Annotated in this window: 109 protein-coding genes, 2 tRNA genes and 1 pseudogene (1 of these 112 only partly in view); 51 read left to right on the top strand and 61 right to left on the bottom strand. The window is 59.0% G+C overall.

The window, feature by feature from the left end:
- The 22 genes from B9Z43_RS14220 to B9Z43_RS14115 form a co-directional block, all read right to left on the bottom strand.
- On the bottom strand, positions 1-554 hold the beginning of the coding sequence (locus tag B9Z43_RS14220; protein ID WP_108326604.1) for a sigma 54-interacting transcriptional regulator. Its footprint begins 733 nt before the window's first position; only the first 554 of its 1,287 coding nucleotides appear in the window; it begins with the start codon at positions 552-554; its stop codon lies off the left edge, out of view.
- A 173-nt stretch (positions 555-727) separates the two neighbouring features.
- Positions 728-1,186 (bottom strand): hypothetical protein, encoded by a 459-nt coding sequence (locus tag B9Z43_RS14215; protein ID WP_108326603.1) that lies wholly within the window; start codon positions 1,184-1,186, stop codon positions 728-730.
- A gap of 328 nt (positions 1,187-1,514) precedes the next feature.
- Positions 1,515-1,591 (bottom strand) — tRNA-Pro (locus tag B9Z43_RS14210).
- A gap of 33 nt (positions 1,592-1,624) precedes the next feature.
- On the bottom strand, positions 1,625-2,068 hold the full coding sequence (locus tag B9Z43_RS14205; protein ID WP_108326602.1) for a MerR family transcriptional regulator: 444 nt from the start codon (positions 2,066-2,068) through the stop codon (positions 1,625-1,627).
- 482 nt (positions 2,069-2,550) lie between these two features.
- Positions 2,551-2,832 (bottom strand): HU family DNA-binding protein, encoded by a 282-nt coding sequence (locus tag B9Z43_RS14200; protein ID WP_108326601.1) that lies wholly within the window; start codon positions 2,830-2,832, stop codon positions 2,551-2,553.
- 167 nt (positions 2,833-2,999) lie between these two features.
- Positions 3,000-3,074: transfer RNA gene (locus B9Z43_RS14195), tRNA-Val, on the bottom strand.
- Between the two features lie 76 nt (positions 3,075-3,150).
- Positions 3,151-3,867: a DNA polymerase III subunit epsilon gene (dnaQ, locus tag B9Z43_RS14190; protein WP_108326600.1), complete on the bottom strand. Its 717-nt coding sequence runs from the start codon at positions 3,865-3,867 to the stop codon at positions 3,151-3,153.
- Positions 3,868-3,875: 8 nt separating this feature from the next.
- Complete coding sequence (gene fdx, locus B9Z43_RS14185) at positions 3,876-4,214, bottom strand: ISC system 2Fe-2S type ferredoxin (RefSeq protein WP_108326599.1); 339 nt, start codon at positions 4,212-4,214, stop codon at positions 3,876-3,878.
- A 14-nt stretch (positions 4,215-4,228) separates the two neighbouring features.
- Positions 4,229-6,094: a Fe-S protein assembly chaperone HscA gene (hscA, locus tag B9Z43_RS14180; protein WP_108326598.1), complete on the bottom strand. Its 1,866-nt coding sequence runs from the start codon at positions 6,092-6,094 to the stop codon at positions 4,229-4,231.
- Positions 6,095-6,152: 58 nt separating this feature from the next.
- A complete protein-coding gene (gene hscB / locus B9Z43_RS14175) occupies positions 6,153-6,671 on the bottom strand; it encodes a Fe-S protein assembly co-chaperone HscB (RefSeq protein WP_108326597.1) in 519 nt (172 codons plus the stop codon).
- Positions 6,672-6,753: 82 nt separating this feature from the next.
- Positions 6,754-7,077, bottom strand: coding sequence for an iron-sulfur cluster assembly protein IscA (iscA, locus tag B9Z43_RS14170; protein ID WP_019425275.1), 324 nt, complete (start codon positions 7,075-7,077; stop codon positions 6,754-6,756).
- Between the two features lies 1 nt (position 7,078).
- Positions 7,079-7,465, bottom strand: coding sequence for a Fe-S cluster assembly scaffold IscU (iscU, locus tag B9Z43_RS14165; RefSeq protein WP_053175507.1), 387 nt, complete (start codon positions 7,463-7,465; stop codon positions 7,079-7,081).
- A gap of 32 nt (positions 7,466-7,497) precedes the next feature.
- The gene (locus B9Z43_RS14160) at positions 7,498-8,715 is read right to left on the bottom strand and encodes an IscS subfamily cysteine desulfurase (protein ID WP_108326596.1); all 1,218 of its coding nucleotides are present in this window, start codon (positions 8,713-8,715) and stop codon (positions 7,498-7,500) included.
- Between the two features lie 24 nt (positions 8,716-8,739).
- On the bottom strand, positions 8,740-9,276 hold the full coding sequence (gene iscR / locus B9Z43_RS14155; protein WP_108326595.1) for a Fe-S cluster assembly transcriptional regulator IscR: 537 nt from the start codon (positions 9,274-9,276) through the stop codon (positions 8,740-8,742).
- Between the two features lie 135 nt (positions 9,277-9,411).
- The gene (locus B9Z43_RS14150; protein WP_108326594.1) at positions 9,412-10,587 is read right to left on the bottom strand and encodes an MFS transporter; all 1,176 of its coding nucleotides are present in this window, start codon (positions 10,585-10,587) and stop codon (positions 9,412-9,414) included.
- A 1-nt stretch (position 10,588) separates the two neighbouring features.
- Positions 10,589-11,545, bottom strand: coding sequence for a Gfo/Idh/MocA family oxidoreductase (locus B9Z43_RS14145; protein WP_108326593.1), 957 nt, complete (start codon positions 11,543-11,545; stop codon positions 10,589-10,591).
- Between the two features lie 159 nt (positions 11,546-11,704).
- Positions 11,705-12,583: a class III extradiol dioxygenase subunit beta gene (locus B9Z43_RS14140; RefSeq protein ID WP_108326592.1), complete on the bottom strand. Its 879-nt coding sequence runs from the start codon at positions 12,581-12,583 to the stop codon at positions 11,705-11,707.
- Positions 12,584-12,620: 37 nt separating this feature from the next.
- Positions 12,621-13,058, bottom strand: a complete 438-nt coding sequence (ligA, locus tag B9Z43_RS14135; protein ID WP_108326591.1) for a protocatechuate 4,5-dioxygenase subunit alpha — start codon at positions 13,056-13,058, stop codon at positions 12,621-12,623.
- Positions 13,059-13,202: 144 nt separating this feature from the next.
- On the bottom strand, positions 13,203-14,120 hold the full coding sequence (locus tag B9Z43_RS14130) for an amidohydrolase family protein (protein ID WP_108326590.1): 918 nt from the start codon (positions 14,118-14,120) through the stop codon (positions 13,203-13,205).
- Positions 14,121-14,148: 28 nt separating this feature from the next.
- Positions 14,149-15,114, bottom strand: coding sequence for a tripartite tricarboxylate transporter substrate binding protein (locus B9Z43_RS14125; protein ID WP_108326589.1), 966 nt, complete (start codon positions 15,112-15,114; stop codon positions 14,149-14,151).
- Between the two features lie 55 nt (positions 15,115-15,169).
- On the bottom strand, positions 15,170-15,853 hold the full coding sequence (gene ligK / locus B9Z43_RS14120; RefSeq protein ID WP_108326699.1) for a 4-carboxy-4-hydroxy-2-oxoadipate aldolase/oxaloacetate decarboxylase: 684 nt from the start codon (positions 15,851-15,853) through the stop codon (positions 15,170-15,172).
- A 118-nt stretch (positions 15,854-15,971) separates the two neighbouring features.
- Complete coding sequence (locus B9Z43_RS14115; protein ID WP_108326698.1) at positions 15,972-17,000, bottom strand: amidohydrolase family protein; 1,029 nt, start codon at positions 16,998-17,000, stop codon at positions 15,972-15,974.
- Positions 17,001-17,401: 401 nt separating this feature from the next.
- Between B9Z43_RS14115 and B9Z43_RS14110 the strand changes: the two genes are divergently transcribed.
- Positions 17,402-18,310: a LysR substrate-binding domain-containing protein gene (locus B9Z43_RS14110; RefSeq protein ID WP_108326588.1), complete on the top strand. Its 909-nt coding sequence runs from the start codon at positions 17,402-17,404 to the stop codon at positions 18,308-18,310.
- 31 nt (positions 18,311-18,341) lie between these two features.
- Here the strand turns inward: B9Z43_RS14110 and B9Z43_RS14105 are convergent, their stop codons facing one another.
- The 9 genes from B9Z43_RS14105 to B9Z43_RS14065 all read right to left on the bottom strand — a co-directional run bounded on the left by B9Z43_RS14105 (position 18,342) and on the right by B9Z43_RS14065 (position 26,254).
- Complete coding sequence (locus B9Z43_RS14105) at positions 18,342-19,295, bottom strand: AEC family transporter (RefSeq protein ID WP_108326587.1); 954 nt, start codon at positions 19,293-19,295, stop codon at positions 18,342-18,344.
- Positions 19,296-19,392: 97 nt separating this feature from the next.
- Positions 19,393-19,701 (bottom strand): 2Fe-2S iron-sulfur cluster binding domain-containing protein, encoded by a 309-nt coding sequence (locus B9Z43_RS14100; RefSeq protein ID WP_108326586.1) that lies wholly within the window; start codon positions 19,699-19,701, stop codon positions 19,393-19,395.
- Complete coding sequence (locus tag B9Z43_RS14095) at positions 19,698-20,750, bottom strand: aromatic ring-hydroxylating dioxygenase subunit alpha (protein ID WP_108326585.1); 1,053 nt, start codon at positions 20,748-20,750, stop codon at positions 19,698-19,700. The genes B9Z43_RS14100 and B9Z43_RS14095 overlap by 4 nt, the downstream gene beginning before the upstream one ends.
- 19 nt (positions 20,751-20,769) lie before the next feature.
- Entirely contained in the window at positions 20,770-21,501 is a 732-nt protein-coding gene (locus B9Z43_RS14090) for an ABC transporter ATP-binding protein (protein ID WP_108326584.1), read from the bottom strand.
- Positions 21,494-22,261, bottom strand: coding sequence for an ABC transporter ATP-binding protein (locus B9Z43_RS14085; RefSeq protein ID WP_233250095.1), 768 nt, complete (start codon positions 22,259-22,261; stop codon positions 21,494-21,496). The genes B9Z43_RS14090 and B9Z43_RS14085 overlap by 8 nt, the downstream gene beginning before the upstream one ends.
- An 11-nt stretch (positions 22,262-22,272) precedes the next feature.
- Positions 22,273-23,253 carry a branched-chain amino acid ABC transporter permease gene (locus B9Z43_RS14080; RefSeq protein ID WP_108326582.1) on the bottom strand — a complete coding sequence of 327 codons (981 nt, stop codon included), beginning with the start codon at positions 23,251-23,253 and terminating at the stop codon, positions 22,273-22,275.
- 13 nt (positions 23,254-23,266) lie between these two features.
- A complete protein-coding gene (locus B9Z43_RS14075) occupies positions 23,267-24,142 on the bottom strand; it encodes a branched-chain amino acid ABC transporter permease (RefSeq protein ID WP_108326581.1) in 876 nt (291 codons plus the stop codon).
- A 150-nt stretch (positions 24,143-24,292) separates the two neighbouring features.
- The gene (locus B9Z43_RS14070; protein WP_108326580.1) at positions 24,293-25,459 is read right to left on the bottom strand and encodes an ABC transporter substrate-binding protein; all 1,167 of its coding nucleotides are present in this window, start codon (positions 25,457-25,459) and stop codon (positions 24,293-24,295) included.
- 27 nt (positions 25,460-25,486) lie between these two features.
- On the bottom strand, positions 25,487-26,254 hold the full coding sequence (locus B9Z43_RS14065; protein ID WP_108326579.1) for a GntR family transcriptional regulator: 768 nt from the start codon (positions 26,252-26,254) through the stop codon (positions 25,487-25,489).
- A 101-nt stretch (positions 26,255-26,355) separates the two neighbouring features.
- On the opposite strand from B9Z43_RS14065, the gene B9Z43_RS14060 reads away from it, so the two are divergent.
- From B9Z43_RS14060 to B9Z43_RS17425, 3 genes and pseudogenes are all read left to right on the top strand, one after another.
- Positions 26,356-26,814, top strand: coding sequence for a hypothetical protein (locus tag B9Z43_RS14060; protein ID WP_233253970.1), 459 nt, complete (start codon positions 26,356-26,358; stop codon positions 26,812-26,814).
- Complete coding sequence (chrA, locus tag B9Z43_RS14055) at positions 26,811-28,148, top strand: chromate efflux transporter (RefSeq protein WP_108326578.1); 1,338 nt, start codon at positions 26,811-26,813, stop codon at positions 28,146-28,148. Before B9Z43_RS14060 ends, chrA begins: the two co-directional genes overlap by 4 nt.
- A gap of 14 nt (positions 28,149-28,162) precedes the next feature.
- Positions 28,163-28,240: pseudogene (locus B9Z43_RS17425) on the top strand (integrase); the annotation flags it as partial.
- Between the two features lie 138 nt (positions 28,241-28,378).
- On the opposite strand, the gene B9Z43_RS14045 reads toward B9Z43_RS17425, so the two are convergent.
- A complete protein-coding gene (locus tag B9Z43_RS14045; protein ID WP_108326577.1) occupies positions 28,379-29,314 on the bottom strand; it encodes a LysR family transcriptional regulator in 936 nt (311 codons plus the stop codon).
- A gap of 113 nt (positions 29,315-29,427) precedes the next feature.
- On the opposite strand from B9Z43_RS14045, the gene B9Z43_RS14040 reads away from it, so the two are divergent.
- The 9 genes from B9Z43_RS14040 (at position 29,428) to B9Z43_RS14000 (ending at position 39,224) form a co-directional block, all read left to right on the top strand.
- Positions 29,428-30,693 carry an aromatic ring-hydroxylating dioxygenase subunit alpha gene (locus tag B9Z43_RS14040; RefSeq protein WP_108326576.1) on the top strand — a complete coding sequence of 422 codons (1,266 nt, stop codon included), beginning with the start codon at positions 29,428-29,430 and terminating at the stop codon, positions 30,691-30,693.
- A gap of 2 nt (positions 30,694-30,695) precedes the next feature.
- Complete coding sequence (locus tag B9Z43_RS14035; RefSeq protein ID WP_108326575.1) at positions 30,696-31,169, top strand: aromatic-ring-hydroxylating dioxygenase subunit beta; 474 nt, start codon at positions 30,696-30,698, stop codon at positions 31,167-31,169.
- 13 nt (positions 31,170-31,182) lie between these two features.
- The gene (locus B9Z43_RS14030; protein ID WP_108326574.1) at positions 31,183-31,497 is read left to right on the top strand and encodes a non-heme iron oxygenase ferredoxin subunit; all 315 of its coding nucleotides are present in this window, start codon (positions 31,183-31,185) and stop codon (positions 31,495-31,497) included.
- A gap of 15 nt (positions 31,498-31,512) precedes the next feature.
- On the top strand, positions 31,513-32,544 hold the full coding sequence (locus B9Z43_RS14025) for a CDP-6-deoxy-delta-3,4-glucoseen reductase (RefSeq protein WP_108326573.1): 1,032 nt from the start codon (positions 31,513-31,515) through the stop codon (positions 32,542-32,544).
- Positions 32,545-32,591: 47 nt separating this feature from the next.
- Complete coding sequence (locus B9Z43_RS14020) at positions 32,592-33,629, top strand: cupin domain-containing protein (protein ID WP_108326572.1); 1,038 nt, start codon at positions 32,592-32,594, stop codon at positions 33,627-33,629.
- A 113-nt stretch (positions 33,630-33,742) separates the two neighbouring features.
- Positions 33,743-34,444, top strand: coding sequence for a fumarylacetoacetate hydrolase family protein (locus B9Z43_RS14015; protein WP_108326571.1), 702 nt, complete (start codon positions 33,743-33,745; stop codon positions 34,442-34,444).
- 7 nt (positions 34,445-34,451) lie between these two features.
- Complete coding sequence (locus tag B9Z43_RS14010) at positions 34,452-35,675, top strand: helix-turn-helix domain-containing protein (protein WP_108326570.1); 1,224 nt, start codon at positions 34,452-34,454, stop codon at positions 35,673-35,675.
- 284 nt (positions 35,676-35,959) lie between these two features.
- Positions 35,960-37,702, top strand: coding sequence for a GMC family oxidoreductase (locus B9Z43_RS14005; protein WP_108326569.1), 1,743 nt, complete (start codon positions 35,960-35,962; stop codon positions 37,700-37,702).
- Positions 37,703-37,772: 70 nt separating this feature from the next.
- Complete coding sequence (locus B9Z43_RS14000; RefSeq protein WP_108326568.1) at positions 37,773-39,224, top strand: aldehyde dehydrogenase; 1,452 nt, start codon at positions 37,773-37,775, stop codon at positions 39,222-39,224.
- A 335-nt stretch (positions 39,225-39,559) separates the two neighbouring features.
- Here the strand turns inward: B9Z43_RS14000 and B9Z43_RS13995 are convergent, their stop codons facing one another.
- The 5 genes from B9Z43_RS13995 to B9Z43_RS13975 form a co-directional block, all read right to left on the bottom strand.
- Complete coding sequence (locus tag B9Z43_RS13995; RefSeq protein ID WP_108326567.1) at positions 39,560-40,330, bottom strand: SDR family NAD(P)-dependent oxidoreductase; 771 nt, start codon at positions 40,328-40,330, stop codon at positions 39,560-39,562.
- Between the two features lie 30 nt (positions 40,331-40,360).
- The gene (locus B9Z43_RS13990) at positions 40,361-41,263 is read right to left on the bottom strand and encodes an NAD-dependent epimerase/dehydratase family protein (RefSeq protein WP_108326566.1); all 903 of its coding nucleotides are present in this window, start codon (positions 41,261-41,263) and stop codon (positions 40,361-40,363) included.
- 21 nt (positions 41,264-41,284) lie between these two features.
- Positions 41,285-43,090 carry a TRAP transporter large permease subunit gene (locus tag B9Z43_RS13985; protein ID WP_233253969.1) on the bottom strand — a complete coding sequence of 602 codons (1,806 nt, stop codon included), beginning with the start codon at positions 43,088-43,090 and terminating at the stop codon, positions 41,285-41,287.
- 195 nt (positions 43,091-43,285) lie between these two features.
- A complete protein-coding gene (locus B9Z43_RS13980) occupies positions 43,286-44,335 on the bottom strand; it encodes a TRAP transporter substrate-binding protein (RefSeq protein ID WP_108326564.1) in 1,050 nt (349 codons plus the stop codon).
- A gap of 22 nt (positions 44,336-44,357) precedes the next feature.
- A complete protein-coding gene (locus B9Z43_RS13975; protein ID WP_108326563.1) occupies positions 44,358-44,783 on the bottom strand; it encodes a VOC family protein in 426 nt (141 codons plus the stop codon).
- A gap of 233 nt (positions 44,784-45,016) precedes the next feature.
- Here B9Z43_RS13975 and B9Z43_RS13970 point away from each other — a divergent pair, with 233 nt between their 5' ends.
- From B9Z43_RS13970 to B9Z43_RS13960, 3 genes are read left to right on the top strand one after another with little or no spacing between them, the layout of a single operon-like run.
- A complete protein-coding gene (locus B9Z43_RS13970) occupies positions 45,017-45,883 on the top strand; it encodes a hypothetical protein (RefSeq protein ID WP_108326562.1) in 867 nt (288 codons plus the stop codon).
- A complete protein-coding gene (locus B9Z43_RS13965) occupies positions 45,873-47,084 on the top strand; it encodes a CaiB/BaiF CoA-transferase family protein (protein ID WP_108326561.1) in 1,212 nt (403 codons plus the stop codon). Before B9Z43_RS13970 ends, B9Z43_RS13965 begins: the two co-directional genes overlap by 11 nt.
- Positions 47,085-47,098: 14 nt before the next feature.
- A complete protein-coding gene (locus B9Z43_RS13960; protein ID WP_108326696.1) occupies positions 47,099-48,070 on the top strand; it encodes a tripartite tricarboxylate transporter substrate binding protein in 972 nt (323 codons plus the stop codon).
- A gap of 26 nt (positions 48,071-48,096) precedes the next feature.
- On the opposite strand, the gene B9Z43_RS13955 is transcribed toward B9Z43_RS13960, so the two are convergent.
- A complete protein-coding gene (locus tag B9Z43_RS13955; RefSeq protein ID WP_199222317.1) occupies positions 48,097-48,915 on the bottom strand; it encodes an IclR family transcriptional regulator in 819 nt (272 codons plus the stop codon).
- A 381-nt stretch (positions 48,916-49,296) separates the two neighbouring features.
- Here B9Z43_RS13955 and B9Z43_RS17075 point away from each other — a divergent pair, with 381 nt between their 5' ends.
- Positions 49,297-49,521, top strand: a complete 225-nt coding sequence (locus B9Z43_RS17075) for a hypothetical protein (RefSeq protein ID WP_146183930.1) — start codon at positions 49,297-49,299, stop codon at positions 49,519-49,521.
- 182 nt (positions 49,522-49,703) lie between these two features.
- On the opposite strand, the gene B9Z43_RS13950 is transcribed toward B9Z43_RS17075, so the two are convergent.
- On the bottom strand, positions 49,704-50,675 hold the full coding sequence (locus B9Z43_RS13950; protein WP_108326694.1) for a tripartite tricarboxylate transporter substrate binding protein: 972 nt from the start codon (positions 50,673-50,675) through the stop codon (positions 49,704-49,706).
- A gap of 178 nt (positions 50,676-50,853) precedes the next feature.
- Between B9Z43_RS13950 and B9Z43_RS13945 the strand changes: the two genes are divergently transcribed.
- Complete coding sequence (locus B9Z43_RS13945; RefSeq protein ID WP_108326560.1) at positions 50,854-52,104, top strand: branched-chain amino acid ABC transporter substrate-binding protein; 1,251 nt, start codon at positions 50,854-50,856, stop codon at positions 52,102-52,104.
- Between the two features lie 67 nt (positions 52,105-52,171).
- Here the strand turns inward: B9Z43_RS13945 and B9Z43_RS13940 are convergent, their stop codons facing one another.
- From B9Z43_RS13940 to B9Z43_RS13915, 6 genes are all read right to left on the bottom strand, one after another.
- The gene (locus B9Z43_RS13940; RefSeq protein WP_369910340.1) at positions 52,172-53,167 is read right to left on the bottom strand and encodes a Bug family tripartite tricarboxylate transporter substrate binding protein; all 996 of its coding nucleotides are present in this window, start codon (positions 53,165-53,167) and stop codon (positions 52,172-52,174) included.
- A 29-nt stretch (positions 53,168-53,196) separates the two neighbouring features.
- A complete protein-coding gene (garD, locus tag B9Z43_RS13935) occupies positions 53,197-54,774 on the bottom strand; it encodes a galactarate dehydratase (RefSeq protein WP_233250097.1) in 1,578 nt (525 codons plus the stop codon).
- Between the two features lie 13 nt (positions 54,775-54,787).
- Positions 54,788-56,077: a TRAP transporter large permease gene (locus B9Z43_RS13930; RefSeq protein ID WP_108326559.1), complete on the bottom strand. Its 1,290-nt coding sequence runs from the start codon at positions 56,075-56,077 to the stop codon at positions 54,788-54,790.
- A 4-nt stretch (positions 56,078-56,081) separates the two neighbouring features.
- Positions 56,082-56,570: a TRAP transporter small permease gene (locus B9Z43_RS13925; protein WP_108326558.1), complete on the bottom strand. Its 489-nt coding sequence runs from the start codon at positions 56,568-56,570 to the stop codon at positions 56,082-56,084.
- A gap of 62 nt (positions 56,571-56,632) precedes the next feature.
- Positions 56,633-57,595: a TRAP transporter substrate-binding protein gene (locus tag B9Z43_RS13920; protein WP_108326557.1), complete on the bottom strand. Its 963-nt coding sequence runs from the start codon at positions 57,593-57,595 to the stop codon at positions 56,633-56,635.
- A 36-nt stretch (positions 57,596-57,631) separates the two neighbouring features.
- Positions 57,632-58,540, bottom strand: coding sequence for an SMP-30/gluconolactonase/LRE family protein (locus tag B9Z43_RS13915; protein WP_108326556.1), 909 nt, complete (start codon positions 58,538-58,540; stop codon positions 57,632-57,634).
- A 107-nt stretch (positions 58,541-58,647) separates the two neighbouring features.
- Between B9Z43_RS13915 and B9Z43_RS13910 the strand changes: the two genes are divergently transcribed.
- The 8 genes from B9Z43_RS13910 (at position 58,648) to B9Z43_RS13875 (ending at position 65,523) form a co-directional block, all read left to right on the top strand.
- Positions 58,648-59,397, top strand: coding sequence for a FadR/GntR family transcriptional regulator (locus B9Z43_RS13910; protein ID WP_369910336.1), 750 nt, complete (start codon positions 58,648-58,650; stop codon positions 59,395-59,397).
- Positions 59,398-59,479: 82 nt separating this feature from the next.
- Positions 59,480-60,817 carry a glucarate dehydratase gene (gene gudD, locus B9Z43_RS13905; RefSeq protein WP_108326554.1) on the top strand — a complete coding sequence of 446 codons (1,338 nt, stop codon included), beginning with the start codon at positions 59,480-59,482 and terminating at the stop codon, positions 60,815-60,817.
- A gap of 11 nt (positions 60,818-60,828) precedes the next feature.
- Positions 60,829-61,746: a 2-hydroxy-3-oxopropionate reductase gene (locus tag B9Z43_RS13900; RefSeq protein ID WP_255417102.1), complete on the top strand. Its 918-nt coding sequence runs from the start codon at positions 60,829-60,831 to the stop codon at positions 61,744-61,746.
- A gap of 10 nt (positions 61,747-61,756) precedes the next feature.
- Entirely contained in the window at positions 61,757-62,521 is a 765-nt protein-coding gene (locus tag B9Z43_RS13895) for an HpcH/HpaI aldolase/citrate lyase family protein (RefSeq protein WP_108326553.1), read from the top strand.
- Positions 62,522-62,535: 14 nt separating this feature from the next.
- The gene (locus B9Z43_RS13890; RefSeq protein ID WP_108326552.1) at positions 62,536-63,357 is read left to right on the top strand and encodes an NAD(P)-dependent oxidoreductase; all 822 of its coding nucleotides are present in this window, start codon (positions 62,536-62,538) and stop codon (positions 63,355-63,357) included.
- 45 nt (positions 63,358-63,402) lie between these two features.
- Complete coding sequence (locus B9Z43_RS13885; RefSeq protein ID WP_108326551.1) at positions 63,403-63,741, top strand: zinc ribbon domain-containing protein YjdM; 339 nt, start codon at positions 63,403-63,405, stop codon at positions 63,739-63,741.
- 7 nt (positions 63,742-63,748) lie between these two features.
- Positions 63,749-64,090, top strand: a complete 342-nt coding sequence (locus B9Z43_RS13880; RefSeq protein ID WP_108326550.1) for an ATPase with chaperone activity — start codon at positions 63,749-63,751, stop codon at positions 64,088-64,090.
- Positions 64,091-64,161: 71 nt separating this feature from the next.
- Positions 64,162-65,523: an MATE family efflux transporter gene (locus B9Z43_RS13875; RefSeq protein ID WP_108326549.1), complete on the top strand. Its 1,362-nt coding sequence runs from the start codon at positions 64,162-64,164 to the stop codon at positions 65,521-65,523.
- A 13-nt stretch (positions 65,524-65,536) separates the two neighbouring features.
- On the opposite strand, the gene B9Z43_RS13870 is transcribed toward B9Z43_RS13875, so the two are convergent.
- Both B9Z43_RS13870 and B9Z43_RS13865 read right to left on the bottom strand, forming a co-directional pair.
- The gene (locus tag B9Z43_RS13870; RefSeq protein ID WP_108326548.1) at positions 65,537-65,893 is read right to left on the bottom strand and encodes a hypothetical protein; all 357 of its coding nucleotides are present in this window, start codon (positions 65,891-65,893) and stop codon (positions 65,537-65,539) included.
- Between the two features lie 134 nt (positions 65,894-66,027).
- Positions 66,028-66,900, bottom strand: coding sequence for an amidohydrolase family protein (locus tag B9Z43_RS13865; RefSeq protein WP_108326547.1), 873 nt, complete (start codon positions 66,898-66,900; stop codon positions 66,028-66,030).
- Between the two features lie 199 nt (positions 66,901-67,099).
- Between B9Z43_RS13865 and B9Z43_RS13860 the strand changes: the two genes are divergently transcribed.
- From B9Z43_RS13860 to B9Z43_RS13810, 11 genes are all read left to right on the top strand, one after another.
- The gene (locus B9Z43_RS13860; RefSeq protein WP_108326546.1) at positions 67,100-67,909 is read left to right on the top strand and encodes a crotonase/enoyl-CoA hydratase family protein; all 810 of its coding nucleotides are present in this window, start codon (positions 67,100-67,102) and stop codon (positions 67,907-67,909) included.
- A 21-nt stretch (positions 67,910-67,930) separates the two neighbouring features.
- On the top strand, positions 67,931-69,784 hold the full coding sequence (locus B9Z43_RS13855) for a feruloyl-CoA synthase (RefSeq protein WP_108326545.1): 1,854 nt from the start codon (positions 67,931-67,933) through the stop codon (positions 69,782-69,784).
- Between the two features lie 155 nt (positions 69,785-69,939).
- Positions 69,940-71,196 (top strand): thiolase family protein, encoded by a 1,257-nt coding sequence (locus B9Z43_RS13850; protein WP_108326544.1) that lies wholly within the window; start codon positions 69,940-69,942, stop codon positions 71,194-71,196.
- Between the two features lie 153 nt (positions 71,197-71,349).
- A complete protein-coding gene (locus B9Z43_RS13845) occupies positions 71,350-72,135 on the top strand; it encodes an SDR family NAD(P)-dependent oxidoreductase (RefSeq protein WP_108326543.1) in 786 nt (261 codons plus the stop codon).
- Between the two features lie 139 nt (positions 72,136-72,274).
- Positions 72,275-72,694 carry a thioesterase family protein gene (locus B9Z43_RS13840; protein ID WP_108326542.1) on the top strand — a complete coding sequence of 140 codons (420 nt, stop codon included), beginning with the start codon at positions 72,275-72,277 and terminating at the stop codon, positions 72,692-72,694.
- 77 nt (positions 72,695-72,771) lie between these two features.
- Positions 72,772-73,905: an ABC transporter substrate-binding protein gene (locus B9Z43_RS13835; RefSeq protein WP_108326541.1), complete on the top strand. Its 1,134-nt coding sequence runs from the start codon at positions 72,772-72,774 to the stop codon at positions 73,903-73,905.
- Between the two features lie 138 nt (positions 73,906-74,043).
- On the top strand, positions 74,044-75,084 hold the full coding sequence (locus tag B9Z43_RS13830; protein ID WP_108326540.1) for a branched-chain amino acid ABC transporter permease: 1,041 nt from the start codon (positions 74,044-74,046) through the stop codon (positions 75,082-75,084).
- Position 75,085: 1 nt separating this feature from the next.
- Positions 75,086-76,852, top strand: a complete 1,767-nt coding sequence (locus tag B9Z43_RS13825; protein WP_108326539.1) for an ATP-binding cassette domain-containing protein — start codon at positions 75,086-75,088, stop codon at positions 76,850-76,852.
- A gap of 1 nt (position 76,853) precedes the next feature.
- The gene (locus B9Z43_RS13820) at positions 76,854-77,582 is read left to right on the top strand and encodes an ABC transporter ATP-binding protein (protein WP_108326538.1); all 729 of its coding nucleotides are present in this window, start codon (positions 76,854-76,856) and stop codon (positions 77,580-77,582) included.
- An 11-nt stretch (positions 77,583-77,593) separates the two neighbouring features.
- Entirely contained in the window at positions 77,594-79,315 is a 1,722-nt protein-coding gene (locus B9Z43_RS13815) for an acyl-CoA dehydrogenase family protein (RefSeq protein ID WP_108326537.1), read from the top strand.
- A gap of 9 nt (positions 79,316-79,324) precedes the next feature.
- Positions 79,325-79,864 carry a MarR family winged helix-turn-helix transcriptional regulator gene (locus tag B9Z43_RS13810; RefSeq protein WP_369910327.1) on the top strand — a complete coding sequence of 180 codons (540 nt, stop codon included), beginning with the start codon at positions 79,325-79,327 and terminating at the stop codon, positions 79,862-79,864.
- Positions 79,865-79,961: 97 nt separating this feature from the next.
- On the opposite strand, the gene B9Z43_RS13805 is transcribed toward B9Z43_RS13810, so the two are convergent.
- Positions 79,962-80,612 carry an OmpA family protein gene (locus B9Z43_RS13805; RefSeq protein WP_108326536.1) on the bottom strand — a complete coding sequence of 217 codons (651 nt, stop codon included), beginning with the start codon at positions 80,610-80,612 and terminating at the stop codon, positions 79,962-79,964.
- A 199-nt stretch (positions 80,613-80,811) separates the two neighbouring features.
- On the opposite strand from B9Z43_RS13805, the gene B9Z43_RS13800 reads away from it, so the two are divergent.
- The 6 genes from B9Z43_RS13800 to B9Z43_RS13775 all read left to right on the top strand — a co-directional run bounded on the left by B9Z43_RS13800 (position 80,812) and on the right by B9Z43_RS13775 (position 88,157).
- Positions 80,812-81,984 carry a fumarylacetoacetate hydrolase family protein gene (locus B9Z43_RS13800; protein ID WP_108326535.1) on the top strand — a complete coding sequence of 391 codons (1,173 nt, stop codon included), beginning with the start codon at positions 80,812-80,814 and terminating at the stop codon, positions 81,982-81,984.
- Between the two features lie 64 nt (positions 81,985-82,048).
- Entirely contained in the window at positions 82,049-82,399 is a 351-nt protein-coding gene (locus tag B9Z43_RS13795) for an FKBP-type peptidyl-prolyl cis-trans isomerase (RefSeq protein WP_108326534.1), read from the top strand.
- Between the two features lie 277 nt (positions 82,400-82,676).
- Complete coding sequence (grpE, locus tag B9Z43_RS13790; RefSeq protein ID WP_108326533.1) at positions 82,677-83,237, top strand: nucleotide exchange factor GrpE; 561 nt, start codon at positions 82,677-82,679, stop codon at positions 83,235-83,237.
- A gap of 189 nt (positions 83,238-83,426) precedes the next feature.
- The gene (dnaK, locus tag B9Z43_RS13785) at positions 83,427-85,346 is read left to right on the top strand and encodes a molecular chaperone DnaK (RefSeq protein ID WP_108326532.1); all 1,920 of its coding nucleotides are present in this window, start codon (positions 83,427-83,429) and stop codon (positions 85,344-85,346) included.
- A gap of 105 nt (positions 85,347-85,451) precedes the next feature.
- Positions 85,452-86,588 (top strand): molecular chaperone DnaJ, encoded by a 1,137-nt coding sequence (gene dnaJ / locus B9Z43_RS13780; RefSeq protein WP_108326531.1) that lies wholly within the window; start codon positions 85,452-85,454, stop codon positions 86,586-86,588.
- A 204-nt stretch (positions 86,589-86,792) separates the two neighbouring features.
- On the top strand, positions 86,793-88,157 hold the full coding sequence (locus tag B9Z43_RS13775) for an MBL fold metallo-hydrolase RNA specificity domain-containing protein (protein WP_108326530.1): 1,365 nt from the start codon (positions 86,793-86,795) through the stop codon (positions 88,155-88,157).
- 218 nt (positions 88,158-88,375) lie between these two features.
- Here B9Z43_RS13775 and B9Z43_RS13770 read toward each other — a convergent pair whose 3' ends face one another.
- On the bottom strand, positions 88,376-88,840 hold the full coding sequence (locus B9Z43_RS13770) for a DUF1854 domain-containing protein (protein ID WP_108326529.1): 465 nt from the start codon (positions 88,838-88,840) through the stop codon (positions 88,376-88,378).
- Positions 88,837-91,131, bottom strand: coding sequence for an ABC transporter ATP-binding protein (locus B9Z43_RS13765; RefSeq protein ID WP_108326528.1), 2,295 nt, complete (start codon positions 91,129-91,131; stop codon positions 88,837-88,839). The genes B9Z43_RS13770 and B9Z43_RS13765 overlap by 4 nt, the downstream gene beginning before the upstream one ends.
- Before the next feature lie 177 nt (positions 91,132-91,308).
- Here B9Z43_RS13765 and cphA (B9Z43_RS13760) point away from each other — a divergent pair, with 177 nt between their 5' ends.
- Both cphA (B9Z43_RS13760) and cphA (B9Z43_RS13755) read left to right on the top strand, forming a co-directional pair.
- Positions 91,309-93,480, top strand: a complete 2,172-nt coding sequence (gene cphA / locus B9Z43_RS13760) for a cyanophycin synthetase (protein ID WP_108326527.1) — start codon at positions 91,309-91,311, stop codon at positions 93,478-93,480.
- A gap of 34 nt (positions 93,481-93,514) precedes the next feature.
- A complete protein-coding gene (cphA, locus tag B9Z43_RS13755) occupies positions 93,515-96,085 on the top strand; it encodes a cyanophycin synthetase (RefSeq protein ID WP_108326526.1) in 2,571 nt (856 codons plus the stop codon).
- Between the two features lie 19 nt (positions 96,086-96,104).
- On the opposite strand, the gene B9Z43_RS13750 is transcribed toward cphA (B9Z43_RS13755), so the two are convergent.
- From B9Z43_RS13750 to B9Z43_RS13730, 5 genes are all read right to left on the bottom strand, one after another.
- Positions 96,105-97,253 carry an acyltransferase family protein gene (locus B9Z43_RS13750; protein WP_108326525.1) on the bottom strand — a complete coding sequence of 383 codons (1,149 nt, stop codon included), beginning with the start codon at positions 97,251-97,253 and terminating at the stop codon, positions 96,105-96,107.
- Positions 97,254-97,267: 14 nt separating this feature from the next.
- The gene (locus tag B9Z43_RS13745) at positions 97,268-98,221 is read right to left on the bottom strand and encodes a nitronate monooxygenase family protein (RefSeq protein WP_108326524.1); all 954 of its coding nucleotides are present in this window, start codon (positions 98,219-98,221) and stop codon (positions 97,268-97,270) included.
- Positions 98,222-98,462: 241 nt separating this feature from the next.
- Entirely contained in the window at positions 98,463-100,256 is a 1,794-nt protein-coding gene (locus B9Z43_RS13740; protein WP_108326523.1) for an acyl-CoA dehydrogenase, read from the bottom strand.
- A gap of 75 nt (positions 100,257-100,331) precedes the next feature.
- Entirely contained in the window at positions 100,332-101,264 is a 933-nt protein-coding gene (locus B9Z43_RS13735; protein WP_108326522.1) for an electron transfer flavoprotein subunit alpha/FixB family protein, read from the bottom strand.
- A gap of 12 nt (positions 101,265-101,276) precedes the next feature.
- Positions 101,277-102,032, bottom strand: a complete 756-nt coding sequence (locus B9Z43_RS13730; RefSeq protein WP_108326521.1) for an electron transfer flavoprotein subunit beta/FixA family protein — start codon at positions 102,030-102,032, stop codon at positions 101,277-101,279.
- 291 nt (positions 102,033-102,323) lie between these two features.
- Between B9Z43_RS13730 and B9Z43_RS13725 the strand changes: the two genes are divergently transcribed.
- From B9Z43_RS13725 to B9Z43_RS13715, 3 genes are all read left to right on the top strand, one after another.
- Complete coding sequence (locus B9Z43_RS13725; RefSeq protein ID WP_108326520.1) at positions 102,324-103,340, top strand: TRAP transporter substrate-binding protein; 1,017 nt, start codon at positions 102,324-102,326, stop codon at positions 103,338-103,340.
- 94 nt (positions 103,341-103,434) lie between these two features.
- The gene (locus tag B9Z43_RS13720; RefSeq protein WP_108326519.1) at positions 103,435-103,923 is read left to right on the top strand and encodes a TRAP transporter small permease; all 489 of its coding nucleotides are present in this window, start codon (positions 103,435-103,437) and stop codon (positions 103,921-103,923) included.
- Positions 103,920-105,212 (top strand): TRAP transporter large permease, encoded by a 1,293-nt coding sequence (locus B9Z43_RS13715; RefSeq protein WP_108326518.1) that lies wholly within the window; start codon positions 103,920-103,922, stop codon positions 105,210-105,212. Before B9Z43_RS13720 ends, B9Z43_RS13715 begins: the two co-directional genes overlap by 4 nt.
- Positions 105,213-105,279: 67 nt before the next feature.
- Here B9Z43_RS13715 and B9Z43_RS13710 read toward each other — a convergent pair whose 3' ends face one another.
- From B9Z43_RS13710 to B9Z43_RS13700, 3 genes are read right to left on the bottom strand one after another with little or no spacing between them, the layout of a single operon-like run.
- Positions 105,280-106,554, bottom strand: a complete 1,275-nt coding sequence (locus B9Z43_RS13710; RefSeq protein WP_108326517.1) for a mechanosensitive ion channel family protein — start codon at positions 106,552-106,554, stop codon at positions 105,280-105,282.
- On the bottom strand, positions 106,542-107,336 hold the full coding sequence (locus tag B9Z43_RS13705; RefSeq protein ID WP_108326516.1) for an enoyl-CoA hydratase: 795 nt from the start codon (positions 107,334-107,336) through the stop codon (positions 106,542-106,544). Before B9Z43_RS13705 ends, B9Z43_RS13710 begins: the two co-directional genes overlap by 13 nt.
- Before the next feature lie 52 nt (positions 107,337-107,388).
- Entirely contained in the window at positions 107,389-108,342 is a 954-nt protein-coding gene (locus B9Z43_RS13700) for a histone deacetylase family protein (protein WP_108326689.1), read from the bottom strand.
- A 140-nt stretch (positions 108,343-108,482) separates the two neighbouring features.
- On the opposite strand from B9Z43_RS13700, the gene mltB reads away from it, so the two are divergent.
- The 3 genes from mltB to B9Z43_RS13685 all read left to right on the top strand — a co-directional run bounded on the left by mltB (position 108,483) and on the right by B9Z43_RS13685 (position 111,673).
- The gene (mltB, locus tag B9Z43_RS13695; RefSeq protein WP_233253968.1) at positions 108,483-109,622 is read left to right on the top strand and encodes a lytic murein transglycosylase B; all 1,140 of its coding nucleotides are present in this window, start codon (positions 108,483-108,485) and stop codon (positions 109,620-109,622) included.
- Positions 109,619-109,840, top strand: a complete 222-nt coding sequence (locus B9Z43_RS13690; RefSeq protein WP_108326515.1) for a TIGR02450 family Trp-rich protein — start codon at positions 109,619-109,621, stop codon at positions 109,838-109,840. Before mltB ends, B9Z43_RS13690 begins: the two co-directional genes overlap by 4 nt.
- Before the next feature lie 1,080 nt (positions 109,841-110,920).
- Entirely contained in the window at positions 110,921-111,673 is a 753-nt protein-coding gene (locus B9Z43_RS13685; protein WP_108326514.1) for a DUF4145 domain-containing protein, read from the top strand.
- A gap of 169 nt (positions 111,674-111,842) precedes the next feature.
- Here the strand turns inward: B9Z43_RS13685 and B9Z43_RS13680 are convergent, their stop codons facing one another.
- The 3 genes from B9Z43_RS13680 to B9Z43_RS13670 all read right to left on the bottom strand — a co-directional run bounded on the left by B9Z43_RS13680 (position 111,843) and on the right by B9Z43_RS13670 (position 113,192).
- On the bottom strand, positions 111,843-112,100 hold the full coding sequence (locus B9Z43_RS13680) for a hypothetical protein (protein WP_146183931.1): 258 nt from the start codon (positions 112,098-112,100) through the stop codon (positions 111,843-111,845).
- Between the two features lie 18 nt (positions 112,101-112,118).
- On the bottom strand, positions 112,119-112,556 hold the full coding sequence (locus tag B9Z43_RS13675) for a DUF6641 family protein (RefSeq protein ID WP_108326512.1): 438 nt from the start codon (positions 112,554-112,556) through the stop codon (positions 112,119-112,121).
- A gap of 339 nt (positions 112,557-112,895) precedes the next feature.
- Entirely contained in the window at positions 112,896-113,192 is a 297-nt protein-coding gene (locus B9Z43_RS13670; protein WP_108326511.1) for a hypothetical protein, read from the bottom strand.
- Positions 113,193-113,433 lie beyond the last annotated feature (241 nt).

Genomic DNA, 113,433 nt, shown 5'->3' with positions numbered 1-113,433 from the left:
TCGTTCAACGAAGGTGTACGGATCGTGAGCGTATTGATATGGTGCAACAAGTCATTGCGAAACTTGCCGTGCTCCACCATGGCCATTAGATCCTGGCTGGATGATGTGATCAAACGGAAATCACTGTTATAGGTGTCACTCGAATTAACCGGTGAATAAGTATTGCTCTCCACCAAACGCAAAAGCAAGGTCTGGCAAGCTGCTGGCAACTCCCCAACTTCATGCAAATACAGCGTACCGCCCTCAGCCAGCGCCACCGCACCTTGGCGCAGTTGGTGGTTATAAGGATTAAGCACCCCCAACATTTCCAGCTCAAACTTGCTTTCCTTGATGCCCAGACAATCAATCTGAACAAAGTTACCACCACTGCGCCCGCCTACGTTGTGCACCGTGGAAGCCGATTGGCGTTTGCCTGTTCCGACCTCACCCGCGAGCAATACCGGATCGTCCGATTGGCTGGCCAAATGCAAGCGACGTACAAAGCTGTGAAAAGCCGCACTGGTTGGACTTTTGTGAAGCGTCAGAGCTGATTGTTCAGATTGAAAGGTTGGCATAGTGATCGCATGTTGAAGTCAGTGACATTTTTGACACTGGCTTCAATTTTAAGACCATATGAAAACTTTTGAACAGTTAATATTTGCCAAATAATCTCTTAAATTACATTAAATTTAAATAATATAACAAATTAAATTAAAATAACCAAAAATCACACTTCCGAATGACATCATCATCCTTGACAATACCGCATCGATACTTTCTGACCCAGCAACAAATCACCCTGCAAACTGCGGTATTTGTGCACAAATTCCTTACCGCTTCGCAGATAACTCACATTGTCACTGTCGCCACAGGTCCACTCAATCACTTTTTGCCGAAGGTCCTTGCGAGCCTCAATAGTCAATTTTGAATAATTTACATTGAAAAAATACTCATAAATAATTGTGTTATCGACCCGTTTGAGCCCCTGCAGAGTGGTCATTTGATCAATCTTGGAAGGCATGCTCATGTTGATTTTTGTAAGCATTTTATCGATGGTTTTGTCGGTGCTTGTCGTCACGACCTTGGTCACGCTACGTCGAACATCGCTATCTACAAAGCCCCCCCAAAGTGCATCAATGCTGCCAGCGAAAGCAGGGATGCCGAGTCCACCGAAAAACGTAAAAACCAAAAGTGTCTTCAAAAGCATGGTCAGCAAGAAAAGTTGAAAAAGTTTGCTGTTATCGCAATTGATTCAGCAATAGACTATAAATTTTTGTTAATTTTATTACTAAATAACAGTTTCATTTGATGCTCCCTGAGCACTTGTGACAAGTTGTAACGAAGCTGTGAAAGTGCGGGAAGACGTAGCTATGTCAGGCGGCGCACCTGATCTGGGGGAACAGAAACGATATTTCCCCCCCACTTTGGCTTGACTGCAAATGAAGCTTGCTGGTTTTTTCGCAACAGAAAGTAGAATTTTTCAAACGAAAAAAAGCCTCCAGCTGTTTCCAGTTGGAGGCCTTTATACGATCAAATGGTCGGCGTGGCGGGATTCGAACTCGCGACCCCTTGCACCCCATGCAAGTGCGCTACCAGGCTGCGCTACACGCCGACTAGAAATGAATTATACCCTGAGAAATAGCCCTCACACACTCAGCAAAGCGCGAATATCCAAAAGCTCTCGTTGAAGGGAAGCGTAATCTGCCGCAGGGACATCCAGGTCAAACGAAGGCCTGTATGCAGACAGATCTGAAGCCTCTTCGTCCACCACATCTGTAGTGAACTCAGCATCTGGATCTGCAGGCAAACCACGTCTTCCCAGGCGATCCGCCTGCACCAGCTCTTGCAACTTGTTGCGTGCCCCACTGATGGTGAACCCTTGGTCGTACAACAGATCCCGAATGCGTCGGATCATCAGCACTTCGTGGTGCTGGTAGTAGCGCCGATTGCCTCGACGCTTGACCGGGCGCAACTGGGTAAATTCCTGCTCCCAATAGCGCAGCACATGGGGCTTAACGCCACACAACTCTCCCACTTCACCAATGGTGAAATAGCGTTTGGCAGGGATAGAGGGAAGCGGACTGTCCATGAACGACAATAAGTTACGTGGAAAACCTTGTAGCTTACTGCAACTTATGGACTCAAGTCCAGTCCATCTTGCAGGCGTTCAGCTTGACCACTTGTGACTCGATGGCGGTAGCAAGCAGAAAAGTTCTCATAGATGCCTCAAAACAGTTTCAATCCGAGCGCAATTCGTCTTTTGCGACTGCGCTAAAGAGCAGTATACGAACAGACAAAGTGACCTGCCCCTGACATGCCCGCTTCAGCTTGCTTGAGGAATCCGATGATCTACTCGTCGGTAAATTTTGTGGTCTTCATACCCGCCATTCTCCAAAATTAGCGGACTTTGTTCAATGGATTTGGTATGACTCAGAGGGGCAGATCACATGCGGATGACGGTTGGCATGTCCAATCGCTCGAATGCTGCCGCCAGCAATGAGCGCTTTAGGCAATAAAAAAGCGGTCCGAGTCTTGGACTCGCACCGCTTTCTTATTCAAGGAAAAAAGTGATTACTTCTTCTTGTTCACGGCTGCCTTGAATGCGGCGCCGGCAGTGAATTTAGGAACGGTTGCGGCTGCGATCTTCAGCTTCTCACCAGTGCGGGGGTTCTTACCGGCACGAGCAGCGCGCTTGGCGGCTTTGAAAGTGCCAAAACCGATCAATTGAACGTCTTGCTTTTTGGCAACGGTTTTGGTGATGATTTCAACCAATGCCGACACAGCACGGCCAGCAGCAGCTTTGGACAATTCGGTTTCTTTAGCCAGGGCTTCAATCAGTTCTGCTTTGTTCACGAGTTATCTCCTTAAAGGATGAGGTGGAAAACGTAATCATAAATCATGCCGAGCACAATTCTTCAAAATTGGAGAATTGCCATGGCAACTTATGAAAGCATCAGAGATATCAAACTGACTGAACAATAGAAAAAGCCCCGTAAATCATGATTTACGGGGCTTGAATCTGGTGGGCGATACATGGATCGAACATGTGACCCCTGCAGTGTGAATGCAGTGCTCTACCGCTGAGCTAATCGCCCTATCGCCTTGCAGCGTAGACCTAAATTATGGCATAAAAAATCAGCCTCTTTGAGTCGGCCAGAACAATTTTTGAACTCAATGGGCATTTGCCACAAGACGCCAGATGGTTTTACCTCCACTGGACTTGTCCATTTGAGCCAGTACGTCGTCATGTGCCGCCAGCTCTTGATCATTGGCGCTCAACACTGGCAAAACAAAACCGGTCAAATCCACTTGTACTGAAACTCCGGAGGCATCGGTGCTTGAATCTTGGCCCGCATCAATGAGCAAGGCCTCCTGGCCACGCGTCATGTTGATGTACACATCGGCCAGCAATTCGGCATCGAGCAAAGCGCCGTGCAAAGTGCGGCCGGAGTTGTCGACTTCCAGTCGGTCGCACAGCGCATCCAAGCTGTTGCGCTTGCCGGGGAACATTTCCTTGGCCATGGCCAGGGTGTCGATGACGCCGCTGACATAAGCCTTGAGCGGTTTCTTGCCCACGCGCTCGAGTTCTTTGTTCAAAAAGCCAATGTCAAACGCGGCGTTGTGAATGATGAGTTCCGCATCGCTGAGGTAGTCCAGAATTTCTTCCGTCAAGGCCGCAAACTTGGGCTTATCGCGCAAGAATTCGTTGCTGATGCCATGCACCTTGAGCGCGTCTTCGTGGCTGTCGCGCTCGGGGTTGAAATAGAAATGCAGGTTCTTGCCCGTGAGCTTGCGCGCATACAGCTCCACGCAACCGAGCTCGATGATGCGGTCGCCGCCTTCGGCTGACAGGCCGGTGGTTTCGGTGTCCAGAACGATTTGGCGCATGTCTGACCTCAGTGCAGCTCTTTGGCGTGGTTGATGGTGTAGCGAGGGATCTCGATCACCAGATCCTGCTTGGCCACAAAGGCCTGGCAACTCAAGCGCGAGTCTGGCTCCAAACCCCAAGCACGGTCGAGCAAGTCTTCTTCTGTTTCTTCCATCTCGTTGAGACTTCTGAACCCCTCTCGCACGATGACGTGGCAGGTGGTGCAGGCCGCGCTCATGTCGCAGGCATGTTCGATGTTGATTTTGTTGTCGAGCAGTGCTTCGCAGATGCTGGTGCCCGCAGGCGCCGTGATTTCTGCACCGTTGGGGCAGTACTCGGGGTGGGGCAGGATTTTGATGACGGGCATGGCGGTATGGTGGGTTACATCGACTGGATATTTTGGCCAGCCAGGGCTTTCTGGATGCTGTGGTTCATGCGTTCTGCGGCAAAGGCTTCAGTGCCTTTGGCCAGGGCCTGGGTGCAGTCTTCCAAGGCCTTGGCATCTTGTTCGGTTGGGACGGCCGCCTGCAAGGTGGCCATCAGGGCGTCGATGCTGGCACGCTCGGCATCGCTCAGCAATTGGCCATCGGCAGCCAAGGCGCTGCGGGTGGCCAACAGCATGCGGTCGGCGTCCACACGTGCCTCCACCAGCGCACGGGCTTTCATGTCGGCCTGGGCGGTGGTGAAGCTTTCTTGCAGCATGGTAGCGATCTGGTCGTCGCTCAAGCCATACGAAGGCTTGACGTCGATGCGCGCTTCCACGCCGCTGATTTGTTCTTTGGCCCCTACGCTGAGCAAGCCATCGGCATCCACCGTGAAGGTCACGCGGATGCGGGCTGCGCCTGCGGCCATGGGCGGGATGCCACGCAGCTCAAAGCGGGCCAGGCTGCGGCAGTCTTGCACCAAGTCACGCTCACCCTGCACCACATGCAGTGCCAGCGCGGTCTGACCATCTTGGTAGGTGGTGAAGTCTTGCGCCATGGCGGTGGGGATGGTCTGGTTGCGCGGGATAATGCGCTCGACCAAACCGCCCATGGTTTCGATGCCCAGCGACAGCGGGATCACATCGAGCAGCAGCAACTCGCCAGCGGCGTTGTTGCCCGCCAGTTGGTTGGCCTGGATGGCTGCGCCCAGGGCCACGACTTCGTCGGGGTTGAGGTTGTTGAGCGGCGCCTGGCCAAAAAAATCGGCCACGGCCTGCTGGATTTGCGGCATGCGGGTGGAGCCACCGACCATAACCACGCCTTGCACATCGTCCTTGGCCAGCTGCGCATCGCGCAGTGCTTTGCGCACGGCGGTCATGCAACGGGCCGTCAGGGCTTGGGTGGCTTGCTCAAAATCTGCACGGCTGATGGATGCCGACAAGCTGCCGGTGGACAAGACGGCATTCAGGGTGACCGCAGCGGCGGTGGTGAGCGCTTCTTTGGCGGCACGGGCAGCCGCTTTGAGCACGGTTTTGTCTTCGGCCGTGGTGGCTTGCAAGTCGGGCTGCTGGGCCATGGCAAAGTCGGCCAAGGCTTGATCGTAATCGTCGCCACCCAGGGCAGAGTCGCCACCGGTGGACAAGACCTCGAACACGCCTTGCGTCAGGCGCAAGATCGAAATATCAAAGGTGCCGCCACCCAAATCGAACACGGCATAAACGCCTTCGCTGGCGTTGTCGAGACCGTAGGCAATGGCCGCGGCGGTGGGTTCGTTGATCAGGCGCAGCACATTCAGGCCCGCCAGTTGCGCGGCGTCTTTGGTGGCTTGGCGCTGCGCGTCATCAAAGTAAGCGGGCACGGTGATGACCGCACCATACAAGTCGTCGTTGAAGGTGTCTTCAGCGCGGTAACGCAACGTGGCCAAGATTTCGGCACTGACTTCGACGGGCGACTTGGGGCCTTGCACCGTTTGAATGGACAGCATGCCCTGATCGCTGGCCGTGAACTCGTAAGGGAGTTTGCTGCGGTCGGTGATGTCTTGCAGGCCACGCCCCATGAAACGCTTGACCGAGGCAATCGTGTTGACCGGGTCGCTGGCGGCGGATTGCACCGCGTCAAAACCGATCTGGCGGCCTTGGCCGGGCATGAAGCGCACGACCGAAGGCAGGATCACCCGGCCGTCGTCGTCGGGCAGACATTCGGCCACGCCGTTGCGCACCGAAGCCACCAGCGAGTGCGTGGTGCCCAAATCGATGCCCACCGCAATGCGGCGCTGGTGCGGGTCGGGCGACTGGCCCGGTTCAGAAATCTGCAGTAACGCCATGGTCAATCAGGGGTGGTGTTCAAGTCGCCCACCTGCATGAGGCGCTGCGACCCGAGGGTCAGGTCAATCGGTCGAGTTTAGCGTTCACTTCTTGCGTGAAGCGCTCAATGAACATGAGCGCCCTCACCTGCCCCACGGCTTGCGCAGGGTCTTTATCCACATCGAGCAACTGGGCCAGCACTTGCTGCACACGACGCTGCTCGGCAGCCACCTCATCGGCCAGGGCTTCGAGGCCCTCGGCGCTGCTCGTGTCTTCCAGGTTTTCGCGCCATTCCATTTGCTGCATCAAGAATGCGGCGGGCATGGCTGTGTTGTTCTCGGCCTGCACCGGCGCACCTTGCAGCTCGCACAAATAGGCAGCGCGTTTGAGCGGGTCTTTCAAGCGCTGATACGCCTCATTGATGCGCACCGACCATTGCATGGCGATGCGCTGCGCTGCAGCGCCTTCTGCGGCAAAGCGGTCGGGGTGGGCTTCACGCTGCAAGGCCTTCCAGCGGGCGTCGAGCTGTGCGCGATCCTGTGCGTACTGCACCGGCACATCAAACAGCTCGAAGTCGTTGGCCTGGAGGCTGATCATAAAGTCACAGTCATGGCGAGCGAAGCGTGACCATCCATGCATGGATCGCCGCGTCGCTGCGCTCCTCGCGATGACGACAAGCTCATACGCGGAACGACTCCCCGCAACCGCAACGGTCACGCTCGTTGGGGTTGTTGAAGCGGAAACCTTCGTTCAGGCCTTCGCGCACAAAGTCGAGCTCTGTGCCGTCGATGTAAGCCAGGCTTTTCGGGTCCACCAGCACTTTGACGCCGTGGCCTTCAAAGACCACGTCTTCCGGGGCGATCTCGTCCACGTATTCCAGCTTGTAGGCCAGGCCCGAGCAGCCCGTGGTCTTGACGCCTAGGCGCACACCGACACCCGAGCCGCGTTTGGCCAGGTACCGGGTCACATGCCGAGCTGCGGCAGCAGACAGTGAGATGGCCATGTCAGTTCAGGTGTTTCTTTTTGTAGTCGTCCACGGCCGCCTTGATGGCGTCTTCGGCCAAGATGGAGCAGTGGATTTTGACCGGTGGCAGCGCCAGCTCTTCGGCAATCTGGCTGTTCTTCAAGGCCGCTGCTTCGTCCAGCGTCTTGCCCTTGACCCACTCAGTCACGAGTGAGCTGGAGGCGATGGCCGAGCCGCAGCCGTAGGTTTTGAAGCGTGCGTCTTCGATCACACCGGTTGTCGGGTTGACCTTGATCTGCAGCTTCATCACATCGCCGCAAGCCGGTGCACCGACCATGCCGGTGCCCACGTCTTCGTCGCCCTTGTCGAACGAGCCAACGTTGCGGGGGTTTTCGTAGTGGTCAACCACTTTTTCAGAATATGCCATGGTGTTTTCTCCGTGTTCAGGTCAGTGTCAACTCAGTGGGCAGCCCATTGAATGGTGCTCAAGTCGATGCCGTCTTTGTACATTTCCCACAAGGGGCTCAAATCGCGCAGCTTGGCCACGTTTTCGCGGATGGTTTTGATCGCGTAGTCGATCTCTTCCTCGGTGGTCCAGCGGCCAATCGTCATGCGCAAGCTGCTGTGGGCCAACTCGTCGCTGCGGCCCAAGGCCCGCAACACATAGCTGGGCTCCAGGCTGGCCGAAGTGCAAGCAGAACCCGACGACACCGCCAGGCCCTTGATGCCCATGATGAGGGACTCGCCCTCCACATAGTTGAAACTGATGTTGATGTTTTGCGGCACGCGCTGGGTGGCGTGACCGTTCAAAAACACCTGCTCCATGTCGCTCAGGCCCGCAATCAGGCGATCGTGCAGGGCACGCGCCTTGGCGTTGTCTTGCGCCATCTCCAGCTTGGCAATGCGGAACGCCTCGCCCATGCCCACGCACTGGTGGGTGGGCAAAGTGCCCGAACGCATGCCGCGCTCGTGACCGCCGCCGTGCATTTGCGCTTCGAGGCGAATGCGGGGCTTGCGGCGCACGTACAAAGCGCCAATGCCTTTGGGGCCGTAGGTTTTGTGCGAAGCCAAGCTCATCAGGTCAATGGGCAGCTGGGTCATGTCGATATCGACCTTGCCGGTGGCCTGGGCCGCATCGACGTGGAAGATGATGCCTTTTTCGCGGCACAGATTGCCAATCGCGGTCACGTCCTGGATCACGCCGATTTCGTTGTTCACGAACATCACGCTGATCAAAATGGTGTCAGGGCGAATCGCGGCCTTGAGCGCGTCCATGCTCAGCAAGCCATCGGCCTGCACATCAAGGTAAGTCACTTCAAAGCCTTGGCGCTCGAGCTCACGCATGGTGTCGAGCACGGCTTTGTGCTCGGTCTTGACGGTGATCAGGTGCTTGCCGCGCGACTTGTAGAACTGTGCTGCGCCCTTGATGGCCAGGTTGTTCGATTCGGTGGCACCGCTGGTCCAAACGATTTCGCGGGGGTCGGCACCGATCAGCTCGGCCACGTATTCACGGGCTTTTTCGACGGCGGCTTCGGCTTCCCAGCCCCAGGCGTGGCTGCGGGATGCAGGGTTGCCAAAGTGCTCGCGCAGCCAGGGCACGATGGCGTCCACCACGCGGGGATCGCAGGGATTGGTCGCGCCGTAATCGAGGTAAATGGGGAAATGTGGCGTGGTCATGTTGAAGACTTCTTTGGAATGTGATCAGGATTTGGCAAACACGGTGCCCAATTCAAAAACCGAATTGGGTCCGGTGACGCGGATGGGCTTGACCACCGGCATGGGCAAAATGGCGCGCTTGATGTTGGGCTTGTTCTCCACCACCAAGCCATTGGCCAACTGGTCTTCGACCAGTTTTTGCAGCGAAACAGAGTCGAGGAATTCGACCATTTTGGAGTTCAGCGAGGCCCACAGGTCGTGCGTCATGCAACGGGCATCGCCGCCGTGGCAATTTTCCTTGCCACCGCAATGCGTGGCATCGATGGGCTCGTCCACCGACAAGATGATGTCAGCCACGGTGATGTCACTGGCTTTGCGGCCCAAGGTGTAACCGCCGCCCGGGCCGCGGGTCGATTCCACCAGGTTGTGGCGGCGCAGCTTGCCGAACAACTGCTCCAGATAAGACAAAGAAATCTGTTGGCGCTGGCTAATCGCAGCCAGCGTCACAGGCCCGGCATCCTGGCGCAGAGCCAGATCGATCATGGCGGTGACGGCAAAACGGCCCTTGGTGGTCAAACGCATGGCAGGCTCCTGGAGTGTGTAAGACAGTCAAAATACAGCGGAAAACACTGATCCCGACTAAACGAGTCAAGTATACCGCAATCCCGATTAAATCGCTCGGGTTATAGGGGCATTCGAGCCACCACCGCCCTCACCTCAGTGCTTACCCACCAAGCGGTACACAAAGGCCCCCAAAAACGCCACGCCCACAGCACACAGGCTGAAGGCATAAGGCAGCCAACCTCTGTCCACGCCAAAAGACATGGCCAGCACGCCCGCAGACTGGCCAAAGAACAGCACACAAGCAAACAGCGTGACCGCCGTGCCGCGCGCATGTGGCGCCATTTGGGTGGCTTGCGTCTGCAAGGTGTTGTGCATCATGTAAAAACCGAAGCCGGTCATGAAACAACCCAGCATGCCCAGAGCCTGCTGGTGCGACCAGGCCAAGGTCATCAAGCCCAAGACGATCAAACTGGCGCCGGTGCGCACCAAGCCGCGCTCACCGCCCAGCCAACCCAGCCAACGGCGGGCCAGTTGGCTGTAGATCAAACCGCCCACACCGTATAGCATCATCACGGTGCCGGCAAACACCACGCTCATGTCGAACTGTTGGTGCAAATGTGTGGGGATGAACGCCATCGCGCCAAAAATCAAAGCACCTTCCACGATCGTGGCGCTCAGGACTTGCAGCACCCGGCGGTTGCGAAGCAACTCGAACGTGTTGGCAAATGCCCCCATGAAGCCCGTTGTGCTGGGTGCGGGGGCAGGCATGTTGCGAACTTCGCGCCATAAAAAAACAGACGCGGTGGCAAAGCACGCAGACACCACCACAAAAGCGGTGCGCCAGCCCAGGTTCTCGGCGGCAAAACCACCGAACCACAAGCCCACCATCATGCCGCTGACGGTGGCCCCCATCAGCCTGGCCAAGGTTTCCTGGCGACGCTCGTAAGCCACCTGGTCACCGATCCAGGCCAAGGTGAGCGGAATGATGCCTGCAGCCGCGGCCCCCATGAAGGCACGCATGACCACCAAGGACGTCAGACTTGGCGCCATGCTGGTGATGACGCTGAAGATGGCGCACGCCAATGCCGCCAATGAAATGACACGCAGCTTGCCGAACCGGTCACCCAAAGGGCCGTAAAACAACTGCATCACGCCGTAGGCCACGGCAAAGGCCGAAACCACACTTGAAGCCTCGCCGGTGGTGACCTGAAAATCCTGCCCCAGCACCACCAGCATCGGGTCGCACATGCGCATGGACACCATGCTGGCAAAGCCCGCCAGCGCCATGACCAACAAGCTGTTGCGCTCAGCCATGGTCGCGATGCTCATATCAGCCGTTCAGCTGCTGTTCCAGATCGTGCAAGACCTGGTAGCAAGGCAGAACCTGGGCGATCGAGCTGTTGGGCTCGCGGCCTTCTTGGATGGCGGCAAAGAATTCGCGGTCTTGCAGTTCGATGCCGTTCATCGACACGGCCACTTTGGACACGTCAATCTGCTCTTCCTTGCCGGTGAACAAGTCGTCGTAGCGGGCCAGGTAAGTGCCGGTGTCGCCGATGTAGCGGAAGTACGTGCCCAGTGGGCCATCGTTGTTGAACGACAAGCTCAGCGTGCAGATCGCGCCGTTGGCCGCTTGCAACTGGATGCTCATGTCCATGGCAATGCCCAAGGCGGGGTGGATCGGGCCTTGCACCGCGTTGGCTTTGACGATGGGGCTGCCGCATTGGTAAGCGAACAGGTCCACCGTGTGGGCCGCGTGGTGCCACAGCAGGTGGTCGGTCCAACTGCGGGCTTGGCCCAGCGCGTTCATGTTGGTGCGGCGGAAAAAGTAGGTCTGCACATCCATCTGCTGGATGTTGAACTCACCGGCCTTGATCTTGTGGTTGACCCACTGGTGGCTCGGGTTGAAGCGGCGGGTGTGGCCCACCATAGCCACCAAGCCCGTTTCCTTTTGGACGCGCAGGACTTCTTGGCCTTCTTTGTACACATCGCACAGCGGGATCTCGACCTGCACGTGCTTGCCCGCCTTCAGGCAAGCCAAGGTTTGGCTGGCGTGCATCTGGGTGGGGGTGCACAGGATGACGGCATCGACTTCTTTCAAAGCCAGCGATTCATTCAGGTCGGTGGTCACATGGCCAATGCCGTATTTGTCCGCCACCTCTTTGGTTTTGGCAAACTCGCGGCCGATCAAGGACACGACTTCCACACCGTCGATGTTTTTAATGCCGTCCAGGTGTTTGATGCCGAAGGCACCTGCGCCCGCCAGGGCGACTTTGATGGTTTTGCTCATGTTTTGTCCTCTTGTCTTTTCAGTTGTTCAGTTGTTCAGTTGTTCAGTTGTTCAGTTGTCATTCTTGCCATTTGGCGCCAGCCCTGCCGCAAAGTGTCATCCCGGGCTTGACCCGGGATCCATGGATTCCCGCGTTCGCGAGAATGACAGCACAGGGCTTCAGGTGTTCTCAAGAATCACGTGGCCTACCGCGGTATTGGATGCAGGCACATGGTAGAAGCGGTGACGCAGCTTGGGCGCGGGGCCACTTGCTTTGCCGCCCTCGATGTCGCTCATCGCGCCACGGGCGATCAGCCACATGACCAGCTCAATGCCTTCGCTGCCCGCTTCGCGCACGTAGTTGATGTGCGGTGTGGCGGCACAGGCCAACGGGTCATCGATCAGCTTATCCAACCACGCGTTGTCCCACTCGCGGTTGATCAGGCCAGCACGCGCGCCCTGCAGCTGGTGGCTCATGCCGCCTGTGCCCCAGATGTGCACATTGAGGTCTCCGTCGAAACTCTCGACCGCCTTGCGGATGGCTTGGCCCAGGTTGAAGCAGCGCTGGCCGCTGGGCACGGGGTACTGCACCACGTTCACGGCGAAGGGGATCACCGGGCAAGGCCAGGCGTCTTTGACCGGGTCTTTTTCGCCGCACATCAGCGACAAGGGCACCGTCAGGCCATGGTCCACGTCCATCTTGTTGACGATGGTCAGGTCAAAGTCTTGCTGGATGACCGACTGCGCGATGTGGCTGGCCAGCTCGGGGTGGCCTTTGACCACAGGCACTGGGCGCGGGCCCCAGCCTTCGTCGGCGGGCTTGTATTCAGCGGCGGTGCCGATGGCAAAGGTCGGGATCATGTCCAGGCTGAAAGCCGTGGCGTGGTCGTTGAAGACCAAAATGATGACGTCGGGCTTGTTGTCCTTCATCCATTGCTTGGAGAAGTCGTAACCCGCGAACAGCGGCTTCCAGTAGTCTTCTTGCGTTTTGCCCAAGTCCATGGCCGCGCCGATGGCGGGCACATGCGAGGTGAAAACAGATGCGGTGATTTTGGCCATGTGTTGTTCTCTTAAATCAATTGGGATCTGACCCCCATTAAGGTTTCTTGCCGGCTGCGCCTTGCGGTTGGTTCTGCGCTTGGGCATCGCCGTTTTCGCCGATGTAGCGGTTGCCTTCGACGCTGCGGCCGCCCTTGATCATCATGTTGCGGTATTCCTCTTCGGTCATGCCGGTCATGGAGCCCGCCATTTGCTGGAAGCTCTTGCCATCGGTCGCGCCGATTTTGGCGAGGAAGTAAATGTTGCCGCCGGTGCGCATGCACCAGTTCAGGTCACGCGCCATCACGGCCTGCTTTTGTTCTTCGGTCATGGCCCACTCGTCCAGATAGGCGCGTTCGTTGGCTTTGAAGCGCTCGCGGTTTTCTGCCTTCATGAGCGACATGCAAAACTGGTTGATCCAGTAGCCTTTGCGCGATTGCTCGGCGTCAAAAATGATGGTGCCGGGTACGTCGGTGTAGGGTTTGTCTAAAGCCATATTTTTCCTCAAAAGCTCACGGGTTCAAGAAGACTGGATCGCCACGTCGCTGCGCTCCTCGCGATGACAATGTCTGTGTCTGTGTCTGTGTCTGTGTCTGTGTCTGTGTCTTTGCGAGCGAAGCGCGGCAATCCAGCAACGACTTCACTTGACTTCTTCAGGCCAATACAAGCGCATCGGGTTGTCCACCAGCAGCTTCTTTTGCAGCTCGGCGGTCGGTGCGATGTGCGGGATGAAGTCCACCAGCAGGCCGTCGTCGGGCATGTGGTCCTTCAGGTTGGGGTGAGGCCAGTCGGTGCCCCACAACACGCGGTCGGGGAACTCTTCCACGATGCGTTTGGCAAACGGGATCACGTCTTGGTACGCGTTCTGTTCACCGTTCAAGGCCTTGGGGCCAGTCACCGACAAACGCTCAGGGCAAGACACTTTGCTCCACACATTGGTGTGCTCGCGCATGAATTTCTGGAACAGCGCAAACTGCGGACCGTCCACCGGCAGCGACACATCGGGGCGGCCCATGTGGTCCACCACCACGGTGGTGGGCAGCGCGGTGAAGAAATCCCACAGCTCGGGCAAATCGACCGCTTCGAAATAAATCACGACATGCCAGCCCCACTTGGCGATGCGGCTGGCGATTTCCATCAGCTCGTCTTTGGGCGTGAAGTCCACCAGGCGCTTGACGAAGTTGAAGCGCACACCACGCACACCGGCGTCGTGCATGGCCTGGATCTCCTGGTCGGTCACGCTGCGCTTGACGGTGGCCACGCCACGGGCCTTGCCGTTCGAGTTGAGCAAGGCATCGACCATGGCGCGGTTGTCGGCGCCGTGGCAGGTGGCTTGCACCACCACATTGCGCGCAAAGCCCAAGTGGTCACGCAGCGCGTACAGCTGGTGCTTGGACGCGTCGCAAGGCGTGTACTTGCGCTCCGGTGCATAAGGAAACTCGGCACCGGGGCCAAACACGTGGCAGTGCGCGTCCACCGCGCCAGCGGGCACCTGAAACTTCGGCTTGCTCGGGCCGGTGTACCAGTCCAGCCAGCCAGGGGTTTTTTCAAATTGCATGGTTGTTTCTCTCTTTGAATCTCTGGAATCAATCGGGTTTGATGTTGGCTTCGCGCACCAGTTTGTCGTAGCGCACGCGCTCAGATCGGATCAGCTGGGTGAACATCTCGGCACTGCCGGACACCACCTCGCCGCCCACGGCGTTCATGCGTTCGCGCACGTCCTTGGTCTGCAGGGCTTTTTGCACTTCGGCATGCAGCTTGGCCACGATGGGCTTGGGTGTGGCCGCTGGGGCCACCAGGCCGTACCAGACCGAAGCTTCAAAGCCGGGAAAGCCCGATTCGGCCATGGTGGGCACATCCGGGTAATTGGCGCTGCGGTTGGTGCTGAGCACGCCCAGCACCTTGAGCTTGCCGCTCTTCACATGGGGCAAGACCTCCAGCGCATTGACGGCCACCTGCGGCACTTGTCCGCCAATGGTGTCGGTGATGGCAGGCGAGCCGCCCCGGTAAGGGATGTGCTGCAAATCGATGCCCGCGGCCCGCGCCAAAAGCTCGATGGCCATGTGCGGCGTGGAGCCATTGCCTGGTGAGCCGTAAGCGATGCTGTTGGGCTTGCCCTTGGCGGCTTCGATCAGTTGCTTGACGTTGGCAAACGGCGCATTCGCGTTGGCCGCGATCACCACCGGCACGCGTCCGATCAGCGAGACGGCCACCAGGTCTTTCTCGGCGTCAAAGGGTTGCGGCTGGTACAGCGACATGTTGGCCGCCAGCGCATTGGCCGCCATCATCAGGGTGTAACCATCGGGCTCGGCGGTGATGACCGTCTTGACGGCGATGTTGGTGCCCGCGCCTGGCTTGTTCTCGACCACAAAGGCCTGACCCAAGCTGGTCTGCAGGCTCTGGCCAATGGTCCGCGCGACCACGTCCACCGCGCCACCTGCGGCATAACCCACCACGATCTTGACGGGCTTGCTGGGGTAGTTTTGAGCCAGCGCCGAGACGCACAAGCCCAGCGTGCCAAGCCAGATGGCCAAGTGTTTGCGAATCGTCATGTCTTGTTTCCTGTTGGGAGGGCGACGGCCACTTGCGTGGCCCTTTCTGTGGCGTTCAGTCGATGTACTTCAGACCCGCAGCCGCCAAAGGCTCGCGCATCTTGTACATGTCCAGGCCCAGCACGCCCGAGGCGAGCTTGGCGCGTTTTTCGCCTTCGTTGGCTTCGCGGGCCAAGGCGGTTTCCAGGGTTTTGGCAGCCATGGCTTGGGGCACACAGACCACACCGTCGTCATCGGCCACGATCACGTCGCCGGGGTGGACGATCATGCCCGCGCACACCACGGGGATGTTGACCGAGCCGACCGTGGCTTTGATCGTGCCCTTGCTGCTGATGGCCTTGCTCCAGACCGGGAACCCCATCTTGGTCAGCTCTTTCACATCGCGCACACCGGCGTCGATGATCAAAGCACGTGCGCCACGGGCCATGAAAGACGTGGCCAGCAGGTCGCCAAAGTAGCCGTCGGTGCACTCGGCGGTGATGGCCGCGACCACGATGTCGCCGGGCTGAATCTGCTCAGCGGCCACGTGCATCATCCAATTGTCACCGGGGTGCAGCAGCACCGTCACAGCGGTGCCAGACACCTGTGCGCCCGCATAGATGGGGCGCATGTAAGGCTTCATGAGGCCGACGCGGCCCATGGCTTCGTGCACGGTGGCCGAACCCAAAGCGGCCAGGTCGTCGGTGGCTGCGCGGTCCGCGCGGGTGATGTTGCGGTAAACAACGCCGAGTTCGTACATGTTCATTTCTCCTGGTTCAATTTGCAACGGTCATCCCCGACTTGATCGGGGATCCAGATCCATGGATGCCCGATCAAGTCGGGCATGACAAAAAAGAAACCCTCTCCAACGCTTGGGTTCACTGGCCTTTGGCCGTCAACTGGTCGTCCAGCCGCTTGAACACGCGACGGGCATTGCCTTCGTAGACCATGTAACGCTCTTCGTCGTTCAGGTTGGCCGTGGCTTGCACGTAGCGCTTGGTGTCGTCGTAGTAGTGGCCGGTCTCGGGATCGATGCCGCGCACCGCACCGATCATCTCGGATGCAAACAGGATGTTCTTGACCGGGATCACTTTGGTCAGCAGGTCGATGCCAGGCTGGTGGTACACGCAGGTGTCAAAGAAGATGTTGTTGAGCAGGTGCTCTGACAACAGAGGCTTCTTCAGCTCCTGCGCCAAGCCACGGAAGCGGCCCCAGTGGTAAGGCACCGCGCCGCCACCGTGCGGGATCAGGAATTTCAGCGTCGGAAAGTCCTTGAACAGATCGCTGGTCAGGCACTGCATGAAGGCGGTCGTGTCGGCGTTCAGGTAGTGCGCGCCGGTGGTGTGAAAGCAGCTGTTGCAGCTGGTCGAGACGTGGATCATCGCGGGGATGTCGTACTCCACCATCTTCTCGTAAATGGGGTACCAGGCCTTGTCGCTCAAGGGTGGCGAAGTCCAGTGGCCGCCCGATGGATCGGGGTTCAGGTTGATGCCGACGTTGCCGTATTGCTCCACGCACTTGACCAGCTCAGGAATGCAGGTCGCAGGGTCCACGCCGGGCGACTGGGGCAGCATGGCGGCAGGCACAAAGTTGTCGGGGAAGAGTTGCGCCACGCGGTAGCACAGCTCGTTGCAGATGGCGGCCCAGGTGGACGAGACATTGAAGTCGCCAATGTGGTGGGCCATGAAGCTGGCGCGCGGGCTGAAGATGGTGATGTCCGAGCCGCGCTCTTTCATCTTGGCCAGCTGGTTGGTTTCAATCGTTTCGCGCAGCTCGTCGTCGCTGATTTTGAGATCGGAGACTTTGGGCATGGACGCGAGGTCCTTGATGCCAGCAATCTGGCGGTTGCGCCACTCTTCCAGCGCCTTGGGGGCGGTGGTGTAGTGACCGTGTACGTCAATGATCAAGGGTTTCGTTTGGCTCATGTCGGTTTCCTGCGTTAATGGTGTCGTGGTCGGCGGCTTTAGCCCCGACGAAGAGATCAGAGCCTGGCATTTTGTCGGCTGCGTCATCCCGGCCTCTTTTTCTGTCATCCCGGCCTTGAGCCGGGATCCATTGCGCACTGCCGTTCTTTGCAAAGGGCTGTGGTGCAAACCGGATCCCGGGTCTTCGCCCGGGATGACAAAAGTTTTATGGCTGTTTGAACTTCATCGGGCCGGATCAATAAAGCCGCCGACCTACAGATCAAGCGACTGATTGTGCTCAATCACCTCTGCATCGCCCAGCCCCCGGCACATCTACCAGCTAGAACAAATTCGTATAACCAAGCCTTGGGTATGACAAAATCAACTCAACTGAAAGCATGGGTATGGACCTCAAACAGCTCGAATACTTTGTGCGCGTGGCCGAACTGGGCAGCTTCACCCGCGCCGCACAGGCCCTGAACATTGCGCAGCCCGCGCTCAGCCGCCAGGTGCGCCTGCTCGAAGTCGAGCTGCGGCAAAACCTGCTGGTGCGCAACGGGCGCGGCGCCACCCCCACCCAGGCCGGGCAGTTGCTGCTGGAGCATGGCCGGGGCATCCTGCACCAGGTCGAGCGGGCGCGTGAAGAACTGGGCCGGGTGCGCAGCGGCCTGTCCGGGCGCGTGGCGCTGGGCCTGCCGCCCAGCGTGGCGCGGGTGCTGACGGTGCCTTTGACCCGGGCCTTTCGCCAAAAAATGCCCGAAGCCCAGCTGTCCATCAGTGAAGGCCTGTCAAGCGCCATGCAAGAAAACCTGCAAAACGGCCGGCTCGACATCGCCGTGCTATACAACCCCAACCAGATGCCCGGCATCGAGCACACCCCGCTGGTACAAGAAGAGCTGCTGCTGGTGCAGCCACGACCACCAGGATTGCAAGAAGACCCTCCCCCGCCCGCCATCAGCTTGCAAGAAGTTGCCGCCCTGCCCTTGGTGATTCCCACGCGCCCCAACGCGATCCGCATGCATGTGGAGTCCGAAATGGCCGCGATTGGCTGCCGCCCCCTCATTGCGCTGGAGATCGACGGCGTGAGCGCCATCCTGGACCTGGTGGCCGACGGCGCGGGCTACGCCATCTTGCCGCGCAACGCCGTCATGCGCTCGGTGCGGCCTTCGGCGTTTTCGGTGCGACCCCTGTGCGATCCACCGCTGACCATTCAGCTCAACACCGCCGTCAGCTCGCTGAGGCCGACCACCTTGACCCAACAAGCCACTTTGGCGCTGATCACCGAAGTGGCTGAGCAGTGGCTTGCCCAGTAGGCCCGCGCTTTAACTCCGACTCACAGAATGATCAAAACGCGTGGTGCTGCAACACCAAAAGCACGCCGCTCAGGGTGAAGAAGGACACCACGGTGGTGAGCAGCAATGCCGCCGCGCTGATGGCGCCATGGCCGTGACGCTGGTTGAGGATGGTGAAGATGCCCAGCATGGGCAAGGCGCCCGACAGCAAAGCCGCTGTGCGCAAAGCCGGATCGGCCACTGGCACGACCCAACTCAGCACCAGGAACATCGCCAGCGGGTGCAAGAACAACTTGCCCAAGGTGATCTGCGTGACCGTGCCCTTGAGGCCTTCGGCCTTCAGCCCCACCAAAGAACCGCCGATCACAAACAGCGACAAGACCATGCTGGCTTGGGCGAACAAATTCACCGTGCGGGCCAGCGGTGCCGATAGCGCCAAGTCAAACCACGAAAACACAAATCCCCCCGTGATGCCCCAGATCATGGGGTTCTTGGCGAGGTTCTTGAGGGTTTGCACAATCACTTGCTTCCATTGGCCAGACGGGCCGCCTTGCGCATCGGCCACCGCCAGCAAGAAAGGAATCATCAGCAGGTTTTCCACCACCATGTTCAGCGCCAGCGCCACACCGGCCACCGGGCCCAGCGTCAAGAGCATGATGGGGTAGCCCACAAAACCGCTGTTGGGGCACGACATGCCCATGGCCATCATGCTGCTGTAGCTCAAGCTGTGGCCCTTGACTTTGCGCGCCCAAAAAAGGCCCAGAAGCGCTACAGCGAACGAGCCCAAGGCATAGGCCAGCAGGTAATGGCCATTGAGGATTTCACCAATTCGCCGCTGCGACAAGGCGTTGAACAGCAATGCGGGCAAGGCGAGGTTCAGGGTGAATTTTCCAAAGACCTGCATGTCGCTTTTGACAAACATGCCCTGACGTGTGAACACATAGCCCAGCGCAATGGCCAGGTAAATCGGGCCGGTGATGCCCAGGATGTGGAGGGTGGAATTCATGTGCGTAGGGCTTGGATGCGTTCACCCCTGGCGGGCGTTGCCCACGATTGTCCCGCAATCCCCGAACGCAGTTCAGCGCCTGCGGGGCAAAGCAGGCTCAAAGGTCGAGCACCAAGCGCGCCGTCTGGCTGCGGGAGCAGCAGACCATCATGCAATCGCCTTTTTCCTGCTCGTCGGGGGTCAGGTACATGTCCCAATGATCGGGCTTGCCCGCCACCACCTTGGTCAGGCAGGTGCCGCAAATGCCTTCCGAGCAGGAAAACGGCACGTCGTGCCCAGCGGCCTGCAAGACTTTGAGGATCGACTCGTCTTTGCTGACCTTCAGCGTCTGGCCGCTTTTTTGCAGCTGCACTTCAAAGCTGCCGTCGGCAGAGATGGGGGTTTGGGTGAGATCGGTCGCGCTCATGCGTTCACTTCCTGGTTTTGTTCTTCGGCCAAAAGGCGGTCGATGATGCGGCGCGACTGCACACCGCCCGAATCGATGTTGAGCATCAAAAGTTTGCGGTCTGGCCATTGGCTGATGTTGGCTTGTTGCAGCTGCAGCATCTCCATGTCTTCATTGAAGATGCCGCCCTGGCCTGCGCGGATTTTGTCGGTCAGCTCGCTGTCATGCGGCTTGAACTGGCGCGCCATGCCCCAGTGGTACCAGTGCGAGGTCTCGGTCTCGGGCGTGATGAAGTCCACCACCACGCTATAAGCCTTGTGCTCGTGGGCGGCGTCAAAGCCGCCTTTGCCCGCCAGCGCCACACCCACGTCGATCATGACGTGGCTGGGTGGGGTGAAGCGGCAGATCTGCCAGCGATCGACCTTGGCCTGCGGGTCCAGACCGTTGGCGCTCATGGCCATTTGCCAGAACGGCGGGGCCTGAATGCCTTGCATGTGGCGCTGCAAGATAACCTGATCGCCCTCCACTTTGGTCTCGCAAGGCGTCTCGTCGATCTCGGGCTGGCCAATGCTGTTGGCGTGCACATAGGTCTCGTGCGTCAGGTCCATCAGGTTGTCGATCATCAGGCGGTAATCGGCCTTAACGTGGTAAAGCCCGCCACCATAAGCCCAAGCCGGGTTGTCAAAGAACTCGAACACCGGCATTTGCGATTCGTCGGCCTTGGCTTGGTCGCCGGGCCAGACCCAGACAAAACCATAACGCTCGACCACGGCAAACGCTTTGATGGCCGGAAAGCCGCGCACGCGCTGGCCGGGCATCTGCACCGTTTTGCCATCCACGCCCATTTCAAGGCCGTGGTAGCCGCATTGCAAATGGCCTTTGCAGACCTTGCCCAGCGACAAGGGTGCACCACGGTGCGGGCAAAAGTCTTCAACCGCCGCGACCTTGCCGTCCGGGCCTTTGAAGAAGGCCATTTTTTCGTTGCAAATGGTGCGGCCCAGCGGCTTGTCGCCCAGGGCGTTCAGATCGGCCAGCGTGCAGGCCACATACCAGGTGTTTTTGATGAACATCTTGTCCTTCCTCTTCAATTCAAAGCTTGCGGGCCACGCCCAGCAGGCTGTCCAGCAGTGCGGGGTTCTCGCGCAGTGTGGCGGCATCACTGGTGTGCACCACGTTGCCGTGGTCCAGCACCACGGCGCGGTGGCTGATCTTCAAAATCGCTTGCGGGTGCTGCTCCACGATGATGGCCGACAGACCCTCTTCGCGGGTGACGCGTGCAATGGCGCGCAGCAGCTCTTCCACAATGATGGGTGCCAGACCTTCGAGTGGTTCGTCCAGCAAGAGCAAGCGCGGGTTGAGCACCAGCGCCCGGCCCACGGCCAGCATCTGTTGCTCACCGCCCGACAGCTGTGTGCCCAAGTTGGTCTTGCGCTCGGCCAGACGCGGAAACATCTCGTACACACGCTCGGGCGACCAAGCGCGGCTGCCCCGCGTGTTGCGACCGGGCCGCTCCACCGCCGTCAGGTTTTCGTGCACCGTGAGCGATTTGAAAATGTTGCGCTCTTGCGGCACCCAGCCAATGCCCGCAGCGGCCCGCTCGTGCGAAGGCAAAGTGTGCAGCGACTGGCCACCCAAAAAGATTTGGCCACCGTGCTGACGCGTGGCCCCGGCCAGCGTGTCCATCAGCGTGGTTTTGCCGGTGCCGTTGCGGCCCAGCAGCGCCAAGGTTTCGCCCTCGCCCAGCGAGAAGCTGATGTCGTTCAGCACCACGGCTTCGCCGTAACCGGCGCTCAGGTTTTCAACCTTCAACAATTCAGCCATGGACCACCTCCTCGCCATGCCCCAGATACACCGCCTTGACCTGCGGATCGGCCGCAATCGCTTCGGGCGTGCCCTCGGTCAGCACCGCGCCGTTGACCAGCACGGTGATGCGGTCGGCAAATTCAAACACCAAATCCATGTCGTGCTCAATCAGCAACACAGACACTTCGGCGGGCAGCGCCGCCACGGTCTGCAAGAGTTCTTCGCGCTCGCCCGCAGGCACACCGGCCACCGGTTCGTCGAGCAGCAGCACTTTGGGCTCGCAAGCCAGCGCAATCGCCATCTCCAGCAAACGGCGCTTGCCGTAAGCCAGGTGCTCGGTGCGCTGGTGCATCACTTCGGTCAAGCGAAACAGTTCCAGCAATTGCTCGCAACGCGCCACCACGGCGGCGTCTTGCCCCAGCTTTTGCCACCAGCGCCCACCCAGGCCGCGCTGCTGCGAAACCACCATGGCCAGCGTTTGCAAAGGCGTCATGCTGGCAAACAGTTGGTTGATCTGGAAGGTGCGCACCAAACCGCGCCGCACACGCTGGTGCGGGGCCAACTGGCTGATGTCTTCACCCAGTAATTCAATCCGGCCCGAAGTGGGCGGCAGCACCCCGGTGAACAAATTGATGAGCGTGGTTTTGCCCGCACCGTTGGGGCCGATCAGCGCGTGGCGTGCGCCCAAGCGCAGTTCCAAGTTCACGTTGTCGGTGGCAGTGATGCCGCCGAATTGTTTGACCAAGCCCTGGGCCTTCAACACAACGGGCTGATTCATGGCCGCTTGATTCATTGGGCACCGCCTTTCTGATCCGCCGCACGGCCAAACCACAGCCAAGGCCGAATCAAACGCTCACGCCCCACCATGACCAGCACCACCAAAAACAACCCAATCCAAAACGTCCAGTACTGCGGCGTGATGCCCGCGATCACGTCATGCATGAGCTTGAACACCACCGCGCCGACCACGCCGCCATAGAGCCAGCCCACACCGCCGATGACCAGCATCAGCATCACGTCGGCAGAACGCTCCAAAGCAAACACGTCGAGCGATGCAAAGCCTGTGGTCTGCGCCATCAAAGCGCCTGCCGCACCCGCCAAAGCCGCGGCCACGGTGTAGACCACGGCCAGGCGGTTGTGCACCGGAATGCCAATGGCCATGGCGCGCAGCGGGTTGTCGCGCACCGCCATGAGCGTGGCGCCCCAGGGCGAATTCACCCAACGGCGCGCCAGCACAAACAAAATCAACAGCACCGTCAGCGAATACCATGCGGCGGTCTGACCGTACAAATCAAATTCAAACCGGCCCAGCACCGGCCCCATCATCACGCCCTGCAAACCGTCCGAGCCACCCGTGAGCCAGTCCAGCTTGTTGGCCAGCTCCATCAAAATCAGCGCCATGCCCAGCGTGACCATGAGGCGCGTCAAATCCGTGCCGCGCAAGATGGTGAGTGAACACAAAGCGCCCAGCAGCGTGGCGCAGCCCATGCCAAACAGCAGACCCACCAGCGGGTCGGGCATCACATGCTTGGCAAACAAGGCCGAAGCGTAAGCGCCCAAGCCCAAAAACGCCGCATGCCCCAGCGACACGATGCCGGTGTAGCCCAGCACCAAGTCCAACGACACCGCGAACAAGGCGACGATGGCCACTTCGTTGACGATCAGCGCATGGCCCGGAAAGGCGAAGGGCATGACAAAGGCCAGCAACCACACCAGCGGCTCCCAGCCGCGCAGGCGGGCGGAGGACAAAAGTTGTTGACGAGCGTCCATAGGATGGTTCATATCATCGACCTCCCTTGCGCACAAACAGCCCTTGCGGACGCCAGATCAAAATCGCGATCATCAGTGAATAGACGATGAAGGAACCAAGCTTGGGCATGTAGTACTTGCCCGCCACATCGGCGATGCCCAAGAGCAGCGCCGCCCACAGCGGCCCGGTGATCGACGAGGTGCCGCCCACGGCCACCACGATCAAAAAGTACACCATGAATTTGAGCGGAAAGGTTGGGTCCAGACCCAGCACTTCAGCGCCCAGTGCCCCACCCAAACCGGCCAGGCCCGAGCCCATGGCAAAGGTGGCGGCAAAAATCAAATTCACGCGAATGCCCAAACCAGCGGCCACACGCGCATCGTCCACGCTGGCGCGCAAGCGGCTGCCAAAGCGGGTTTTGGCCAGCACAAACTGCAGGCCCACCGTGAGCGCCGCGCACACCGCAATGATGAAGAGGCGGTAGTGGCCCATGCCCAATTCAAAAACTTCGCCCGCCCACAATTCGGTGCGCCCCCGCAACCATTCGGGCAACTGCATGATCTGCTGCTGCGAGCCCATGAAGTAATCGACGCTCGACACCGACATGAAGGCCAGGCCAATCGAAAACAGCACCTGGTCCAGGTGCGGCTTCTTGTACATGTGGCGGTACAGCGTGCGCTCCATCACCGCGCCCAGCAAGGCCGTGGCGGCAAAGGCCAAAGGCAGGCACAAGAGAAATGGCACCTGAAAGCGCTGCATCAGCACCACCGTCAAATAGCCCCCGGCCATGGCAAAGGCGCCGTGCGCGAGGTTGATGAAATTCATCAAGCCCATGGTCACAGACAGGCCCACAGCCAGTATGAAAAGCAGCATGCCGTAGGCGATGCCGTCGAAGAGGATGGTCAACATGGTTCGTTGGCAGGGGTTCGCAGGGTCATTTCAAAAATCTGACTGAATTGCATGGACACTGGATTGCCACCTCGCTTCGCTCCTCGCAATGACAAACTCTTTGTCATTGCGAGCGAAGCGTGGCAATCCAGCCTCCCGGTCAAGCCAGCTTTACTTGGTCTTGCCCGGGTCTTTCACGTCCTTGAGGGTCGCGAATTCCTGGTTGTAGAGCTGGCCACCCACCTTCTCCACTTTGCGGATGTAGATGTTGTGCACCACGTCGCGGGTTTGCGCGTCGATGAACATCGGGCCACGGGGGCTTTCAAACACCTGACCTTTCATCGCTTCCAGCAAAGCTTCGCCGCCTGCACCTTTGCTGGCTTTGGCCGCTTCATAGATCACACGCATGCCGTCATAACCGCCCACGGCCATGAAGTTGGGGCGCAAGCCGTTGTTGGCTTTTTCAAAGGCGGCCACAAACTTCTTGTTCAAGGGCGAGTTGTGCGAGGCCGAATAGTGGTGCGAAGTGACCACGCCATTGGCCGCGTCGCCCATGCTGTTCAAGATGTCGTCGTCGGTGATGTCACCGGTGCCGATCAGCTTGATGCCGGCCTTGTCCAGGCCGCGCTCGGCAAACTGCTTCATCAGCGCAGCGCCTGCACCAGACGGCACAAACACATAAACAGCGTCGGGTTTCAGGTCACGCACTTTTTGCAAAAACGGCGCAAAGTCAGGATTGCGCATGGGCACACGCAAGGTGTCCAAGACCTGACCGCCGTTGAACAGCAACCGGTCCTTGAAGAACTTCTCGGCATCGATGCCCGGGCCGTAATCGGCCACCAGGGTCACGACTTTCTTGATGCCGTTGTTGGGTGCCCAGTCGGCAATGGCCACCGCTGCCTGGGGCAGCGTGAAGCTGGTGCGCACAATGAAGGGCGAGGCTTGTGTGATGGCGGAGGTGGCTGCGGCCATCACCACCATGGGTGTTTTGGACTGGGTGGCAATCGGGGCGGTCGCAAAGGCCAAAGGGGTCAAACCAAAGCCCGCGAGCACGCTGACTTTTTCATTGACCACCATCTCTTGCGCCAAGCGCTTGGTCACATCGGCAGCGCTGGTGTCGTCTTTGACGATCAGCTCGACTTTTTTACCGGCCACCATGTCACCGTTTTGGGCCATGTACAAGCGCGCAGCGGCTTCGATCTGTTTGCCGGTAGAGGCGAACGGACCGGTCATGGGCAAGATCAAACCGATCTTGAATTTCTCTTGGGCCATGGCCGTGGAAGCGGTCAAAGCCAGGGTGGCGCAAGCGATGGCGCTCAACAATTGACGTTTTTGCATGCTCTGTCTCCTCGTTAAAAAATGAAATCAGGAAGGTCTGATGAGTTGCACACCGGGCGTGCCCGATGCGGCGGGGTCGCGCAAAGCGACCTGCATGTTTTGGCGAGCAATGCGCGAGTGCTCGCGCATCAGGGCTTCGGCGCGGCCAGCCTCGCGACGCTCGATGGCGTCCAGCACCTGCCGATGCTGGTGCTGCGCCACCACCAAGGTGTCGCGGGCGTGGGCGTCGTTCACGTGCACGCCCACAAAGCCCGAGGCCGATGCAAAGGGCAAGCTCGATGCGCGTTCGATCTCGCGCGCCAACACGGCGCTGTCGGCCATCTCGGACAGCTGCTTGTGGAACTGGCCGTTCAAATCCACATAGGCCGAAAAAGTGTCGTCATTGAGGGCTGACGCTTGCAGCACCGCATCGATCTGGTCCAGGCAGGCGCGCGCTTGGCTGATCAAAGCAGCGCGCACACCGCGCTCGGCCGCCAAGCGTGCGGCCAAACCTTCGAGCGTGCCGCGCAGCTCGATCGCGTCGGCCACTTCGCGCTCAGAGAAAGTGCGCACCGCATAGCCGCCACCGGGCAGGGGCTCGAGCAAACCTTCTTGTTTGAGGTGCATCAGCGCGGCGCGGATGGGTGTGCGCGACATGCCCAGGCGCTCCACCAGCGCCAGCTCAGCAATGCGGGCACCCGAGGGCAATTCGCCCGCCAAAATCCACTCGCGCAGGCGCTGCTGGGCCTTGACGGCTTGCGAGCCGCCTTCTTCGGCCAAGTCGGAATCCACTGCGCGAACGGGTGATGTGCTCATGAATGGGTGGGTGTGAATTCGACGGATTAAACCACCAAGACCGTCACCCTTGTATACAGAAAACCCTTGAAACCCTGTTTTTTGCTCAAGATTTAAGCAGCATGAGCCTTTCCTGTATCCAAAGCGACAAGCCAGACCACGCAGCGACAATCAGCGGACTGGAAGAAAAGAACACGATGGATTTGCAATATCTGGAATTCGACTGCAGCGAAGACACCGAAGGCGTGGTCTGTTGGGACGCCTTGGCCCAACCCGCCGCCAGCCACACAGCGGCCTTGCTGCGCGAAGTGACCCAGCTGTTGAGCTGGGCCAACCGCTTCAGCCCACAAGGCGCCGGCCCACTGGACGAAGGGGCGGACTGGGACTTTGATTTGCAAATACAACTGCACCCGCCCCGCAGCCCGCACAGCACCCCCGCCCAAGCACACTGGCACGCCGCGCAACAAACGCTGGACATCCACCCCGCACCTGGCCCAGGCGATCGCGTGGAACTGAGCCTGAGCCTGAGCGGCACACCGGCCTTTGCCCAAGCGCTGCGAGAACACGCGAACGTGCCATGAGCGACACCCTCCACCATGCCAAGCGCCCTGCCCCGGTCAGCTTTGCACAGGCCCTGAAATTCTGGTTCTGGCTAGGCTGCGTCAGTTTTGGCGGCCCGGCGGGCCAGATCGCGCTGATGCATGAAGAGCTGGTGGTGCGCCGCCGCTGGATTTCAGAAAAGCGCTACCTGCACGCGCTGCACTACTGCATGCTGCTGCCCGGCCCCGAAGCGCAGCAACTGGCCACCTACACCGGATGGTTGATGCATGGCACACGCGGCGGCATCGCAGCCGGTGCCCTTTTTGTGCTGCCCAGTCTGGTGCTGTTGATTGGCCTGAGCTGGGCCTACACCGTGTGGGGCCAACACCCCTGGGGACAGGCGCTGCTGTGGGGCCTCAAGCCCGCCGTGACCGCTCTGGTGCTGCAAGCCGTGCACCGCATGGCCAAGCGCACGCTCAAAGCCCCGTGGCTGCGGGCGCTGGCGGTTGCATCGCTCTTGGGCACGCTGTGGGGCGTGTCCTTTCCGTGGATCATTGTGGGCGCGGCACTGAGTGGTTACGGGATGGCCCGTCGTTACCCCGTGTCCACCACATCGCACGGGGCAGCCAGCCCTGCACCCGACGCCCCCGCCTGGCTGAACGACGACACACCGCAGCCCGCGCACACCCATTACTGCCATGCCCGCCTGGTGCGCGCCCTGCTGCTGGGCGTGGGGCTTTGGGCACTCAGCTTGGGCTGCATCGCGCTGCTGCTGGGCACGGCCCACACGCTCACGCAGATGGGCGGCTTTTTCACACAAGCGGCCTTGCTGACTTTTGGCGGCGCTTATGCGGTGCTGCCCTTTGTGACGCAAGCGGCCGTCATGCAATACGGCTGGCTGAGCGCCACGCAAATGATGGACGGCCTGGCCCTGGGCGAAAGCACACCGGGGCCGCTCATCATCGTGGTGGCTTTTGTGGGCTTTATTGGCGGGCACAGTCAGGCCCTCTTGGGCCACCCTTTGCTGGGCGGCATCGCCGCGGCCTGCGTGGTGACCTGGTTCACCTTCTTGCCCTCGTTCGTGTTCATCCTGGCCGGTGGCCCGCTGGTGGAAGCCACACGCCACATGCCCACCCTGGCCGGGCCCTTGCAAGCCATCACCGCTGCAGTGATCGGCGTGGTGCTGCACCTGGCCGGCGTGTTTGCCTACGCCACCTGGTGGCCACAAGGCTGGCCACAAAGCCCCGACTACAGTGCCATCGCGCTCACGGCGGTGGCGGCGTGGCTGTTGATTGGCAAGCAGCGCAGCGTGATGCAGGTGTTGGCGCTGTGTGCGGGGGTGGGCTTGCTGGTGAGCTGGGTGCCGGGAAAATAGAAGGTCGTGGCCAGAAGCCAGCACTGTTTAATCTCGGTATGGACAGCAAGCTTCGCGGCTGCGACCTTCTCTCCCTCAAGGTCCGTGACATCACGCAAAGCGCGAATCAACCGTTAGGTAACTAGGCATCGAAGTTGATGACGCTCTTGAAATTTCCGAACAAAAAGTGATCTGATTCGGCAACATGCGCCGAACAAGCGCGTTTCAAATTCTTAAATTTTTACCAGATCTCAAATAGGCATTTCCTCATTGGGAATTTTGATATCGCCAAAAAGAGTGCGTGTAAAACGACGCAACCATTGATGCCCCGGATCGCGGTGCAAGCGGCTGTGCCAAAACTGGTGGATCGCACTCTCAGCCACCGGAATGGGCAAATCCCGCTTGATGAGGCCAAACGGCACCAGGGCACGGTCGGCAAAGCGCTCGGGCACGGTGGCCATCAGGTCCGAGTGGCTGAGCACATCGCCCAGCGCCACGTAGTGGGGCACCGTCAGGCGAAACTGTCGGTGTAATTTCTGGTTTTCCAAAGCCACATCCACCCGGCCATGCCCGGTTCCGGCGGCCACGATGCGCACATGCTCGGCCTGCGTGAAGCTGCTCAAGGTCAACTTGTTGCCAGCGGCCAGCGGGTGACCCTGGCGCATGAGGCAAATGTATTTTTGTCGGAACAAGGCCTGCTGAAAAAACCCCGCCTGCAACTGCGGCAACAAGCCCATGGCCAAATCGATGCGGCCGGTGGCCATGTCTTCTTTGAGTGAAGCCTGCGTCACGCTCACCACCTGCACAGTCACACCGGGCGCGGCACGCGTCAGGGCATCGACCAGCACGGGCAAGAAATACATTTCCCCCACATCGGTCATCGCCAAGGTGAAGCTGCGCGTGCTGGTCAAGGGATCAAAAGCAGCCCTCACATTCAGGGCCTGCTGCAAACCATCCAAAGCCATCGCCACCGGTTCGGCCAGCTGCAAGGCATAAGGCGTGGGCGTCATGCCGCCCTGTGTGTGCAAAAAAAGCTCGTCGCCCAAATGCGCCCGCAAGCGCCCCAGCGCGCTGCTGACTGCAGGCTGGCTCATGCCCAAGAGCGGGGCAATGACCGACACCCGCTTGTGGATCAAGAGGTGGTGGAACACGACCAACAAGTTCAAATCCAGTTTGGTGATGTCCATGCGATGTCACGCCCAATTTATTTGATTTTCAAATTTTGATTATATTAAAAATCCGATTTACTTAATAAGCAATTCTGCGCATGATGCACGTCAAGTTTTGACAAGGAGCCCTCATGCAGGAACACCCCATCCATTGGGAGACGCCCGGCACCAGCCGCGTGCCCTTTGCCGTCTACACCCATCAGGACAGCCACAAAAAAGAGCTGGAGCGCTTTTTCTACAAGAAGCACTGGAGCTATGTGGGCCTGGAGGCTGAGATCCCCAACCCCGGCGACTTCAAGCGCACGGCCATCGGCGAGCGTTCAGTCATCCTCACGCGCAGCCAGGACGGCCAGATCCACGTCGTTGAGAACGTCTGTGCACACCGGGGCATGGCCTTTTGCCGCGAGCGGCATGGCAACAAAAAAGAACTCGTGTGCCCTTACCACCAGTGGAGCTACGCGCTGGACGGCAAGCTGCAAGGCGTGCCTTTCAGGCGCGGTGTGCGCCAGGACGGCAAAGTCAACGGCGGCATGCCGGCCGATTTTGACCCCAAAGACCATGGCCTGAAATCACTCAAAGTGGCCAGCCGCAGCGGCGTGGTGTTCGCCTCATTTGACCACGATGTGGAGTCGCTCGAAGACTACATGGGGCCAACCATCCTGCGCTACTTCGATCGCCTGTTCAATGGCCGAAAGCTGACGATCCTAGGCTACAACCGCCAGCGCATTCCGGGCAACTGGAAGCTGATGCAGGAAAACATCAAGGACCCCTACCACCCCGGTTTGCTGCACACCTGGTTTGTGACCTTTGGGCTTTGGCGCGCCGACAACAAGTCGGAGCTGCGCATGGACGCGCACCACCGCCATGCGGCCATGATCTCCACACGCGGCACAGCCGGCCAGGCCACGGGCGACAAAGCCCAAGTGACACAGGTCAGCAGCTTCAAAGAAAGCATGCAGCTCAACGACCCGAGCTTTCTGGACATCGTGCCGGAGCCCTGGTGGCAACTGGGCGAACAAATGCCCACGGCGGTGATGATGACGCTGTTCCCCAGCGTGATCTTTCAGCAACAGGTCAACAGCGTGTCCACCCGCCACATCCAACCCGATGGCCATGGCGCGTTTGACTTTGTCTGGACGCACTTTGGCTTTGAAGACGACACCCCCGAGATGACCGAGCGCCGCTTGCGTCAGTCCAACCTGTTTGGCCCGGCAGGCTTTGTGTCGGCAGACGACGGCGAGGTGATCGAGTTCTCACAGCAAGCGTTTGAGTCCAAACCCGAGCACCGCATGCTGGTGGAGTTGGGCGGACGCGACGTGGGTGAGACGGACCACATGGTGACCGAAACGCTCATCCGGGGCATGTACGAATACTGGCGCAAAGTGATGGAGGATTGATCATGGTCGATATGCAAACCTGGTTCGGTATCCAGCAGCTTTATGCCGATTACGCCAGCGCCGTGGACAGCGGCAACTGGGACCTGTGGCCCGAATTCTTCACCGAGCAATGCGTCTACAAACTGCAACCGCGTGAAAACTTTGAGCGCGGCTTCCCGCTGTGCACGCTTTCTTTCACCAGCAAAGGCATGCTCAAAGACCGCGTGTACGGCATCCAGGAAACGCTGTACCACGACCCCTATTACCAGCGGCATGTGGTGGGCGCGCCCATCGTGCGCAAGGTCGAGGACGGCCGCATCCACAGCGAGGCCAACTACGCGGTGTTTCGCACCAAGCTCGACAAGGAAAGCACCGTGTACAACGTGGGCCGCTACATCGACACCATTGTGCAAACCCCCGATGGCTTCAAGTTCGCTGAGCGCATTTGCGTGTACGACAGCGAAATGATCCCCAACTCCATCATTTACCCCATCTGATCAAGAGCCCCCTATGAGCAACTGGATTGACGTGGCCGCCGAGGCCGATTTGTTTGAAGGCGCAGGCATCGCTGTGGCCCCCGAAGGCCAGGACATTGCGGTCTTCAAACTCGAAGACGGTGTTTACGCCATCAACAACCTGTGCAGCCATGGCAACGCCAAACTGTGCGATGGCTTTGTCGAAGGCCACAACGTGGAATGTCCCTTCCACCAGGCCATGTTTGATGTGCGTGATGGCTCCGTGAGCTGCGGCCCCGCCACGGAACCGGCCAAATCCTGGCCCGTCAAGATTGAAGATGGTCGGGTTTATCTGGATTTGGCCGTTTAACGATCGACCCGCACCATGACCCATGACATCTCGGTGGAGCCCAGTGGGCTGCGCTTTCTAGCTGGGGCCGACGAAACGCTTTTGAGCGCGGCCATCCGCCAAGGCATCGGCCTGCCCTATGGCTGCAAGGACGGCGCCTGCGGCTCCTGCAAATGCAAAAAGATTTCGGGCACCGTGGTGCACGGCCCCCACCAGGCCAAAGCCCTGAGCGACGAAGAAGAAGCCCAAGGCCTGGTGCTGACTTGCTGCGCCACCGCCCAAAGCGATGTGGTGCTCGAATCCAAACAAGTGACCGCCGAAGGCGGCCTGCCCGTCAAGAAGATGCCCGTGCGTGTGGTCAGCCTGGAGAAGAAATCGCACGACGTGATCATGCTCAAGCTGCAACTGCCCGCCAACGACGTGATGAAGTTCCACGCCGGGCAGTACATCGAATTTTTGTTGCGCGATGGTTCACGCCGCAGCTACAGCATGGCCAACGCGCCGCACACCCTCGAAGTGGCACCGCCCACGGTGGAGCTGCACATCCGCCACATGCCCGGCGGCAAGTTCACCGACCCGGTGTTCACCACCATGAAAGAAAAAGACATCCTGCGTGCCGAAGGCCCGTATGGCAGCTTTTACCTGCGTGAAGACAATGACAAGCCCATCGTGCTGCTGGCCTCGGGCACGGGCTTTGCGCCCATCAAGGCGCTGATCGAGCACATGCAGCACCGTGGCATCACCCGCCCGGCCACGCTGTACTGGGGCGGTCGCCGTCCGGCCGATCTGTACATGGCCGATTGGGTCGAAGCTCGCCTGGCCGAGATGCCCAATCTGAAATATGTGCCCGTGATCTCGAACGCCGAGGCCGAAGACCACTGGACCGGCCGCGCAGGCTTTGTGCACCAGGCCGTGTTGCAGGACTTCCCGGATCTGTCGGGCCATCAGGTCTATGCCTGCGGCGCCCCCATCGTGGTGGATTCGGCCAAGCGCGACTATGTGGCGCAAGGCGGTTTGCCTGAAGAAGAGTTCTACGCGGACTCCTTCACTTCCGCTGCTGATCAATAAACAGTCACTTGCTTGAAACAAGAACCCTCAAATTGGAAAGTTAGACGATGAACGATCTCGGACGCATCGAAGACCTGCCCCAAGACTATGTGCAGGACCTGCGCAATGTGAACCTGGTGCCCCTGTGGCCCAGCCTGCGCGGCGTGCTGCCGCCCAAGGTGCCCACACGCCAGACCCAGCCCACTTGCTGGGCTTACAAAGACATCAAGCCGCTCTTGCTCAAAGCGGGTGAGTTGACCCCGATCGAAAAAGCCGAGCGCCGCGTGCTGGTGCTGGCCAACCCCGGCCACGGCCTGGACAGGATGCAGGCCAGCGCCGCCATGTACTTGGGCATGCAATTGCTCATGCCCGGCGAGTGGGCGCCCAGCCACCGCCACACCCCCAACGCGGTGCGCATGGTGGTGGAAGGCGAAGGCGCATGGACCACCGTGGACGGCGAAAAATGCCCGATGAGCCGAGGCGATTTGATCCTCACGCCCACGGGCCTGTGGCACGAGCACGGCCATGACGGCACCGACCCGGTCATCTGGCTGGACGTGTTGGACTTGCCCTTGGTCTATTACATGGAAGCCAGCTACCACATCAACGGCGACCGCCAGACCGTGCAGCCTGGCCGCAGCGACCAGCAGTACGCACGTGGCGGCGTCGTGCCCAGCCATGTGTTTGATCGCAGCAAAAAGGCCTACCCCGTGCTGCGCTACGCCTGGAAAGATGCCAAAGCGGCTTTGGAGGCGCTGGCCGCTGACAACACCGGTCTGGAGCAGGTGCAAGTGACCTACACCAACCCCGAAACCGGTGGTGACGCTGAAAACATCCTGGGCTTTTACGCGCTGATGCTGCGCCCAGGCCAAAGCCTGCGCCTGCCTGCGCGGTCGCCTGCGCAGGTTTTCCACGTCATCGAAGGCGCGGTGCAGGCGCAAATCGTGGCCTGCACCTTCACGCTGGCCGAAGCCGACACCTGCTGCGCGCCCGGCTATGAGGCCGTGACGCTTAAAAACATGAAAGCCGATCAACCCGCCTTCATCTTCATCGCCGACGAATCGCCACTGCACCGCAAGCTGGGTGTGTACGAAAACCGCGGCTGACATGACGCACCACCGTCATCGCGAGGAGCGAAGGGACGTGGCGATCCAGCAATGGATTGCCACGCTTCGCTCGCAATGACGAATTCAAAAAATACAAACACTGAAACCTCTCAATGACCTCATACCTCTTCACCCCGCCCGCCGTTCAGTCCTTGCCCATTCGCGGCAAAACCGAGCGCTTCCCGATCAACCGCATCTTCTGCGTGGGCCGCAACTACCATGCGCACGCTGTCGAGATGGGCCGTCCGGTCGACAAGAGCGTTGAGCAAGCCTTCTACTTCACCAAGTCGCCCCAGACCCTGGTGGAAAGCGGCGCGACCGTGGCCTACCCTCCCCGCACCAACAACTACCACTTCGAGATGGAGCTGGTGCTGGCCATTGGCAAAGAAGGTTTCCGCGTGAGTGAAGCCAACGCGCATGAACTGGTGTATGGCTACGCCGCAGGTCTGGACATGACCCGCCGCGACCTGCAACTGGTGGCGCGCGACAAGGGCCGCCCCTGGGACACGGGCAAGGACATCGAGCAAGGCTCGGTCTGTACCGAGATCGTGCCCATGCCCGGCGTGGTGATCGAGAACGGCGCCATTGCCCTCGAAGTCAACGGCACGACCAAGCAATCGTCCGACGTGGACAAGCTGATCTGGAACATCCGCGAAATCATCGCGGACCTGTCGACTTACTACCACCTGCAACCCGGCGATTTGATTTACACCGGCACGCCCGAAGGCGTGGGTGCGGTGGTGACCGGTGACCAGATCACCGGCCGTGTCGAAGGCGTGGCCGAGGTGGCACTGACGATTGGCGCTGCGGAATAAGCAGGCCATGAACAGCCCCTTCTTTGTCACACGTGAGGAACGCGTCGCACTGGCGCGTCAACGTTATTTCGAAGAAGGCATTTTGCCAACGGGCGTGGTCAGCGAAGCGGTTTTTCAGTCCTGGACCCGCTGTCACCGCTCCAGCCAAAAGCCCCACGACAAGATCGAATTCCAACCGGTTTCGCTCAGCCGCAGCCAATTGGCATTGCAAAAAAACCGCACCCTGCATGAGGCCTGGCTCGATGAAATGCCAGCTTTGGGCAGTGCCTTGGGCTCGGCGCATTGCTCGGCCATCTTGACGGACGCCTCTGGCGTGCTGATTGGCGCAACCCCCTCTGCACACCTGACGCAAGGGATCATTCCGGTGGCCCACCGAATTGGCGTCAATTTGTCGGAAGAACATGTCGGCACCAGCGCGCCAGGCATCGTCGCCCGAACCGGCAAACAAGCGTCTGTGCTGGGGGCCGAGCATTACGCCAATGCGGTCAACACGATGTTTTGCACGGCCGCACCCATCCGCAACATTCAAGGCCAACTGGCGGGCATTCTGGACATTTCAAGCGAAGGTGTGCCCTTCAAATTCGACCCCGCCTCCGTGGTCGGTTTGTATGCCGCCTCCATCGAAAACCGTTTGCTGGTGGCGCAGTCGCAAGATTTGCTCATCGTCAAATTTCAATTTCTGCCAGCCATCATTGAGACCCCGATGGTCGCCATGCTGGGATTCGACCTGGCCGGCCAACTGGTCTGGCTCAACTCCGTGGCCAGCAATTTACTGGGCATGTCGGTCAACCCCGACGAGCGGGAAGCCTGCGCCACCGAGCACATCTTTGACACCCATTTTGGCCAACTGGCTTCCTTGGTCGGTCAGGGTTTTCAGTCGCAACGTCTGCGAAACGGATTGCATGTTTTCGTCACCTGCGAGCTGCGCAAACATGGCTTGCCGGTGGCTCAGACCAGCCCCCCAGCTGCGGGCAGCACACCCGCCGCCACGCCACCTGAGCCACAAGCCCCAGCCACGCACACGTTAGGCACACTTTCTGCGCCAGACTTGCATGAAGCCTATTTGCCGGCCGACAGCCTACGACAAGCCGATGCCGACCTGATTCGGAAGTGTCTGGCCGAACACAAAGGCAATGTGTCGCAGGCGGCCAAGCGATTGAAAGTGTCGCGCGGTCTGATTTACCGACGCCTAAAAGAGCTGGGCATCGATCCCGCCGACTACAAAAAATAATTTCTTCTGCAAAAGAAGAACCGCCGAGCGGGCGGGCCGTCAAGACGGCCGTGTTTTGCAGCCCCACAAAGCTGAAGGCTGACCCATTCCTGTCCTGACACCAAGAACCACTTTGCTGCGGGCATTGCAGGTATGAATTTGTTCCAAGACAGAACAAAAAAGGTGGGGGAAATCCCGACATACAAGGCTGTTGACGTGCCGCCTAAAGTCGCACCTGCGCTGGGCGAACGATGACCCGCCAGCACCAGCGAGTTGATCACGAAACCAGAATCACAGGAAGACAAATGAACCACCGCATTGACCCTATGGAAGCACAAAACGACACCCTGATGGAGCGCCTGGAGCGCGCCCTGATTGCAGGCCGCCTGAACCGGCGCGGTTTCATCCGAGCAGCCACGGCCGCAGGCTTTGGCTCGCTGGGCCTGAGCGCTCTGGCCGACGAACTCGATGCCATGCGTGCCAATCAAAACGAGCGCAGCACCAATTTGAAAGCGTCATACGACTATGTGGTGGTCGGTGCAGGCTCTGCAGCTTGCGCACTGGTTGGCCGTCTGGCCACGCGCAAAGATGCTTCAATTTTGATGATCGAAGCTGGTGACTGGGACACAGCACCTTCCGTGTTGGACCCCAGCGTGTGGTTCACCAATTTGGGCACCGAGCGTGACTGGGGTGATGTGGCAATCGCATCACCGCACACCAACAACCGAGCAATCCCCGAACACATGGGCCGCGTGGTTGGCGGTGGCAGCAGCATCAACGCCACCATCTGGGCTCGCCCCTTCAAAAATGATCTGGAGTTTTGGGCAAAGGCCAGTGGCGATAAGGCCTGGGGTTACGAGTCGGGCCTGGAGGTTTACCGCCGCATGGAAAACTGGCAAGGCAAACCCGATGCCCGTTACCGCGGCAAAAATGGCCCGGTGTGGTGCCAACCGGCGAACAACCCCCATCCTGTGGCCAATGGCTTGTTGCAGGCCTGCAAGACGCTGGGCTACCCCGTTTTGGACGATCAAAATGGTCAGCGTGAAGAAGGCGGCATCGGCTTCGCATTGATGAACCAGATCATCCGCGATGGCCGTCGTCAGAGCATGGCCCGCTCTTATTTGTACCCCGTGCTGTCGCGTCCCAACGTGACGGTGGTGGTCAACACGCATGTGGACAAACTGGCCCTGTCGGGCACCAAAGTGACCGGCGTGCACATCAACCGTGGCGGCACTCAAAGCGTGATTGGTGCCAACACCGAAGTCATCATTTGCTCGGGCGGCATCAACACACCCAAACTGCTCATGCTCAGCGGCATTGGTGACGATGTGCAGTTGCGCCAGCACGGCATCAAAACTGTGGTCAATTCGAAACAAGTGGGCAAGAATTTCCAGGACCACCTGCTGCACGGCGGTTGTATCTTTGAACCCAAAGAGCACATTCCCCACCGCAACAGCGCAGCCAATGCTGCGGGCTTCCTCAAGAGCCAATCGTCTTTGGCCTCACCCGACGTCAACATCGTTCAGATCGAGTTGCCCTACGCCTCTGACGTGGTGGCCAAACAATATTCGCCACCCGGCACCAGCTGGGCCTTGTGCGCCGGTCTGGTGGCCCCCAAGAGCCGTGGCGAGATCAAGCTGCGCTCGGCCGACCCCAAAGATCGCCCCATCGTTGATGCGCGTTTCCTGAGCCACCCGGATGACGTGAAAGCTTTGGCTTTTGGCATCGAAGTCAGCCGCGACATCGGCAACTCAGCCGCCATGAAAGATTTCGTCAAACGCGAAGTCGCTCCAGGCAAAAAACTCCAAGGCAAAGAAATGGAAGATTTCGTGCGCAATGGCGCGACGACCTATTTCCACCAATCCGGTACTTGCCGCATGGGCAAAGACAAAGAAGCTGTCGTGGACGCTCAACTGCGTGTGAATGGCTTTCAGGGCCTGCGCATTGCCGACAGTTCCATCATGCCGCGCATCGCATCGGTCGCCACCATGGCCACATGCGCTTTGATTGGTGAGCGCATGGCCGACATCCTCGCTCCTCGCAGCTGATATCGCACCCACCATGTTCAGTTATTTAAAAAATCTTTTTTCAACCCAAGAACCTCAAGCAGACAACATCATGAAATCCCAACTCCTCATCGACAACCAGTGGGTCAACGCTGAAAACGACGCTAAATTCGAGCGTCGTCACCCCGTCAACAATTCCCTGGTCACAGAAGCTTCTTCGGCCAGCGTTGCAGACGCCAAAAAGTCGGCCGAATCCGCACATGCTGCGTTCAAATCTTGGCGCAACTCCCCACCCAGCGAGCGCCGTCGCCTGCTGCTCAAAGCGGCTGACATCCTCGAATCCAAAACGCCTCAGTTCATCGAGGTGATGGCTTCTGAAGTGGGTGCATCGCCGCTGTGGGCAGGTTTCAACGTGCACTTGGCCGCCAACGTGTTCCGCGAAGCCGCATCGCTGGCCACGCAAATTCAGGGCGAAACCATTCCAACCGACAAACCCGGCGCGCTGTCCATGACGCTGCGTCAACCTGTGGGTGTCATCCTGAGCATCGTGCCTTGGAACGGCACCGTGGTGCTGGCTGCTCGCGCCATTGCTTACCCCTTGGTGTGCGGTAACACCGTGGTCTTCCGCGGATCCGAAGCCAGCCCCAAAACACACGCCCTGGTCGCCGAGGCCTTGGTGGAGGCAGGTTTTCCTGCCGGTGCTTTGAACTACCTGAGCAACTCGCCACAAAGCGCCCCCGAAGTGGTCGATGCCTTGATTGCCCACAAAGCCATCCGCCGCATCAACTTCACAGGCTCCACACGCGTGGGACGCATCGTGGCGGAAAAAGCCGCCAAGCAGCTCAAGCGTTGCCTGCTGGAATTGGGCGGTAAATCACCTTTGGTGTTGTTGGACGACGCCAATGTGGATGAGGCTGTGAAAGCTGCAGTCTTTGGCTCCTTCCTGTACCAGGGTCAAATTTGCATGTCCACCGAGCGCTTGATCGTGGACGAAAAAGTGGCCGATGAATTCGTTGCCAAATTTGCGGCACGCGCCAAAGAACTGCAAGGCGGTGATCCTGCCGTTAACCCCCAATGCATCATTGGCCCCATGATCAATGCCTCGTCGGGCACACGCATCAACGAAATGCTGCAAGACGCCTTGAACAAAGGCGCCAAACTGGTGTGCGGTGGTGTGGCCGATGGTGCCGTGATGCCAGCAACCATCCTGGACCATGTCACTTCAGACATGCAAATCTATGACCAGGAAACCTTTGGCCCCATCACGGTGGTGATTCGTGTCAAGACGACCCAGCAAGCCATCGACGTGGCCAACGACAGTGACTACGGCCTGTCTTCTGGTGTGTTCGGGCGTGACGTTAACCGCGCATTGGCAGTGGCCATGGAAATGGACTATGGCTCTGTCCACGTCAACGGCGCCACCGTGCAGAACGAGGCTCAAGCACCTTACGGCGGCACCAAAAACAGCGGCTATGGTCGCTTTGATGGCCGCGCAGTGGTGGATGAGTTCACAGAGCTCAAATGGGTCACCATCGAGCCTCATCAACAGCAATACCCGTTCTGATCAGACATCAGACATTGGCTTAAACGACTTCCATGGGCGGTCGTTTAAGCTGAGCACTGCCTTTGTGCAGCTAAGGGCACTTAAAGAAAATAAGTGCGGAAATCAAAAAAGCGGCTACATCATGGATGTGCCGCTTTTTTTGGGATTCATTTTTTAGAGACTCACCTGCCAAGGCAAGTGAAAGTGAAGCCTTGGATACGATAAGTTCATCGTGGAAGTCATCTCCACGATGCAAAGTCTTCACCCAAACCTAATCAATTGAACGATTCAATGCGTCTGAGTTCGAATTTCGCCTAACGCCAGAATGATTTTGGAATGCCAATCCGTTTTCAAGTTCAGTGGATGTGTGTTCCGCCGTTGACATCCAGCGTCGCGCCCGTCACGAAGCCTGCGAGATCAGAAGCAAGATACAAACAAGCACCCGCCATTTCCCGTGTCGATCCAATGCGTTTAAGCGGAATACCCTCCACAATGCCTTGAAGACGCTCTTGCGAGATGCCATCCAGCATGGGGGTATCAATCATCGCAGGGCAAATCGCGTTGGCACGAATGCCCAGTGCGCCAAATTCGCGGGCAATGCTTCTGGTCAGACTCAGCATGCCGCCCTTGGAGGCCGCATAGTGCGAACCACCCACAAGACCACCGCCACGTTGGGCCGCCAGAGATGCGACGTTCACGATATTGCCCGAACGCTGAGTTTTAAAAACTTCCAAAACACTTTGGCAAAGGAAGAATGCACCTTTGAGGTTGATGTCGAACATGAGATCAAGCTCTTTCTCATCGATCTCAAGAATCGGGCTAGATCGTACGATGCCCGCCGAATTGACCATGCAATCAATCCTGCCATGGCGTTGAACGACCTCCGCAATCAATGCATCACAGGCTTCTTTTTGACTGATATCGCATTGAATGCCATCTATAGAAATTGACCTCTGCAGTTTATTTTCAATCGATGTCTTGATCGAGCCCAACACGTCCGCATTCATGCTGACGTCCGTGACGACGACTTTGGCGCCGTGTTCAACAAACAATTCTGCAGTTGCATAGCCAATGCTGCGCAGTGATGCGGCGCCTGCAATGATGCAAACCTTATCCATCAGTAACATAGGTCAACAGTCCTTTTAAAAATCATTCATTCATTGAGGTTGGTAGCCTGCCAAAATCCAGTTTTGGACAGACACGTGTACGGGGCGCCAGTTCAACTCTTTTTTGGCCCGAACCGACCGGACTCGGCTGTTGCTTCCAAAGGTGAAAAGTGCCCTTGCAGCACCCCAGCGCTTGACGGCGTCATCTGCGTGGAGGTGCTCAATTTGAGGAATTGAAAATCGCCTTGATATGGCATCTGCCACATCACTGAAAGCTGCCTCACCGTTTTCAGCAAAATAAAAAGAACCCGCCGGTGCTTGCTCTGACACAGCAAGGTACAAGTTCACCAAGTCGTCGATGTGAATGTTCGACCAGGTATTCAAGCCTTTGCCCACAATCTGAACGGAGCCGACTTCAAGGGCATTCTTGACCAAGAATGGCACCTGAATGCTTTGCTTGTTGACGCCTGTTCCATGGCCGTAAATCAAACTGGGAATGATCACGGCGGAGTGAACGTTTTGCTTGGCAGCATCCATCACCCTCAAATCAATGTCGCGTCGCGCTTGCTTGCGGGGGTCTATTGCCAGGGATGTTTCCTCAGAAAAAATGACTTCGGAACAAAAATCACCGCGAGCGTCATCACCCACAATGCTCGTGCCACTGGTATGAATCAATCTTTTGCCTGATTGATTCAACCCCGAAATCAGCGCTTCCACCGCCCCTTGATGGTCGGCATTGGCGGTGTTGATGACCATGTCAGCCACAGAAGCTTCTTGCATCAACAAGCGTGAATCATCCAGCTCACCCATGACAGGGTCAATGCCATAAGACTTCAACTGCTCGGCACCGGCAGCACTGCGCGTCAGCCCTCTGACTTGATGCCCTCTTTTGATCAAAGCGGCTGCCACGGATCCACCGATGTATCCACCCGCACCCGTCACGAAAACTTTCATAGCATGGCTCTTAAAAAAACATCAGAGCATGAAAGTTGACAAGGCTGGAAAGGCTGCAATCACAATGACCCCAACCAGCAGAGCGGCGATGTAAGGCCAGATTGCAACGATCACGTCATCGGGTTTGGCGTCACCAATTCGGCATGCAATGTAAAAGCCAACGCCGATTGGCGGCATCATCAATCCAACGTTCATGGCGCAGACAATCACCATGGAGTAATGGATGTCATTGATGCCCAGTTTTTTGGCAATGGGGAACATGATCGGTGCCAGCAGCAACACTGCAGGCAAGCCTTCAAGAAGACATCCCAAAATCAAAAATACAAGCACTGTGACGGCCATAAAAGCCATCCAGCCCCCTGGCAAGGTGGTCAAGAACGAAGAGAGTTGCTGAACGATTCCACTTTGCGTGATCGCCCATGCCATGGCAGAAGCCGTTCCCAAAATGAGCAGAATGGCACCACTCAGAGCAGCGGTCTCCACCAACATGGCATAAGCACGCTTCCATCCAATGCCACCGTATAAAACCTGGCCAATCAACATGGCGTAAAGGACCGCGATGGTGGACACCTCGGTTGCCGTTGCGACGCCGCCGCCAACCGCACTGCGGATCAAAAATGGCAGCACAAGCGCAGGGGCTGCAATCAAGGCCAAACGTCCGATGACCTTGGCGCTGGGACGTTGAATGTTTCCTGTTTCTTCGTTGCGCGCCTTCCAGCGAGCTAGCACCAAAAGTGCCAGCAGCAGCACCATGGCCACAAAGAAGCCGCTCTCAAAGAGCCCTGCAATCGACACACCCGCCACAGAACCGAGCACGATCAAAACAATGCTGGGTGGAACAGTGTCAGCCATGGCAGCACCAGTTGCCAAAAGCGCCACCATTTCTGATTGCTTGTTGCCTCGTCTGCGCATCTCTGGGAAAAGTGCCGGAGCCACTGTGGCCATGTCCGAAACTTTGGAGCCTGAAATACCAGACACGATGAACAATGAAGCCAGCAGGACGTAAGACATGCCTGCTTTCACATGACCAATCAAGGAAGCCAGCAAATCAACAATGGCCTTGCCCATGCCTGTTGCATCCAGAATGCAACCCAGCAGCACAAATATGGGCACCGAAACCAGAACAATGTTGCCCATACCCTCATCAATTCGCCCAACAATCACCACCAGTGGCACATTGCCGGTGAATGCCAGATACGCCATCACGCCAATGCCGAAACAAAAGGCAATGGGCACTCCCGATACAAGACAGAGAATGACCAGACCGCACAAGAAAATCAAAATGTTGATCAAACCCAATTGGCTGAAATTGGGTGATAGCCAATTGCACGCCACAATGAATGCACCAACACCCACGACAGCGATGGACAAATTGGTTTTTGTCACGGTCTTCAAAGCATAAGCCGCAATGACAGCCAACATCAAAATCATGCCTGACGCTATGGCGATCACCCGAATACCGCTTGGTATTTCAAGCGCTGGCGATGTGACAATCCATTCACTTTCTACATGTTCAATGGCGGGGCCAATCAGCGCAATCAGAAATGCGCCCATAGCAGCCAACGCAAATGCATGAACAAGGCCACGCCAACGATCTGACATTCTGTCGACGAACATGGACAGGCGAAGATGCTCGTTGCGGTGCATGGCCAGTACCGCACCCAACATGGCCACCCAGATGAATGCAAATGAAACGGCCTCATCGATCCAACCCAGAGGTCGTGAAAACACATACCGCGCCATGACGCCACTGAAGAGCATCACCACAATGCTGACCATGAGTGCGGCGCAGGCTGCCTCAAGAGGAATCATCCATTTGGATAGCATGCGGTTGAACGCGGTCTCAGCAGGGGACAACTGAGGCCCCAGTTCGAGCGCCGAAGAAGGTGAATCCGGACTGTTCATATGTTTCAGTGGCAATGTGTATGTGTAAATCTCAACAGCAGCAGTGAAGCAGGCATACCGGAAAAATCCGATATGCCTGTCAGGTGCTAGATGCCAGACGCGAAAATGACGTCTTTTTTAAGCGAGCTTGCCGCTGTATTTCTCGAGCAAAGCCCAAGCTTCAGTACCAAACTTCTTCTGCCAATCAACGTAGTAGGTGGACTTTTGCAAAATGTCGCGGAATGGCTTGGTATCCACTTTATTGAACTGCATACCCTGACCTTTGAGTTTGGTCTCGAGTGTTGCGTTCAGCGCATCATGAGCGGCTCGTTGCTTCACAGCGTGCGCTTCAAAAATACGCGTAGCCAAGGCGCGCAGGTCTTCAGGCAAGGCGTTCCAGTTTCGCTTGTTACCCACCAAGGAGAAGTATTCCCACATGTGCGAGGTGTATGAGCAGTACTTTTGAACTTCATACAACTTGACCGCATCGATGGTGGGCAGTGCGTTTTCCTGGCCATCAACGACTTTGGTTTGCAGCGCGGTGTACAACTCGCCGATGGGCACCGATGCGGGCGCTGCGTCCAACGCTTTGAACATGGATGTCCACAAGGGCGTAGCAGGAACCCGAATCTTCATACCCACCATGTCTTTGGGTGATGTGATCGGTTTTGTCGAATGTGTGATCTGACGGAAGCCATGGTCAAAAGCTTTACCCACCTGCACCAGGTTGGCCTTGTCAAAAGCAGCTTTCATGTGTGCCCCCAGATCGCCGTCCATGGCTTTCCAGACCGTGGCGTAATCAGGGAACGCAAACGCGATGGAGTTGATGGCCGCAACGGGAATCAGATTGCCATAGATCGAACCTGCAGTGCACACAAAATCGATGGCACCGGAGCGAACTTGAGAGAGTGTGTCAGTGTCGCTGCCCAACTGGCCGCTGGAGTAGACATCAATGCTCAGTCGGCCGTTTGATTCTTTCAAGATCTCAGCGCAAGCCGCCTTCAAAGCAACGGGTGTCGGGTGGGTATCGGGCAGTGTGATGGCGATTTTCATACTGACCTTGTTGGCCGTCTGAGCCAGAACAATTCCAGGTACCATGGTGGTTGCAGATACGCCTGCGATAACCTTCAGAAGGTCTCGACGATTTGTACCTACAGAAGCCTGATTGATTTTCGAAGCGAATGACATTTTGTCTCCTTTGGTTATTGATTCAATTAAAAACATTCGGCTGGTGCACTTCAATGCAGTGGCCATCTGGGTCATACAAAAACACCTGATACCAGCCAGGAATGGCCCAGCATCCATAGTCCGCGTACTTGATGCCGAGTTCATCGCAGCGACGCATGAACCCCTTGATGTCGTCTGTACGGAAGCAGAAATGTCCATGCCCCATAGGGTTGACAAACTTCTTCATTTTGAATCCCGTTTCCAGGTCACGCTCTGACCAATGGAATTCAATGTCGCCATCCGTCAGGAAGTCCACTTTGCCTGTGTAAGCGCGATCTTCGCGTATGCCGCTCACCACGGTGTGCTCTTTGTCTGCAATCGTGCCCAGATCAAAAAGCGTTTTGTAAAACTTGCTCAGTCGCGACAAGTTGTCGGTACAGATGTTCATGTGATGGAACTTGAAATTCATCGCCATTTCCTTTCGTTCGGTTTGAGATGGAACCCCTTGACTCTTGTTCACGAGGTCACTTTTTCTGCGAGCCAAGTTCTCTTCCTCAACTCTGGGTATGAACGATATAGCAATTCATATGTGAATTCAATGATGCACAAGTGAATCTTTCTAAGGGTTATCCCTATATTTTTCCGCCTGAAACTGCAATTTGGACGCTTTTCAGAATTACCAATGAATGATAGGATTCACATATGAATTCAATATTGCCAAATCCAACACGTTTGATTGCCAGTCAGGAAGAAGTCGTGCGCACAGAAATATGCAGCGTCTCCTCTGTGCGCAGAGTCGCAGCCATGCTGGATTTAGAACCCGATGCTTTTGAGCTTGGGGCTGCTTTGCCCAGAGGTTGGCAGTTCCTGTTGATGGCCGCTGACACCAAGCGCTCGCAGCTCAGAGCAGATGGGTTTCCCGGCCTTGGTGTTCCTATGCCCGATATGGGCCTTCCACGATTGATGCTGGGAGGCCGAACGGTTGCGTACAAATCGGACATTCCCATCGGCACCGCTGTCACTCGTCGAAGTTGCATCCGCAACATCACTCAGAAAACCAATCAGTCAGGTCCATTGGCCATTGCGACCATTGAACATGAACTCACACTGACCGAATGCCAAACATTGGCTCTGGTTGAAACGCAAACCTACCTGCTGCTGCCTGCCAGCAAAGGTGGTTCAGCCGTTGGTGTGTCTAAGCACCCTGATGAGCTGACAGGCCAGTTTGTGAAAACAGTTGTGCCCGATGAAACGCTGATTTTTCAATATTCAGCGCTTGGCTTTAATTCGCACAAGATCCACATTGACCGCTCACACGCCCGCAATGTAGAAGGATTCCCTGACCTGGTTGTCAACGGTGGTCTTGCCACACTGCTGATGACAGAGTTTTTGCGTAACGACGTCAATGTTCACCCTGCTGGCATCAAGGTTCGCCACATTGCGCCTCTTTTCTGTGGAAGCCCCATCACCATGGTGGCCAAACAATTGGAGGGGAAGTGGCAAATCCAAGCCTATGACCACCGCTTCATCTTGGCCATTGATATGGAGGTAATTACCCATGAGCTTTAAGCCACTGAAAAATATCCGTGTGCTGGATTTGACCAGTGTCGTTGTCGGCCCAGTTTGTACATGGCGGCTCGGTCAGTACGGGGCGGAGATCATCAAAGTTGAAAATCCGGAAGGTGACCTCATGCGCGGGCTTGGCGGCCTCTCGCCTACAGGTCAACATTCGGGTGCTTACTTGCACTTGAACCGTGGCAAAAGAAATATCTGCCTTGACCTCAAGAAGCCGGGAGCCAAAGAAGTCATGGATCGCTTGATTGAGTCTGTTGATGTCATTGTGGCCAACATGCGCCCTCAAGCCCTGCAAAAACTGGGCATTGATGCGGACTCGATACGCAGTCGCTTTCCTGAAAAAATTTATTGCCTCATCACGGGCTATGGCACCGATGGCCCCTATGCAGGCCTTCCAACCTATGACAGCGTCGTCCAAGGTGTCACAGGCATGGCCGGATTGTTTTTGAAACGCGATGGCGCGCCAAACTATGTCCCCATGTTGATCTGCGATCACGTGGCAGGAGAAATCGCAGCTGGCTCCATTCTGGCCGCCGTTGTGGAATACCAATCTACTGGCAAGGGCTGCACGATTGAGGTCCCCATGTTTGAAACCATGGCTGGATTTGTCCTGCAAGAGCATCTGGCGCAACAAAGCTTTGACCCTCCCGTCGGACCCGCAGGTGACCTCAGACTGCTCAGTCCGCAAAACAAACCTGTTCAAACATCTGACGGATGGATTTCCTTCACGGTGAACACGGATTCTCAGGTTCGTGCCTTCCTGAATGCGACTGGCCGCAGCGACTTGCTCAACGATGCGCGGTTCAATTCAATATCCGCACGGGCAAAGAACGTTAAAGAATGGTTTGAAATCAGGGGCGCGCCGCTGACCCACATGACCACGGACGAATGGCTTGAGCTATTTCAAAAAGCAGACATTGCCGTTCAGCCCTGTCACACCCTGGAAACGCTACAACACGACAAGCATCTGAAGGCTGTCGGTTTGATCTCTCAAGAATCACACCCGACAGAGGGCACTGTTGCAGCCATTCGCGCTTCCATCAGAGTTGACGATGGCTACTTGGATGTGCGGTCTACGGCCCAACCCAAAGGGTGGGACTCAAAGCCACTGCTTGCTGAAATGGGCTTCGAACAAGAACAAATCGAAGCGATGCTGAATTCAGGCGCAGTCGTGGCATCTTCTTCCAAAACTTGAAAATCCAGAAAACCATGAATCGTCGTCATGTTTTACAAACGCTGGGCAGCTGCCTTACCTTTGGGTCCCTGCCTGTCTGGGCACAAGAGTTCCCCAGTCGCACTGTCAAAGTGATCATTCCATTTCCACCGGGTGGTCCAACAGATGTACTGGGGCGCATCGTGGCGCAAAAACTTTCTGAGCGCTTGGGCCAAAGCTTTGTCGTTGACAACAAACCGGGCGCGAGCGGCATGATCGGCGCTGACATGGTCGCCAAATCACAAGCAGATGGATATACCTTGCTGGTCAATGCTTCATTGCATGTGATCAACCCAAGCTTGTACGATAAAACCCGATACGACGCGATTGCAGACTTCACACCGCTGAGCAACCTTGCGGACGTTCCGCTTGTCCTGGTTGTCAACGCTCAAACGCCTGCACAAACTGTCAAAGAACTGATCGCTTGGGTGAAGTCATCCAAAACGCCTGTCAATTTTGCTTCGTCAGGGAACGCCACTGCGCCGCACTTGGCAGGTGAAGCATTCAAGGTGGCAACAGGCATTGAAAACATGCAGCACGTCCCTTACAAAGGGAGCGCCCCTGCACTCACGGACTTGCTCAGCGGACAAGTCCAGATGATGTTTGACTCCTTGCCATCGAGCCAACCTTTCATCAAATCGGGCGCATTGAAGGCCATCGCAGTCACCACACAAAAACGATCTTCGGCATTGCCCAATGTGCCGACCATCGCTGAAAGTGGCATCCCCGGCTTTAATTTCAGTACGTGGTACGGCATGTGGGCACCTAAGGCCATGCCACAAGCCATCGTTCAGAAACTGTCGAACGAAATTGCTCAGATCACACGCTTGCCGGAAGTACGCGACAGATTCTTGGCACTGGGTGCTGAACCTGTTGGTAATACAGCCGAAGAATTTGCGGCTTTCACCAAGTCTGAGCTGAATAAATGGGCTCGGGTTGTGAAACAGTCCGGCGCAAGGGTCGACTGATGGAATGACCACCCGGCGGTAAGCGTTCAGCCAAGCGTTGAACCTTTGCCGCCGCCTAGCCGCTCAGAAATGTTTCGAGCAGCAGCGCCCAAAGCTGCTGTAACTTCTGGAATCGACTTGCGTTTATTTTGATCAATGCGCTCAGAGTACGGAACCGTCAGTGCCGCCATGGCATGGCCTTGGGTATCCAGGATGGGAAAGCTGACTGCGTACAGCCCACGCACCTGCACACTGGGGACCGACTCGAAGCCGATCTTTCGAATGGATTCAAGAATGGCTTGGATCTGCGGATCCGATTGCTCAGGTTTTCGTTGAACTGATTCCTCGAGCCAAAGTTTGGTTGTTTCTTCATTTTGGAAGGCCAACAAAACCCGCCCGGACACTGAAATCAACACATCCAGCTCTGATCCTGTACGGACACTGAAACCCATGCCGCTGGGCGTATCCACCTTGGCCAGAACGACCTGTTTTCCCTGCGAATAAACGGTCAAATGACAAGACTGATCCAGTTCCATCGCGAGGCGTTTCATGATCGGAACGGCCTCAAACATCAATCGATGTGTAGGGGGGTTGATGTGCGCAAGCTCATACAACTTGGTTGTGATGATGTAAGTGTTGTCGTCAACTTGGCTGACATAGTTGCGCTCAACAAGGCACGCGACCATTCGATAGATTTCACCAACCGTTCGACCAAGACCTTGAGCGATCTCTTTTTGCGTCATGGGTCGCTCGCTGTGGCAAAGGATTTCCAATATATCCAAGCCTTTTTCCAATGCGGGTGCCGAATAACTGCGGCGCTCGCCTTCGCCCATGCTGCTTGGCAGCTCATCGATTTCCGACGTCACATCAACCTCACTTAAAAATTTATTTCCAACTGTTGAACATGATACCTATGAATAACCTCGTTCACATGTAAATCTCAATGGGGTTCTTCAGCAATCGACCAACGGCACTCAGCGATGCAACAAACGTCTTCACCCCGGGAAAATGGACTCCCATACATTGCCGCTTTGACTGTCATGTGAGGCACGAATTGGGGCCTGTTCCAACTTGCCGTTAGCGAAATTTCGATCTGGACTTTTCGGGCGTTCTCTTGAATCCCTGTGACCAGGATTGCGATCATTCAAGCCCCAAAAGAACCCTGCGTACCGTCATGAACTAACGTTTTGGTGATCGGCTACATTACTTTTTCCCAATGTGCTTGGGTAATAGTGCCTGATTTCAACTTGCACGAATTTGCCTGCGGCGGTTTCAGGCATCTCAACTTTCATGCTGCCCATCGTGACGATGATCACAAGCGCCCTGTTTTTCAATCAGCCGCTGGGGTCTGTGCAAGTTCTTGCAATCTTCAGCTCAGCCATGCGCCATGGCGCTCGTGCAGAGAAAAAACAATCCATGATTTTTACAACTGCTGGGGGAAGCAGGCGCTCAACGAGGTGTTCAATATCTGAACGGTCTTAATGTCCGCCCCAGATCTCGATACCACAAACACACGACCGACCACATTGGGTCAAATCCTGGCAGTGGTTTCCGTATAGCGCAATCCGCTCGCAGCTTTAAAGGAACGTTCAGTTTCGGACAGCAGTTATCAGCTGATGGCCGATGCCATTGATCTGACCATCACATTCCCCCTTCACTCCACCGTGATCCTCTCGTCCTTCACGATCTTGGCCATGGCCGGGATCTCGGCCTTGAGCCAGTTGCCAAACTCCGCCGTGCTCATGCCCGAGGGCTCTGCGCCCAGGGTGGTCAGGCGCTCGCGCACATCGGGCATGGCGGCGATGCGTTGCACTTCGGCGTGCAGTTTGTCGATCACGGCCTTCGGCGTGCCCGCCGGGGCCAGCAGGCCCTGAAAGCTCCCCGTCAAAAAGCCCGGCAGGCTTTCGGCCACGGTGGGCGTCTCTGGCGTTTGCGCGTTGCGCTTGGCACTCGAGATGGCGATCAGTTTGATCTTGCCCGCTTTCACATGCGGGTAGGTGGCAACCATGCCATTGAACATCACGTCCACCTGGCCGCCGATCAAATCGGTGATGGCTTGTGCGCCACCTTTGTAGGGCACATAGCCCCACTCAATGCCGTTGCGCTGCGCGTACATGACGCCTGCCAGGTGCGAGGCGCTGCCCATGCCTGCGGCCACCGCGTAGTTGAGCTTGCCCTTTTGCGCTTTGGCGTAGGCCACCAGCTCGGCCGGGGTGTTGGCGGGCACCTTGGTGCTCACGGCCAGCAGGTGCGGCGAATAGGCCACCATGGCCACCGGCGCAAAGTCGTTGGCCACGTTGAAGGGCAACTTGAACAAGGCCGGGCTGATGACAAGATTGCCCACATCCATCAGCACCAGGGTGTAGCCGTCCGCAGCCGACTTGGCCACCGCGTCGGCCCCCAGGTTGCCGCTGGAGCCGGGCTTGTTCTCAACCACCACGGGCTGGCCCCAGCTCTCGGTCATCTTCTGGCCCAGCATGCGGGCCAGCACGTCAGAGGTGCCACCCGCCGGGAACGGCACAACGATCTTGATGGGCTTGGTGGGGTATGCGGTTTGGGCGGCTACGGGCAAAGCGGCCAGTGCCAACAGTACAGGCACAGCCCAGTTGAACAGTCTTTTTTGCATGGCTTTCACTCCAAAAAACAAACCGTACCAGTAGCGGCCAGGCGGTGCCGCACCTAAGAGACAGTGCCACAGGCCACGGTTTGCGATCATCACTTTGCCTCTGTTGCCCAAGGGCATTGCCAGCAGAACGCCGGCCCTATTGAACTTTGAGCCGATCAACACCAGGAGACACAACGTGATGCGAAATTCCCAGATTCAAAATTGGCTGAAGTGGTCGCTCTGCGCGACCGCACTGGCTGCCAGCATGGGCAGCCAAGCGGCCGAGACTGTCAAGATCGGCTTTGTCGATCTGCTCTCTGGCCCCTTTGCCCTGACGGGCCAAAGCTCGCTCAAGCAACTGCGCGAAGTGGTCATCCAGCTCAACGCCAAAGCCGGACCCAAAGACCCGCAGTTCGAAATCGTTGATTTCGATAACAAAGGCTCGCCCCAAGAAAGCCTGAACGCCTTGAAAGCGGCCAACGACCGCGGTATCCGCTTCATCACGCAAGGGGGTGGCTCGGGGGTGGCTCTGGCGCTGGTGGACGCGCTCAACAAACTGGCCGAACGTGAGCCTGACCGCGCGACGGTCTACCTCAACTATTCCGCGATGGACCCGATGCTGACCAACGAGCGCTGCAGCTTCTGGCACTTCCGTTTCTACCCCTCTAGCGAGATGAAGATGGAGGCCTTGTCCACCTACATGCAAAGCCGCAAGGACATCAAGAAGGTGTACCTGATCAACCAGGACTACACGCACGGCAGGCAAGTGTCCAAAGCCGCCAAGGAATACCTGGCCCGCAAGCGGCCCGACATCCAGATCGTGGGCGACGACTTCATCCCGATTGCGCAAACGCGTGACTTTGCTTCCTATGTGGCCAAGATCGCCGCTTCGGGGGCCGACACCGTGATTACCTCCAACTGGGGCAGCGACCTGACGCTGATGTTCAAGTCGGCACGCGACTTTGGTCTGAACATCAACTACTTCACCCTGAACGCCAACAACCCCGGCACACCCGCACAGCTGGGCGCTTGGGGCGACGGTAAGGTCGGCGTGATCTGGAACTGGGTGCACAACGCCCCCACGCCCGAGCTGGAAAAAATCTATGTGGACTACAAGAAGAAATACAACGAAGACTTCATCTTTGCCGCCCACTGGAACACCATGAACATGCTGCGTGAAGCCATGCGCAAGGCCCAGTCCACCGATGCCAAGAAGGTCGCTTTCGCGCTGGAAGGCATGACTTACAAGAGCCCCATCGGTGAAGTGAAGATGCGCAAGAACGACCACCAGCTCGAAGCGCCGCTGTACCTGGGCATCTGGGCCAAAAAAGGCAGCAAAGGTGTGAAGTACGACGCCGAAAACACCGGCTACGGTTTCCGCACCGAAGTGACTTGGGACTCCTACATCAGCGCCCAACCCACTTCGTGCCAGATGAAGCGCCCCAGCTGATGAAAAAAAGCCCACCTGCTGCAAGGGCAGGTGGGCTGACTGGCCGAAGCTGGTTGACTGGGGGGGCTCAGTCCAGCTTGATGTTCGCCGCCTTGATGACCTGCGCCCACTTCTCGATTTCGGCTTTCTGGAAAGCCTGAACCTGTTCAGGCGTCAGGGTCGATGGCTGCATGCCCAGACCTTTGATGCGCTCTTGCATTTCGGGTGTCTGGATGATCTTCAAAATTTCGGCGTGCAGTTTGTCCACGATGGGCTTGGGTGTGCCTGCGGGGGCAAACAAGGCTTGCCAGGACACCACCTCAAAACCTTGTGTGCCGGGCCAGCCCGACTCGGCCACGGTGGGCACATCGGGCAGCGAGTCGCTCAGGCGCTTGGCCGAGGTCACGGCCAAGGCGCGCAGCTTGCCGCTCTGGATGTGGGCCCCTGCCACCACGGTGGTGTCGAACATGAAGTCCACCTGGCCGCTCATCACATCCTGGATGGCGGGTGCGCTGCCTTTGTAAGGCACGTGGGTGAATTTGACGCCGCCTTTGAACGCCAACAACTCTTGCGCCAAATGCTGCGATGTGCCGTTCCCCGCCGATGCGCCGGACAGTTTGCCGGGGTTGGCTTTGGCGGCGGTCAGCAAGTCTTTGAGTGTTTTGTAAGGGCTGTTGGCCGCCACCACCAACACCACCGGGTTGGTGCCATACAGGTAGACGGGCGTGAACGATTTGATCGGGTCATAGCCCAGCTTGGGGTACAGGCTCACGTTGATGGCGTGCGAGCTGATGGTGCCGCCCAGCAGGTTGTAGCCGTCGGCCGGAGCGCGTGCCGCGATCTCGGAGCCCACGCTGCCGCCCGCACCGCCTTTGTTTTCAATGACCAAGTTGGTGCCCAGCGCCGTACCCAGTTTTTGCGAGACCACACGGGCCAGGATGTCGGTGGTGCCACCGGCTGGAAAGGCGACCAGGTAGTTGATCGGCTTGGAGGGCCAAGGCGCTGCTTGGCTGAAGGCAGCGGGTGCCATGGCGGCAGCGGCGCAGGCCACGGCGGACTGGATGAATTGGCGGCGTTGTGTCATGGTGTGTCTCCTCGTTGTGATCAAGTGGTTCAGGTGATGGGTGCAGGATTGAACAGCACCAGGGCGTTGTGCAACTTCCACTGCTCGGCCCAGGTTTTGCGGCCACTGGCCACGTCCAGCATCATGCGGAACAGCTCCCAGCCGGCTTCTTCGATGGTGATCTCGCCGTCAGCGATGCGCCCGGCGTTCATGTCCATCAGGTCGTGCCAGCGGCGAGCCAGATCGGTACGGGTGGCCACCTTGACCACGGGGCAAGCCTGCAAGCCATAGGGTGTGCCGCGCCCGGTGGTGAACACGTGCACGTTCATGCCTGCGGCCAGCTGCAAGGTGCCGCAAATGAAATCGCTGGCGGGTGTGGCGGCAAACACGAGGCCTTTTTGGTCCGCCTTGAGCTTGTCACCCGGGGCCAGCACACTGGCAATGGCCGAGCTGCCGCTCTTGATGATGGAGCCCATGGCTTTTTCGGCGATGTTGGACAAGCCCCCCGCCTTGTTGCCCGGCGTGGTGTTGGCGGTGCGGTCCACACGGCCACGGTCGAGGTACTGGTCGTACCAAGCGAGTTCACGCACGATGTCATCGGCCACCTGGGGCGTGGCGGCGCGGCTGGTGAGTTGCTCCACCGCATCGCGCACTTCGGTGTTTTCCGAAAACATCACGGTGCCACCCGCACACACGATCAGGTCGGCCATGTAGCCCACGGCCGGGTTGGCCGTGACGCCTGAAAACGCGTCGCTGCCACCGCACTGCACACCCACCACCAGCGCGCTGGCTGGCACCGTTTGGCGGCGGCGGGCATTCAATCGCTCCAGGTGCGGGCGTGCACTTTGCACGATGTGCTCGATCATGGACATGAAGCCCACATGCGCATCGTCTTGCAGGCAGACCAGGTCAGGGCCTTGGTCTTTCTCGCGTGCATCATGGATCGGGAAGCTGCCTGCAGGGAGTAAACGATCAGGCTGCAGTTTTTCGCAACCCAAACTGACCACCATCACCTCGCCACCAAAGTTGGGGTTCAGGCTGATGTGGCGCAGGGTGCGGATCGGGATCTCGGCGCCAGGTGCGTCAATCGCCACGCCACAGCCATAAGTGTGTTCCAGCCCCACCACGCCATCGACCTGCGGAAACAGCGGCAACAACTCGCGCTCAATGCGCTCCACCGCCACCTTGACCACCCCGGCCACGCATTGCACCGTGGTGGTGATGGCCAGCAAATTGCGTGTGCCCACCGAACCGTCGGCGTTGACATAGCCTTCAAAGGTGAAGCCTTCCAGCGGGGCTTGCGGCGCGGGCTGGACGGTGGCCATGGGCAGGCCTTGCAGTTCGCGTGCTGGTGGAATGTCCAGCAAACGCTCGTGCACCCAGCTGCCCGCCGCAATGGCTTGGCGGGCATAGCCCACCGGCACGTTGTAGCGCAGCACGGCCTGGCCTTGGGCCAAGTCAACCAAGGCGACTTTGTGGCCTTGCGGCACCTTGTCGCGCAGGATCAAGCCTGCCGCAGGTCCTTCGGGCATGACGGTGCCCGCGGTCAGGCCGCCGTCGTTGGCGATGATGGCCACGTTGTCGGCCGGATGCATGCGGATCGCCAAAGGTGCGCGGGTAGAACTCATGAACAGGTCTTCATCACTTGAGCAAATTCGGCAGCCACAGTGTGAACTGCGGCACATAGGTCACCAGCAGCATGGCCAGGGTCAAAGCGCCGTAGAACGGCGCAATGGTGCGCATGACCTGCCCGACCGAGATGCCGCCAATCGCGCACCCCACAAACTGCACCGACCCGACAGGTGGCGTGTTCAGGCCCAGCGCGCAGTTGATCAGCAGCATGATGCCGAACTGCATCGGGTCCATGCCAAAGTGCATGGCGATCGGCATGAAGATCGGCGTGCAGATCAAGATGGTCGCGGCCATGTCGAGGAAGGTGCCCAGGATGAACAACAAGATGTTGATCATCAAAAAGATGACCCAAGGTTCGCTGCTGATTTTTTGCATCAGCGCACCGGTCATCTGTGGCACCTCATACAAGGCCATGAAGTAACCGAAGGCGTTGGAAATACCGATCAAGAGCAGCACCACGCCGGTGGTTTTGCAGGCCTTGGCGCAGGCCTTGAGAAAATTCTGAAAGGTCAAGGTTCGGTAAACGATCACCGTGACAAACAAGGCCCAGGCCACGGCAATGGAGGCCGACTCGGTGGCCGTGAATGCACCCGACAAGATGCCGCCCAAAATGATGACCACCACAAACAAGCCGGGCATGGCCGCGCCAAAGGACTTGAGCACTTCGAGCCAACCGGGGAAGTTGCCGTGGATCGGGTAACCGCGTCGTACCGCCACCCAATAGGCCGCACCCAAGTTGCACAGCGTCAAGATGATGGCGGGCACCAGGCCCGCCAAAATCAAACCCAGCACGCTCACAGACGCCAAGCCCGAAGCGGCCAGCGTGAAGATGATCATGTTGTGCGAAGTGGGCATGATGGCGCCCACCAGCGCAGCGTGCGTGGTCACGTTCACCGCGTAGTCGGCGTCGTACCCTTCTTTCTTCATGAGCGGGATCATGACCGAGCCCATGGCCGAGACATCGGCCAATGGCGATCCGGCCACGCCACCAAAAATGGTGCAACCGATCACGTTGCTCATGCCCAGACCGCCGCGCACATGGCCCACCAGGCTGTTGGCAAAGCGCACGATGCGGTCGGCAATGCCGCCGTAGAGCATCAACTCACCGGCGAACACAAAAAACGGGATGGCCAGGAAGGAGAACACCTGCATGCCGCCGACCATTTTCTGGAACACCATGGCCACTGGCAAACCGGCGGCGATGATGGTGGCCACCGAAGACAGGCCAATGGCAAAGGCCACCGGCACACCCAAAATCAACAAGAGCGTGAAGCTCAGCGCAAGGACGGTCAGTTCCATGGCATCAGTCCCAAACAGGTTCGACCACTTTGCCTTGCACGAGCGCAACAATGTGTTCAACGGAGAAAAGCAAGATCAAAGCGCCCGCAATGATCACCGGCACATAGTCGATGCCATCGGGCACGGGCAGCATGGGCTTTTTCTCGGCCCACTTGGCAGAGGCCCAGAGCCAGCCACCTTGCACCATCAAAAAACCAAACAAAGCCACCAGGGCGTGGATCAAAATTTCAATGCGGTGCTGCCACTTTTGGGGCAGCAAAACCACCAGAGACTCCAGGCCGATGTGGCCCGCATCGCGCACCCCCACGGCCAGGCCGAAAGCGGTGACAAAGAGCACGATCAACATGGCCAGTGCTTCGGCCCAGGTCGGCGTGTCGTTGAGCACATAGCGACCGATGACCTGCCACTGCACGCACAGGATCACGGCGATCAATCCGATCACGGCCAGGGCCAGACAGATCTTGGAGACGGTCGCACAAAATTTGGTGAACATGAAAAACTCCTGCCCCTGACACGATGTCAGGGGCACAGGGGATGCACAAAAGTTTCAGCCCATCACTTGGTGTCTTGGATGGCTTTGATCGCGCGCTTCATGTCGGGCGTGGTCATGAACTTGTCGTACACAGGGGCCATCACGGCTTGGAACGATTTCTTGTCCACTTCAACGATCTCGGCACCCGCAGCCTTGACGTTGGCCAAAGATTTGCTTTCGGCTTCGTCCCAAGCCTTGCGCTGCACAGCCACCGACTCTTTGGCCGCTTGGCGGATCATGGCTTGCTCGTTGGCAGGCAGTTTGTCCCACACCACTTTGGACATCACCAAAATCTCGGGCGCCATGGAGTGCTCTGTCTTGGAGTAAACCTTGACGGCTTCCACGTGCTTGGCGGTGTCAAACGAGGGGATGTTGTTTTCAGCGGCATCGATCAGGCCGGTCTTGAGGCCCGTGTACACCTCGCCATAAGGCATGGGCGTGGCGTTCGCACCCATGGCGCTGACCAATGCCACCCACAGGTCGGACTGCTGCACACGGATCTTCAAGCCCTTGGCATCGGCCACGTTTTTAATGGCCTTCTTGGCGTAGATGGAGCGTGCGCCGCTGTCATAAAAGGCCAGACCCACATAACCCACAGACTCGCAGCTCTTCAAGATTTCTGCGCCCACAGGGCCGTCCAGCGACTTGCGCATGTGGTCCACCGAGCGGAACAGGAAGGGCATGGTCGGCACCATGGTCATGGGGCAAACACCGTTCATCGGGGCGACGTTCACACGCACCAAATCCAGCGCGCCGATCTTGACCTGGTCGATGGTTTCTTTTTCAGAACCCAAAGCGCCTTTGTTGAAGACCTTGATCTTGTGCTTGCCACCCGACAACTTGTCGAGCACGGTGCTCATGTGCTTGACCGCCACCACGGTGGGGTAGTCATCCGAGTTGTGGATGTCGGCCGAGCGGAATTCGGTGGCTTGGGCGGACAAGGCCAAAGCGGCCGCGATGGCCATCAGGGAATGCTTGAGTTTCATGGTGTTGTCTCCAGGGTTAAGTTTTTGAAAAACACGTTACACACTTGCGGGAAAACGGGAAAACACAGGTTCGGGCAAACCACGCACGCCAGGCTGCAAGGCAATGACAGCGCCACTTTGGCCACGTGTGGCCTCGGTCGTCTGCGCCGGGATGATGGAGGTCACGAACATTTGATCGAGATCGGCCCCACCCAAAGCGCACATGGACGGCTTGGGCATGGGCACCGTGAGCGATTGGCGCCACTGCCCTTGCGCGTCGAATGCGTGGATCTGCCCGGCGTCGTTGCCGCAAATCCAATAATGGCCTTGCGCATCGACCGCCGCGCCATCGGGGCGACCGGGCCAGTCGTTCATGTCCACAAACAGTCGGCGATTCGTCAAAGTGCCGGTGGCCGCATCCAGATCAAAAGCCCAGATTTTTTGCACCTTGGGGTGCGAGTCCGACAAATACAGCGTGCGGCCATCGGGGCTGAGCCCCAAGCCATTGGGTGTGAGCAGGCCCGTGACGTGCGGGCCCGTGAGGCCCCGCTCGTCCAAACAATACAGACCACCCAAGTCAGAGGCCAAAGACATGTCCATCACCATGGTGCCCACCCACAAGCGGCCGCTGGCGTCACAACGCCCGTCGTTGAAGCGCATGCCGGAGGCAGGATGCTGGATGTGGGCCAGCCAAGTGATGTCCACCTGCCCACCCTCATGCAGCGTGACACGGGCAATGCCCGTTTCCATAGCGGCGATGAGTTGCCCCTCAACAACCGTGAGTGCAATGCAACCCACACGCTCAGGCATGTGCCAGGACTGCACAGGCGCCGTCGAGCCGGGTGCGGTGCAACGGATGAAGGCGCCTTCAATGTCCACCCACCACAAGCGATGGTGGCGCACATCCCAGACGGGGGACTCCCCTACGCGGTCTGGTGTGTCGGCGATGAGCTGGTATGGGTTCATGAAAAAAAGGTGCAAGTGGCGGCGATGTTCTGATACATTGGCTTCAAGTGCTTGATGTGATCAGTTGTCGTACAAGTTGATTGTGTGAGCCCCCTGTCGAAACTGGAATGCGTATTTACCCGATGAACACCCCGCAAGCCGCCCCCGAAAAACGCAAATCGCGCAGTCTGACCTTTGAGTTGGTCGATCAGCTGAGCGCCGAAATCCAGAATGGCACCCTGAGCAGCGGCCAAAAACTGCCCACTGAAGCGGCCATCATGGAACGCTTTGGCGTGAGCCGCACCGTGGTGCGCGAGGCGATTTCCAAACTGCAAGCCGCTGGGTTGGTGGAGACGCGCCACGGCATCGGCACCTTTGTGCTGGCGCAATCGGAGTCGCCATCATTTCGGGTGAATCCGGGCCAACTGAGCACCTTGCACGATGTGATTGCATTGCTGGAATTGCGCATCAGCATCGAGACCGAAGCCTCAGCCCTGGCCGCTGTGCGGCGCACCGAAGCCAATTTGCGCGTCATGCAAGAGGCGATGAGCGCGTTTTCGAGCGCCATCGAAGAAGGCCGAGACGCGATTGCTGCAGACTTTCAGTTTCACCACGAAATCGCCCGCGCCACGCAAAACAACCACTTCGCCGACATGATGAATTCGCTGGGATCGCAGTCGATTCCCCGCGCACGGCTGGAGACCACGCCCGTCGTCGATGCGACCCGATTGGCCTATTTGCGGCGGGTACACCAGGAGCACGAAAACATCCTGAACGCGATTGCCGCGCAAGACGCCGAATCGGCCCGCGCCGCCATGCGCACCCACCTGTCCAACAGCCGAGACCGGCACAAAAAAGGCGCCTCCAGCCACCACTGAAGCGGCTGACAAGGGTTAACACGCATCACACGATGCGGGTTTAAGTTGTACGATGTCTGTTAAATCCACAGCCATCACAACCATGTCCCAGCCTTCTTCCACCCCTGTCGTCACCCGCATGCAGGTGATCCCCGTGGCGGGCCACGACGGCATGCTGATGAACCTCAGCGGCGCGCACGGCCCCTTCTTCACCCGCAACATCGTCATCCTGACCGACTCCTCGGGCCACACCGGTGTGGGCGAAGTGCCCGGCGGCGAAAAAATCCGCCAGACGCTGGAAGACGCTCGTCCCTTGGTCGAAGGCCAGCCGATTGGCCAGTACAACGCGGCGCTGCAGGCCATGCGCCAGCAGTTTGCCGACCGCGACAGTGGTGGCCGGGGCCAGCAGACCTTTGACCTGCGCATCACGATCCATGCCGTCACCGCCGTGGAAAGCGCCCTGCTCGACCTGCTGGGCCAGCACCTGAACGTGCCGGTGTGCGCCCTGCTGGGCGAAGGCCAACAGCGCCAGCGCGTGCAAATGTTGGGCTACTTGTTTTATGTGGGTGACCGACAACAAACCGACCTGCCCTACCGCAGCGAGCCAGACCAAGCCGACGACTGGCTGCGCCTGCGCCACGAAAAAGCCATGACCGCCGACGCGGTGGTGCGCCTGGCCGAAGCGGCACAAGCGCGCTATGGCTTTCAGGACTTCAAGCTCAAAGGCGGCGTGCTGCGCGGCGAAGAAGAAGTCGAAGCCGTGGTGGCCCTGCACGAGCGCTTTCCCAAAGCGCGCATCACGCTCGACCCCAATGGCGGCTGGCTGCTCAAAGACGCGATTCGCCTGCTGCGCGACCACCGCAGCACCATGGCCTATGCCGAAGACCCTTGCGGTGCCGAAGGCGTGTTCTCCGGCCGCGAGGTGATGGCCGAATTCCGCCGCGCCACGGGCTTGCTCACAGCCACCAACATGGTCGCCACCGACTGGCGCGAGATGGCCCACAGCATCCAGCTGCAGTCGGTCGACATCCCGCTGGCCGACCCGCATTTCTGGACGTTGCAAGGCTCGGTGCGCGTGGCGCAGCTGTGCCAGATGTACGACTTGACTTGGGGCTCGCACTCCAACAACCACTTTGACATTTCGCTGGCCATGTTCACCCAGTGCGCCGCGGCGGCACCGGGCAAGGTCACGGCCATCGACACGCACTGGATCTGGCAAGACGGCCAGTTCCTGACCAAAGACCCGCTGCAAATCAAGGAAGGCTACGTCGATGTGCCCGCCAAACCCGGCCTGGGCATCGAGGTGGACATGGACGCGGTGATGAAAGCCAACCAGCTGTACCAGCAGCACGGCCTGGGCGCACGCGATGACGCCATCGCCATGCAGTACCTGATCCCTGGCTGGAAGTTCAACAACAAGATGCCTTGCATGGTGCGCTGAGCACCCGGGCGATTCACTCCAAAGAAGGACACATCATGAAACTCGGATTCATTGGCTTGGGCATCATGGGCGCGCCCATGGCCGGACATTTGCTGGCCGGTGGCCACGAGGTCTTTGCTTTTTCGCGCAGCGGCGTGCCCGCTGGCGTGCTCGAACAAGGCGCCAAAGCCTGCGCCAGCCCGGCCGAAGTCGCGCAACAAGCCGACATCATCTTCACCATGGTGCCCGACACCCCGCATGTTGAAGACGTGTTGTTTGGCCAGCAGGGTGTGGCCAAAGGCTTGAGCGCAGGCAAGACCGTGGTGGACATGAGCTCCATCTCGCCCATCGCCACCAAAGAGTTCGCCGCCAAGATCAACGCGCTGGGTTGCGACTACCTGGACGCGCCGGTCTCGGGCGGTGAAGTGGGCGCCAAGGCGGCCAGCCTGACCATCATGGTGGGCGGCTCGCAAGACACCTTCGACAAAGTGCAGCCCCTGTTTGCGCTGATGGGCAAGAACATCACCCTGATCGGCGACAACGGCAGCGGCCAGACCTGCAAAGTGGCCAACCAGATCATCGTGGCGCTCAACATCGAGGCCGTAGGCGAAGCCCTGCTGTTTGCCGCCAAAGCCGGTGCCGACCCCGCCAAAGTGCGCCAGGCCCTGATGGGCGGCCTGGCCACCAGCCGCATTCTGGAGCTGCATGGCGAGCGCATGATCAAGCGCACCTTCAACCCGGGTTTTCGCATCGAGCTGCACCAAAAAGACCTGAACCTGGCGCTGGAAGGCGCCAAGGCCATGGGCCTGAGCCTGCCCAACACCGCCAGCACCCAACAGCTGATGAGCAGCTGCGTGGCCAACGGCGGCGCAGGCTGGGACCACTCCGGCATCGTGCGCGCTCTTGAGATCGCCGCCAATTTCCAGATCAGCCCCACCCCCACACTTTGAGGAGCACCCCATGGACTTCCCCATCAACCGTTTCAAGCACGCCATCCTGAGCGGCCAAAAACAAATCGGCCTGTGGTCGCACCTGTGCAGCCCCATCAGCATCGAGATCCTGGCCCATTGCGGCTACGACTGGCTGCTGCTGGACATGGAGCACTCGCCCAACGAAGTGCCCGATGTGCTGGCCCAACTGCAGGCCATGCAAGGCGGCACGGCCACGCCCATCGTGCGCCCCCCGTGGAACGACATGGTGACCTTCAAGCGCCTGCTCGACATCGGCGTGCAAACGCTCTTGGTGCCCTACATCCAGACCGCCGAAGAAGCGCGCAACGCGGTGTCGTACACCCGCTACCCACCGCAAGGCGTGCGCGGTTACGCCGGTGCGCCCCGCGCCAGCCACTATGGCCGTGTCAAAGGCTATGCCCAGCGCAGCGCTGAAGAAATCTGCGTGCTGCTGCAGGTCGAGACCATTGAAGGCCTGAAAAACATTGAAGAAATTGCCAACGTGGAAGGTGTCGATGGCGTCTTCATCGGCCCCGGCGATTTGTCTGCGGCTTTGGGCCACTTGGGCAACCCCAAGCACCCCGAGGTGCTCAAGGTCATCGACGAGGCGATTGCCCGCATCCAAGCGTGCGGCAAGGCTGCCGGCATCTTGACGGGTGATGAAGCGCTGGCCAAACACTATGTGGCGCAAGGCTGCCTGTTTGTGGCCGTGGGGGCCGACCAGAACGTGCTGCGCGACAGCGCCCAAGCCTTGGCCGACCGTTTCAAAGACTGAACACACAGAACACCATGCTCAACCCACCCGCATCCCCCTTGAAGTTCCCACGCCTGCTGCTGACGGGCGCTGGCGGCAATCTGGGCAAAGAACTTCGCCCGCGGCTGAAAGCCTATTGCGAGGTGCTGCGCGTGAGCCACCGGCGCGACCTGGGCGCTGCGACCGCTGGCGAAGAGGTGCACACCGCTGCGCTGGAAGACGCCGAGCAGATGATGGCCTTGCTCGACGGCGTGAGCGCCGTGGTGCACATGGGCGGTGTGTCCACCGAGCAACCCTGGGCGCCCATCTTGGCGGGCAACATCGTGGGCATGGTCAACCTGTACGAAGCCGCACGCCTGAAAGGTGTCAAACGCATCGTGTTCGCCAGCTCCAACCACGTGACCGGCTTTTACCGGCAAGACGAAGTGGTCAACACCCGCATGCCGCCCAAGCCCGATGGTTTTTATGGCCTGTCCAAAGCCTTTGGCGAAGACCTGGCCCAGCTGTACTGGGACCGCTGGGGCATCGAGACGGTGAGCATCCGCATCGGCTCGTCTTTCAGCGAACCCAAAGACCGCCGCATGCTGGCCACCTACCTGAGCTACGATGACCTGGAGCGCCTGATCGTCGCGGCGCTCACCGCGCCTATCGTGGGCCACAGCATCATCTACGGCATGTCGGACAACCAGACCACCTGGTGGGACAACACCCATGCCAAGCACATCGGCTACCGACCGCAGGACTCGTCGGACGTGTTCCGCAGCGCGGTGGAAGCGCGCCAGCCGGTGATCGACACGAAGGACCCGGCGGCCATCTACCAAGGTGGTGCCTTTGTGAAAGCCACGCCGCACGGATAAGCACGGCTGCGCATGGGGTATCCTCCAGCCCGATAAGGAAACCCCATGAGCACCCTGCCCGCCTGCCCGAAATGCCACGACGAATACACCTACGAAGATGGCAACCTGTTGATCTGCCCCAGCTGCGGGCACGAATGGAACCCTGCCGAAGCCGCTGCCGCTGACGTGGCCAAGGTCTGGAAAGACGCCAACGGCAACGTGCTGCAAGACGGTGACACCGTCACCCTGGTCAAGGACTTGAAAATCAAAGGTTCCTCGTCGGTCGTCAAGGTCGGCACCAAGGTCAAGAACATCCGCCTGATCGAAGGCGACCATGACATCGACTGCAAGATCGAAGGCTTTGGCCCCATGCAGCTGAAAACCGAATTCGTCAAAAAAGCCTGACCCGGGCATGAGCGACGACAACCAGATCTACCTGCCCGAGAGCTTCACGGCGCTGTATGTGCCGCCCGGCAAGATCAAGCCCAGCATCGGCCACCGCGAGATGGCCGAGCGCTACGAGCTGTGCGAAGACCTCGCCAACTTGTTGACCGAAAAAGCGGCCAACATGCAGTTCACGCTGGGCATCACCGAAGAGTTGGTGCTGACGCAATGCGAGCTGGGCCTGTTGGCCGAGCCTGCGGTGGTCTCGCCCGTGGAAGCGCGTTGGGTGGTGTGCCGCTTGGGCGAACTGCTGAACTGGCCGATAGACCAGTTGCTGCAAAGCTCGCCGCCTACATCCCCTGTAACCTGACCCTGTGACCTGACCCTGGCCCTGTCGCCCAAGTCACCCGCTTGGCCAGCGCCAGCTGACAAGATGTGGGCATGAGTACACCCCACCACGATCTGCAGCGCATGCTGCACGGCCCCATCTTGCCCACCTTGCTGCGCCTGGCTGCACCCAATGTGCTGGCCATGGTCATGACGGTGCTGGTGGGCATTGCCGAGACCTATTACGTGGGCCGCCTGGGCACCGCGCCGCTGGCGGCCATGGCCCTGGTGTTTCCGTTTGCCATGCTCACCCAAATGATGTCGGCCGGCGCCATGGGCGGCGGCGTGTCCGCGGCCATCAGCCGGGCGCTGGGCGCATCGGACTTGCCCCGCGCCCAAACCCTGCTGCAGCATGCCTTGCTGATCGGCATCGGCGCGGGCTTGGTCTACAGCGCCATCTTCCTGATCTGGGGCCCCGGCTTTTACAGCGCACTGGGCGGCAAAGACGCCGTGCTGACCGAAGCCGTGCGCTATGCCCAGGTGCTGTTTGCGGGGGCGCTCTTCGTCTGGCTGATCAACACCCTGGCGTCTGTTGTGCGCGGCACCGGCAACATGCGGGTGCCTTCGGTGGCGCTGGTGGCCACCGCCGGTTTGCAAATCGTGCTGGGCGGCATGCTGTCGCTGGGCGCAGGCCCGATCCCGGCCATGGGCATGGTGGGCGTGGCCTGGGGCCACATCATCGCCACGGCCACGGGGGTGGTGTATTTCCTGTGGTACCTGACGAGTGGTCAAGGCCGCTTGAGCCTGAAGCTGCAAGCCTTTGAAATGCAGCGCAGCATGTTTGCCGACATCCTCAAGGTGGGCGCGGTGGCCTGTCTATCCCCGGTTCAGTCGGTGCTGGCCATTTTGATTTTCACCGGCATGCTGGCGCAACTGGGCACCGAAGCCCTGGCCGGTTACGGCATTGGCCAGCGGCTGGAGTTTTTGTTGATCCCGATCGCCTTTGGCATTGGCGTGGCATCGGTGCCCATGGTGGGCATGGCCATGGGCGCAGGCAACGCCGCCCGCGCACGGCGCGTGGCGTGGGTGGCCGGTGGCGTGTCGGCCTTCAACTTGGCCGTGATTGGCGCGGTGGTCACGCTGGCGCCCGAGTTGTGGGCCCGCTTGTTCTCGCAAGACCCGGTAGTGCTCGGCTATGCGCGGCAATACCTGGTCACGGCCGGGCCTGCGTTTCCCTTCTTTGGCCTGGGCCTGACGCTGTACTTTGCATCGCAAGGTGCAGGCCAGGTGATTGGCCCGGTGCTGGCGGGCACGGTGCGATTGCTGGTGGTCGCCGGTGCGGGTTACTGGCTGGCCCAACACCAAGGCACGGCCGACAGCTTTTATGGTTTGGTGGCCATCGCCATGGTGCTCTATGGCGCGGTCACGGCGTTGGCCGTGAAGGTCACGCCCTGGAACGCCCCCCGAAAAGCCTGAGGATGCTCCCCGCTCAGAAGGTATGCACCATCAACAGGCCAACCGACGTGCGGGTCACGACCGGCACCAGCAAGTACTTGTCGGTGGCCCAAGCCCCCAGCGCTGAACCCAAGGCGTGCCAGGCCATGTCCTTGATCTGGCTGTTGCGATTGGCGCCACGCGAGATTTCATAACTTTGCTCAAGCACCACCGCAGCCGTGCTCACGGCAAAGCCGATCCACGCACGGTTTTCCGATTCGCTGTAGATGTGGGTGATCGCTCCCGCCATCAGGGCACCGCCCGCAGCATGGCTCAACTCACTGGTCAAGCCGTCGTAGGCGTGGGTGTGGGCCGAGCAAAAGAACAGCGCGACGGCTAAAAGTCTTTTCATGGGCTTTCACCTTTTGGAAAATTCAAAAGGAAAGTCTAGGGCAAGCTGCACCGCATCAGAGGCTACGGGCCAAGTGAAACTTGACCCACGTCAACAAACAGTCATGCCCGGACAATGCGTGGGCAGGCGCGTCTTCATGCGGCTTTGTCCAGCCCCAGCAAACGCACCGCGTTGTCCTTCAAGATGCCCGGCATCACCTCGGGACGGAAACCGGCGACTTCAAAATCCTTCATCCAGCGCTCGGGCGTGATGAGCGGGTAGTCGCTGCCAAACAAAATGCGGTCTTTGAGCAGCGTGTTGGCGTACTGGATCAATTGTTTGGGAAAGTACTTGGGGCTCCAGCCCGACAGGTCGATCCAGACATTGGGCTTGTGCGTGGCCACGGACAAGGCCTCGTCTTGCCACGGGAAACTGGGGTGCGCCATGACGATTTGCATGTCGGGCCAGTCGATGGCCACATCGTCCAGGTGCATGGGGTTGCTGTAGGCCAGGCGCAGGCCGCCACCGCAGCGCATGCCCGAGCCAATGCCGCTGTGCCCGGTGTGAAAAATCGCGGGCAATTTGTATGCGTTGATGACCTCGTAGATCGGCCAGGCCATCTTGTCGTAAGGGTGGTAGCCCTGCACCGTGGGGTGGAACTTGAAGCCCTTGATGCCCTCTTCTTTGATCAGGCGTTCGGCCTCGCGGGCGCCCATCTTGCCCTTGTGCGGGTCGATGCTGGCGAAGGCAATCATCATGTCGCTGTTGTCGCGCGCCGCCTTGGCGATCTCTTCGTTGGGAATGCGTCGGCGGCCCAGCTGCGATTCGCTGTCGACGGTGAACATGACCAGACCGATCTTGCGCTCTCGGTAATAGGCCACGGTTTCTTCGATGGTCGGGCGGCGGTTGCTGCCAAAAAACTTGTCGGCGGCGCGGTCGTATTCCTCGCCGTAGTTGTCAAAGGGGTTCCAGCAGCTCACTTCGGCGTGGGTGTGGATGTCAATCGCGATCAGGTCTTGGTGTTTCATGGCTGGTGTGTCTCCATTGCAGTGGTGCTGACGATAGCCGATGCGGCGAAAACAGGCTGTAACTTGCAGGCGTTTGGCCGTTTTTGATGCCCAACCTAGGGAAATCCCCAAGAAAGAAACTGCATTGGCCTGCTCACAATATCGTTATCAATAATAACCTTCTTGACCTTTGGGTCAAGTCATTTGAGAGTCTCATCCGATGTCCCTGCAAAGCAATCCCATCCTTGACCGTGCCGCAGCGAATGGCGTTTCTCTGGAGATGCAAGGCGCTGTGGCCGTGGTGCGCCTGTGCCGCCCGGCCAAGCGCAATGCACTGAACGACAGCCTGATCGAAGCACTGCGCGATGTGTTCCAAAACCTGCCCCCAGAGGCTGGTGCGGCCGTCATCCACGGCGAAGGCGACCACTTCTGCGCCGGTCTGGATTTGTCTGAGCTGAAAGAGCGCGATGCCGGTGAAGGCATCCACCACTCGCGCGGCTGGCACGTGGCCCTGAACGCCGTTGAACAAGGCCGCGTGCCCGTGGTCGCGGCGCTGCACGGCGCGGTGGTCGGTGGCGGCTTGGAGCTGGCTTCCGCATCGCACATCCGCGTGGCCGACGAAAGCACTTTTTACGCGCTGCCCGAAGGCACACGCGGCATCTTTGTGGGCGGTGGCGGTTCGGTGCGTGTGCCCAAACTGATTGGCGCCGCCCGCATGACCGACATGATGCTGACCGGCCGCGTCTACAACGCGCAAGACGGCGAACGCGTGGGCTTTGCGCAATACCTGGTGCCCACCGGTACGGCTTTGACCAAGGCCATTGAGCTGGCCGCCCGCATTGCCACCAACGCGCCCCTGACCAACTTTGCCCTGACCCACGCCCTGCCCCGCATTGCCGAGCAGCCTGCAGACCACGGCCTGTTCACCGAAGCGCTGATGGCCTCCATCGCCCAGTCCGCGCCTGAAGCCAAAGCCCGTGTGCGTGCCTTCCTGGAAGGCAAGGCGGCCAAAGTGCAAAAAGCCAACTGAGCGCACGGCAGGAGACACCCCATGAACGCCCCTAAATTCCGCCCCCTGAAGTTCGGCGTGACCCGCGTCACGCTGCGCGATGGTGCACCCGGCACGCACTACCTCAAAGCCGATCAGGAACTGCAGCCCTTTGCCGAGCGCATGACCGACCGCCTGCAACACTGGGCGCAAACCAAGCCCGAGCACACATTCATGGCGCGCCGCGTCAAGCAAGCCGACGGCAGCACGGGCGACTGGAAGCACATCACCTACGCAGAGGCCTGGCAGACTGCCCGCAGCATTGCGCAAGGCCTGATCGACCGTGGCTTGAACGCCGAGCGCCCCGTGGTCATCTTGAGCGAGAACAGCCTGGAACATGCCCTGCTGGCCTTGGGCGCCATGGTGGCAGGCGTGCCCTTTGTGCCCACTTCGCCACCCTACTCGCTGGTCAGCGTCGACTACGACAAGCTCAAGCATGTGCTCAAAACCGTGACGCCGGGCATGGTGTTCGCCACCGACGCGCGCTATGCCAAAGCCATTGCCGCCACGGTGAGCGATGACATGGAAGTGGTGATGTGTGAAGGCGCGGTGGAAGGCCGCCAAGTGACCTCGTTCGAGAGCCTGTGCGCCACCACCGCCACGCCTGCGGTGGACGCCGCGATGGCCGCCACCGGCCCCGACACCATCGTCAAGTTTTTGTTCACCAGCGGCTCCACCAAGCTGCCCAAGGCGGTCATCAACACCCAGCGCCTGTGGTGCGCCAACCAGCAGCAGATGGCCCAGTCCATGCCTGTGCTGGCCGAAAAAGAACTGGTGTTGGTCGACTGGCTGCCCTGGAACCACACCTTCGGCGGCAACCACAACGTGGGCATGACGATCTACCACGGCGGCACGCTCTACATTGACGACGGCAAGCCCACCCCCGCCCTGATTGGCGAGACCCTGCGCAACCTGCGCGAGATCGCACCCACGGTCTACTTCAACGTGCCCACCGGCTTTGAAGCGATCGCCCACGCGATGAAAACCGACGACCAACTGCGCAAAACGCTGCTGTCGCGCGTTCAGATGTTCTTCTATGCCGGTGCCGCTTTGGCTCAACCCATTTGGGACAGCCTGTACGCATCGCAAGAACGCGAAATCGGCGAGCGCATCGTCATGGGCACGGGCTTGGGCATGACCGAGTCTGGCCCGTTCGGCATCTTCGTGACCAACCCCTTTGTGCAAGCCGGTGATTTGGGCGTGCCCACCCCTGGCCTCGAACTGAAGCTGGTGGACATGCAAGGCAAGACTGAGGTGCGTTACCGCGGCCCCAACGTGACGCCTGGCTACTGGCGCAACGCCGAAGAAACGGCAGGCGCCTTTGACGAAGAAGGCTTTTTCAAAACCGGCGACGCGGTCAAGTGGATCGACGAAACCGATGTGCATTTGGGTCTGAAGTTCGACGGCCGCATTGCCGAAGACTTCAAGCTGGCCACGGGCACCTTCGTGAGCGTGGGCCCTCTGCGCGGCAAGATCATCGCAGCCGGTGCGCCCTACATCCAGGACGCGGTGCTGACGGGCATCAACATGAAAGAAGTCGGCGCCATGATTTTCCCGACGCCTGCCGTGCGCGCCTTGAGCGGCTTGGGTGCCGACGTGCCTTTGTCCGAAGTGCTCGCCTCTGCCCCAGTGCTCGCCAAGTTCCAGGAAATCGTCAACGAACTGGCCAAGACTGGCACTGGCAGCGCCAACCGCATCGCCCGCCTGTGCCTGCTGAGCGAGCCGCCCACCATCGACAAGGGCGAGATCACCGACAAGGGCTCGATCAACCAGCGCTCGGTGCTCACGCACCGCGCCGACACCGTGGCGGCGCTGCACGCCGACACGCTGCACTACATCGTCAAACCCCAAACGTAACCCACTCACTGGCCATTACCCGAACGTCAATCACTCACAGGTCATCACCCAAACGTCAACCACTCACTTGTCATACCCGCGAACGCGGGTATCCATGCCTTCGCTGAACATGGATGCCCGATCAAGTCGGGCATGACAAAACCCTAGGAAAAACAATGACAGCCAAAGGATTTTTCAACGCGTTTGCCGATGTGTGGATGCACGAAGGTGTGCGCACGCCCATGGTGGACTATTGCGGCGCGCTGGGCCACATCTCGCCCACGGACCTCGGCATCAAAGCCGCCCGCGAAGCTTTGAAGCGCGCAGGCATCGCGCCCACCGAAATCGGCTCGGTCATCACCGGCAACATGGCCCCTGGCGACTTCGACCAATTCTTTCTGCCCCGCCACATTGGTCTGTATGCCGGTGTGCCGCAAGAAGTGCCGGCCATCATGACCCAGCGCATTTGCGGCACCGGCTTTGAGCTGTTCCGCCAGGCCGGTGAACAGATCGAAGCGGGCGTGTGCGAGGCCGCGCTGGTGGTCGGCACCGAGAGCATGACGCGCAACCCGATTGCCGCTTTTGACCACCGCACCGGCTTCAAGCTGGGCGCACCGGTGGGCTTCAAAGACTACATGTGGGAAGCCCTGAAAGACCCGGCCGCTGGCATCAACATGATCCAGACCGCCGAGAACCTGGCCAAGAAATACAACATCACCCGCGAAGAGGTGGACCAGTTCGCCAGCGACTCGTTTGCCAAGGCCGTGGCCGCGCAAGCCGCCGGTTTCCATGCGGGCGAGATCGTGCCCGTGGTCACCGAAAAGTTTGAACTCGAAGGCTACAAAGCCCGTGGCATCAAGCTGCAAGGCAAGGTCACCGAAGTGGCCACCGACACGCACCCCCGCATCTCGCCGCCTGAAGTGCTGGCCAAGCTCAAGTCGGTCTATGAAGGCGGTGTGCAGACCGGTGGCAACAGCTCGGCCTTGGTCGATGCGGCAGCGGCTTGTGTTGTCACCTCGGGCGCTTATGCCAAAGCCCAAGGCAAAAAGCCTCTGGCCCGCGTGGTGGCTGCCGCTGCCGTGGGTGTGCCACCCGAGATCATGGGCATTGGCCCCGCGCCCGCTATCCGCCTTCTGCTGGAACGCACAGGCCTGAAGCTGTCCGACATTGGCCGCTTTGAGATCAACGAAGCGCAAGGCGCGCAAACCCTGGCAGTGGGCCGCGAGCTGGGCCTCGACTTGGCCAAACTCAACGTGAATGGCGGCGCGATTGCGTTGGGCCACCCGCTGGCCGCGACGGGCGTGCGCCTGACGATCACGCTGGCGCGTGAACTGAAACGCAGCGGTTTGCGCTACGGCATCTCCAGCGCCTGCGTGGGCGGTGGGCAAGGCATTGCCTTGTTGATCGAGAACCCGGAAGGCACTGTGGCGTGATTGACCAATGGGTCATGGCGTCAAAAGGTGGGCACCCATCTTTATTTGTCGTCATTCCCGCGAACGCGGGAATCCATGCCTTCAATGCGCATGGATGCCCGATCAAGTCGGGCATGACAAAACCCCATTGAGATACAACAAAAAGGTACTGACATGAACATCCAAGGACAAGCAGCACTGGTCACCGGCGGTGGCTCCGGTTTGGGCGAGGCGACAGCACGTGAATTGGCCCGTTTGGGCGCCAAGGTCGCGGTGCTCGACCTCAACATGGACAACGCCGAGCGCGTGGCCAAGGACATCGACGCGCAATTTGGAAACGGCTGCGCCGTGGCCGTCAAATGCAATGTGAGCGATCCGGACAGCATGCAGCATGCCATCGAGGCCGCCGCCGCTGCCCATGGCCCCGCCCGCATCTTGATGCAGATCGCCGGCATTGGCTCGGCCAAGCGCGTGGTCGGCAAGGACGGCAACGCCGCGCCGCTGGAAGACTTTGCCAAGGTGATCAACGTCAACCTGATTGGCACTTACAACGCGGCGCGTTTGTTCTCGGCCGCCTGCGCCAAGCTCGAACCCATGGAAGACGGTGCCCGTGGCGTGATGGTCTTCACGGCATCGGTCGCGGCTTTTGACGGCCAAGTGGGCCAGCAGGCCTACAGCGCCTCCAAGGCCGGTGTGGCGGGCATGACGCTGCCCATGGCCCGTGATCTGGCGCAGCACGGCATTCGCGTGTGCACCATCGCCCCCGGCCTGTTCAAAACGCCTTTGATGGAAACCTTGCCCGAGCCCATCCAGCAATCGCTGGCGGCCAGCATCCCCTTCCCGGCACGTTTGGGCAAGCCCAGCGAGTTCGCCGAACTGGCCTGCCACATCGTCACCAACAACCACCTGAACGGCGAAACCATTCGTCTGGACGGCGCGCTGCGCATGGCCCCCCGCTGAAACCACCACGACATGCGTGCACCTCACACATTTGTCATACCCGCGCAGGCGGGTATCCATGCCTTCGATGCGCGTGGATGCCCGATCAAGTCGGGCATGACAAATGAAAAACCTGTTCACGCCAACCTAGAGACCCCAGATGAGTAAAACCGTTGTTTACGAAGTGCAAGTGATGTTCGGTGACTGCGATCCCGCAGGCATCGTCTTCTTCCCCAACTTCTCCAAATGGATGGACGCTTCGTCGCTGAACTTTTTCGTCAAGTGCGGCGTGCCGCCCTGGCGCGAGTTGGTCAAGACGCGCGGCATCATTGGCACGCCGCTCTTGGAGATCAACACCAAGTTCATCCGCCCCGCCACCTATGGCGAAACCCTCCAGGTGCACACCAGCGTGCAGGAGTGGCGCGAAAAGGTCATCGTGCACAAGCACGTGGTCATGCGGGGCGACACGGTCCTGTGCGAAGGCACCGAAGTGCGCGCCTTTTGCATCAAGCACCCCGAAGACCCGGACCGCATCAAGGCGATCCCGGTGCCTGAAGACATCAAGGCCTTGTGCAGCTGATCAGGGCATTGCCGCTGTTCAACTTTTCCGTTTTCCCCTAACCTGCGTTTTCCAACCACCCCTCCGAGGAGACAACCATGAAACTCAAGAAAACCCTGCTGGCTTTGGCCATCACCGCCGTGTCCAGCACCGCTGCACTGGCCGACATCAAAATCGGCGTGAGCCTGTCGCTGACCGGCCCCGGCTCCGGCCTGGGCATTCCGATGCAAAAACAGCTGCAACTGTTTCCCAAGACCCTGGGCGGTGAAAAAGTCCAGCTGATCATCTTGGACGATGCCACAGATCCCGGCAAAGGCGCTGCCAACGCACGACGCTTTGTGACCGAAGACAAGGTCGATCTGATTTTTGGCTCCTGCATCACCGCTGTGGCTGCTGCCATGACCGACATCGCTGCCGAAGCCGGCACCGTGCAAATCGCAGGATCCCCTGTGGGTGTGCCCCCCGGCAAAGACAAGTGGCTGTTCCGCCTGCCCCAGTCAAACACCGTGATGGGCCATGCCGTGGTCGAGCACATGAAAAAGCAAGGCGTCAAGACCGTTGGTTTCTTGGGCTACACCGACGCCTATGGCCAGCAGTGGCTGGACGCTGTCGGCCCCATGCTGGACAAAGCCGGCATCAAGTTGGTCGGCACCGAACGTTTTGCCCGTACGGACACCAGCGTGACGCCACAAGCCCTGAAATTGACCGCTGCCAATCCAGATGCGATGCTGGTCGTGGCTTCGGGCTCGGGTGCAGCCATGCCGCAAATGGGCTTGGTTGAGCGCGGCTACAAAGGCAAGGTTTACCAGACCCATGCCGCCGCCACGCCAGACCTGTCCCGCGTGGGCGGCAAATCGGTTGAAGGCACTTTTGTGGTGTCCGGCCCCGCACTGCTGGGTGACCAATTGGCTGACAGCCACCCCTCCAAGAAGCTGGCTCTGGACTTCGTGCAGAAGTTTGAAAAAGAGTTTGGTGCCAATTCGCGCAACCAGTTCGCAGGTCACTCATATGACTTCGAAATTGCGGTCGAAAAAGCCATTCCCATGGCCCTCAAGAAAGCCAAGCCTGGCACTGCCGAGTTCCGCTCTGCCGTGCGTGACAGCCTGGAAAACATGGGCCGCACCGTGTTCGCGCACGGCGTGATGAACTGGACACCCGCTGACCACTGGGGCTACACGCTCGAAACCGGCGTGATGACCAAAGTCGTGGACGGCAAGTTCAAAGTCGAATAAGCACTGACCACAGGTGCAGGGGACTCTCTTTGCGGGAGCCCGCCCCTGCCCACATTTGAACTGCTGCAGTGCCTCACAAAGCTGGGGGCACTGCAGCCATTCACACGGGCTTCTGCTGTTTTCCCCCCAAGGCTTCCCATGGACTTTTCCATCGCCAGCATCTTGCTGCTTGACGGTGTCACCAATGGTGCGATCTATGCCCTGCTCGGGCTGGCCACTGTGTTGGTGTTCACCGTCACCCGCGTGATTTTTATTCCCCAAGGCGAATTTGTCGCCTATGGCGCTCTCACCTTGGCCATGCTGCAAACCGGCAAAACGCCCGGCACCATCTGGTTGCTGCTGATCTTGGCTGGCGTGGCCGCCTTGATGGAGTTGGCGGAGCGCTGGCACCACCATGGCAAGCCTTTGCGAGCCCTGCGCTCGGCACTGAAACTGCTGGTCTTTCCCGTGATTGTCTCGATCGTGGGCATCTGGGCGGCCCCGCAAATGTTCCCGCTGTGGATGCAGGCCATTCTGAGCGTGGCCATCGTCACGGCCTTTGGGCCCTTGGTCTACCGCGTGGCTTATCAGTCACTCGAAGCGGCGACACCGCTGGTGCTGCTGATTGTTTCGGTGGGCGTGCACTTCGCCATGACCGGACTGGGTCTCTTGTTCTTTGGCGCAGAAGGCTTTCGCAATCCGCCATTTTGGGATGAGCGTTTCTCGCTGGGGCCCGTCACACTCTCAGGCCAAACCGTCATCATCTTTGGTGTGTCCTTGGCCTTGATTGTTTTGCTGTGGCTCTACTTCGAGCGTTCCTTGCGCGGCAAAGCCCTGCGCGCCACCGCCGTCAACCGCACCGGTGCTCGCCTGATGGGCATCTCCAGCCACACCTCGGGCCAGTTGACCTTCCTCATGGCCGCCCTCATTGGCGCGCTGTCGGGCCTGCTGATTGGCCCCACCACCACCGTGTTCTACGACTCGGGATTTCTGATTGGACTCAAGGGCTTTGTGGCTGCCGTGATCGGCGGCCTGGCCAGCTACCCCGGAGCGCTCGTGGGCGCACTGTTCGTGGGCATCGTGGAAGCATTTGGTGCTTTCTGGGCCAGCGCATTCAAGGAAGTGATCGTCTTCACGCTCATCTTGCCCATTCTCCTCGTGCGCTCTTTGCGCAGTGGCCACTCGGACGAGGAACACTGACATGAACAAACAAAAATTCTCCATCTGGCTGCTGGCCGCTGCGGTCCCGCTGATCGCCTTGGCCCCCCTGCCCGACTTCTGGATCGCCCAGCTCAACTACATCGGTTTGTATGCCCTCGTGGGCTTGGGTCTCGTCCTGCTCACAGGCATCGGCGGTCTCACGTCTTTTGGCCAAGCGGCTTTCGTGGGCATCGGCGCATACACCACCGCATGGCTCACGCTCAACACCGGCATGTCGCCTTGGTTGACCTTGTTCGTGGGCCTGTCGCTGACCGCCGTCAGCGCACTGATCGTGGGTTTCATCACGCTGCGCATGTCGGGTCACTACTTACCGCTGGCCACCATCGCCTGGGGGCTGGCCTTGTATTACCTCATGGGCAACCTGGATGCCTTGGGCAAATACGACGGCTTGCTGGGCCTCAAAAGTTTGTCCATCGGCGACCTCGACATTGGCCAAGGTCGGCTGTTCTTTGTGCTGACCTGGGCCATCTTGCTGGCCGGGGCCGTGGCCTTGCTCAACTTGCTGGACTCCCGACCAGGACGTGCGATTCGTTCCCTCAAGGGCGGCACGCAGATGGCCGAAGCCATGGGCATCAGCACCTTCCGCTACAAAGTCACCATCTTCGTGCTGGCCGCCTTGTTTGCTTGTGTTTCAGGCTGGCTGCTGGCGCATTTCCAGCGCACCGTGAACCCATCCGCCTTCGGTCTGAAAATGGGCATCGAATACCTGTTCATGGCGGTGATTGGTGGTGTGGGCCATGTGTGGGGCGCCATCGTGGGGGCAGGTCTGATCAAGCTGCTCGATGATTACTTGCAAGTGGCGCTGCCTGCCTTGATTGGCACCAGCGGCAGTTACGAAGTCATTGTGTTCGGCGTGGCCATGGTGCTGGTGCTCAAGTACCTGCCCGACGGCCTGTGGTCGGTGGTGGCCAAAAAGCTGCCACGCCCACCGCGTGCAGTCGACTGGCAAAACGCCGCCGACCTGCCCGCTCGCAGCAAACCCGCAGCAGGCGATGTGGTGCTCAAGGTCGACAAGATCCGTAAACAGTTTGGCGGCCTCACGGCGGTCAACGACATCAGCTTTGACATCAGCGCCGGCCAAATCGTCGGCTTGATCGGCCCCAACGGCGCAGGCAAATCCACCACCTTCAACCTGATCACCGGCGTGCTGTCCAAAACCAGTGGGCAAGTGCTGTTTCGGGGTGAAGACATCAGCGCCCTGCCCTCGCGCGAAATTTCTCGCCAGGGCATGGCCCGCACCTTCCAGCACGTCAAGATGATCCCCGACATGACCGTGCTCGAAAACGTGGCGCTGGGTGCCTACACCCGGGGCAGCAGTGGCGTGGTCTCGTCCATGCTGCGCACCAACCGAGCCGAAGAGCAGCGCATGATGAAAGAAGCCCAGCGCCAGTTGGAGCGCATCGGCATGGGTGCCTACCTGCACGAACAAGCTGGCAACCTGGCCATGGGCCCGCAACGCTTGATGGAAATCGCCCGTGCGCTGTGCTGCGATCCGGCGCTGCTGCTGCTGGACGAGCCCGCCGCCGGTCTGCGCCACAAGGAAAAACAGGGCCTGATCCAGGTGCTGCGCCAGCTGCAAGGCGAAGGCATGAGCATCTTGTTGGTCGAGCACGACATGGACCTGGTGATGGACGTCTGCGATCAACTGGTGGTGATGGAATTCGGCACGCTGCTCACTCGCGGCACCCCCGCCGAAGTGCAAGCCAACCCGGCCGTGCGCGCCGCTTACCTCGGAACGGAACACTGACATGGCAACCCCTCTCCTCAAAGTCACCGATCTGCGTGCGGGCTACGGCAAAGCCGAAGTGCTGCACGGCCTGAGCCTGGAAGCGGCCAAGGGCAGCGTGATCACCGTGATCGGCCCCAACGGTGCAGGCAAGTCCACTTTCTTGAACAGCCTGATGGGCATCCTGCCCGCCAAAGGACAGATCGAGTTTGATGGCCAGTCGATCACCGAGCTAACGCTCGAAGAGCGCGTCATGCAAGGCATTTCGCTGGTGCCCGAAAAGCGCGAACTGTTTGGCACCATGAGCGTAGAAGACAACCTGGTGCTGGGCGGCTACCGCCAGATGCGACTGGGCAACGCGCAGTGGCGCAGCCGCCTGGACGACGTGTTCGACCTGTTCCCCCGCCTGAAAGAGCGCCGTTTGCAAGAAGCTGGCACCCTGTCAGGGGGCGAGCGCCAGATGTTGGCCGTGGGCCGCTCGCTGATGTCACGCCCCTCGCTCTTGATGCTGGACGAGCCCAGCCTGGGCCTGGCCCCGCTGATCGTGAAAGAAATCTTCACCATCATCGAAACCCTGCGCCAAACCGGCGTGACCATCGTGCTGGTGGAACAAAACGCCCGCGCCGCGCTGGCTGTGGCCGACGATGGCTATGTGCTGGAGATGGGCGAAATTGGCCTGCACGGCAAAGCCGCCGATTTGGCCCAAGACCCCCGCGTGATCGACACCTATCTGGGTGCCGCCAAGAAATAAAGATTGCTGACATGAACGCCTACCAACCCCGCACCGACGACATGCAGTTTGTGTTGTCCCGCGTTTTGAACGCGCCTGCCCAACTGCAAGCCCTGCCCGCCTTTGCCGAGGTGGACCCTGAGCTGATGCAACAAGTGCTGGAAGAAGCTGGCAAGTTTGTGGGCGAAGTGATCGCCCCGCTCAACCGCGACGGCGACGAAATCGGCGCGCAGTGGAAAGACGGCGCGGTCACCATGCCGCCGGGCTTTAAGGATGCTTACCAGTCCTTTTGGCAATCGGGCTGGCCTGCGCTGGCCTCCAGCACCGAAGACGGCGGCCAAGGCCTGCCCAGCGTGCTCGAAGCCATGCTCTACGAAATGCTGTCGGCCGCCAACCATGGCTGGACCATGGCCCCCGGTCTGCTGCACGGCGCTTACGAATGCATCAAGCACCACGCCAGCGACGAAGTCAAAGCGCAATATTTGGAGAAAGTGGCCACCGGCGAATGGCTGGCCACCATGTGCCTGACCGAGCCGCATGCAGGCTCCGATTTGGGCTTGGCCCGGACCAAGGCCGTACCCCTGCCCGATGGCAACTACGCCGTCAGCGGCACCAAAATTTTCATCTCAGGTGGCGAGCACGACCTGAGCGACAACATCGTGCACCTGGTGCTAGCGCGCCTGCCCGATGCGCCGCCCGGCCCCAAAGGCCTGTCTCTGTTTTTGGTGCCCAAGTTTTACCCCGATGGTTCGCGCAGCCGCGTGCATTGCGACCGCATCGAAGAAAAAATGGGCCTGCACGGCAGCCCGACTTGCGTGATGCGTTTTGACGAAGCGGTCTCTTCCATAGTGGGCGAGCCCGGCAAGGGCTTGGGCGCGATGTTCGTGATGATGAACGCCGCCCGCCTGCATGTGGCCCTGCAAGGCATTGGCCTACTGGACGCCGCCTGGCAAAAGGCCGATGCCTACGCGCAAGAACGCCGCCAAATGCGTGCACCGGGCAAAGGCAAAAGCGCGGGGGAAGCGGACCTGATTGGCGAGCACCCTGCCATGCGCCGCATCCTCGACACGCAACGCGCTTGGGTCGATGCCGGTCGTGTGCTGGCCTACCGCACCGCGCTCGAACTCGATCTGATCAAACACAGCCCCGATGCCGCCACACAAGCCGCTGCCCAGCGCTGGTGCGCGCTGGTCACCCCGGTCATGAAATCGGTTTTCACCCACCAAGCCTTTCACGGCGGCAGCGACTGCTTGCAGGTGTTTGGCGGCCACGGTTATGTGCGCGAATGGGGCATCGAGCAAATCGTGCGCGACGCCCGCGTGGCCATGATCTACGAAGGCACCAACGAAATCCAGGCGATCGATTTGCTGGTGCGCAAGGTGCTGGCCGATGGCGGTCAAAGCATGAACGCTTTGCTGGACACCATCGCCGCGGACCTGCCCAAAGCGGCGAAAGCCAGCACCGCAGCTCTTGCCCGCATCCAGACCCTGCGCGCCGTGACCGAGCAGATCGTCAAGGCCGCGCCGCAAGACGCCGCTCTGGCCTTCCGCGTGGCGGACGACTACCTGCGCGCCGTGGCCCTGGTGCTGATGGACTGGGCCTGGCTGCGCATCGAGGCGGGTGTGGACGAGAGCACACCCAATGCCGACACACGCTGGAAAGCGCCCGCCAAAGCCCTGCGCAGCTGGGTGCTGCCCGAGTTCCAGATGCGCACCTTCATCATCGTGCAGCAGTGCACGGCTGCATCGGCCTGATCACCCGCCATGCCCAGCGCCAAAGACAACCCTGCTGCGCCCTCCAAAAGGGTTTCGCCACGCCGCACCGCCCAGACGGCCAAACCGGCCAAACCGGCGGTTGGCAGCGATGTGGCGGCCGTGGACAAAGTGGACACCTCCTACCTGCAATCGCTGATGGGCTACAACGCCCGGCGTGCAGCGCTGAGCATCATCGAGCTCTTCCTGGAACGGCTGGCTCCTTATGGCCTCAAGCCCGTGGACTTTTCGGTGATGACCACCATCCACCACAACCCCGGCGTGACCTCGCGCCAGCTGTGCGCCGCTTTGAACTTGCTGCCCCCTAACTTGGTGGGCCTGATCCAGTCGCTGGAGTCGCGCGGCCTGATCGAACGCAAACCCCACCCACACGATGGCCGTGCCGTGGGCCTGCACGCCACCGCCAAAGGCCAGACCCTGATGGTGCAGGCGGAACAAACCGCGTCAGATCTGGAGGTCGAAAAAACCACACGCCTGACGCCTGCACAACGCAAAACACTGCTCTCGTTGCTGCAAAAAATTTACCTCTGAGCCCAACCGTTCAACTCACCTTGCGTGGCCGACACCCGCCAAAAAACAAGGCGTGCCCACTTGCGCGGGCACGCCTTGCAACACTCAAGGCAGTGGTTTATCGGCCAGCAGAACGCTCAGCCAAATAGATGTCAATGCGGCGGTTGCGTGCACGGCCCGCTTCGCTGGCGTTATCGGCAATCGGCTCACGAGAGCCACGACCATCGATGGCCATGCGGTTGGCGCTCACCCCACGCGACACCAAATAATCACGCGCACTTTGCGCACGGTTGACCGAAAGCGGGTTGTTGATGGCGTCCCCACCGGTGTTGTCAGTGTGGCCCACGATGCGCACTTCCATGGAAGGCTGCTGGTTCAGGCCTTGTGCGAACTGGTCCAGGATCGGCATCAGGCGCGGCTGGATGTCATGGCGCCCAGTGGCAAACGAGATGTCGTTTGGAATGCTCAGTTTGAGCTGGTTGTCGGCCGTTTGCGTGACCACAGTGCCTGTGCCAGCCGTGGCCACTTCCATGGCGCGCTTTTTGTCTTCCATGTTCTTGGACCAGATGTAGCCGCCCAAAGCGCCCAAGCCGGCACCGATGGCCGAAGACTTGGCATCGCGGCCCAGCACCTGACCAGCCACTGCGCCAATCAAAGCACCTGTACCTGCGCCTTTTTGCTCAGAAGTTGCGGTGGCGCAACCGGACAACAAGATGGCCAAGCCGCACACCAAGGCGCCTGTGGCTTTCAGGGGAGTTGAAAGTGTCATGTGAAAAATCCTTTGTTTGTAGACGCTCTTAATTTACCGCGATCAACCCTGCCAAACCGTGATGCAAAGCACAAGCTTGCAACAAATTGCTTCCTTTTTTTGGGGGTGCGGTGTTATCAGCAAGCCGCTCTTGCGTGACAGCATGCAGCACAGGCCTCTGGCATGCTCTTTTCTATCTCAGCCATCCCTGCTACCCGCCATGAACCAAACTGCTTTGCCCACCGACCCTTCACAAGCCTGCCTGATCGGGCGCATGTGGCAAGCTGGCCTGGGGGCCACCCTTGTCAGCATCCATGATGGCCAAGTGTTCGATTTGTCTGGCTTGGCCCCCACCAGCAGCCAACTGCTCGAATTGCCGCAGACCGCCACGCAAGTGCGTCAGTTCATCGCCTCCGGCAAAGCGCCCGTGCTGGCCCAAACCGCCGATGTGCTGACCAACTCGCAAGCGCCGCAGCTGGATGCGTCGGCGCCTTGGTTCATGGCCCCTTGCGACCTGCAGGCCATCAAGGCTGCGGGCGTGACTTTTGTGGCCAGCATGCTGGAGCGGGTGATCGAAGAGCAAGCCCGTGGCGACGCCAGCAAGGCCGAGGCCGTGCGCCAGGCCGTGGTGGCCGTGATTGGCGACAACCTGCGCAGTGTCAAACCCGGCTCGCCCGAGTCGGCCAAGCTCAAAGAGGTGTTGCTGGCCCAGGGCATGTGGTCGCAATACCTGGAGGTGGGCATTGGTCCAGACGCCGAGATCTTCACCAAGTCGCAGCCCATGAGCGCCATCGGCACAGGGGCACTGGCGGGCATTCACCCCGGCAGCCAATGGAACAACCCCGAGCCCGAAATCGTGCTGGCCGTCAACTCGCGTGGCGAGGTGGTCGGTGCCAGCTTAGGCAACGACGTGAATCTGCGCGACTTTGAAGGCCGCAGCGCCCTGTTGCTGGGCAAGGCCAAGGACAACAACGCCAGCTGCGCGATCGGCCCCTTCATCCGTTTGTTCGACGCGCACTTTGGCATCGACGATGTGCGCCAGTGCGACCTGAGCCTGAAGGTGCAAGGCCCCGAGGGCTTTGTGATGCAAGGCAGCAGCTCCCTGAGCCAGATCAGCCGCGACCCACTCGACCTGGTGGGCCAGGCCATGGGCCCTTGCCACCAGTACCCGGACGGCATGATGCTGTTCTTGGGCACCATGTTTGCGCCCACGCAAGACCGGCATGGCCCGGGCCAGGGCTTTACCCATGTGGTGGGCGATGTGGTGAGCGTGTCCACCCCCAAGCTGGGCACTTTGACCAACACCATCACCACCTCGGACCAGGCCTCTGCCTGGGTCTATGGCATCAGCGCCTTGATGCGCGATCTAGCACGGCGGGGCCTGCTGGCATAATTTTGGGTTTACGCACGCAGCGAGGCCACCGTTTCAGGCCTCGCGCATTCACAGAAAGCTCACCATGAACACCACCCCATCCGGCCTGCAATACGAAGACACCGTCGTGGGCGAAGGCGCAGAAGCGACCAAAGGCCAGGACGTCACCGTGCACTACACCGGCTGGCTCTACAAGGACGGCCAGCAAGGCGCCAAGTTCGATTCGAGCCGCGACCGCCGTGACCCCTTCGTGTTCCCGCTGGGCGCAGGCATGGTCATCAAGGGTTGGGACGAAGGCGTGGCCGGCATGAAGGTCGGCGGTCAGCGCACCCTGATCATCCCTTCGGAGCTGGGCTATGGCGCTCGCGGCGCTGGCGGCGTGATCCCCCCGAACGCCACCTTGAAATTTGACGTGGAATTGTTGGCACTGAACTGAGCGCCAGGTCGGCACACGGCTGCCGTCAGGGTGTTTGATGCCAAGGCGTGTTGGGCCAGCTACCTGTACGGCCGCGCATTTCGTCCCGAAACGGCTCTGCGCGGCACGTTGAAACGACTCTTTCGCGTCAGGTCGGATCGCCCCTCGCATGTCACCCCGGACGTAGATCCGGGGTCCACTTGCGACCCGCGCCCCGATTTTTCATCAGCGACCTCTTGAAACCCCTTTCAGAACCCCTACTTGTATGGGGTTAATTTCTTTTTTGCGGACATTGTTCATGTCAGAAGCTACTCAAAACCCCGAAAACAAACCCTTGAGCGACGAAGAACTGGCGGCTGCGGCGGCCATGACCCCGACCGATCCACTGGCCGATCCACTGGCCGATGCGCAAGCCGAACTGGCCAACCTGAAGGCCCAAAACGCCGACTTGGCCGACCAGTACCTGCGCGCCCAGGCCGATGTGCAAAACGCCCGCCGCCGCGCTGACGAAGAGATCAGCAAGGCCCGCAAGTTTGCCGTCGAAGGTTTCGCCGACAGCCTGCTGCCCGTGCTGGACAGTCTGGAAGCCGGTTTGGCCATCCCCAACGCCACGCTGGAGCAGATCCGCGAAGGCTCTGAGGCCACCCTGCGCCAGCTGAAAAGCGCGCTGGAGCGCAACAAAGTGGTCGAGATCGCCCCGCCTGCAGGCACCAAGTTCGACCCGCACCACCACCAAGCCATCAGCGTGGTGCCGGCCGAGCAGGAAGCCAACACCGTGGTCAGCGTGTTGCAAAAGGGCTACCTGATCGCCGAGCGCGTGCTGCGTCCGGCGCTGGTGACGGTCACCGCGCCCAAATAAACGCAAGCGATTTAACGCCCAGTGTCACCCCGGACTTGATCCGGGGTCCATGACTTCAAGAAGATGGATGCCGGATCAAGTCCGGCATGACAAGTAAAAAACCTTTTTTGGCGTGTGGGGACTTGAAAAGTTTCCACCCCACCCCACCTGCAGAACATCTGCACTTTCACTGAATTTTGGAGAATCATCATGGGAAGAATCATCGGTATTGACTTGGGCACCACCAACTCGTGCGTGGCCATCATGGAAGGCAACACGACCAAAGTGATCGAGAACGCCGAAGGCGCTCGCACCACGCCTTCGATCATTGCGTACCAAGAAGACGGCGAAATTCTGGTCGGTGCCTCGGCCAAGCGCCAGGCGGTCACCAACCCCCGCAACACCTTGTACGCCGTCAAGCGTTTGATCGGCCGCAAGTTCGCCGAAAAAGAAGTGCAAAAAGACATCGACCTGATGCCTTACACCATCGCCAAAGCCGACAACGGCGACGCCTGGGTGGAAGTGCGCGGCCAGAAAATGGCCCCACCACAGATCAGCGCTGAGATCCTGCGCAAGATGAAGAAAACCGCCGAAGACTACCTCGGCGAAGAAGTGACCGAAGCCGTGATCACGGTGCCCGCGTACTTCAACGACGCCCAGCGCCAAGCCACCAAAGACGCTGGCCGCATCGCTGGCCTGGACGTCAAGCGCATCATCAACGAACCCACCGCCGCAGCTTTGGCTTTCGGTCTGGACAAGAATGAAAAGGGCGACCGCAAGATCGCCGTGTATGACCTGGGTGGCGGCACGTTCGACGTGTCCATCATCGAGATCGCCGACGTCGACGGTGAAAAGCAATTCGAAGTGTTGTCCACCAACGGTGACACCTTCCTGGGCGGCGAAGACTTCGACCAGCGCATCATCGACTTCATCATTGCCGAGTTCAAGAAAGAGTCCGGCGTCGATCTGGCCAAAGACGTGCTGGCCTTGCAGCGTCTGAAAGAAGCCGCCGAAAAGGCCAAGATCGAGCTGTCCAGCTCCGCATCGACCGACGTCAACCTGCCCTACATCACCGCTGACGCCACAGGCCCCAAGCACCTGAACGTCAAGCTGACCCGCGCCAAGCTGGAGCAGTTGGTGGAAGAGCTGATTGAGCGCACCATCGCCCCTTGCCGCATGGCCATCAAGGACGCTGGCGTGTCGGTCTCCGACATCCACGACGTGATCCTGGTCGGCGGCATGTCGCGCATGCCCAAGGTGCAAGAGAAAGTCAAAGAATTCTTTGGCCAGGAGCCACGCAAAGACGTGAACCCTGACGAAGCCGTGGCCGTGGGCGCTGCCATCCAGGGCCAGGTGCTCTCGGGCGACCGCAAGGACGTGCTGCTGCTGGACGTGACACCTTTGTCTTTGGGCATCGAGACCATGGGCGGTGTCATGACCAAGATGATCACCAAGAACACCACGATCCCCACCAAGTTCGCACAGACCTTCTCAACCGCTGAAGACAACCAGCCGGCCGTGACCATCAAGGTGTTCCAGGGCGAGCGCGAGATCGCTTCGGGCAACAAGGCGCTGGGTGAATTCAACCTCGAAGGCATCCCACCCGCAGCGCGTGGCACGCCCCAGATCGAAGTGTCTTTCGACATCGACGCCAACGGCATCTTGCACGTGGGCGCCAAAGACAAAGGCACCGGCAAGGAAAACAAGATCACCATCAAGGCCAATTCGGGCCTGTCGGAAGAAGAAATCCAGCAGATGGTGAAAGACGCCGAGCTGAACGCTGCCGAAGACAAGAAAAAACTCGAACTGGTGCAAGCACGCAACGCGGGCGAAGCCGCCGTGCACAGCGTCAAGAAGAGCCTGACCGAGCATGGCGACAAGATCGAAGCGGCTGAAAAAGAAGCCATCGAAGCCGCAGCCAAAGACCTGGAAGAAGTGTTGAAAGGCGAAGACAAAGACGCCATCGAAGCCAAGACAGAAGCCCTGATGACGGCCAGCCAGAAGCTGGGCGAGAAGGTCTATGCCGACATGCAAGCGCAGCAAGCCGCTGCGGGCGCAGGCGCCGAGCAAGCCAAACCACAAGACGACAACGTCGTGGACGCTGAAGTCAAGGAAGTCAAAAAGGGCTGATGCCCGTCTCCTGCTGCGGCCACTGGCCGCAGTCCCGCCGCGCAAGCTGATTCAGGTGACTGAATCGCCTTCGCGGCGTTCTTGTTCTAACGGTTTGATTCCCACATGGCCAAACGAGATTTTTACGAAGTGCTGGGCGTTGCCAAAAACGCCTCGGACGAAGACATCAAGAAGTCCTATCGCAAGCTGGCGATGAAGTTCCACCCTGACCGCAATCAGGGCGACGCAGCCAAGGACGCCGAAGCCAAGTTCAAAGAGGTCAAAGAGGCCTACGAGATGCTGTCGGACCCGCAAAAACGTGCGGCCTACGACCAGCACGGCCACGCCGGTGTGGACCCCAATATGCGTGGGGGTGCCGAAGGCTTTGGTGGTGGCTTCGGTGATGCGTTTGGCGACATCTTTGGCGACATCTTTGGTGGCCAAGGGCGTGGTGGCCGTGGCGGTGGCCGTCAGGTCTTCCGCGGGGCCGACCTGAGCTACGCGATGGAGATCACGCTTGAAGAAGCGGCCAACGGCAAGGACTCGCAGCTGCGCATCCCCGGCTGGGACGAGTGCGACACTTGTCACGGCAGCGGCGCCAAACCCGGCACCAGCGCCAAGACCTGTTCCACCTGCCACGGGCAAGGTCAGGTGCAGATGCGCCAGGGCTTTTTCAGCGTCCAGCAAACCTGCCCGCATTGCCGAGGCACCGGCAAGATCATCCCCGAGCCCTGCACCAGCTGCCACGGCCAGGGCAAGATCAAAAAACAAAAGACGCTGGAAGTCAAAATCCCGGCCGGTATCGACGACGGCATGCGCATCCGCAGCGCGGGCAACGGCGAGCCGGGTACGAATGGTGGCCCACCTGGCGACCTGTTCATCGAGATCCGCCTCAAGAAGCATTCGATTTTCGAGCGCGACGGCGACGACCTGCATTGCGCGGTGCCAATCAGCTTCAGCAAAGCCGCTTTGGGTGGCGAGATCGAAGTGCCCACACTGGGCGGCAAAGCGGCGATTGACATCCCCGAAGGCACGCAAACCGGCAAGCAGTTCCGCATCCGCGGCAAAGGCATCAAGGGCGTGCGCGGCAGCTACCCCGGCGATTTGTATTGCCACATCACCGTCGAGACCCCGGTCAAACTCACCGAGCACCAGAAAAAGCTGCTCAAGGAGTTCGAGGACTCGATCCAAAAAGGCGGCGGCAAACACCAGCCCTCCGGTGAAGGCTGGACCGACAAGCTCAAGGGCTTTTTCGGCGGGTGATCCGCGCATTCAAACTGCAAGGGATGGACCCCGGATCAAGTCCGGGGTGACAAACCAAGTCGACATCCCAACACGCTGTCCATTGCGTTTGTCATCCCGGCCTCCGAGCCGGGATCCATGACCCTCACCCCACGCTGTGCCCGCACAAAGGCTGTTTGACTCAGGTCAAACAGCCTTTGCTCTTTTGCGGCCACCATGCCAAGCATGAGCGCCACCATCACCTTCCTCGGCGGAGCCGACACCGTCACCGGCTCCAAATACCTGGTCGAGCACAAAGGAAAGCGCCTGCTGGTCGATTGCGGTCTGTTTCAGGGCTACAAACAACTGCGCCTGCGCAACTGGGGCCCACTGCCGGTAGCGCCCAGCCAGATCAACGCGGTGGTGCTGACCCACGCGCACTTGGACCACAGCGGGTATTTGCCACTGCTGGTCAAAAACGGCTTCCAAGGTCGGGTGCATGCCACTGCAGGCACCTGCGACCTGGCGGCCATCTTGCTGCCCGACAGTGGCCACATTCAAGAAGAAGACGCTTTCTTTGCCAACCGGCATGGCTTTTCCAAGCACGCGCCCGCCCTGCCCCTGTACACCAAGCAGGAAGCGATCAACAGCCTCAAGCAATTGCACGCCGAGCGCCAAGGCCAATGGTTCGAGCCCATCCAAGGCTGGAAAGCCCGCTTCCAACCCGCCGGGCACATCCTCGGTGCGGCGAGCTTGCTGCTGGATGTGGCCGGTCGGCGCATCTTGTTCTCGGGCGACTTGGGGCGCCCCGACGATCCACTGATGAACCCGCCCGAGCCCCCACCACAAGCGGACACCGTGCTGATCGAGTCCACCTATGGCGATCGCCAGCACCCCAAAGAAAAACTGTTCGCTGAACTCGGCCCCTTGCTGCACAAGCTGGCCGCACGGGGCGGTGTGGCGGTGGTGCCCGTGTTTGCCGTCGGGCGCGCACAAGCGGTGCTGCACACGATTGCGCAGCTCAAAGCCGCTGGTGAGATCCCGCACGGTTTGCCGATTTTTCTGGACAGCCCCATGGCCATCCACACCACCGCATTGTTTTCAAAACACCCGGGCGAGCACCGACTGAGCGAGCAGGAAGTGCGCCACATGGACCATGTGGCCACCATGCTGGAGACGCCCGAGCAATCGAAGTCTCTGGCCAAGCGGCATGGCCCCATGGTCATCCTGGCGGCCAGCGGCATGGCCACCGGTGGGCGCGTGCTGCACCACTTGGCGCAGTACGCGGGCGATCACCGCAACATGATCATCTTGACGGGCTACCAAGCACCGGGCACACGCGGCGCTTGGCTGGCCGGTGGTAGCCACACCATCCGCATCCATGCGCAGGATGTGGCGGTGCGGGCGGAAGTGATGCAGATCGAATCGGCTTCGGCCCATGCCGATGCCAACCAATTGCTCAGTTGGTTGCACAAAATGCCCAGTGCCCCCGGGCAAGTCTTTGTGGTGCACGGCGAGCGCGAAGCGTCCGACATGCTGCGCCAGCGCATCGAGCACGAGATCAAGTGGCGAGCGCTCGTGCCCGAACAGGGCTCGGTCTGGCCGCTGTAACAAGAGCGCATAGAACTTGCCCCTTGCAGGTCGGCGGCTTCAGCCCCGACATGCCGCCTTCGTCCAAACCACCCCTGTCGGACCTGAAGGTGCCGACGAGCCGCCAACAAATGGTCATGCCGGACTTGATCCGGTATCCATGAAGCTGCAGAGGGACCCCGGGTCTTCGCCCGGGGTGACATGGGGGCTCAAACGCATGTCGGAGCTAAAGCTCCGACCTACAGGAAGCGGTCGAGCAGTTTGCGCGAGTGTTTGTCCATGGCCGCCAGGTCGCGGATCATGTACTGCACGCCATCGGCGTCGTTGATCAGCAGCACGGTACCGGTCAGGCGGCGGATGTCTTCCTCGCCTTTGAGCAGAAACTGCGCAGTGCCGCGGTTGGTCACCACCGTCCAAGTGCTGGGCGTGGCAAAGCTGCTGACGCCTTCGAGCTTTTCAATCACCGGCAGAAACTCGCGCTCCGTCAGTGCTTGCATGACTTGGCTGCGCACATCTGTTGCCAATTGGGCCAGCTGGTCGATCCAGAGCAGTTCGTGGCCTTCGGCGTCCATGAGGGCCACACCACCGTCAGGGTCTGTGATGGGGTAGGCGCGAATGGCCGTCACGGGTGAATGGCGCGTGCCGTCGGCCAAGACCAAGGCCCAGAGGCCAAAGGCATCGCGTTGCAATTCGAATGCGTTCATGCGCTCACCTTTTGTTCTTCTGTGCTGCCGCCCAAAACCGCTTCGGCTTCGGCCTGGCGCTGCTGCGCTTCATAAAGGCGCCAGTACGCACCCTGCGCTTCGATCAGTTGGTCGTGCGAGCCCTCCTCCACGACCACGCCTTTGTCCATGACCACCAGGCGGTCAGCCTTGCGCAAGGTCGACAAACGGTGGGCAATGGCAATCGTGGTGCGGCCGCGCACCAGGTTGTCCAGGGCTCGCTGGATTTCTTTTTCGGTCTCGGTGTCCACCGCCGAAGTGGCTTCGTCCAGAATCAAAATGCGTGGGTTGATCAACAAGGCACGCGCAATGGAGATGCGCTGGCGCTCACCGCCCGACAAGCCCTGACCACGCTCACCCACCAGCGAGTCATAGCCCTGCGGCATGCGCAAGATGAACTCATGGGCATGGGCTGCGCGGGCTGCGGCCACGATGTCTTCACGGGTCGCCCCGGGTTTGCCGTAGGCGATGTTGTCGGCAATCGTGCCGAAGAACAGGAAGGGCTCTTGCAAGACCAAACCGATCTGGCTGCGGTAGTCGGCAATTTTGAGTTGGCGGATGTCGGTGCCATCGAGCTCGATCGCGCCTTCGGTCAGGTCATAAAAGCGGCAGATCAGGTTGACCAACGTGCTCTTGCCCGAGCCGCTGTGGCCCACCAGACCGATCATCTGACCGGGCTGGATGTCGAGGTTGAGCTGGCGGATGACGGCGCGGTTGCCGTAGCGGAAACCGGCGTCGCGCACCGTGATGCGGCCTTGCACGGGCGGCAGCGGCAAAGGGTTCACCGGCTCGGGCACGCTGGAGACGTGGTCCAGGATGTCGAAGATGCGCTTGGCGCCCGAAGCGGCTTTTTGGGTGTGCGAGACGATGCGGCTCATCGTGTCCAAACGGCCGTAAAACCGGCCGATGTAGGCCAGGAATGCGGTCAGTACACCCACCGTGATCTTGTCGTCCGAGACCAGCCAGATGCCAAAGCCCCAGACCACCAGCAAGCCCACTTCGGTCATCAGCGTGACCGTGGGCGAGAACAAGGCCCAGACACGGTTGAGGCGGTCGTTGACCATCAGGTTGTGGCGGTTGGCGTCCTTGAATCGGGTGGCTTCGCGGTCTTCCTGAGCAAAGGCCTTGACCACGCGAATGCCGGGAATCGTGTCGGCCAGCACATTGGTCACTTCGGCCCAGACGCGGTCGATCTTTTCGAAGCCGGTGCGCAAGCGCTCGCGCACCACATGGATCAGCCAGCCAATGAAAGGCAGCGGCAACAAGGTGACCATGGCCAAGGTGGGGTTGATGGTGAACAAAATGACCGCCGTCATCACAATCATCAGCACGTCGGTGGCAAAGTCCAGCAGGTGCAAGGACAAGAACACGTTGATGCGGTCGGTCTCGTTGCCGATGCGGGCAATCAAGTCGCCGGTGCGGCGATCGCCGAAATATTCCAAGGACAACTTGAGCAGGTGCTCATAAGTGGTGGTGCGCAGGTCCGCGCCGATGCGCTCGGACACCAGCGCCAGAATGTAGGTCTTGGCCCAGCCCAAGACCCAGGCGAGCAAAGCGGCGCCGAGCAGGCCCAGCAGGTACATGGACACCAAAGACGGATCGATCGGCGCACCGTTTTGGTAAGGGATCAGGATGTCGTCCATCAAGGGCATGGTCAGGTACGGCGGCACCAAGGTGGCCGCGGTCGATGCCAGCGTCAGGACAAAACCGCCCAGCAGGGACCGCTTGTAGGGCTTGGCAAAACGCCAGAGCTTGAGCAGGGTCCAGGTGGATGGGGGTGCCAGGTCTTCGCGGCCGCAGCTGGGGCATTCGTCATCGTCCTCGCGCATGACCGCCTGACACACCGGGCAGACCGAGACCGCCAAGGCTTTTTGCAGGGGACGGCCATCCCCTGCCAGCTGTGCCATCTGGTTTTCAAACTGGCTGACCCAGCGCGCTACGGTCGATTGCAGGCCCAAAGTGAAGCGCCAGACACCCAGCCGACCGCCAGGATGGGCCAGCTCCAAGGTCCCCACACCCGCGTGGTCACTCAGTTTCAGGCTCAAATCGGGCTGCAAAGGCCAGCTTTGCCAACTTTTTTCTGCATCACCGGGCGATAAAACCCGCCGATCGGTCAAAATAATGACATTTTTAGCAAAGAGCAGCTCGCCATCAAGGTCAACCTCCAACCAGGCTGAAACGTTTTCTTCTGATTGAAGATGCGAAGAAACCTCGGCCTGCCACGCATCCGGAACCACCGAGCGCGGCAAGACAGAAGAAAGTGTTGGAGTCATGAAGGTGAACCGCTAATAGCCCGGCATGCCCAATGGGCGAGCCGCAAAAAAAACAACCATTGATTTGGCCAAAGACTGCAACAAAATTGCCCATGAATTTTTTGAATCCTGAGCTTCTTGTCAACACTTTGGCCGCTACCTGATCAGCCGATCATTGTATCGCTGCACCCCCCATCCATGAGCGCCAAAAACATCCAATTCCTGCGCATGACTTATTTGCGCGGGCCCAACATCTGGACTTACCGCTCGGTCATCGAAGCACTGATCGATATCGGTGAACTGGAAGACTTCCCTTCAAATTTACTGCCCGGGTTCAACGACCGTCTCAAGGCTTGGTTGCCCCAGATGATCGAACACTACTGCACACCGGGTGTTTATGGCGGTTTCTTTCAGCGCCTGGACAACGGGACATGGGCGGGTCACATTCTTGAACACGTCAGCTTGGAGCTGCAAACCCGCGCCGGCATGTCCATGAGCTTTGGCAAGGCCCGCGAAGCTGGGCCTCGTGGTGTTTACAAAGTGGTCATCCGCACCGACCACGAAACCGTGGGCCGCACCTCGCTGGAAATGGCACGCGAGTTGATTCTGGCCGCCATCCACGACACCCCTTATGACGTGCCTAGCGCCATTGCCAAACTGACCGACCTGGTCGACAGCCTGTATGTGGGACCCAGCACCGCCAGCATTGTGGAGGCAGCTTACGAGCGCCGCGTACCCTACATCCGTCTGAACACGGGCAACTTGGTACAACTGGGACACGGCGTGAACCAGCGCCGCATTTGGACCGCCGAGACCGACCGCACCAGCGCCATTGCCGAAGGCATTTCCAAAGACAAGGACCTGACCAAGAACCTGCTGGCCATGTGCGGCGTGCCCGTGCCCGAAGGCCAGGTGGTGGACAGCCCTGCTGCGGCCTGGGCAGCTGCACAAGAGATCGGTCTGCCCGTGTGCGTCAAGCCCAGCGATGGCAACCGCGCACGCGGTGTATCGCTGGACCTGAGCAGCCAAGCCGACATCGAAGCCGCTTATGCCATCGCCTTGGAGCAAGGCAGCGAGGTCATCGTTGAGCGTTTCATCCGCGGCTCCGAGCACCGCCTGCTGGTGGTGGGCGACCGGATGGTGGCGGCCAGCCAAGGCGAAACCGCCAGCGTCATCGGTGACGGCCAACACACGGTACTTGAACTGGTTGACTTGCAAATCAACGCAGACCCCCGTCGCGGCAGCGATGGCAGCTTGCCGCTCGAGCTGGTCAAACTGCGCGAGAACAGCCCCGAAGTGCTTGAGCTGGCTCGCCAAGGCCTGACGCCCGACAGCGTGCCAGAAACCGGTCAGACCGTTCTGGTCAAGCGCACCGGCAACATGACCACCGACGTGACCGATGTGGTACACCCCGATGTGGCTGCACAAGCCGTGCTGGCCGCCCGCATGGTGGGCCTGGACATTGCGGGCGTGGACGTGGTCACCCCGGACATCCGCCAGCCCTTGGGCGACCAGGGCGTGGTGGTCGAAGTCAATGCAGGCCCCAGCTTGCTGATGCACCTGAACCCCGCTGTGGGCCAGCCCCGCCCCGTGGGCCAGGCCATCGCCGAGCACCTCATTCCTTCCAAGGAAAATGGCCGCATTCCATTGGTCGGACTGATAGGCGATGGCGATACCACGCGCAGTGCCAAGCTGATCGCCTGGCTCTTGCACTTGCAGGGCCTTTACACGGGCTTGGCCTGTGCGGACGGCCTGTACATGAACCAGCGCTGCCTGCAAACAAGCAAAGCCATGGACTTCGAGCAGGCCGAGCGCCTGCTGGTCAACCGCTCGGTACAAGCCGCGGTGTTTGAAAGCGATGCGCGCCGTCTGTTGACCCAAGGTCTGCCCTACGACCGCTGCCAAGTTGGCATCGTCACCAGCATGCCCAAGGCTGCGCCCCTGGAAGACCTGTACCCCGGCCCCGACGACAAAATGCCCAGTTACATCCGCACCCAGATCGACCTGGTGCTGAGCAACGGTTACGCCGTGCTCAATGCGGCCGACGAAGCGGTCGCCGATCTGGCGCAGTACAGCGACGGTGGGGTGATCCTGTATGCCCCAGACGAATTCGAAGCACGACTGAGTGCGCACCGCGCAGAAGGTGGTCGCGTGGGCTTTTGGCGTGACGGGCAATTGATCCTGGCCGAAGGCAGCAAGGAGCACGCCGTGCTGTCCATTCAGCGCCCGGCCGTGGCTCGCCTGCTCAAAACAGACACCCTCAGCCAAAGTGACATGCTGATTGCCGCTTGCGCCGCATGGGCCATGGACATGGGTGCCGACTTGATCCGTGCCGGCGTCAAGAGCTACGGCCAAACCTCTGCCGCCTGACGCGGCCCCAGAAGAACAACAGGAACCCATACCCATGGAAGTGTCCCGAATTCGCGCCCTGCGCGGCCCCAACTTGTGGAGCCGCCACACGGCCATTGAAGCCATCATCACCTGCACAACTGACGAGCAGGGGCTAAGTCCTCAACACCCGGTTGAGCAGCAATTGCGCCGCATTTTTCCAGAGGTGGGGCCTTTTCACAGCCTGCGCCCGGGCCAGACCATCACCATGGCCCATGCACTTGAAAAAGTGACTCTCGGTCTGCAAACGCAGGCCGGCTGCCCAGTCTCGTTCAGTCGGACCACGCCCACGCAAGAGCCGGGCGTGTACCAAGTGGTCATCGAATACTCCGAAGAGTCTGTTGGTCGACAGGCCCTGGAATTGGCAGAACAATTGTGCAAAGCGGCCATCGCAGGCATGGGTTTTGATCTGGAAGCGGCCATCGCCCAGCTTCATGAACTCGACGAAGATGTGCGCCTGGGCCCCTCAACTGGCGCCATCGTAGATGCAGCCGTCGCCCGAGGCGTGCCCATTCGACGCCTCACCGATGGCAGTCTGGTGCAATTCGGTTGGGGCGCCAAACAGCGCCGCATCCAGGCTGCTGAAATCGACTCCACCAGCGCCATTGCGGAATCGATTGCCCAGGACAAAGACCTGACCAAGAGCTTGCTGCATGCCGCTGGCGTGCCGGTGCCCATGGGCCGTCCTGCTCACAACATCGAAGAAGCTTGGGCCGTTGCCCAAGAAGTCGGTCTGCCCGTCGTGGTCAAACCCCAAGATGGCAACCAGGGCAAAGGCGTGTCGGTCAACATCACCGACCGCACAGCCTTCGATGCCGCCTATGCCACCGCCGTGCGTTATGGCGTGGTCATGGTCGAGAAATTCCTGCCCGGCCACGACTACCGTTTGCTGGTGGTGGGCAACAAGCTGGTGGCCGCTTCGCGCCGCGAACCGCCACTGGTGGTCGGTGATGGCAAGCACACCGTGCGCCAGTTGGTGGACCAGGTCAATGCCGACCCACGGCGGGGCACAGGCCACTCCACATCGCTGACCAAAATCCGTTTTGACGACATCGCGATTGGCCGCCTGCGCGAGCAGGGCATGGAGCCCGAATCGGTACCCGTCAAGGGCAGTCGCGTCATTTTGCGCAACAACGCCAACCTGTCGACCGGCGGAACAGCCACCGATGTGACCGACGACGTGCACCCCGAAGTGGCCGCCCGCGTGATCGAGGCCGCCCAGATGGTGGGCCTGGACATCTGCGGTGTGGACGTGGTGTGTGAATCCGTCATGCGCCCTCTGGAAGAGCAAAACGGCGGCATCGTGGAAGTCAATGCCGCCCCCGGACTGCGCATGCACATCAGCCCCTCTTATGGCAAGGGCCGTGACGTGGGCAAGGCCGTGATCGACCACATGTACCCCAACGGAGACAACGGCCGCGTGCCAGTGATTGCCGTGACCGGCACCAATGGCAAGACCACCACCGTGCGTCTGACTGCTCATCTGCTCAAGGCCCAGGGCCTGCGCGTGGGCATGACCAACACCGATGGCGTGTACGTCAACGGTCGCCAGACCGATTCTGGTGACTGCAGTGGCCCACGCAGTGCACGCAATGTGTTGATGCACCCCGATGTGGATGCCGCTGTGTTCGAGACCGCCCGTGGTGGCTTGCTGCGCGAAGGCTTGGCCTTTGACCGCTGCCAGGTGGCCATCGTCACCAACATGGGCGCTGGCGACCACCTGGGTTTGAACTACATCACCACGCTTGAAGACCTGTCGGTGCTCAAGCGCGTGATCGTGCTCAACGTGGCGCAAAGCGGCACTGCCGTGCTCAATGCAGCCGATCCGGCCGTGGTGTCCATGGCACACCATTGCCCCGGCGATGTGACCTTTTTTGCCCTCGACGGCAACCAGCCTGTGCTGGCGGCCCACCGAGCCCAAGGCAAGCGCGTGGTCTTCACCGATGACGGCGACATCGTGGCCCAAAAAGGCAAGCAAATTTTCCGCATCCCTTTGGCCAATGTACCGCTGACCCGCCAGGGCCAGATCGGCTTCCAAACCGAAAACGTGATGGCCGCTGTGGCCGCCGCCTGGGCCGTGAACGTGCCCTGGGACGCGATCGCCCAAGGCCTGGCGACCTTCATCAGTGACATCCAGGGCGTGCCCGGTCGCTTCAATATTTTTGACTACAAAGGCGCCACCCTCATCGCCGACTACGGCCACAACCCCGATGCCATCCAGGCACTGGTGCAGGCGGTGGACAACATGCCCGCCAAAAAACGGCTGGTGGTGATCAGCGGCGCAGGTGACCGGCGCGACCAGGACATCCGTGACCAAACCCAAATTCTGGGGGCGGCTTTCGACGATGTGCTGCTTTACCAGGACGCCTGCCAACGTGGCCGCGCCGACGGTGAGGTGCTCAAGCTCCTGCGCGAAGGTCTGCAAGGCGCCAAGCGCACCAGCCACGTCGAAGACATTCAGGGTGAGTTCAATGCCATCGACAAGGCATTGGCCCGACTGAAGGATGGTGACCTGTGCCTGATCCTGATCGACCAGGTGGAAGAGGCCTTGGCCTACATCACCGAAAAGGTCAAAGCCGCTGCTTGACGGCGCTCTGGCTGACGAATCAGGCAGCCAAATTGTTGATTCGCATGGCCAGCGCGACGCTGGTCATGAAGATCAATACCCACATGGCCCAGCGCTGCACATTGGGTTTGGGCTGCTCGACAAAATGGAACAACACGGCACCCGCGCCAATTGACAAGCCCAAAGAGGCCAGCATCCCTAAACCGTTAGGCCAAATCTGGCCGGGCCAATACGTGGTGACCCCGGCATTGACCAGCAGGCTCACCCCAAAGTGAATCACGAAGACGGAATACGAAATTCGGGAAAGGTACTGGACGCTGCGCTGCAAACTTGCAGGTATATGGCGTGGTTCAAACCAAGAAACTGGGGCCCCCGCCAGCAAGGCTGCAACCAGCCAGCACGTGACCAGACGCCAGCGCGGATCCAGCGCCAAGGCCACCAGACCCAGCAACAACAAAACCGCCCAAGCCTTGGCTGAGAAGGCTTGCACACGCAGATGATGCGCGAGCCAGCCCAGACCATAAGCCCCGCAAAAGAAGACCGCGTAATTGTCCAAGCTGTCCTGACCGCTCCACCACCACAGCGATGCTGCGGCCAACACCGTCCATAGACAGCGCTGCCACCCATCAGACGACAAGCCTGAGTAAACAGCCCCCAACTTCGAGCTCACGGCCACCAACAACAAGGCCAGCGCGTACAACTGGAAGTCGATGGCCACATACCAGACACCTGCAGACAAAGCCTCCAGCTCCAGCACGTGCTGGGCCAAGCCCACATGTGCCAGAGCCTGATGCCATGATGGCAAGGCCGACAACGAGTCATGTTGAAAGCCCGGACGAATGATTTCAGACACCAGCACCGTGACGCTCAAAGCCGCCAACAAGGGCAGTGACAATCGCAAGTAACGTCGCCAAAGCAGCGCAGCAGCGCTGCGTGCGCTCAAGTGGTCGAGCTTGGCCAGGCTCGCTGCCGTCAAAAATCCGCCGCACACCAAAAACATTTGAACCGCGAGGCGCGCACGGTCATAGAGCCATTCGATCAAACCAGGCCAGACCTGCATGAGCACATCCGACATGGGTCCATAAAAAGCCAAATGGTGCACGACGATGAGCACACAGCCAGAGGCTTTGAAAACATCGAGCAGCCAAGCCCGCCCGTTTGCAGGCAAAGGACTGGCTACCGTGGGCATCGACCGCGCAGAGATCAAAGCGCCAGACGGGCGCGAGCAGCTTGGTATTCGCGCTTGAATTGGGCCACGCGCTCAGCGGTACTGACCACGGCATGGATGGCGCCGATGCCTTGGCCGCAGCCCCAGATGTCTTTCCAGGCCTTTTTGGCATCGCCACCAAAATTCATCTTGCTCGGATCAGACTCGGGCAAGTTGTCAGGGTCCAGACCCGCGGCACGGATGGAAGGCGCCAGGTAGTTGCCGTGCACGCCGGTGAACAGGTTGCTGTAGACCACATCGTCGGAGTCGCAGTCCACGACGGCCTTTTTATAGTCTTCGGCAGCACGGGCCTCATGGGTGGCGATGAAGGCCGAGCCGATGTAGGCAAAGTCTGCCCCCATGGCTTGCGCCGCCAAGATGGCGTCACCCGTGGCGATCGAGCCCGACAAGGCCACCGGGCCGTCAAACCATTGGCGGATTTCCTGAATCAGGGCAAAGGGGCTTTTCACGCCCGCATGTCCGCCAGCACCTGCGGCCACGGCGATCAGGCCGTCTGCGCCCTTTTCGATCGCCTTGTGGGCAAACTTGTTGTTGATGATGTCGTGCAGCACCACACCGCCGTAGCTGTGAGCGGCCTGGTTGATCTCTTCACGCGCACCCAGCGAGGTGATGATGATCGGCACCTTGTACTTCACGCACATGGCCATGTCGTGCTCCAGGCGGTCGTTGCTCTTGTGCACGATCTGGTTGATCGCAAAGGGCGCAGCAGGTTTGTCGGGGTTGGCCTTGTTGTAGGCGGCCAGTGCTTCTGTGATTTCAATCAACCACTCTTCGAGTTGCGCTGCAGGACGTGCATTCAAAGCGGGCATGGAACCTACGATACCGGCCTTGCACTGCTCGATCACCAACTTGGGATTGCTGATGATGAACAAGGGCGATGCGATCGCAGGAAATGGCAGGTTCGCCAGAACGGGGGGCAGCTTGGACATGGGGTCTCCTGAAAATGATCGGTCTATTGTGAGAGGACAAACGCATCAAACGGTGTCGACGCCGGGACAGGAAATGGATTTCACCTGCTTCGGGCCCTTGCAGGGACGCCATTGAGAATCGCCAGCCCAAGGACCCAGTCTGTCATCCCGGGCGAAGACCCGGGATGCATGAGCGGTTTGATCTACAGAAATGGATGCCGGATCAAGTCCGGCATGACAAAGAGCGGCACTCGCCAAGCGATCAAAACGCGTCCAGCGCCAACTCGGTCACGCTGCCTGCACCTTCGACGATGCTGTCGCGGATACCGGGCACCTTGGACAGAATGTGGTCGGCATAGAAACGCGCTGTCGTGACCTTGCTGGCCATGAAAGCGGCGTCTTGGGCTTGCGCCTCGGGCGTCAGGGCCACCAACAAGGCACGGCCCATCTGCCAGCCCGCCATCAGGTTGCCGGTGAGCATGAGGTAAGGCACGCTGCCTGCAAACACGTCGTTGGGCTTGGCCTTGGTGTTGCCTGCCACGAAGTTGACCACGTCCACAAAGGCTTCGCGGGCGGCCTTCAAGCGGCGGGCCATGGCCAGCGCGTCTGCGTTGCCGGATGCCACCAGTTGCGCCTCGGTTTGGGCCACTTGATCGGCCAGGGCTTTGGCGGTTTGGCCACCGTCACGCGAGGTCTTGCGACCCACCAGGTCGTTGGCCTGGATGGCGGTGGTGCCTTCGTAAATGGTCAGGATCTTGGCATCGCGGTAGTACTGGGCGCAGCCGGTTTCTTCGATGAAGCCCATGCCGCCGTGCACCTGCACACCCAGGCTGGTGACTTCCAGGCTCATCTCGGTGCTGTAGCCCTTGACCAGCGGCACCATGAATTCATAGAAAGACTGGTTTTGCTTGCGCACTTCGGCATCGGGGTGGTGGTGCGCGGCGTCGTAGGCAGCGGCGGCGACCGAGGCCAGCGAACGGCAGCCTTCGGTGTAGGCGCGCATGGTCATCAGCATGCGGCGCACATCGGGGTGGTGAATGATGGGGCCAGCTGCCGGCAAGCTGCCGTCGACCGGGCGGCTTTGCACACGGTCGCGGGCGTATTGCACGGCATGCTGGTAAGCACGCTCGGCGATCGAGATGCCCTGCACGCCCACCGCATAGCGGGCGGCGTTCATCATGATGAACATGTACTCCAGGCCACGGTTTTCTTCGCCCACCAGGAAGCCGATGGCACCGCCGTGGTCGCCGTATTGCAGCACCGCTGTGGGGCTGGCCTTGATGCCCATCTTGTGTTCGATGGAGACGCAATGCACGTCGTTGCGCTCGCCCAATGAGCCATCGGCATTGACCATGAATTTGGGCACCACAAACAGGCTGATGCCCTTGACGCCTTCGGGCGCGCCCTGCACACGGGCCAACACCAGATGGATGATGTTCTCGGCCATGTCGTGCTCACCGTAGGTGATGTAAATCTTGGTGCCAAAGACTTTGTAGGTGCCGTCGGGCTGGGGTTCGGCGCGGGTGCGCACGGCAGCCAAGTCCGAGCCCGCTTGGGGTTCGGTCAGGTTCATGGTGCCGGTCCACTCACCCGAGATGAGTTTTTCGAGGTACTTGGCCTTCATGTCGTCCGAGCCGGCCGTGAGCAGCGCCTCGATGGCGCCGTCGGTCAGCATGGGGCACAGGGCAAAGCTCATGTTGGCCGAGTTGAGCATTTCGCCGCAAGCGGCGCCGATGGTTTTGGGCAGGCCCTGACCACCAAACTCGGCCGGGTGCTGCAGGCTTTGCCAGCCACCTTCGGTGAACTGTTTGTAGGCTTCCTTGAAGCCCGGTGTGGTTGTGACCTGGTTGCCGCTGTGGTGGAAAGACGGGTTCTTGTCGCCTTCCCAGTTCAGTGGCGCAATCACTTCCGTGTTGAGCTTGCCGCACTCTTCAAGCACCGCTTGCGCGGTTTCCAGACCGGCGTCTTCAAAACCGGGAATCTGCGCGATCTGGTCGATGCGGGCCAGGTGCTCGATGTTGAACAGCATGTCCTTGAGGGGGGCGGTGTAGCTCATGAAAGTCTCCGGTAAGTCTGTGTGAAATTACAAAAAAGGCATCGCGAACGATGCCTTTTGTGAGGTGCTGAAAAATCAGAGGGCCTGGGTCAATTCAGGCACAGCGGCAAACAAATCGGCTTCGAGGCCAAAGTCCGCCACGCTGAAGATCGGGGCTTCAGGGTCCTTGTTGATCGCCACGATCACTTTGGAATCCTTCATGCCGGCCAAGTGCTGGATCGCACCCGAGATGCCTGCGGCGATGTACAGCTGAGGTGCAACGATCTTGCCGGTTTGGCCCACTTGCAGGTCGTTGGCGGCGTAGCCTGCATCGACTGCGGCGCGGCTGGCGCCAATCGCTGCGCCCAGCTTGTCGGCCAAGGGCGTCATCACTTCGTTGAACTTTTCCGAACTGCCCAATGCGCGGCCACCGGAGACGATGATCTTGGCGGCGGTCAACTCGGGGCGGTCGTTCTTGGCGATCTCGCTGCGCGTGAAGCTGCTCTTGCCGCTGTCGGCTTGGGCGGCTGCGCTTTCAACGGCTGCTGCGCCACCGGTGGCGGCTGCAGCGTCAAAGCCTGTGGTGCGCACGGTGATGACTTTGGTGCCGTCGGTGCTTTGCACGGTGGCGATGGCGTTACCGGCGTAGATTGGGCGCTCGAAGGTGTCGGCCGAGATGACTTGGGTCACATCGCTGATTTGCGCTACATCGAGCTTGGCTGCCACGCGGGGGGCCACGTTTTTGCCAGCCGCAGTGGCTGGGAACAAGATGTGGCTGTAGTTGCCAGCGATGGCCAGCACCTGGGCTGCGACGTTCTCGGCCAAGCCGTGTGCCAGGGCTTCGCTGTCGGCGTGGATCACTTTGGCCACGCCTGCGATCTGGGCAGCAGCAGCGGCCGCAGCGCCTGCGTTGTGGCCAGCCACCAGCACGTGCACGTCACCACCGCAAGCGGCGGCAGCGGTCACGGTGTTCAGGGTCGCGCCTTTGATGGATGCGTTGTCGTGTTCTGCAATAACGAGGGAGGTCATGTTCTTCAGTCCTTAGATCACTTTGGCCACGTTCTTGAGCTTGTCCACCAGGGTGCCGACATCGGGCACCTTGATGCCGGCGCTGCGCTTGGCAGGCTCCATCACCTTGAGGGTCTTGATGCGGGGGGCCACATCGACGCCCAAGTCTTCCGGCTTGAAGTTGTCCAGCTGCTTTTTCTTGGCTTTCATGATGTTGGGCAGCGTCACATAACGCGGCTCGTTCAGGCGCAAGTCGGTGGTCACCACGGCAGGCAGGCTGATGGACAGCACTTCCAGACCGCCATCGATCTCGCGGGTCACCTGGGCTTTGCCGTCAACGATCTCGACCTTGGAGGCAAAAGTCGCTTGGGGCAAATCAGCCAAAGCCGCCAGCATCTGGCCGGTTTGGTTGCAGTCGTCGTCAATTGCTTGTTTGCCCAAAATGATCAGGCCGGGTTGCTCTTTGTCCACCAGCGCCTTGAGCAGCTTGGCCACTGCCAGGGGCTGCAGGTCCAGGTCAGCAGGGGTCTCGACCAAGATGCCGCGGTCTGCGCCGATGGCCATGGCGGTGCGCAGGGTTTCCTGGCACTGGGCCACGCCGCAAGACACGGCGATGACTTCGGTGGCAAAACCTTTTTCTTTCAGGCGAACAGCTTCTTCAACGGCAATCTCGTCAAAGGGGTTCATGCTCATCTTGACGTTGGCAATGTCCACACCGGAACCGTCGGACTTGACGCGCACTTTGACGTTGTAGTCCACCACCCGCTTCACGGGAACCAGAATTTTCATGAAAGCTTCTCCATTGAAAGATCAAAACCGTTGACGATCACATGCACGCCACTGAAAGAGTTGACGTTGACGTAAACGTCAATTGTGCATCAAAACACTTTGCAAGACGAGACATTATCGGTAAAAAAGCACGGTCGTTCGGGTTTTTTAATCCCTCGCGATGAATTTGGAAACATCCTACCCTCTGGAATTTCCCGACCAAGGAGTCGGGGAATCAGGGTAAGCATGGATTCAGTTCTGGGCAAAGAGCGATTAGATTATGTTTTGTAACCAATTTGATGGAGCATTCTGATGAAGAAAACCCTGATTTCCATGGCAGCTTTGGCCTTGACCAGCATCGCTGGCGTTGCACAAGCGCAAACCGTTTTGACGGTCTCCAGCTGGCTGCCCCCCACACACACCGCCAGCATGGCGCAAAAAGAGTGGTGCGATCTGCTGACAGAAAACACCAAAGGCCGCATCAAGTGCAACATGCTGCCGCGAGGCGTATCGCCTGCACCGGGCACTTATGACGCCATCAAAAACGGTTTGGCCGACCTGTCCTACACCGTCCATGGCTACACACCCGGCCGTTTTGTCATGACACAGATGACCGAGCTGCCTTTCTTGGGCAACAGCGCAGAGACCATCTCCGTGGCCTTGAGCCGCGTGTCTGGCAAAAACCCTGAATTCGCGGCGGAACACCAGGGCGTCAAAGTCCTGACCCTGTTCTCTCATGGTCCTGGCATTGTGTTCAACACCAAGCGCCCCATTGCCAAGACAGACGACCTGAGTGGCCTGAAGTTCCGCGTGGGCGGCGGTATGGTGAACGACATCTCCAAAACATTGGGCATGAACGCCACCTTGAAGCCCGCACCCGACTCCTATGAGTTGTTGTCCAGCGGTGTGATGGACGGCACCCTCTTCCCGGCCGAGTCCACCGAGTCGTTCCGCATCGACAAAATCATCAAGCACGCCACCACCTTCCCAGGTGGCCTGTACAACACCAGCTTCGTGTTCATGATGAACCAAGCCAAGTACGACAAATTGTCGGCCGAAGACAAAAAGGCAGTGGACGCCATTTCTGGCGAAACCGCAGCGCGCATCTTTGGCCGTGGCTGGGACAAAGTGGACCGCCGTGCTTTCGCGTTGATGCAAGTCAACGGCGTGCAAGTGACCAAGGCAGACGCCAAATTTGTGGCCGACATCAAATCCAAGACCGCCCCCTTGGAGCAAGGCTGGATCAAAGCAGCTGAAGCCAAAGGCCTGAAGAACCCGGCGAAAGTGCTCAGCGAATTCCGCGCAGAGATCGCCAAACTCGAAAAGTAAACCGGACCTTCACCCAGGCTGGTCGGCTGAACTAGACTTCAGCCCGCAGCGGTATCTGCCCTAACCGGTGGGTACCGCTTTTTTTCATGAAGGAATGATTTTGAAAAAACTATTGGAAACGGTCTGCGGCATTTTGGCCGGACTGGCGCTTTTTGCCATCATGGTGCTCACCTTCTTGGACGTGAGTGGTCGAAAAATGCTCAACCACTCCATCACCGGATCGCTGGAGTTGACCGAACTTTTGATGGTGGTGGTGATCTTTGGCGCCCTCCCCCTTGTCTCAGAGCGCGGTGAACATGTGGTGTTCGACTCTTTGGATGCACTCGTGCCCGATGCCCTGAAAAGAGTTCAAAGGGCCTTGGTGCATCTGCTGTGTGCGGCAGCCCTGATGGCGCTGGGCTGGCTGATGTGGCAAACCGGTACGGATTTCATGGCCAGTGGCGAAACCACCGCCCAACTCAAAATTTTGAAAGCGCCTTTCATTTACGGCATGGGCTTGCTGTGCGGCTTCACCGGCCTCATCCATCTGAGCCTGATGCTGCGCCCACTGGATCATGAAGAAACCGAAGGAGGCGCCCTGTGATTGAAGCCCTGATTGGATTTTCGGCCATTTTTGTTCTGGCCCTGTTGCGCATTCCCCTGGCCTTTTCAATGGGCCTGGTTGGCCTGGTGGGCATTGGCTTGACCCGCGGCTGGATCCCCGCCATGGCCAGCACCGCACAAGTGGTCTATGACACCGGTTTTGCCTACACCTTGTCGGTCATCCCCTTGTTCATCTTGATGGGCAACTTCGTGGCCCGTGCAGGTCTGGCGCACGAACTGTTTCACGCCGCCTACACCTTCATCGGTCACCGCCGTGGTGGTCTGGCGCATGCCACCATCGCTGCCTGTGCAGGTTTTGGTGCCATTTGTGGCTCGTCCATTGCCACCGCCGCCACCATGAGCAAAGTGGCCTACCCGTCCATGAAAAAACTGGGCTACAGCGACGCCATGTCCACCGGCGTGATCGCCGCCGGCGGCACTTTGGGCATCATGATTCCACCCTCAACCATCATGGTGATCTACGGCATCATCACCGAGACACACATTGGCAAACTGTTTGCTGCCGGCGTGATCCCTGGTGTGTTGACGGCTGCGCTGATGATGGTGGCCGTGGTCATCATGACCTCGCGCAACCCCGAGCACGCGCCCGCAGGCGAAAAGTTCAGTTGGTCCGAGCGCTGGGCAGCTTTGCGCGGCATCTGGGGCGTTTTGTTGCTGGTGGTCGTTGTCTTGGGCGGCATTTATGGCGGCTTTTTCACGGCCACAGAAGGCGCCGGCATGGGGGCCATGGGCGCGTTCTTGTTTGCGCTGGCCCGACGGGCCCTCAGCTGGAAAACATTGTTCCAGGTGCTGGTTGAATCGGCGCGAACCACCGCCATGCTGTTCACCTTGCTGATCGCTGCGACGATTTTTGCCAACTTCGTGAACTTCACCAGCATGCCCATGGAGCTCAAAGAATGGATCACCCATTTGGGCCTGTCGCCCATCATGATCGTGGCGGCCATGATGCTGATCTACATCCTCTTGGGCACGGTGATGGAAGAGCTCACCATGGTGCTGTTGACCATTCCACTGTTTTTCCCGATCGTGATTCAACTGGGCTTTGATCCGGTGTGGTTCGGCGTGCTGATCGTGATGGTCATTCAGATCGGCCTGATTTCACCCCCTGTGGGCATGAACCTGTTTGTGCTCAACACCTTGTTGCCCAAAGTCGGCTTGCTGACCATCTTCCGTGGCGTCTGGCCACTGGTGCTGGTGCTCATCGTCACCTTGGGCATTTTGTTGGCATTCCCCGGCCTGAGCCTGTGGCTGCCGTCCATGATGGATTGAACGAAAACATGCCCAAGAAAAAGGCTCGCCACAGGCGAGCCTTTTTTCTGACGCTCTCCAATTGGCATCAGGGGGGAGATTGCAGGTGCACCACACGCTGTGGATAAGGAATTTCGATCTGGTGTGCCTTCAGGGCTTTCAAGATGGCCAGATGAATGTCGGACTTCAAATTGAGCAAACCACTGGCAGGGTCTTCAAACCAATAACTGACCGTGAATTCCAGTCCATCAGCGCCAAAGGCTGACAAAGCGACAGAAGGGGCGGGATCAGCCAGGACACGCTCTTGTGACGAGCACGCCTGCAACAAAAGGCCGATGACCTGATCGACCGGTGAATCGTAGGCCACCAGCACAATCACTGTCTGTGCCAGTTTGGCGTCACTCAAGGTCATGTTCTCCACGCGCTGGGTGATCATCAACTCGTTGGGCACGATGGACTCACGGCCATTGGGCGATCGAATCACGGTGTAGCGGGCCTTGATGTCTGTGATCCGGCCTTCAAAGCCATCGACTTTGACCGTATCGCCAATGCGCACACTGCGCTCGGCCAGGATCACAAAACCACTGACGTAGTTGGCCGCGAGCTTTTGCAGACCGAAGCCAATGCCCACGCCAACAGCGCCGCCCAGCACCGACAAGGCCGTCAAATCAATGCCCACGGAAGACAGCGCCATCAGCAAGCCCACAAACATGAGCATGGCTCGCACGGTGTTGCTGATGACTTTGCGCAAGGACAAGTCACTGCCCGTGGCCGACTTGAGCAAGCGCGCTTCGATGGCCGCCGAAATCCACAACACCACGATCAGCACAGCACCGGCAGTCAATGCGCCTTCGATCAAAGTGCGCACCGAGACCAAGGTGCCTCCCAACTTCCAATGGATCTGGTCGAGCTCACCCAGCACCAAGGGCAAGATGCCCGTGACCCACAAAACCACACAAGCCCAAGCCAGCCACGAAATGGTGCGCTCCAACGCCCGCACAAAGACGGCACCGGAAAAAGCCACCTGGAGCACCTTCACCCCAAGGCGAATCACGGCCAAAGATGTGCAAACGGGCAGCAAAATATCAAACACGGCAAGCGGATGATCCTCTGTCAACAGCGTACGCGCCACAAAGGTCAGGCCCAGCAACAAGATGGGAAACAAGACCCCATCCACCAACTGGTGTCCCAGCAAAATCTTCAGCTCATGGCCGCGAAGCAAACGCCGCAAACCCCAAACCATGATCCAGGCCAAAAACAAACACAGGGCAAAGGCAGCCAATGCCTGCAATGACTCTGGGCGAGCCAAGGAGTCCAACCAGGCCATGGGATCGGCCACATGGACGGTTTTCAGATTCGCCATGAGGGATCCCTTTTCTCAATGAAGGCCTGAACGCCCTCTTGCGCCACCTCGTGCACCATGTTGCAAGCCATGGTTTGACCGGCCAACTGGTAGGCCGCCTCGATGCCCATCTCGCGCTGCGTGTAAAACAACTGCTTGCCCATGCGCACCGCTTCACGGGGTTTAGCCAGGATCGCATTCACCAATTCATCCACACGGGCATCCAGCTCCTGCGGTGGCGACACGCGATTGATCAAACCGCGCTGGCAAGCCTCATCGGCCGAAACAAAGCCGCCCGTGAGCAACATTTCCATGGCCTGTTTGGCGTGCATATTGCGCACCAGCGGCACGCTGGGTGTGGCGCAAAACAAGCCGACATCGATGCCATTGACGCCAAACTGAACGCCCTGCGCGGCCACCGCCAAATCACATTGCGCCACCAACTGGCAACCCGCCGCCGTCGCCACGCCTTGGACTCTGGCGATCACAGGCACGGGCAAGTTTTGAATGGACAGCATCATGCGCGTGCACTGGGCAAACAGCTTTTGGTAATACGCCAGCTCAGGCTGAGCACGCATTTCCTTGAGGTTGTGGCCTGCGCAAAAAGCTTTGCCTGTCGCCCCCAAGACCACGACACGCGCATCGGCGTCTTGCGCAATCTGATGGAACGCGCTTTGCAAGGCCTCCAGCATGGCCTCGCCCAGAGTGTTGAAGCTGGCGGGGCTGTTGAGGGTGAGTCGGTGCACGCCGCGCGCATCGCGCTCGTGCAGCAAGATGTTGGTGTTTTCAGCTGGTGAGTTCATGCACTCGATTGTGCACAAAGAAGGGCTGGCCTGCGGCAAGCTGGGCAGCCGCTCACACGTCCGCCAGAACCCTCAAATGCGCTTCCACGCTGCGGCTCAGAGCGCTGAGGCTGTAGCCGCCTTCCAGGCAACTGACGATGCGCCCCTGGGCATGGCGCAGGGCCACATCCTTGATGCGCTGGGTGATCCAAGCGTAGTCTTGCTCGACCAGGCCCATTTGCCCCATATCGTCTTCGCGGTGGGCATCAAAACCGGCACTGATGAAAATCAGCTCGGGCTTGTGCGCTTCCAGCCTGGGCATCCACATCATGTCGACCAGCTCGCGAATGTCCATGCCACGGGTGTAGGCCGGCACCGGCAAGTTCAGCAGATTGGATGCGGTCGATTGCGAGCCGCCCTCGGGGTAAAAAGGGTGCTGAAAAAAGCTGACCATCAAGATCCGCTCATCTCCGGCCACAATGTCTTCGGTGCCATTGCCGTGGTGCACATCAAAGTCGACAATCGCCACACGTTTCAGGCCGTGGCGCTCCACCGCGTGCTTGGCCGCAATGGCCACGTTGTTGAAAAAGCAAAAGCCCATGGCCTTGTCGCGGCAAGCGTGGTGGCCCGGCGGGCGGGTGGCGCAGAAGGCGTTTTCCAATTCGCCCGCCATGACGGCGTCTGTCGCCTCGATGGCCGCGCCCGCAGAAACCAAGGCGGCATCCCAGGTGTGCACGTTGATCGAGGTGTCCGAATCCAGCGCGGTATGGCTGGGGCCTCCGGCGGCCATGTCGTCGCGCAAGTTGTCACTCAAGCCACGCAGGGCGGCCACGTGCATGCGCCCATGGGCCAGCTCGATGTCGGCCAGTGCGGCCGGTCCCGCCTCGCGGCGCTGCAAAGCCATGTCCAGACCGGTGATCAACAAGCGGTCCTCAATGGCACTGAGCCGCTCGGGGCATTCGGGGTGGCCAGCGCCCATCTCGTGCTTCATGCACTGGGGGTGAGTGAAATAACCTGTAGCGCCCATACGGCTTGTCTTTCTGCCAAAGCGGAGTCCCTCGGGACTGTTGCTTTTCTTGAATTTTTCGAATTGATGGCCCAGCTTATCACGCGCCATCTTGCACAAGTCTGAGCCAAATCATGCCCGGCGGCCATTAAACTGCCTGCATGCATTTTGAAACGCCATTGCGCCATCCAAGTCTCAAACAACTGCCCCTCATCGGCGGCCTTTGCGCAGCCCTGTTTTTGACCTCGCCCCCAGCCTTGGCCCAAAAGGCCCCACACAACAGCACGCACGCCAAATCTGGCAAATCACACAACGCCAAACCCAGCACGAAGCACACAGGCTCCCCCCTCAGCGATGACATCCATGTGATGGCCTGGGCCCAGGAAGCGGCAGCACGCTTGCAACTGGACCCTTCGTGGCTGCAAAGAACAATGGCACACGCCCAACGCCTGCCCTTGGTGGAAAAACTGGTTCTGCCCCCCGCCTCACCCACGGCGAAAGACTGGTCTGCGTACAGCGCCCGCTTCATAGAGCCCACACGCATCCAAGCCGGCGCACGATTTTGGCGCAAACACCAAAGCACCCTTGAGAGGGCCGAACGGGAATTTGGCGTACCCGCCGCCATCGTGGTCGGCATCATCGGCGTAGAGACCCTGTATGGCCAAAACACCGGCAACTTCCGTTTGGTGGATGCACTGGGCACCTTGGCCTTTCATTTCCCGCAGGCTCACCCCCGTGCCACGGAAAGGCAGGCATTTTTCCGCAGCGAGCTGGAGCACTTTTTGGTACTGAGTGCGCGCAGCGGCGCAGACCCCTTGGCGATTCGCGGCAGCTATGCCGGTGCCATGGGCTTGCCACAGTTCATGCCATCCAGTTGGGCCAAATACGCGGTGGACTTTGACGGCGACGGCCGCATCGACCTGTTTGGCAGCACCGCAGATGCGATTGGCTCAGTGGCCAATTACTTCAAAGCCTTTCAATGGCGCACCGGCATGCCCACGCACTACCCGGTGAGCCTGAGCGCCCAAACCGACATGGACAGCCTGTTGGCACCCGACATCCTGCCCACCTTCAGCGTGGCCAGCTTCACCGCCAAAGGCGCAGGCCTGAATGGCGCGGCCTTGGCGCACCCCGGGCCCCTGGCTCTGATCGAACTGCGCAATGGCAGCAACGCCCCAAGCTATGTGGCGGGCACAGAAAACTTCTATGCGATCACCCGGTACAACTGGAGCAGCTACTACGCCATGGCGGTGATCGATCTGGCCGATGCGGTGGCGCGTGAAGTGCAAAGCAAGCCATGAACCCGCTGAACCCCAAAAAACTGCTGCTGACCAAGTGGACGGCGGTGAAACCCGTGGCCAAACAAAAGCACTTTTTGGTCAGCCGGGTGATCCAACCCGAGCAGCCCACCGATCCGATTGAGTTGGTGGAAATCGAAGCGGTTTTTTCAAAGGCAGCGCAAGTGATTGCTTGGCGTGAGCTGCAGGACGACAGCGTGTGGCGGCAGGGTTGGGTTTGATGGTCTTTGCAGATTGACAACACATTTTTTGGCGATAGCATCGTTGTATTGATCTACGGAAAGTTACCAATGATAAAAAAATTAAATATTTTAATTTACTGCATTACATTGACCGCATGTGCAAGCTCACCATTTCTTGCTAGTTCTTGGACTCGTGCAGGGGATCATCCATTGACAACTCAGTCAAATCTTAATCGATGCAGCGATGAAGCGTTAACTTTATACCCTCCCAGTTTTATAAAAAATCCTACGCAGATAATTAATGGTTCTACATACTGCTCTGGATCTTCCTCAAGTATTAATTGCCGAACCAATCCTTCAATAATTCTCGAAGGCAATACAGAAGATAGTAATCACTACAAAAGATTTGGACATGTGTATGGTTGCATGTCAAATATGGGTTACGCCAAGCGGTAATTTTAGTTATTCAACTTCATGAAATTCATAATAGCACTATTTTTAACAACCCTTTCAATATCGAGCTGGGCTTGGCCAACTTTGCAACTGTCATTTTCTGGAAATATTGTGAAACATGCCGGGCGATACGAGTCTTTCAATATTGATATATCAAGGATTCGAGGTTGGGACAAGTGCACATTTTGGCCTATAAAAGAAAAAGAACTTGATCGAGTGAGTGTGACCTGTTTCGCCAAAAGTGGGGTCGCTCTTGGTCTTGATTGCTATTCTGAAACAGCAATGCTCTTTCCCACCACTGATGATCCGAAAATTTGGCTTCACCTTGTCCTGCAATGTAAACCTTGAGATTGAATAGATTCTTGGCTGATTCGTAGATTCGAATATCTATAATCCAAATTCTAGGCCGAGTAAGAGGTAATTGAGATCGCGAATGGCATTATCAGGGAACTTTTGTCGGTTCACAGCTGAATTTTCGTGAATATTGATCTGACGCTGTGGTCAAGGTTGGCTGCTTGAGGTGTCCTCGCTGGCTCACGTGCTTGGCCATCAAATCAGCTAGAAAATTTTCGTCAAATTCCAGATGTTGATGACCAACCGCTTGATGATGTGTGGTGCTAGTGAATATTTTGCACATTTCTCTGCCAAGAACTAAGAGGCTGATGTATGCCAGTTGATCGAACTCTTTTTGATGAACCATTATCCGAATCACGTGCACCTAACTGGCGTTGCCCGCGTTGTAATGGTGGACACCTTCGACTTATGCCGGAAACATTGCATAAAAAGTTTAGTGGTGACACTAACCAAGCCTATAAAGAAGAGGCGTTTGACTATGACTGGATCATTACCAGATTCGTTGCAATCGTTAAATGTGATAACAATGAGTGTCAAGAAACATCGGTAGTTGCTGGTATCGGCAAAGTCATCGAAGTCCCTAATTGGGAAGCTCAAGAGATTGAATATGAAGACCGGTATTTCCCTACTTACGTTAACCCCTCCCCTCCCATTATTCCTCTGCCGAAAAAGTGTCCTGAGTCTGTAACAAACGAACTAAAAATCGCAGCTGTATCACTCTGGGGTGATGCAGCATCATCAGCGAATCACTTGAGATCAGCAGTTGAGCGTCTCCTTGATGTACTGAAAGTCCCCAAAACGAAAAAAGGAAAGAACGGGCGTGAAAGATTAAGTCTACACATGCGTATTGAAATTTTTGAAAAAAATCATCCTGAGCAAGGCCAAGCATTAAAAGCAGCTAAGTGGCTAGGTAATGCAGGCTCTCATGCTGGTGTGATTGAAAAAAAAGATGTCTTCAATATGTTCGATATCTTGGAGCGTGTACTTGAGGATATCTACGCTCCGCACACAAAAAATTTGGCAAAACTTATTGGCGCAGTCAATAAAGCGAAAGGGCCTGTTTGAGTTCAGTACATGGAATCCGCTGGATTTTTCTACAACGTGCTACTCAAGAATCAATCAAAATTTGGCCGCGACCCATCACAGCTATGCCTGTCGTCCCCAAAAGAATGGTGTACAAAGAAAGGCCAGTTCTTTCTTTAAGAAACCAAGGTTTTGATGCGGTTTTTCCGAATCACAAGGTTTGATTGGGATTGTTGGTCGGTCGCCCCTTGCCCTGCTGCTTGATCTGTTTGACCAAAGCTTTCTGACGCTTCTGGAAGTCTTTTTCGGTCTTGACGGCAGACTTGGCCAGCTCAGCCGAGTGTTTTAGCTTGTGCAGGCGGGCTTCTGGTGGGCTTAAGGGCTTGATGTGTTTGACGGGTTTGAATTCATAAAATCGCATCAAGTATTTATCAGCAGCACTGCGATTGACGTTTAAAACGACAACCACAGTGCATCAATCAGGCCATCACTTGCCAAAGCCCTCTCGAAGCTTGATGCTGGCCGCTTCGATCTGCGCATCCAACTCCCCTGCTTCCACGGCCTTCTTGACCAATTCAAGCGTTGGCACCAAGTCATCCACAGTGGCCATTTCGATGGATGACTTGCCCTTGGCCAGATCAATAACGCGACTGCCATAGCGAATGTTCATGGCCAACTTGCCATCCGTTGTGATCCACCACCATTGCCGAACTTTTTTGGGCAATTCAACGCTGCGGCTATTGCCCTCTTCATCGCGAACAGTCTTGAAGCGGCGCACTGTGTATGTGCCCCCAGCGCTTGTGGCTTTTGCAAGCTCGATCTGCTCCCAAATCTTCTTGCCCAACTTCAAACGGCGATGAACAGCGGGTGTCATTGCTTGGGATTTCTTAGCTGTGCTCAGCTTCAATGTTGTGAGTGCGGACATCAATTACTCCTGTGTGTTGTTGATGTCCACAACTTTATTTTCGGCATTATGGATTGAGCAACCGAGGCTGTTTGGTGTCCCATCAAGTTGGCGGGTTTCTGGTCATTTGAGCTTCAATGCGTTACTTCCCATTCTGTCTTGTTTAGTGGATCGCTTCGCGGACACATTCCATTCATAAGTGGCAGTAGCACTGAGCTTCAATCAGTTCACGCAACACCAGATCACCTCACACGACATCTGATCTGTCACATCACACATCTCACACATACATCTGCAAATCACAAGTCAAATTCCGTTACGAAAATCTCTATAAAGCTATATAAGAGAAAAAAGTAACGGTCATGTTTTATCGGGGGAATCAACACCCCTTGATGTTGCAGACATCTTGGCCTGTGTGGCCTTGCGTTGCCTGTATCGCTTTTGCTTTTCTGCTGGTGTCATGGCGATCTTGGTCTTCTTGCGAGGGGCCTTGTTCATGCAGGTTAAAGCAAAAGGACTGATCTGTTTGATCTGGGCACGTGCGTCAAAGAAATCCATCAATCCCATTGCGATCTCGTGATCGAGCACGAAGCAATGAACTGGCTTGCTGTTGCCATCAACACGCAGGGCACTGCGCATAAGGATTTGATAGAACATGTAGCTGCCAAATGCTCGTGCAATGAAGCCATCAACTTTTTCAGTCCAAAGACCGGCCGCTTCGGCTTGCTGTGTCAGAAAGGCCTTGAATGACCATCCGGGCTTGAGTGCAGTGTGTTGATTAGCCAGTCAAACTGAGCCAGTGTTTGCATCGAATATTGAGCCACTGGTTTTTAAAGAATTGGCTTATTCGGTTGTGGATAAGTTTAGCTGCTCGGTGCTTTTGCCCCCTTTCGTTTTG

The organism is Limnohabitans sp. MMS-10A-192 (assembly GCF_003063335.1).
In the GTDB taxonomy this organism is placed as follows: domain Bacteria; phylum Pseudomonadota; class Gammaproteobacteria; order Burkholderiales; family Burkholderiaceae_C; genus Limnohabitans_A.
Note: the sequence above shows the minus strand (reverse complement) of the source record. Positions and strands in the feature narration are given on the sequence as shown.

Coding starts and splice junctions, on each gene's coding strand:
- B9Z43_RS14215 (WP_108326603.1), bottom strand. CDS start 1,186: ATGCTTTTGAAGACACTTTTGGTTTTTACGTTTTTCGGTGGACTCGGC.
- B9Z43_RS14205 (WP_108326602.1), bottom strand. CDS start 2,068: ATGGACAGTCCGCTTCCCTCTATCCCTGCCAAACGCTATTTCACCATT.
- dnaQ (WP_108326600.1), bottom strand. CDS start 3,867: ATGCGCCAAATCGTTCTGGACACCGAAACCACCGGCCTGTCAGCCGAA.
- fdx (WP_108326599.1), bottom strand. CDS start 4,214: ATGCCCGTCATCAAAATCCTGCCCCACCCCGAGTACTGCCCCAACGGT.
- hscA (WP_108326598.1), bottom strand. CDS start 6,094: ATGGCGTTACTGCAGATTTCTGAACCGGGCCAGTCGCCCGACCCGCAC.
- hscB (WP_108326597.1), bottom strand. CDS start 6,671: ATGATCAGCCTCCAGGCCAACGACTTCGAGCTGTTTGATGTGCCGGTG.
- iscA (WP_019425275.1), bottom strand. CDS start 7,077: ATGGCCATCTCACTGTCTGCTGCCGCAGCTCGGCATGTGACCCGGTAC.
- iscU (WP_053175507.1), bottom strand. CDS start 7,465: ATGGCATATTCTGAAAAAGTGGTTGACCACTACGAAAACCCCCGCAAC.
- B9Z43_RS14160 (WP_108326596.1), bottom strand. CDS start 8,715: ATGACCACGCCACATTTCCCCATTTACCTCGATTACGGCGCGACCAAT.
- iscR (WP_108326595.1), bottom strand. CDS start 9,276: ATGCGTTTGACCACCAAGGGCCGTTTTGCCGTCACCGCCATGATCGAT.
- B9Z43_RS14150 (WP_108326594.1), bottom strand. CDS start 10,587: ATGAGCATCGCGACCATGGCTGAGCGCAACAGCTTGTTGGTCATGGCG.
- B9Z43_RS14145 (WP_108326593.1), bottom strand. CDS start 11,545: ATGAGCAAAACCATCAAAGTCGCCCTGGCGGGCGCAGGTGCCTTCGGC.
- B9Z43_RS14140 (WP_108326592.1), bottom strand. CDS start 12,583: ATGGCCAAAATCACCGCATCTGTTTTCACCTCGCATGTGCCCGCCATC.
- ligA (WP_108326591.1), bottom strand. CDS start 13,058: ATGGCTTTAGACAAACCCTACACCGACGTACCCGGCACCATCATTTTT.
- B9Z43_RS14130 (WP_108326590.1), bottom strand. CDS start 14,120: ATGCAATTTGAAAAAACCCCTGGCTGGCTGGACTGGTACACCGGCCCG.
- B9Z43_RS14125 (WP_108326589.1), bottom strand. CDS start 15,114: ATGACGATTCGCAAACACTTGGCCATCTGGCTTGGCACGCTGGGCTTG.
- ligK (WP_108326699.1), bottom strand. CDS start 15,853: ATGTACGAACTCGGCGTTGTTTACCGCAACATCACCCGCGCGGACCGC.
- B9Z43_RS14110 (WP_108326588.1), top strand. CDS start 17,402: ATGGACCTCAAACAGCTCGAATACTTTGTGCGCGTGGCCGAACTGGGC.
- B9Z43_RS14105 (WP_108326587.1), bottom strand. CDS start 19,295: ATGAATTCCACCCTCCACATCCTGGGCATCACCGGCCCGATTTACCTG.
- B9Z43_RS14100 (WP_108326586.1), bottom strand. CDS start 19,701: ATGAGCGCGACCGATCTCACCCAAACCCCCATCTCTGCCGACGGCAGC.
- B9Z43_RS14095 (WP_108326585.1), bottom strand. CDS start 20,750: ATGTTCATCAAAAACACCTGGTATGTGGCCTGCACGCTGGCCGATCTG.
- B9Z43_RS14090 (WP_108326584.1), bottom strand. CDS start 21,501: ATGGCTGAATTGTTGAAGGTTGAAAACCTGAGCGCCGGTTACGGCGAA.
- B9Z43_RS14085 (WP_233250095.1), bottom strand. CDS start 22,261: ATGAATCAGCCCGTTGTGTTGAAGGCCCAGGGCTTGGTCAAACAATTC.
- B9Z43_RS14080 (WP_108326582.1), bottom strand. CDS start 23,253: ATGGACGCTCGTCAACAACTTTTGTCCTCCGCCCGCCTGCGCGGCTGG.
- B9Z43_RS14075 (WP_108326581.1), bottom strand. CDS start 24,142: ATGTTGACCATCCTCTTCGACGGCATCGCCTACGGCATGCTGCTTTTC.
- B9Z43_RS14070 (WP_108326580.1), bottom strand. CDS start 25,459: ATGCAAAAACGTCAATTGTTGAGCGCCATCGCTTGCGCCACCCTGGCT.
- B9Z43_RS14065 (WP_108326579.1), bottom strand. CDS start 26,254: ATGAGCACATCACCCGTTCGCGCAGTGGATTCCGACTTGGCCGAAGAA.
- B9Z43_RS14060 (WP_233253970.1), top strand. CDS start 26,356: ATGAGCCTTTCCTGTATCCAAAGCGACAAGCCAGACCACGCAGCGACA.
- chrA (WP_108326578.1), top strand. CDS start 26,811: ATGAGCGACACCCTCCACCATGCCAAGCGCCCTGCCCCGGTCAGCTTT.
- B9Z43_RS14045 (WP_108326577.1), bottom strand. CDS start 29,314: ATGGACATCACCAAACTGGATTTGAACTTGTTGGTCGTGTTCCACCAC.
- B9Z43_RS14040 (WP_108326576.1), top strand. CDS start 29,428: ATGCAGGAACACCCCATCCATTGGGAGACGCCCGGCACCAGCCGCGTG.
- B9Z43_RS14035 (WP_108326575.1), top strand. CDS start 30,696: ATGGTCGATATGCAAACCTGGTTCGGTATCCAGCAGCTTTATGCCGAT.
- B9Z43_RS14030 (WP_108326574.1), top strand. CDS start 31,183: ATGAGCAACTGGATTGACGTGGCCGCCGAGGCCGATTTGTTTGAAGGC.
- B9Z43_RS14025 (WP_108326573.1), top strand. CDS start 31,513: ATGACCCATGACATCTCGGTGGAGCCCAGTGGGCTGCGCTTTCTAGCT.
- B9Z43_RS14020 (WP_108326572.1), top strand. CDS start 32,592: ATGAACGATCTCGGACGCATCGAAGACCTGCCCCAAGACTATGTGCAG.
- B9Z43_RS14015 (WP_108326571.1), top strand. CDS start 33,743: ATGACCTCATACCTCTTCACCCCGCCCGCCGTTCAGTCCTTGCCCATT.
- B9Z43_RS14010 (WP_108326570.1), top strand. CDS start 34,452: ATGAACAGCCCCTTCTTTGTCACACGTGAGGAACGCGTCGCACTGGCG.
- B9Z43_RS14005 (WP_108326569.1), top strand. CDS start 35,960: ATGAACCACCGCATTGACCCTATGGAAGCACAAAACGACACCCTGATG.
- B9Z43_RS14000 (WP_108326568.1), top strand. CDS start 37,773: ATGAAATCCCAACTCCTCATCGACAACCAGTGGGTCAACGCTGAAAAC.
- B9Z43_RS13995 (WP_108326567.1), bottom strand. CDS start 40,330: ATGTTACTGATGGATAAGGTTTGCATCATTGCAGGCGCCGCATCACTG.
- B9Z43_RS13990 (WP_108326566.1), bottom strand. CDS start 41,263: ATGAAAGTTTTCGTGACGGGTGCGGGTGGATACATCGGTGGATCCGTG.
- B9Z43_RS13985 (WP_233253969.1), bottom strand. CDS start 43,090: ATGCTATCCAAATGGATGATTCCTCTTGAGGCAGCCTGCGCCGCACTC.
- B9Z43_RS13980 (WP_108326564.1), bottom strand. CDS start 44,335: ATGTCATTCGCTTCGAAAATCAATCAGGCTTCTGTAGGTACAAATCGT.
- B9Z43_RS13975 (WP_108326563.1), bottom strand. CDS start 44,783: ATGAATTTCAAGTTCCATCACATGAACATCTGTACCGACAACTTGTCG.
- B9Z43_RS13970 (WP_108326562.1), top strand. CDS start 45,017: ATGAATTCAATATTGCCAAATCCAACACGTTTGATTGCCAGTCAGGAA.
- B9Z43_RS13965 (WP_108326561.1), top strand. CDS start 45,873: ATGAGCTTTAAGCCACTGAAAAATATCCGTGTGCTGGATTTGACCAGT.
- B9Z43_RS13960 (WP_108326696.1), top strand. CDS start 47,099: ATGAATCGTCGTCATGTTTTACAAACGCTGGGCAGCTGCCTTACCTTT.
- B9Z43_RS13950 (WP_108326694.1), bottom strand. CDS start 50,675: ATGCAAAAAAGACTGTTCAACTGGGCTGTGCCTGTACTGTTGGCACTG.
- B9Z43_RS13945 (WP_108326560.1), top strand. CDS start 50,854: ATGCGAAATTCCCAGATTCAAAATTGGCTGAAGTGGTCGCTCTGCGCG.
- B9Z43_RS13940 (WP_369910340.1), bottom strand. CDS start 53,167: ATGACACAACGCCGCCAATTCATCCAGTCCGCCGTGGCCTGCGCCGCT.
- garD (WP_233250097.1), bottom strand. CDS start 54,774: ATGAGTTCTACCCGCGCACCTTTGGCGATCCGCATGCATCCGGCCGAC.
- B9Z43_RS13930 (WP_108326559.1), bottom strand. CDS start 56,077: ATGGAACTGACCGTCCTTGCGCTGAGCTTCACGCTCTTGTTGATTTTG.
- B9Z43_RS13925 (WP_108326558.1), bottom strand. CDS start 56,570: ATGTTCACCAAATTTTGTGCGACCGTCTCCAAGATCTGTCTGGCCCTG.
- B9Z43_RS13920 (WP_108326557.1), bottom strand. CDS start 57,595: ATGAAACTCAAGCATTCCCTGATGGCCATCGCGGCCGCTTTGGCCTTG.
- B9Z43_RS13915 (WP_108326556.1), bottom strand. CDS start 58,540: ATGAACCCATACCAGCTCATCGCCGACACACCAGACCGCGTAGGGGAG.
- B9Z43_RS13910 (WP_369910336.1), top strand. CDS start 58,648: ATGCGTATTTACCCGATGAACACCCCGCAAGCCGCCCCCGAAAAACGC.
- gudD (WP_108326554.1), top strand. CDS start 59,480: ATGTCCCAGCCTTCTTCCACCCCTGTCGTCACCCGCATGCAGGTGATC.
- B9Z43_RS13895 (WP_108326553.1), top strand. CDS start 61,757: ATGGACTTCCCCATCAACCGTTTCAAGCACGCCATCCTGAGCGGCCAA.
- B9Z43_RS13890 (WP_108326552.1), top strand. CDS start 62,536: ATGCTCAACCCACCCGCATCCCCCTTGAAGTTCCCACGCCTGCTGCTG.
- B9Z43_RS13885 (WP_108326551.1), top strand. CDS start 63,403: ATGAGCACCCTGCCCGCCTGCCCGAAATGCCACGACGAATACACCTAC.
- B9Z43_RS13880 (WP_108326550.1), top strand. CDS start 63,749: ATGAGCGACGACAACCAGATCTACCTGCCCGAGAGCTTCACGGCGCTG.
- B9Z43_RS13875 (WP_108326549.1), top strand. CDS start 64,162: ATGAGTACACCCCACCACGATCTGCAGCGCATGCTGCACGGCCCCATC.
- B9Z43_RS13870 (WP_108326548.1), bottom strand. CDS start 65,893: ATGAAAAGACTTTTAGCCGTCGCGCTGTTCTTTTGCTCGGCCCACACC.
- B9Z43_RS13865 (WP_108326547.1), bottom strand. CDS start 66,900: ATGAAACACCAAGACCTGATCGCGATTGACATCCACACCCACGCCGAA.
- B9Z43_RS13860 (WP_108326546.1), top strand. CDS start 67,100: ATGTCCCTGCAAAGCAATCCCATCCTTGACCGTGCCGCAGCGAATGGC.
- B9Z43_RS13855 (WP_108326545.1), top strand. CDS start 67,931: ATGAACGCCCCTAAATTCCGCCCCCTGAAGTTCGGCGTGACCCGCGTC.
- B9Z43_RS13850 (WP_108326544.1), top strand. CDS start 69,940: ATGACAGCCAAAGGATTTTTCAACGCGTTTGCCGATGTGTGGATGCAC.
- B9Z43_RS13845 (WP_108326543.1), top strand. CDS start 71,350: ATGAACATCCAAGGACAAGCAGCACTGGTCACCGGCGGTGGCTCCGGT.
- B9Z43_RS13840 (WP_108326542.1), top strand. CDS start 72,275: ATGAGTAAAACCGTTGTTTACGAAGTGCAAGTGATGTTCGGTGACTGC.
- B9Z43_RS13835 (WP_108326541.1), top strand. CDS start 72,772: ATGAAACTCAAGAAAACCCTGCTGGCTTTGGCCATCACCGCCGTGTCC.
- B9Z43_RS13830 (WP_108326540.1), top strand. CDS start 74,044: ATGGACTTTTCCATCGCCAGCATCTTGCTGCTTGACGGTGTCACCAAT.
- B9Z43_RS13825 (WP_108326539.1), top strand. CDS start 75,086: ATGAACAAACAAAAATTCTCCATCTGGCTGCTGGCCGCTGCGGTCCCG.
- B9Z43_RS13820 (WP_108326538.1), top strand. CDS start 76,854: ATGGCAACCCCTCTCCTCAAAGTCACCGATCTGCGTGCGGGCTACGGC.
- B9Z43_RS13815 (WP_108326537.1), top strand. CDS start 77,594: ATGAACGCCTACCAACCCCGCACCGACGACATGCAGTTTGTGTTGTCC.
- B9Z43_RS13810 (WP_369910327.1), top strand. CDS start 79,325: ATGCCCAGCGCCAAAGACAACCCTGCTGCGCCCTCCAAAAGGGTTTCG.
- B9Z43_RS13805 (WP_108326536.1), bottom strand. CDS start 80,612: ATGACACTTTCAACTCCCCTGAAAGCCACAGGCGCCTTGGTGTGCGGC.
- B9Z43_RS13800 (WP_108326535.1), top strand. CDS start 80,812: ATGAACCAAACTGCTTTGCCCACCGACCCTTCACAAGCCTGCCTGATC.
- B9Z43_RS13795 (WP_108326534.1), top strand. CDS start 82,049: ATGAACACCACCCCATCCGGCCTGCAATACGAAGACACCGTCGTGGGC.
- grpE (WP_108326533.1), top strand. CDS start 82,677: ATGTCAGAAGCTACTCAAAACCCCGAAAACAAACCCTTGAGCGACGAA.
- dnaK (WP_108326532.1), top strand. CDS start 83,427: ATGGGAAGAATCATCGGTATTGACTTGGGCACCACCAACTCGTGCGTG.
- dnaJ (WP_108326531.1), top strand. CDS start 85,452: ATGGCCAAACGAGATTTTTACGAAGTGCTGGGCGTTGCCAAAAACGCC.
- B9Z43_RS13775 (WP_108326530.1), top strand. CDS start 86,793: ATGAGCGCCACCATCACCTTCCTCGGCGGAGCCGACACCGTCACCGGC.
- B9Z43_RS13770 (WP_108326529.1), bottom strand. CDS start 88,840: ATGAACGCATTCGAATTGCAACGCGATGCCTTTGGCCTCTGGGCCTTG.
- B9Z43_RS13765 (WP_108326528.1), bottom strand. CDS start 91,131: ATGACTCCAACACTTTCTTCTGTCTTGCCGCGCTCGGTGGTTCCGGAT.
- cphA (WP_108326527.1), top strand. CDS start 91,309: ATGAGCGCCAAAAACATCCAATTCCTGCGCATGACTTATTTGCGCGGG.
- cphA (WP_108326526.1), top strand. CDS start 93,515: ATGGAAGTGTCCCGAATTCGCGCCCTGCGCGGCCCCAACTTGTGGAGC.
- B9Z43_RS13750 (WP_108326525.1), bottom strand. CDS start 97,253: ATGCCCACGGTAGCCAGTCCTTTGCCTGCAAACGGGCGGGCTTGGCTG.
- B9Z43_RS13745 (WP_108326524.1), bottom strand. CDS start 98,221: ATGTCCAAGCTGCCCCCCGTTCTGGCGAACCTGCCATTTCCTGCGATC.
- B9Z43_RS13740 (WP_108326523.1), bottom strand. CDS start 100,256: ATGAGCTACACCGCCCCCCTCAAGGACATGCTGTTCAACATCGAGCAC.
- B9Z43_RS13735 (WP_108326522.1), bottom strand. CDS start 101,264: ATGACCTCCCTCGTTATTGCAGAACACGACAACGCATCCATCAAAGGC.
- B9Z43_RS13730 (WP_108326521.1), bottom strand. CDS start 102,032: ATGAAAATTCTGGTTCCCGTGAAGCGGGTGGTGGACTACAACGTCAAA.
- B9Z43_RS13725 (WP_108326520.1), top strand. CDS start 102,324: ATGAAGAAAACCCTGATTTCCATGGCAGCTTTGGCCTTGACCAGCATC.
- B9Z43_RS13720 (WP_108326519.1), top strand. CDS start 103,435: ATGATTTTGAAAAAACTATTGGAAACGGTCTGCGGCATTTTGGCCGGA.
- B9Z43_RS13710 (WP_108326517.1), bottom strand. CDS start 106,554: ATGGCGAATCTGAAAACCGTCCATGTGGCCGATCCCATGGCCTGGTTG.
- B9Z43_RS13705 (WP_108326516.1), bottom strand. CDS start 107,336: ATGAACTCACCAGCTGAAAACACCAACATCTTGCTGCACGAGCGCGAT.
- B9Z43_RS13700 (WP_108326689.1), bottom strand. CDS start 108,342: ATGGGCGCTACAGGTTATTTCACTCACCCCCAGTGCATGAAGCACGAG.
- mltB (WP_233253968.1), top strand. CDS start 108,483: ATGCATTTTGAAACGCCATTGCGCCATCCAAGTCTCAAACAACTGCCC.
- B9Z43_RS13690 (WP_108326515.1), top strand. CDS start 109,619: ATGAACCCGCTGAACCCCAAAAAACTGCTGCTGACCAAGTGGACGGCG.
- B9Z43_RS13685 (WP_108326514.1), top strand. CDS start 110,921: ATGCCAGTTGATCGAACTCTTTTTGATGAACCATTATCCGAATCACGT.
- B9Z43_RS13675 (WP_108326512.1), bottom strand. CDS start 112,556: ATGTCCGCACTCACAACATTGAAGCTGAGCACAGCTAAGAAATCCCAA.
- B9Z43_RS13670 (WP_108326511.1), bottom strand. CDS start 113,192: ATGTTCTATCAAATCCTTATGCGCAGTGCCCTGCGTGTTGATGGCAAC.